At 71.3% G+C, this 112,352-nt stretch carries 102 protein-coding genes and 13 pseudogenes (2 of these 115 cut by a window edge); 54 read left to right on the plus strand and 61 right to left on the minus strand.

The genetic code is table 11. From position 1 onward, the window contains the following. Positions 1–40: pseudogene (locus FU792_RS14530) on the plus strand (transposase) (its annotated part extends 322 nt beyond the left edge of the window); the annotation flags it as partial. A 6-nt stretch (positions 41–46) separates the two neighbouring features. Here the strand turns inward: FU792_RS14530 and FU792_RS14535 are convergent. From FU792_RS14535 to FU792_RS14550, 4 genes and pseudogenes are all read right to left on the minus strand, one after another. Next, positions 47–631, minus strand: a pseudogene (locus FU792_RS14535) (helix-turn-helix domain-containing protein); the annotation flags it as partial. A 193-nt stretch (positions 632–824) separates the two neighbouring features. Continuing rightward, positions 825–3,341 carry a PKD domain-containing protein gene (locus FU792_RS14540; RefSeq protein WP_149814861.1) on the minus strand — a complete coding sequence of 839 codons (2,517 nt, stop codon included), beginning with the start codon at positions 3,339–3,341 and terminating at the stop codon, positions 825–827. Between the two features lie 26 nt (positions 3,342–3,367). Further along, positions 3,368–4,795 carry a hypothetical protein gene (locus FU792_RS14545; protein ID WP_149814862.1) on the minus strand — a complete coding sequence of 476 codons (1,428 nt, stop codon included), beginning with the start codon at positions 4,793–4,795 and terminating at the stop codon, positions 3,368–3,370. Between the two features lie 189 nt (positions 4,796–4,984). Further along, entirely contained in the window at positions 4,985–5,371 is a 387-nt protein-coding gene (locus tag FU792_RS14550) for a hypothetical protein (RefSeq protein ID WP_149814863.1), read from the minus strand. A gap of 1,023 nt (positions 5,372–6,394) precedes the next feature. Here FU792_RS14550 and FU792_RS19505 point away from each other — a divergent pair. The 7 genes and pseudogenes from FU792_RS19505 to FU792_RS14575 form a co-directional block, all read left to right on the plus strand. Next, positions 6,395–6,541: pseudogene (locus tag FU792_RS19505) on the plus strand (transposase); the annotation flags it as partial. A 42-nt stretch (positions 6,542–6,583) separates the two neighbouring features. Next, a pseudogene (locus FU792_RS19510) lies at positions 6,584–6,758 on the plus strand (IS3 family transposase); the annotation flags it as partial. 132 nt (positions 6,759–6,890) lie between these two features. Further along, positions 6,891–7,055 (plus strand): annotated as a pseudogene (locus FU792_RS19395) (transposase); the annotation flags it as partial. Between the two features lie 178 nt (positions 7,056–7,233). Further along, positions 7,234–7,461 (plus strand): helix-turn-helix domain-containing protein, encoded by a 228-nt coding sequence (locus tag FU792_RS14560; protein WP_237740051.1) that lies wholly within the window; start codon positions 7,234–7,236, stop codon positions 7,459–7,461. 237 nt (positions 7,462–7,698) lie between these two features. Then, positions 7,699–8,520 (plus strand): integrase core domain-containing protein, encoded by an 822-nt coding sequence (locus FU792_RS17405; protein WP_237740052.1) that lies wholly within the window; start codon positions 7,699–7,701, stop codon positions 8,518–8,520. 51 nt (positions 8,521–8,571) lie between these two features. After that, entirely contained in the window at positions 8,572–8,760 is a 189-nt protein-coding gene (locus FU792_RS17410) for a hypothetical protein (protein ID WP_022925708.1), read from the plus strand. A gap of 254 nt (positions 8,761–9,014) precedes the next feature. Beyond that, positions 9,015–10,778, plus strand: a complete 1,764-nt coding sequence (locus FU792_RS14575) for a hypothetical protein (RefSeq protein ID WP_161600275.1) — start codon at positions 9,015–9,017, stop codon at positions 10,776–10,778. A 377-nt stretch (positions 10,779–11,155) separates the two neighbouring features. Here FU792_RS14575 and FU792_RS14580 read toward each other — a convergent pair whose 3' ends face one another. The 3 genes from FU792_RS14580 to FU792_RS14590 form a co-directional block, all read right to left on the minus strand. Beyond that, positions 11,156–12,562: an MATE family efflux transporter gene (locus FU792_RS14580; protein WP_161600276.1), complete on the minus strand. Its 1,407-nt coding sequence runs from the start codon at positions 12,560–12,562 to the stop codon at positions 11,156–11,158. 94 nt (positions 12,563–12,656) lie between these two features. Next, complete coding sequence (locus tag FU792_RS14585; protein ID WP_149814866.1) at positions 12,657–14,090, minus strand: hypothetical protein; 1,434 nt, start codon at positions 14,088–14,090, stop codon at positions 12,657–12,659. 287 nt (positions 14,091–14,377) lie between these two features. Continuing rightward, positions 14,378–15,640: an ATP-grasp domain-containing protein gene (locus FU792_RS14590; protein ID WP_022925712.1), complete on the minus strand. Its 1,263-nt coding sequence runs from the start codon at positions 15,638–15,640 to the stop codon at positions 14,378–14,380. Positions 15,641–15,725: 85 nt separating this feature from the next. Here FU792_RS14590 and FU792_RS14595 point away from each other — a divergent pair, with 85 nt between their 5' ends. Together FU792_RS14595 and FU792_RS14600 are read left to right on the plus strand one after the other, a co-directional pair. Continuing rightward, positions 15,726–16,181, plus strand: a complete 456-nt coding sequence (locus tag FU792_RS14595; RefSeq protein WP_022925713.1) for a DUF3817 domain-containing protein — start codon at positions 15,726–15,728, stop codon at positions 16,179–16,181. Positions 16,182–16,401: 220 nt separating this feature from the next. Next, positions 16,402–17,343 carry a hypothetical protein gene (locus tag FU792_RS14600; RefSeq protein WP_022925714.1) on the plus strand — a complete coding sequence of 314 codons (942 nt, stop codon included), beginning with the start codon at positions 16,402–16,404 and terminating at the stop codon, positions 17,341–17,343. A 183-nt stretch (positions 17,344–17,526) separates the two neighbouring features. On the opposite strand, the gene FU792_RS14605 is transcribed toward FU792_RS14600, so the two are convergent. Beyond that, positions 17,527–18,270 (minus strand): esterase family protein, encoded by a 744-nt coding sequence (locus tag FU792_RS14605; protein ID WP_022925715.1) that lies wholly within the window; start codon positions 18,268–18,270, stop codon positions 17,527–17,529. 153 nt (positions 18,271–18,423) lie between these two features. On the opposite strand from FU792_RS14605, the gene FU792_RS14610 reads away from it, so the two are divergent. The 11 genes from FU792_RS14610 to FU792_RS14655 all read left to right on the plus strand — a co-directional run bounded on the left by FU792_RS14610 (position 18,424) and on the right by FU792_RS14655 (position 28,951). Continuing rightward, positions 18,424–19,041 (plus strand): DUF4956 domain-containing protein, encoded by a 618-nt coding sequence (locus FU792_RS14610; RefSeq protein WP_022925716.1) that lies wholly within the window; start codon positions 18,424–18,426, stop codon positions 19,039–19,041. Beyond that, positions 19,038–19,796, plus strand: a complete 759-nt coding sequence (locus FU792_RS14615; RefSeq protein WP_022925717.1) for a polyphosphate polymerase domain-containing protein — start codon at positions 19,038–19,040, stop codon at positions 19,794–19,796. The genes FU792_RS14610 and FU792_RS14615 overlap by 4 nt, the downstream gene beginning before the upstream one ends. Positions 19,797–19,823: 27 nt before the next feature. Beyond that, on the plus strand, positions 19,824–21,407 hold the full coding sequence (locus tag FU792_RS14620; protein ID WP_022925718.1) for a carbohydrate-binding domain-containing protein: 1,584 nt from the start codon (positions 19,824–19,826) through the stop codon (positions 21,405–21,407). 230 nt (positions 21,408–21,637) lie between these two features. Further along, complete coding sequence (locus FU792_RS16890) at positions 21,638–21,799, plus strand: hypothetical protein (protein WP_161600277.1); 162 nt, start codon at positions 21,638–21,640, stop codon at positions 21,797–21,799. Between the two features lie 86 nt (positions 21,800–21,885). Then, entirely contained in the window at positions 21,886–23,193 is a 1,308-nt protein-coding gene (locus FU792_RS14625; RefSeq protein ID WP_149814867.1) for a sensor histidine kinase, read from the plus strand. Between the two features lie 11 nt (positions 23,194–23,204). Then, a complete protein-coding gene (locus tag FU792_RS14630) occupies positions 23,205–23,855 on the plus strand; it encodes a response regulator transcription factor (RefSeq protein WP_237141346.1) in 651 nt (216 codons plus the stop codon). A 177-nt stretch (positions 23,856–24,032) separates the two neighbouring features. After that, the gene (locus FU792_RS14635; RefSeq protein WP_022925722.1) at positions 24,033–24,734 is read left to right on the plus strand and encodes a 4-hydroxy-tetrahydrodipicolinate reductase; all 702 of its coding nucleotides are present in this window, start codon (positions 24,033–24,035) and stop codon (positions 24,732–24,734) included. Beyond that, a complete protein-coding gene (gene dapA / locus FU792_RS14640) occupies positions 24,731–25,753 on the plus strand; it encodes a 4-hydroxy-tetrahydrodipicolinate synthase (RefSeq protein ID WP_022925723.1) in 1,023 nt (340 codons plus the stop codon). The genes FU792_RS14635 and dapA overlap by 4 nt, the downstream gene beginning before the upstream one ends. Before the next feature lie 23 nt (positions 25,754–25,776). Beyond that, positions 25,777–26,595 carry a 2,3,4,5-tetrahydropyridine-2,6-dicarboxylate N-succinyltransferase gene (locus tag FU792_RS14645; RefSeq protein ID WP_084485232.1) on the plus strand — a complete coding sequence of 273 codons (819 nt, stop codon included), beginning with the start codon at positions 25,777–25,779 and terminating at the stop codon, positions 26,593–26,595. Positions 26,596–26,642: 47 nt separating this feature from the next. After that, the gene (locus FU792_RS14650; RefSeq protein WP_022925725.1) at positions 26,643–27,758 is read left to right on the plus strand and encodes a pyridoxal phosphate-dependent aminotransferase; all 1,116 of its coding nucleotides are present in this window, start codon (positions 26,643–26,645) and stop codon (positions 27,756–27,758) included. Next, positions 27,755–28,951: a type III PLP-dependent enzyme domain-containing protein gene (locus FU792_RS14655; RefSeq protein ID WP_022925726.1), complete on the plus strand. Its 1,197-nt coding sequence runs from the start codon at positions 27,755–27,757 to the stop codon at positions 28,949–28,951. Before FU792_RS14650 ends, FU792_RS14655 begins: the two co-directional genes overlap by 4 nt. A 23-nt stretch (positions 28,952–28,974) precedes the next feature. Here the strand turns inward: FU792_RS14655 and FU792_RS14660 are convergent, their stop codons facing one another. From FU792_RS14660 to FU792_RS19400, 3 genes and pseudogenes are all read right to left on the minus strand, one after another. Beyond that, positions 28,975–29,898, minus strand: coding sequence for an NADP-dependent oxidoreductase (locus FU792_RS14660; protein WP_022925727.1), 924 nt, complete (start codon positions 29,896–29,898; stop codon positions 28,975–28,977). Between the two features lie 70 nt (positions 29,899–29,968). Then, positions 29,969–30,898: an MFS transporter gene (locus tag FU792_RS14665; protein ID WP_149814868.1), complete on the minus strand. Its 930-nt coding sequence runs from the start codon at positions 30,896–30,898 to the stop codon at positions 29,969–29,971. Between the two features lie 46 nt (positions 30,899–30,944). Beyond that, a pseudogene (locus tag FU792_RS19400) lies at positions 30,945–31,241 on the minus strand (MFS transporter); the annotation flags it as partial. 69 nt (positions 31,242–31,310) lie between these two features. Here FU792_RS19400 and FU792_RS14675 point away from each other — a divergent pair. After that, positions 31,311–31,853 carry a CGNR zinc finger domain-containing protein gene (locus tag FU792_RS14675; protein WP_022925729.1) on the plus strand — a complete coding sequence of 181 codons (543 nt, stop codon included), beginning with the start codon at positions 31,311–31,313 and terminating at the stop codon, positions 31,851–31,853. Between the two features lie 15 nt (positions 31,854–31,868). Here the strand turns inward: FU792_RS14675 and FU792_RS14680 are convergent, their stop codons facing one another. From FU792_RS14680 to FU792_RS14690, 3 genes are read right to left on the minus strand one after another with little or no spacing between them, the layout of a single operon-like run. Next, positions 31,869–32,201, minus strand: coding sequence for a type II toxin-antitoxin system PemK/MazF family toxin (locus FU792_RS14680; RefSeq protein ID WP_022925730.1), 333 nt, complete (start codon positions 32,199–32,201; stop codon positions 31,869–31,871). Then, positions 32,185–32,415 carry a hypothetical protein gene (locus FU792_RS14685; RefSeq protein WP_022925731.1) on the minus strand — a complete coding sequence of 77 codons (231 nt, stop codon included), beginning with the start codon at positions 32,413–32,415 and terminating at the stop codon, positions 32,185–32,187. The genes FU792_RS14680 and FU792_RS14685 overlap by 17 nt, the downstream gene beginning before the upstream one ends. 33 nt (positions 32,416–32,448) lie before the next feature. Next, positions 32,449–33,018, minus strand: a complete 570-nt coding sequence (locus FU792_RS14690) for a GNAT family N-acetyltransferase (RefSeq protein WP_022925732.1) — start codon at positions 33,016–33,018, stop codon at positions 32,449–32,451. Between the two features lie 76 nt (positions 33,019–33,094). Between FU792_RS14690 and leuE the strand changes: the two genes are divergently transcribed. After that, complete coding sequence (leuE, locus tag FU792_RS14695) at positions 33,095–33,745, plus strand: leucine efflux protein LeuE (protein ID WP_022925733.1); 651 nt, start codon at positions 33,095–33,097, stop codon at positions 33,743–33,745. 21 nt (positions 33,746–33,766) lie between these two features. On the opposite strand, the gene FU792_RS14700 is transcribed toward leuE, so the two are convergent. Both FU792_RS14700 and FU792_RS14705 read right to left on the minus strand, forming a co-directional pair. After that, the gene (locus FU792_RS14700) at positions 33,767–35,053 is read right to left on the minus strand and encodes a cation:proton antiporter domain-containing protein (RefSeq protein ID WP_157609216.1); all 1,287 of its coding nucleotides are present in this window, start codon (positions 35,051–35,053) and stop codon (positions 33,767–33,769) included. 10 nt (positions 35,054–35,063) lie between these two features. After that, positions 35,064–35,558, minus strand: a complete 495-nt coding sequence (locus FU792_RS14705) for an Lrp/AsnC family transcriptional regulator (RefSeq protein ID WP_022925735.1) — start codon at positions 35,556–35,558, stop codon at positions 35,064–35,066. Between the two features lie 102 nt (positions 35,559–35,660). Between FU792_RS14705 and pdhA the strand changes: the two genes are divergently transcribed. Genes pdhA through FU792_RS14720 form a run of 3 tightly spaced genes read left to right on the plus strand, consistent with a single transcriptional unit; the run spans position 35,661 to position 39,267 of the window. Next, entirely contained in the window at positions 35,661–36,800 is a 1,140-nt protein-coding gene (gene pdhA, locus FU792_RS14710; RefSeq protein WP_022925736.1) for a pyruvate dehydrogenase (acetyl-transferring) E1 component subunit alpha, read from the plus strand. Beyond that, on the plus strand, positions 36,797–37,816 hold the full coding sequence (locus FU792_RS14715) for an alpha-ketoacid dehydrogenase subunit beta (protein WP_022925737.1): 1,020 nt from the start codon (positions 36,797–36,799) through the stop codon (positions 37,814–37,816). The genes pdhA and FU792_RS14715 overlap by 4 nt, the downstream gene beginning before the upstream one ends. Then, positions 37,813–39,267, plus strand: a complete 1,455-nt coding sequence (locus FU792_RS14720) for a dihydrolipoamide acetyltransferase family protein (protein WP_022925738.1) — start codon at positions 37,813–37,815, stop codon at positions 39,265–39,267. The genes FU792_RS14715 and FU792_RS14720 overlap by 4 nt, the downstream gene beginning before the upstream one ends. A gap of 12 nt (positions 39,268–39,279) precedes the next feature. Here the strand turns inward: FU792_RS14720 and FU792_RS14725 are convergent, their stop codons facing one another. Together FU792_RS14725 and FU792_RS19405 are read right to left on the minus strand one after the other, a co-directional pair. Next, positions 39,280–40,158: a cell wall-binding repeat-containing protein gene (locus FU792_RS14725; protein WP_161600278.1), complete on the minus strand. Its 879-nt coding sequence runs from the start codon at positions 40,156–40,158 to the stop codon at positions 39,280–39,282. A gap of 125 nt (positions 40,159–40,283) precedes the next feature. Next, positions 40,284–41,057 (minus strand): annotated as a pseudogene (locus tag FU792_RS19405) (SGNH hydrolase domain-containing protein); the annotation flags it as partial. Positions 41,058–41,182: 125 nt separating this feature from the next. On the opposite strand from FU792_RS19405, the gene FU792_RS14730 reads away from it, so the two are divergent. Further along, positions 41,183–42,118 carry an aminoglycoside phosphotransferase family protein gene (locus FU792_RS14730; RefSeq protein ID WP_022925740.1) on the plus strand — a complete coding sequence of 312 codons (936 nt, stop codon included), beginning with the start codon at positions 41,183–41,185 and terminating at the stop codon, positions 42,116–42,118. Between the two features lie 21 nt (positions 42,119–42,139). On the opposite strand, the gene FU792_RS14735 is transcribed toward FU792_RS14730, so the two are convergent. Genes FU792_RS14735 through FU792_RS14745 form a run of 3 tightly spaced genes read right to left on the minus strand, consistent with a single transcriptional unit; the run spans position 42,140 to position 46,490 of the window. Beyond that, entirely contained in the window at positions 42,140–43,120 is a 981-nt protein-coding gene (locus FU792_RS14735) for an electron transfer flavoprotein subunit alpha/FixB family protein (RefSeq protein WP_022925741.1), read from the minus strand. Next, entirely contained in the window at positions 43,117–43,887 is a 771-nt protein-coding gene (locus FU792_RS14740; RefSeq protein WP_022925742.1) for an electron transfer flavoprotein subunit beta/FixA family protein, read from the minus strand. Before FU792_RS14740 ends, FU792_RS14735 begins: the two co-directional genes overlap by 4 nt. Then, positions 43,887–46,490, minus strand: a complete 2,604-nt coding sequence (locus FU792_RS14745; RefSeq protein WP_022925743.1) for a GcvT family protein — start codon at positions 46,488–46,490, stop codon at positions 43,887–43,889. Before FU792_RS14745 ends, FU792_RS14740 begins: the two co-directional genes overlap by 1 nt. Positions 46,491–46,863: 373 nt before the next feature. On the opposite strand from FU792_RS14745, the gene FU792_RS14750 reads away from it, so the two are divergent. Continuing rightward, on the plus strand, positions 46,864–47,121 hold the full coding sequence (locus FU792_RS14750) for a FitA-like ribbon-helix-helix domain-containing protein (RefSeq protein ID WP_033419015.1): 258 nt from the start codon (positions 46,864–46,866) through the stop codon (positions 47,119–47,121). A 38-nt stretch (positions 47,122–47,159) separates the two neighbouring features. Here the strand turns inward: FU792_RS14750 and FU792_RS14755 are convergent, their stop codons facing one another. The 3 genes from FU792_RS14755 to FU792_RS14765 form a co-directional block, all read right to left on the minus strand. After that, entirely contained in the window at positions 47,160–47,531 is a 372-nt protein-coding gene (locus tag FU792_RS14755; RefSeq protein WP_022925745.1) for a nuclear transport factor 2 family protein, read from the minus strand. Between the two features lie 38 nt (positions 47,532–47,569). Then, positions 47,570–48,037 (minus strand): hypothetical protein, encoded by a 468-nt coding sequence (locus tag FU792_RS14760; RefSeq protein ID WP_022925746.1) that lies wholly within the window; start codon positions 48,035–48,037, stop codon positions 47,570–47,572. 75 nt (positions 48,038–48,112) lie between these two features. Next, complete coding sequence (locus FU792_RS14765; protein ID WP_022925747.1) at positions 48,113–48,967, minus strand: AraC family transcriptional regulator; 855 nt, start codon at positions 48,965–48,967, stop codon at positions 48,113–48,115. A 52-nt stretch (positions 48,968–49,019) separates the two neighbouring features. Between FU792_RS14765 and FU792_RS14770 the strand changes: the two genes are divergently transcribed. Together FU792_RS14770 and FU792_RS14775 are read left to right on the plus strand one after the other, a co-directional pair. After that, positions 49,020–49,586 (plus strand): TIGR03086 family metal-binding protein, encoded by a 567-nt coding sequence (locus tag FU792_RS14770; protein ID WP_022925748.1) that lies wholly within the window; start codon positions 49,020–49,022, stop codon positions 49,584–49,586. 160 nt (positions 49,587–49,746) lie between these two features. Continuing rightward, on the plus strand, positions 49,747–51,120 hold the full coding sequence (locus FU792_RS14775; RefSeq protein WP_022925749.1) for an aminomethyl transferase family protein: 1,374 nt from the start codon (positions 49,747–49,749) through the stop codon (positions 51,118–51,120). 129 nt (positions 51,121–51,249) lie between these two features. Here FU792_RS14775 and FU792_RS14780 read toward each other — a convergent pair whose 3' ends face one another. Then, on the minus strand, positions 51,250–52,044 hold the full coding sequence (locus FU792_RS14780; RefSeq protein ID WP_022925750.1) for an IclR family transcriptional regulator: 795 nt from the start codon (positions 52,042–52,044) through the stop codon (positions 51,250–51,252). Between the two features lie 137 nt (positions 52,045–52,181). Further along, complete coding sequence (locus FU792_RS14785; protein WP_022925751.1) at positions 52,182–53,048, minus strand: methylenetetrahydrofolate reductase; 867 nt, start codon at positions 53,046–53,048, stop codon at positions 52,182–52,184. A 123-nt stretch (positions 53,049–53,171) separates the two neighbouring features. On the opposite strand from FU792_RS14785, the gene recC reads away from it, so the two are divergent. The 5 genes from recC (at position 53,172) to FU792_RS17220 (ending at position 62,486) form a co-directional block, all read left to right on the plus strand. Next, positions 53,172–56,681, plus strand: coding sequence for an exodeoxyribonuclease V subunit gamma (recC, locus tag FU792_RS14790; RefSeq protein ID WP_149814870.1), 3,510 nt, complete (start codon positions 53,172–53,174; stop codon positions 56,679–56,681). Then, positions 56,678–58,288 carry a UvrD-helicase domain-containing protein gene (locus tag FU792_RS18975; protein ID WP_338101129.1) on the plus strand — a complete coding sequence of 537 codons (1,611 nt, stop codon included), beginning with the start codon at positions 56,678–56,680 and terminating at the stop codon, positions 58,286–58,288. The genes recC and FU792_RS18975 overlap by 4 nt, the downstream gene beginning before the upstream one ends. 149 nt (positions 58,289–58,437) lie before the next feature. Next, positions 58,438–60,096: a 3'-5' exonuclease gene (locus FU792_RS18980; RefSeq protein ID WP_238706098.1), complete on the plus strand. Its 1,659-nt coding sequence runs from the start codon at positions 58,438–58,440 to the stop codon at positions 60,094–60,096. After that, complete coding sequence (gene recD, locus FU792_RS14800; RefSeq protein WP_022925754.1) at positions 60,093–62,069, plus strand: exodeoxyribonuclease V subunit alpha; 1,977 nt, start codon at positions 60,093–60,095, stop codon at positions 62,067–62,069. The genes FU792_RS18980 and recD overlap by 4 nt, the downstream gene beginning before the upstream one ends. A 198-nt stretch (positions 62,070–62,267) precedes the next feature. Next, positions 62,268–62,486 (plus strand): hypothetical protein, encoded by a 219-nt coding sequence (locus FU792_RS17220; protein ID WP_022925755.1) that lies wholly within the window; start codon positions 62,268–62,270, stop codon positions 62,484–62,486. Between the two features lie 12 nt (positions 62,487–62,498). Here the strand turns inward: FU792_RS17220 and hutI are convergent, their stop codons facing one another. The 4 genes and pseudogenes from hutI to FU792_RS14820 form a co-directional block, all read right to left on the minus strand. Further along, positions 62,499–63,713: an imidazolonepropionase gene (gene hutI / locus FU792_RS14810; protein ID WP_022925756.1), complete on the minus strand. Its 1,215-nt coding sequence runs from the start codon at positions 63,711–63,713 to the stop codon at positions 62,499–62,501. Between the two features lie 23 nt (positions 63,714–63,736). Further along, positions 63,737–65,110, minus strand: a complete 1,374-nt coding sequence (locus FU792_RS14815) for a formimidoylglutamate deiminase (RefSeq protein WP_022925757.1) — start codon at positions 65,108–65,110, stop codon at positions 63,737–63,739. After that, the gene (locus FU792_RS19410) at positions 65,107–65,235 is read right to left on the minus strand and encodes a hypothetical protein (protein ID WP_420876836.1); all 129 of its coding nucleotides are present in this window, start codon (positions 65,233–65,235) and stop codon (positions 65,107–65,109) included. The genes FU792_RS14815 and FU792_RS19410 overlap by 4 nt, the downstream gene beginning before the upstream one ends. A 98-nt stretch (positions 65,236–65,333) precedes the next feature. Next, a pseudogene (locus FU792_RS14820) lies at positions 65,334–66,323 on the minus strand (M20/M25/M40 family metallo-hydrolase); the annotation flags it as partial. Between the two features lie 157 nt (positions 66,324–66,480). Here FU792_RS14820 and FU792_RS14825 point away from each other — a divergent pair. Further along, positions 66,481–66,952: pseudogene (locus FU792_RS14825) on the plus strand (aminoacyl-tRNA deacylase). Positions 66,953–66,978: 26 nt separating this feature from the next. Here the strand turns inward: FU792_RS14825 and FU792_RS14830 are convergent. The 6 genes from FU792_RS14830 to FU792_RS14855 all read right to left on the minus strand — a co-directional run bounded on the left by FU792_RS14830 (position 66,979) and on the right by FU792_RS14855 (position 73,855). Then, a complete protein-coding gene (locus tag FU792_RS14830; RefSeq protein ID WP_028131162.1) occupies positions 66,979–67,521 on the minus strand; it encodes a Uma2 family endonuclease in 543 nt (180 codons plus the stop codon). Between the two features lie 76 nt (positions 67,522–67,597). Beyond that, on the minus strand, positions 67,598–68,020 hold the full coding sequence (locus tag FU792_RS14835) for a PPOX class F420-dependent oxidoreductase (RefSeq protein WP_022925761.1): 423 nt from the start codon (positions 68,018–68,020) through the stop codon (positions 67,598–67,600). A 36-nt stretch (positions 68,021–68,056) separates the two neighbouring features. After that, positions 68,057–69,379 carry a YjiH family protein gene (locus FU792_RS14840; RefSeq protein WP_022925762.1) on the minus strand — a complete coding sequence of 441 codons (1,323 nt, stop codon included), beginning with the start codon at positions 69,377–69,379 and terminating at the stop codon, positions 68,057–68,059. A 1-nt stretch (position 69,380) separates the two neighbouring features. Beyond that, complete coding sequence (gene hutU / locus FU792_RS14845; protein ID WP_022925763.1) at positions 69,381–71,039, minus strand: urocanate hydratase; 1,659 nt, start codon at positions 71,037–71,039, stop codon at positions 69,381–69,383. A gap of 92 nt (positions 71,040–71,131) precedes the next feature. Beyond that, entirely contained in the window at positions 71,132–72,739 is a 1,608-nt protein-coding gene (gene hutH, locus FU792_RS14850; protein WP_022925764.1) for a histidine ammonia-lyase, read from the minus strand. Between the two features lie 378 nt (positions 72,740–73,117). Then, positions 73,118–73,855 carry a glutamine amidotransferase gene (locus FU792_RS14855; protein ID WP_022925765.1) on the minus strand — a complete coding sequence of 246 codons (738 nt, stop codon included), beginning with the start codon at positions 73,853–73,855 and terminating at the stop codon, positions 73,118–73,120. A gap of 25 nt (positions 73,856–73,880) precedes the next feature. On the opposite strand from FU792_RS14855, the gene FU792_RS14860 reads away from it, so the two are divergent. Further along, positions 73,881–74,516 carry an ASCH domain-containing protein gene (locus FU792_RS14860; RefSeq protein ID WP_022925766.1) on the plus strand — a complete coding sequence of 212 codons (636 nt, stop codon included), beginning with the start codon at positions 73,881–73,883 and terminating at the stop codon, positions 74,514–74,516. A gap of 99 nt (positions 74,517–74,615) precedes the next feature. Here the strand turns inward: FU792_RS14860 and FU792_RS14865 are convergent, their stop codons facing one another. Next, complete coding sequence (locus FU792_RS14865; RefSeq protein ID WP_022925767.1) at positions 74,616–75,635, minus strand: NADP-dependent oxidoreductase; 1,020 nt, start codon at positions 75,633–75,635, stop codon at positions 74,616–74,618. Positions 75,636–75,741: 106 nt separating this feature from the next. On the opposite strand from FU792_RS14865, the gene FU792_RS14870 reads away from it, so the two are divergent. Both FU792_RS14870 and FU792_RS14875 read left to right on the plus strand, forming a co-directional pair. Then, positions 75,742–78,291 carry a glycogen/starch/alpha-glucan phosphorylase gene (locus tag FU792_RS14870; protein WP_022925768.1) on the plus strand — a complete coding sequence of 850 codons (2,550 nt, stop codon included), beginning with the start codon at positions 75,742–75,744 and terminating at the stop codon, positions 78,289–78,291. 38 nt (positions 78,292–78,329) lie between these two features. Further along, positions 78,330–79,112 carry an IclR family transcriptional regulator gene (locus FU792_RS14875; RefSeq protein ID WP_022925769.1) on the plus strand — a complete coding sequence of 261 codons (783 nt, stop codon included), beginning with the start codon at positions 78,330–78,332 and terminating at the stop codon, positions 79,110–79,112. Between the two features lie 10 nt (positions 79,113–79,122). Here FU792_RS14875 and FU792_RS14880 read toward each other — a convergent pair whose 3' ends face one another. The 10 genes from FU792_RS14880 to FU792_RS14920 all read right to left on the minus strand — a co-directional run bounded on the left by FU792_RS14880 (position 79,123) and on the right by FU792_RS14920 (position 86,077). Beyond that, positions 79,123–80,088, minus strand: a complete 966-nt coding sequence (locus tag FU792_RS14880) for a hypothetical protein (RefSeq protein ID WP_143554059.1) — start codon at positions 80,086–80,088, stop codon at positions 79,123–79,125. Between the two features lie 270 nt (positions 80,089–80,358). Further along, positions 80,359–80,481, minus strand: coding sequence for a hypothetical protein (locus FU792_RS18625; RefSeq protein ID WP_269087392.1), 123 nt, complete (start codon positions 80,479–80,481; stop codon positions 80,359–80,361). A gap of 170 nt (positions 80,482–80,651) precedes the next feature. Beyond that, positions 80,652–81,170: a hypothetical protein gene (locus FU792_RS14885; protein WP_143554060.1), complete on the minus strand. Its 519-nt coding sequence runs from the start codon at positions 81,168–81,170 to the stop codon at positions 80,652–80,654. Then, entirely contained in the window at positions 81,170–81,664 is a 495-nt protein-coding gene (locus FU792_RS14890; protein WP_022925774.1) for a hypothetical protein, read from the minus strand. Before FU792_RS14890 ends, FU792_RS14885 begins: the two co-directional genes overlap by 1 nt. Continuing rightward, complete coding sequence (locus FU792_RS14895) at positions 81,657–82,202, minus strand: hypothetical protein (RefSeq protein WP_143456704.1); 546 nt, start codon at positions 82,200–82,202, stop codon at positions 81,657–81,659. Before FU792_RS14895 ends, FU792_RS14890 begins: the two co-directional genes overlap by 8 nt. 25 nt (positions 82,203–82,227) lie before the next feature. Further along, the gene (locus tag FU792_RS14900) at positions 82,228–82,557 is read right to left on the minus strand and encodes a hypothetical protein (protein WP_022925776.1); all 330 of its coding nucleotides are present in this window, start codon (positions 82,555–82,557) and stop codon (positions 82,228–82,230) included. 274 nt (positions 82,558–82,831) lie between these two features. Then, on the minus strand, positions 82,832–83,335 hold the full coding sequence (locus FU792_RS14905; RefSeq protein WP_022925777.1) for a hypothetical protein: 504 nt from the start codon (positions 83,333–83,335) through the stop codon (positions 82,832–82,834). 9 nt (positions 83,336–83,344) lie between these two features. Further along, positions 83,345–85,303 carry a DNA/RNA non-specific endonuclease gene (locus FU792_RS14910; protein WP_022925778.1) on the minus strand — a complete coding sequence of 653 codons (1,959 nt, stop codon included), beginning with the start codon at positions 85,301–85,303 and terminating at the stop codon, positions 83,345–83,347. Next, a complete protein-coding gene (locus FU792_RS14915) occupies positions 85,303–85,620 on the minus strand; it encodes a hypothetical protein (RefSeq protein ID WP_022925779.1) in 318 nt (105 codons plus the stop codon). Before FU792_RS14915 ends, FU792_RS14910 begins: the two co-directional genes overlap by 1 nt. 34 nt (positions 85,621–85,654) lie before the next feature. Further along, a complete protein-coding gene (locus FU792_RS14920; protein ID WP_022925780.1) occupies positions 85,655–86,077 on the minus strand; it encodes a hypothetical protein in 423 nt (140 codons plus the stop codon). Between the two features lie 116 nt (positions 86,078–86,193). Here FU792_RS14920 and FU792_RS14925 point away from each other — a divergent pair. The 4 genes and pseudogenes from FU792_RS14925 to FU792_RS14940 all read left to right on the plus strand — a co-directional run bounded on the left by FU792_RS14925 (position 86,194) and on the right by FU792_RS14940 (position 89,218). Beyond that, positions 86,194–87,482: pseudogene (locus FU792_RS14925) on the plus strand (NupC/NupG family nucleoside CNT transporter). Between the two features lie 72 nt (positions 87,483–87,554). After that, entirely contained in the window at positions 87,555–87,809 is a 255-nt protein-coding gene (locus tag FU792_RS14930; protein WP_022925782.1) for a type II toxin-antitoxin system VapB family antitoxin, read from the plus strand. Beyond that, positions 87,806–88,204, plus strand: a complete 399-nt coding sequence (locus tag FU792_RS14935) for a type II toxin-antitoxin system VapC family toxin (protein WP_022925783.1) — start codon at positions 87,806–87,808, stop codon at positions 88,202–88,204. The genes FU792_RS14930 and FU792_RS14935 overlap by 4 nt, the downstream gene beginning before the upstream one ends. Before the next feature lie 25 nt (positions 88,205–88,229). Continuing rightward, positions 88,230–89,218, plus strand: a pseudogene (locus tag FU792_RS14940) (NAD(P)H-quinone oxidoreductase). Positions 89,219–90,238: 1,020 nt separating this feature from the next. Here FU792_RS14940 and FU792_RS14945 read toward each other — a convergent pair. From FU792_RS14945 to FU792_RS14955, 3 genes are read right to left on the minus strand one after another with little or no spacing between them, the layout of a single operon-like run. Further along, positions 90,239–91,252, minus strand: coding sequence for a hypothetical protein (locus FU792_RS14945; RefSeq protein WP_022925786.1), 1,014 nt, complete (start codon positions 91,250–91,252; stop codon positions 90,239–90,241). Positions 91,253–91,275: 23 nt separating this feature from the next. Beyond that, positions 91,276–91,788, minus strand: coding sequence for an NUDIX hydrolase (locus FU792_RS14950; RefSeq protein WP_022925787.1), 513 nt, complete (start codon positions 91,786–91,788; stop codon positions 91,276–91,278). A gap of 4 nt (positions 91,789–91,792) precedes the next feature. After that, a complete protein-coding gene (locus FU792_RS14955) occupies positions 91,793–93,478 on the minus strand; it encodes an FAD-binding dehydrogenase (protein ID WP_149814872.1) in 1,686 nt (561 codons plus the stop codon). 57 nt (positions 93,479–93,535) lie between these two features. Here FU792_RS14955 and FU792_RS14960 point away from each other — a divergent pair, with 57 nt between their 5' ends. Continuing rightward, positions 93,536–95,257: a metallophosphoesterase family protein gene (locus FU792_RS14960; RefSeq protein WP_052327877.1), complete on the plus strand. Its 1,722-nt coding sequence runs from the start codon at positions 93,536–93,538 to the stop codon at positions 95,255–95,257. 222 nt (positions 95,258–95,479) lie between these two features. Here the strand turns inward: FU792_RS14960 and thpR are convergent, their stop codons facing one another. Further along, the gene (gene thpR, locus FU792_RS14965) at positions 95,480–96,052 is read right to left on the minus strand and encodes an RNA 2',3'-cyclic phosphodiesterase (RefSeq protein WP_022925790.1); all 573 of its coding nucleotides are present in this window, start codon (positions 96,050–96,052) and stop codon (positions 95,480–95,482) included. Positions 96,053–96,162: 110 nt separating this feature from the next. Between thpR and FU792_RS14970 the strand changes: the two genes are divergently transcribed. Continuing rightward, on the plus strand, positions 96,163–97,089 hold the full coding sequence (locus FU792_RS14970; RefSeq protein ID WP_022925791.1) for a DsbA family protein: 927 nt from the start codon (positions 96,163–96,165) through the stop codon (positions 97,087–97,089). Here the strand turns inward: FU792_RS14970 and FU792_RS14975 are convergent. Both FU792_RS14975 and FU792_RS14980 read right to left on the minus strand, forming a co-directional pair. After that, positions 97,052–97,597, minus strand: a complete 546-nt coding sequence (locus FU792_RS14975) for a DedA family protein (RefSeq protein ID WP_022925792.1) — start codon at positions 97,595–97,597, stop codon at positions 97,052–97,054. The genes FU792_RS14970 and FU792_RS14975 overlap by 38 nt on opposite strands. 2 nt (positions 97,598–97,599) lie before the next feature. Then, entirely contained in the window at positions 97,600–98,277 is a 678-nt protein-coding gene (locus FU792_RS14980; protein ID WP_022925793.1) for a biliverdin-producing heme oxygenase, read from the minus strand. A gap of 113 nt (positions 98,278–98,390) precedes the next feature. Between FU792_RS14980 and FU792_RS14985 the strand changes: the two genes are divergently transcribed. Next, on the plus strand, positions 98,391–99,308 hold the full coding sequence (locus tag FU792_RS14985; RefSeq protein ID WP_022925794.1) for a carbamate kinase: 918 nt from the start codon (positions 98,391–98,393) through the stop codon (positions 99,306–99,308). A 110-nt stretch (positions 99,309–99,418) separates the two neighbouring features. Here FU792_RS14985 and FU792_RS14990 read toward each other — a convergent pair whose 3' ends face one another. Together FU792_RS14990 and FU792_RS14995 are read right to left on the minus strand one after the other, a co-directional pair. Beyond that, positions 99,419–99,964, minus strand: a complete 546-nt coding sequence (locus tag FU792_RS14990) for a hypothetical protein (RefSeq protein ID WP_022925795.1) — start codon at positions 99,962–99,964, stop codon at positions 99,419–99,421. Between the two features lie 10 nt (positions 99,965–99,974). After that, the gene (locus FU792_RS14995; RefSeq protein ID WP_022925796.1) at positions 99,975–100,289 is read right to left on the minus strand and encodes a YciI family protein; all 315 of its coding nucleotides are present in this window, start codon (positions 100,287–100,289) and stop codon (positions 99,975–99,977) included. 86 nt (positions 100,290–100,375) lie between these two features. Between FU792_RS14995 and FU792_RS15000 the strand changes: the two genes are divergently transcribed. Both FU792_RS15000 and FU792_RS15005 read left to right on the plus strand, forming a co-directional pair. Further along, on the plus strand, positions 100,376–100,528 hold the full coding sequence (locus tag FU792_RS15000) for a CopG family transcriptional regulator (protein ID WP_028131167.1): 153 nt from the start codon (positions 100,376–100,378) through the stop codon (positions 100,526–100,528). Then, complete coding sequence (locus FU792_RS15005; RefSeq protein WP_028131168.1) at positions 100,525–101,250, plus strand: glyoxalase/bleomycin resistance/dioxygenase family protein; 726 nt, start codon at positions 100,525–100,527, stop codon at positions 101,248–101,250. The genes FU792_RS15000 and FU792_RS15005 overlap by 4 nt, the downstream gene beginning before the upstream one ends. 34 nt (positions 101,251–101,284) lie before the next feature. Here FU792_RS15005 and FU792_RS15010 read toward each other — a convergent pair whose 3' ends face one another. Together FU792_RS15010 and FU792_RS15015 are read right to left on the minus strand one after the other, a co-directional pair. Next, the gene (locus tag FU792_RS15010) at positions 101,285–102,382 is read right to left on the minus strand and encodes a trans-sulfuration enzyme family protein (RefSeq protein ID WP_022925798.1); all 1,098 of its coding nucleotides are present in this window, start codon (positions 102,380–102,382) and stop codon (positions 101,285–101,287) included. Between the two features lie 35 nt (positions 102,383–102,417). After that, entirely contained in the window at positions 102,418–102,993 is a 576-nt protein-coding gene (locus FU792_RS15015) for a CGNR zinc finger domain-containing protein (RefSeq protein WP_022925799.1), read from the minus strand. Between the two features lie 219 nt (positions 102,994–103,212). Between FU792_RS15015 and FU792_RS18180 the strand changes: the two are divergent. Then, positions 103,213–103,533 (plus strand): annotated as a pseudogene (locus tag FU792_RS18180) (EamA family transporter); the annotation flags it as partial. A 650-nt stretch (positions 103,534–104,183) separates the two neighbouring features. Here FU792_RS18180 and FU792_RS15025 read toward each other — a convergent pair. After that, positions 104,184–104,807 (minus strand): DUF4230 domain-containing protein, encoded by a 624-nt coding sequence (locus FU792_RS15025; protein WP_022925801.1) that lies wholly within the window; start codon positions 104,805–104,807, stop codon positions 104,184–104,186. A 9-nt stretch (positions 104,808–104,816) separates the two neighbouring features. Beyond that, positions 104,817–106,328 carry a S10 family peptidase gene (locus FU792_RS15030; protein WP_022925802.1) on the minus strand — a complete coding sequence of 504 codons (1,512 nt, stop codon included), beginning with the start codon at positions 106,326–106,328 and terminating at the stop codon, positions 104,817–104,819. A gap of 92 nt (positions 106,329–106,420) precedes the next feature. Here FU792_RS15030 and FU792_RS15035 point away from each other — a divergent pair, with 92 nt between their 5' ends. From FU792_RS15035 to FU792_RS15050, 4 genes are all read left to right on the plus strand, one after another. Next, positions 106,421–106,657 (plus strand): type II toxin-antitoxin system Phd/YefM family antitoxin, encoded by a 237-nt coding sequence (locus tag FU792_RS15035; protein ID WP_022925803.1) that lies wholly within the window; start codon positions 106,421–106,423, stop codon positions 106,655–106,657. Next, positions 106,654–107,076, plus strand: coding sequence for a type II toxin-antitoxin system VapC family toxin (locus tag FU792_RS15040; protein ID WP_022925804.1), 423 nt, complete (start codon positions 106,654–106,656; stop codon positions 107,074–107,076). Before FU792_RS15035 ends, FU792_RS15040 begins: the two co-directional genes overlap by 4 nt. Positions 107,077–107,206: 130 nt before the next feature. Then, complete coding sequence (locus FU792_RS15045; protein ID WP_022925805.1) at positions 107,207–109,276, plus strand: M3 family metallopeptidase; 2,070 nt, start codon at positions 107,207–107,209, stop codon at positions 109,274–109,276. An 84-nt stretch (positions 109,277–109,360) separates the two neighbouring features. Next, on the plus strand, positions 109,361–109,597 hold the full coding sequence (locus tag FU792_RS15050) for a hypothetical protein (RefSeq protein WP_149814873.1): 237 nt from the start codon (positions 109,361–109,363) through the stop codon (positions 109,595–109,597). Between the two features lie 68 nt (positions 109,598–109,665). Here FU792_RS15050 and FU792_RS15055 read toward each other — a convergent pair whose 3' ends face one another. Beyond that, positions 109,666–110,229: a methyltransferase domain-containing protein gene (locus tag FU792_RS15055; protein ID WP_084485228.1), complete on the minus strand. Its 564-nt coding sequence runs from the start codon at positions 110,227–110,229 to the stop codon at positions 109,666–109,668. Positions 110,230–110,329: 100 nt separating this feature from the next. Next, a complete protein-coding gene (locus tag FU792_RS15060) occupies positions 110,330–110,800 on the minus strand; it encodes a MarR family winged helix-turn-helix transcriptional regulator (RefSeq protein WP_022925808.1) in 471 nt (156 codons plus the stop codon). Between the two features lie 62 nt (positions 110,801–110,862). On the opposite strand from FU792_RS15060, the pseudogene FU792_RS15065 reads away from it, so the two are divergent. Then, positions 110,863–112,352: pseudogene (locus FU792_RS15065) on the plus strand (efflux RND transporter permease subunit); its annotated part runs 1,549 nt beyond the window's last position; the annotation flags it as partial.

Genomic DNA, 112,352 nt, shown 5'->3' on the forward strand with positions numbered 1-112,352 from the left:
GGCCGGTGGATTCAGGCCGCGACTACACCCCGGATTGTGAAGAGCCGGCATACCCGACGCGGGAGTAGTCGTCGATGACGGTGTGGACGAAGGCGTGGCCCATCTTGGGGCTGTGGTAGTCGTTCCTGGACTTGCGCGGGGTGCCAGCGCGGTCCTTGTCGCCCTGGGAACGCCCGAGGTAGCGCCCCACCACCGTCCGGGATATTGCCCAGCTTCTTGACGTCGACGTGGATCATCGACCCAGGGGGTGCTCGTAGCGGCGCACCACCTCCCCGGTGGCCCGGTCCACGTAGGTCAGCCTGTTCACCCGGCACCGGCGCAGGATCTGGTGGGCGGTCGAGGGCGCGACACCGCACCGTGCCGCCAGCTGGACCGGGCCCTCCCGCAGCCGCAGACTGATCAACCGCTTGGTCACCGGGGCCGATGTCCTGGTCGGCATCGTGGCCGGTCGTGAGGAGCGGTCCAGCATCTCCCGGTCGCCGGCGAGGCACCCGGCCACCCACCGCTCCACCGTGGGCCATGAGCACTGGAACCGGGCCGCGACATCAGGGATCGGGTACCCGTCCTCGACGACGAGTCGAGCGACCTTCAGGCGGTGCCGCGGAGTCAGGGCTGCGTTAGCGTGGGACATCGGGAGGACCTTCCTGTCGAGTGAACCTTCAGCAGTTCCACTCAACCTCGAGAGGGTCCTCCCGTCACGTCACCTCACACCGTGTCCTCACACCGACTCGACCAACCTGTCCGGTCAGTACAACTAGCCCCGGTGACGTCAGTCTCTGCATCTCAGCCGTTGGGCCTCGCGCCGGAACGGCACTGTGATGCCGTCACTCGGCTTGGGTGGTGACGAGGATCGAGAACAGCGCGGCTCGTGCGTTAGCATCGGCTTCCGCAACCACACCGCCAGTCGCGCCAACTGCAATCGCTCCACCGCTATCGGCAAGCGCAGCCGTCACGTGACCACCCCCGGTACCAACCGAGCCGGTACGCTCCACCTGGCCGGCCGGAAGGGCCCATTCCGTCAGCGATCCTGACTTGCCCCCCCAGTAACTCACCAACCACGAACCACCCTGGAGAGCATCCACATCTGGCGTGGCGTGCGAATTACTGACGTTAGAGATCTCACTCACCGTGCTGGTGACTTGGGCCTGCCCACCCTGTCCACGGTAGGCAACAATACTCAGGTCGGACTTGGCCCACCCGGACGTATTAACCACCACCGTCGAACCAGCATCACCGGCAGTCGCGGGACGCGACCACAGCTGAGCGGACATGTTCCCACTGGCACGAGACTCTTCCTCGGTCCAGCCCGACGGCCCAGCCACAGTCACAGAGTCGGTGTTCGCGGTAAAGAACAGCAACAGAAGATCACCGGCCTCCACCTCCCCGGGAACTTGCACAGTGTGCTGGACACGATTTCCATTAGTGCTACCCCCAGCGACGAAATCGACGCCCGAAGTCACGGCATACGCGGCCTGGGTCGCGCTACCGGTTTCTCCCTCGGCATCGGTCACCGTCAACTCAACGGTGAATTCGCCAGCCTCGGAGTAGGTATGCGTGACCGTCTCACCAGCATCAACACCACCATCACCAAAGTCCCACGCATAAGAAACAATCTCACCGTCGTCGGTAGACCCCGACGCATCGAACGAACACACCAACTCATCACAAACACTCGCGAACGCCGCCACCGGAACCTCGTTCTGCGGGGGAGCAGCGGCTTGGGTGGTGACGAGGATCGAGAACAGCGCGGCTCGTGCGTTAGCATCGGCTTCCGCAACCACACCGCCAGTCGCGCCAACTGCAATCGCTCCACCGCTATCGGCAAGCGCAGCCGTCACGTGACCACCCCCGGTACCAACCGAGCCGGTACGCTCCACCTGGCCGGCCGGAAGGGCCCATTCCGTCAGCGATCCTGACTTGCCCCCCCAGTAACTCACCAACCACGAACCACCCTGGAGAGCATCCACATCTGGCGTGGCGTGCGAATTACTGACGTTAGAGATCTCACTCACCGTGCTGGTGACTTGGGCCTGCCCACCCTGTCCACGGTAGGCAACAATACTCAGGTCGGACTTGGCCCACCCGGACGTATTAACCACCACCGTCGAACCAGCATCACCGGCAGTCGCGGGACGCGACCACAGCTGAGCGGACATGTTCCCACTGGCACGAGACTCTTCCTCGGTCCAGCCCGACGGCCCAGCCACAGTCACAGAGTCGGTGTTCGCGGTAAAGAACAGCAACAGAAGATCACCGGCCTCCACCTCCCCGGGAACTTGCACAGTGTGCTGGACACGATTTCCATTAGTGCTACCCCCAGCGACGAAATCGACGCCCGAAGTCACGGCATACGCGGCCTGGGTCGCGCTACCGGTTTCTCCCTCGGCATCGGTCACCGTCAACTCAACGGTGAATTCGCCAGCCTCGGAGTAGGTATGCGTGACCGTCTCACCAGCATCAACACCACCATCACCAAAGTCCCACGCATAAGAAACAATCTCACCGTCGTCGGTAGACCCCGACGCATCGAACGAACACACCAACTCATCACAAACACTCGCGAACGCCGCCACCGGAACCTCGTTTACACGCTCCACCTCGACCTGTCCAGTAGCGGTGTCCTGGTCTCCTGCATCTGTGGTGATCGTCAAGGTAACGCTATAAGTGTCGTCGGCAGCATATTCGTGAGTGGGCGCCTCGCCAGCGCCAGTGGCGCCGTCACCGAAGTCCCATTCGTACGCGGTGATGGTGGATCCCTCGGCCACGGAGGCAGACGCATCGAAGTTACACGTCAGACTCGCGCAGTCATTAGTAAAACTAGCGACCGGTGGCTGTGGTGCAGCATTTCCGTCGGCGTCTTGGAAGAGGAACATGTCGCGGCCAGCCCAGTTTTTGCCATCGAGGTTCGGCCCAGAGACCGTCTCGGCGGTACCGGGAACCGGGTTCGAGGCTTGAGCTCCGGTCGCCAAGTCGATCCGGTGCAGCGCGCCGTTCGAGGTCGCCCAGTACAGATCGTCACTCGTCGCAAACATGCCTCGCACATCGTCGAAGTTGATCCCGGCCACGCTATTGCTGGCCACAAAACGCTTGGCACCGACAATGCCGCTTTCAGTGGTCAGGTAGCGGTAGAACAGCTGATTGGAACCGCTTAGGGTGAAGTAGACGCGGCCATTGTCGAAGAACATTCCGGTGGCTCGCGAGATGTCGTTGCGCCAATCACGAAGGACGACGAGCTCGTCTGCCGTGTCCACTGGATCAGGTGTGCCGAATTGGCTACCGTCGAATGTCTGTCGGGTGAAGCTGCCGTCAGACCAAGCAGAGTAGACCTCCCCGTTGATCATGAACGTGCCGCGAGCCTTGTCCCAATCTAGGTCGCCGTTCGGGGCCCCTTCTGACTCGCCAATTTCTCCATGATTGTAGTGGCGCGTGGTAAGTGTCGCTTCCCTGCACCGCCAGCCAAGTAGACGTCGTTGGGGATCGCTGGCGCAGCGATTGGCGGCAACTGCGTTCCGCCCGTCGGCATCAGCGCGATCCGACCGTGGTACTCCCAGTCGCCGATCCGGTCCGTGTCCGAGGCCACCCACAAACCCTGCTCCGTAGCGAGGAAGTCAAAGACACCGACCCCACGGGTACGGGTCGGGTTCCAGGAGAACGGCAGGCCGTTAGCCGGATCCAGGGCAGCGATGCCCGGCCGTGAGACGGCGCCCTGACCCGCCCGGTCACCTGCGAACGGGTTGTTCTGCCAACGCTGGTGGCCCCCCACATACACGGCGGAATCGGTGATCTCAACCGCGTATGTGGTGTCTCCGCCGGTATAGTCGACCCAGGATGGAGCGACGCCCGTGCCTGTGGCTCCTGTGTCGAATCGAGCGGTCGTGTCGCAGGGGCCGTTGCTTCCGCCATAGGCACCGGTCGTGGATACCACAAAGAAGGATCCGTCAGGGGAGAAATCCAGATCGCGCATGTAAGAGTCGAACGAACGCGAGCAGGGGGCCTCGTAGAAAGCGGTCTGAAAATCCGCCTGCGCTGCGGAGGTTCCAGACGTGTCCAGCATGAACACCTGGTGGTTCTTCTGCCCGGCAAGCGTATCGAAGTTGCCAACGGCAACTAGCCGGGTCCCATCGGGATTAACGTCCATCTTGCTGACTCCGGTGAAACCGCCGTTATGCAGGCCATCGATCGGCAAACTCATGTACGGGTCGAATGCACCAGTCTGCTCGTCAACGGTAGCCAGAGCGGGCTGCGGGTTACCGCCAACATGGGTAAAACTGCCACCCAGCCACAGCCGACCATTCGCCAACCGCAGATCTCTGACCATGCCTGTAACCTCACCGGGGTCAAACCCAGCAACCAGCGAACCGTCGGACACCCGGATTCGTGCCAGGTTGCTTACCGGCTGTCCAGCAACTTGGCTAAAACTCCCCCCGATGTATACGGACTCGCCATCGCTGGCTGGGATAAGAGCTCGCACCGCACCGTTAGGATTCGGAATAAAGCTTGTACTGATTTGCCCCGTGGACGTGTTAAACGCCAGCAAATTTGCCCGAGCTACCGTCGCAGAATTGCCCTCGTTTCGAGCGCTGTTGAAGCTGCCCCCCAATACGACCGTGTCTCCTACCTCAGCCACCTGGTAGACGCGCCCATTCAGCACGTGCGGTGTCCAGCCCGCTGGATTGTCGCTGACCAGCTGTCCGGCTGGCTGAACACTGGCTTGGGCAGCCGTAGGAGCACCTGTCAGGAGCACCATGCAGCCCAATATGATCGACATCAGAAGAGATCCGTGGTTGCGGACCACACCTGCCCCCTTCAAGGAAACGTTCGGGCCCGGCCTCGCATCACGCAGGCGCGGTCGCTGGACTGGCTTTTGCAATTTTTTGCCGCCGGTGGAAATAAAACTGTATACCACTCGGATCAACCCGCAGCCAACTTGTCAGGCGTGATACCTAGTTCGTCCAGCCATTCGTTACCACTGGCGGCAGCCTGCCTACAACAACTCATTACCACTCATCGGTTCGCTGGCAGCATTATCCAACAGTTTGGCATGCGAGATGAATAATGACAGTCCATCTTCGGCAGGGCAACCCTCGCTCTCGTCCTTGAGCGAATCCAACCGACCGACGAACGCGCTTGTGAACTCTGAGTGGTCGCCACGGCCGATGGACCCTACGACTCGCTCCCAATCTCGCTGCACGTAGGCGATATCGTCCTCGCTCAAATTGCATTGCCGCATCGCGGCCTGATCAACTTCGTCAACCTCACCCGACACATCAGGTGTGGTGCTGACTTCGGTGGCCGAGGGGTCGTCCGAGACATCATCGTCGCCGGTGGGTGGCGCGCTAGTCTCAGCGGCGTCACCGCCCTCGACCTCCACACTGTCGTCTATAGGCGGACCACTTTCTGAGGATTCGCCTGGCGAATCGGCCGATGCAGACGGGCGCGCCGCATCTCTCGAATTGCTCACGTCAGCTGGGGCCGCAACGCACCCGGCCAGCATGAGTATGGCCGAGCCGGACACAAGAACTCGCTTCATGGTAAGTGATCTCCGAAGGTCAAGAGCGGAAGCTGTGAGAGGTTACAAGACGCCCAGGTGGAGTGTATGGCCTAGAACCCTCTTGTTCAACCCCCCAATGGTAAAATTTTCTCAGCACGCCGCCCGTAGTCTCTGACCTGACTTCGGCCACATCGTGAGGTTCGGGGGCTGAGCGGGTCGCTGGCCTACTGGTTCGGCCCCCGGTGGAGCGGAAGTTGTGTACTGATCGGGTCACTAGGGTGGCTGGGTGGCTTACGTCCGGACGGTGAAGAGGGCCTTGGGCAGGACGGCCGTGCAGATCGTGTGGTCGACGGGGGGCTCGAGGCGGATAGAGCAGCTGGGCTCGGCCGCCACGGACGTGGAGGTCGAGCCAAGGCCGCGAGCCGGCCGAAGTTGCTCGCGGGGCAGGGCGAGCTGGACCTGGGGATCCAACCGCCCCCGGCGGCCGGTGGGTCGCTGCACGTCACGTCCTCACGGATGGGCCACCTATGGGACTCACTGTCGACGGCGTACGACGCGCTCGGCTTCGACGCCGCCGTCGAGGATGAGGTATTCCGCCAGCTGGTGCTGGCGCGGATCATCGAGCCCACCTCCAAGGCGGACGCTCCTCGCGTGATCGCCCAAGCAGGCCTTCCCCCGGCCTCGCACCGCACGATCACCCGCCGGCTGCGGCTGTACTCGGCGATCGGGTTCCGGGAGCAGCTGGCCGCGGCATGCGCGGCCCAGGTCAACCTCGGCCCCGCCACGCTGGTGCTGTGTGAATCGCCCCGGGTCTGGTGGAGGCTCTCATTCCTGGGAAGGATGATGAACACCATGGCAGCACCGAGGAAGTACAGCGTCGAGTTGCAGCAGCGCGCGACGAGGATGGCGATAGAGGCCCGGAAGGACCCTGAGAGTGCCCGAGGAGCGATCAAACGGATCGCCGATCAACTGGGGGTGCACCCCGAGGCGTTGCGTAACTGGGTCAGGCAGGCCGAGATCGACGGCGGTGTCCGGGCCGGCACCACCACCGATGACGCGCAGCGGCTGGTCGAGCTCGAGCGTGAGGTGCGCGAGCTGCGCCGGGCGAACGAGATCCTGAAGACGTCCGCGGCTTTTTCGCGGCTGCGGAGCTCGACCGCAAGATCAGGTAGAGGTGCCCACCGCGGTGCGGGTCGACTACATCGACCAGCACCGCGACGGGTTCGGGGTCGAGCCGATCTGCACCGTGCTGAAGGACGCCGGCATGACAATGACAAGTCCATTTGGCCCCACTGTGCTGTTCCCCACCCTCGGGGGTGCGGAGGGCGTGGGGACTGCTGCACGGATAGGTGACATCTGATCTGTGGTGCCGGGAGGTGCTGCTGGAAGGATGTGGACTGTGCCTAAGCCTTACCCCCGAGAGTTCCGCGATGACGTCGAGGACGGTGTGAAGCCGGGTCCGAGCGCCGCGGAGAACGCCTAGAACCGGGAGCTGAAGAGGAGAGTGCGGCTGCTGGAGCAGGAGAACGAGGTCCTGCGCCGGGCCGCGGCCTACCTGTCCCAAGCCAAGTTGCCGGGAAAATGACGCTTCTATGCCTGGTGTCAAGCGATGCAGGTCTGGAGTTCACGAAAGACCGCTCGGCAGACGTAGCGTTTGAGGCAGCGTCGGATTGTCGCGTCTCAAACTTCTTGGCAGACCGGTTATGAGGGCATGATCGGCGTGACCAGGGAGGAGATGGACCATGGGTAGAGCACCTGTGATCCCGGCAGAGCGCAAGACCAGGATCGTGCTCAGCGTGTTGGCGGGCGAGGTCTCTATCGCGGAGGCGGCGCGCAAGGAGAAGGTGTCCGAGCAGTCGATCGGCCGGTGGAAGGCCGAGTTCCTCGAAGCGGGAAGGACCGCGCTGGCCTCGGCCGGACCGGGCCCACGACCCGGGAGCAGCAACTGTAGGCCGAGGTCACCGAGCTGACCACTGCCCTGGGGGAGGCCCATCATGAGGCCCGGGTCTGGAAGAAGAGCGCTGAGGGCCGGCTGGGCCCTTCGAGGACCTCGAGGTAATCCGCACCGACGCGGGGATGCCGCCACGAGGTTCTGCCAGCTGATCGGCATCCCCGAACGGACTTACCGCCGTTGGCAGGCCCACGCCCGCGCCGGGCGCCTGGCCAAGGGCCCGTGGCCGCAGCCGGCACGGCAGGCATCGCGGGAGGTGATCACCGCCCTGGCGGGCAGGCACGCCGCGTGGGGCCACCGGAAGGTCTGGGCGATGGCCCGGCACTCGGGACACCGGGTGTCGATGTCGACCACCGCGCGGATCCTCGACGACGCCGGGCTGCTGCTCAAGGCCGACTACCAGCGGGAACGACGCCAGCTGGCCCAGGCCCGCAGGGCCGCGTTCGCGCAGGTGCCGACCGGGCCGAACATGGTCTGGCAGTTCGACTTCTCCGAGTACGAGACCACCTCCGGCGGGACCTGGCGGGTCGCGGGGATCGCGGACTACTGGTCGAAGTACGAGTTCGGGTGGCACTGGTCACCGACCGCGAACCAGCACGACGCGATCGCCGCGGTCCAGCTCGCCCTGACCGAGACTGCGAGCCTTCTGCCCGACGGTGTGGACCTGCTGGAACACCTCGCCGACCCGGTAACCGGGGAAGTCGTGCCCATCACTTTGGTGACCGACAACGGCGGCCCGTTCCGGTCGGCCAGGTTCGCCGCGTTCATCTCGGCCAGGTTCGCCGCGTTCATCGAGGCCACCCCGGAGTTGGACCACGTCCGCACCCGAGTCAGGACCCCAGGGCAGAACGGCGTCCGGGAGCGGGCCTTCCAGTCCTTGAAGTACGAACGGCTCTACCGCGAGCAGATCGACAACATCCACGACCTCGTCGCTCACAGCGAGACCTTCCGGTCCGAGTTCAACACGATCCGACCCCACGAAGCGCCCTCATGGAACCGGCCCCGCGAGGTGCACCTGGGCCTGGCCGACCCCGGCACACCCAACTTTCCCGAGGCCGAAAACCTGCCAGAACCTTGACACGGGACAGATTCACCGACGATCCTGTCCCCGGCTGAGGGGAACGCGCTGATGGGCGCGCTGCGCACGCGCCGGGACCGGGCGATAGTGACCGCGATGCTGCTGGGCGGGCTGCGCCGGTGCGAGGTCCTTGGCCTGCTCAGTGATGCGAACGGGTTCCCGCTGATGGTGCACGCCTTCGAGGGCAACAAGGCCGCGACGAAGACGACGCTGCCCACGCTCCGGGCGTTCCTGGACTAGAACCCGTTGTTCAACCCCCACATGGTAATAGTCTCTCGGCACGGCTCCTGTAGCCTCTGAGGCTGAGAGCAGCACCCGGTGTTCGACATCTCCGCCGCTATCCCGACGCCGATCGGGGGGCCGCCTGTGGAGGGCTGACGACGGAATGGGGCCACCAACGAGTGCAGAGGGGATGTGGGACCGTGCCGTCGGTTGCGATCCTCCCTGACGTCGTCCAGCACCAGGAGCCGAACCCGCGTCTGAATCACTGGCCCTTGAGCGTTGTGTTGCTCGGTTACCCGATATGGTGGGTTCTCGGGCTCGCGTACTTCGTGCCACTGATGGTCGCGGTGCCGATGGCGTGGCAACTCTTCCAGAGCCAGCGGATCGAGATGCCCCGCGGTTTTGGCTGGTGGATGCTGTTCTTGGTCTGGATGGCTGGCGGAGTCTTCCTGCTTTCAGCGGATGCCCCGGGAGCTGTTCCCGGTGGTGCCGATACGGGTCGTCTCCTCGTTTTCGGGCTCCGAGCCAGCATGTACGTCTCATCTTCCATCGTTCTGCTATGGGTGGTCAACATTGACCGACGCTCCCTCAGCGTCCGGCGGTACAGCCATCTCTTCGGCTTCCTGTTCATCTTCACGACCGTCGGTGGGCTGATCGGTATGACCTGGCCGGAAATTAGCCTGGCCTCCCCTCTAGAGATGATGCTCCCAGGATCCCTGGCGAACAACTCTTACGTGTCCTCGCTCGTGCATCTCGACGTGGCAGACGTGCAGAGCGTGCTGGGTGATCCGGAACCGCGACCTACGATGCCCTTTGCGTATGCCAACACCTGGGGCAGCGTCATGTCACTGACTCTTCCATTCTTCCTCGTGTCATGGTTCAAATTTGGGCGCACCTGGCAGCGGGTGCTGGCACCCGTGGTGCTTGCTGCGGCAGCGGTGCCCATCGTCTATTCGTTGAACCGTGGCCTGTGGTTCTCGCTGGCTATCGGGGCAGTCATACTCATCGCCCTCCAATTGCGGACCGGTCGGCCAACCGTCATCGCAGCCACGGTCGTGGTCGGCGCCGCCGTCATGGTTGCGCTTCTGTTGAGCCCCCTCAGTTCTTTAGTGCAGGAACGCTTCGAGTACCAGCACAGCAACGAGAGACGCTCGCAACTCCTGGTCGCCACGATAGAGAGTACGGCACTGGGCTCACCACTTGCGGGCTTCGGAAGCACCCGCGACGTGCAGGGTAGCTTCGCATCAATCGCTGGAGGCTCCACTCCGGACTGCCCTGCCTGCGGGGTGCCTCCGCTGGGGACGCAAGGTCAACTGTGGACGGTGATCCTCTCGCAGGGCTTTGTGGGCCTTGCGTTGTTCTCGGCCTTCTTTCTCACGGTGCTCTCTTGGGTCTGGCGATGTAGGTCGCTCGCCGACGCATTGTGCTTGTTTCTACTGACGTTTTTCGGGTTGCAGCTCTTCGTCTATGACACAATCGGCGTGCCTCTTTACACCGTGATGGCGACGATCGGCTTGGCGTGGCGCGAGCGCCGACACAACCTCAGCGTCAGCTCATCCTCCCTCAGCAGTCACACGCTGGAACGTGTGCTGCACCGGGTGCATCGCTGCCTTCCGGCAATCCTGGTCGCCACCATCGTTGGGGGCACGGCGGGGCTCGCAACGGCGGCTAGTCAACCGACCCGCTTCAGCGCAAGCGCCGACATTCTACTGGCCCCGACGCCCCGGTACCTGGCCACACCGAGGGTGACGATCAGAGGATCGCCGACCCGATCACCATCGACACTGAGGCCGCGCTGGTGTTCTCGCAACAAGCATTGGAACGGCTTCCCGATACCGATACCCCGGCAGATCTACACGATCTGCGTGATCGCATCCAAGTCACGGCGCCACCGAATACTTCTGTTCTCACCATTCAGGTGCGCGAGGACACGGCTGGGCAGGCTCAGGAAATGTTGGAGTTGCTGTCCGCCGCCTATCTGGACTCGCGAAGCGACTATTTGCAACAGCGACGTCAACAGGTCCTCGCCGGCCTAGAGAGCGATCTCGACGAAATCGATGCCGAAGCCGCCTCACGCCCCACTGGCTCTGCCCCAACACCCAGGACAGGTTCTCTCCTGGAACGGCAGCGGGGACTGCAGGAGGCCATTCGTCGGGTTTCACTGGCGAGCATCGAAGCGGGCGAGTTAGTCCGGGTGCATCCCACACAACAGGTGAGCGCGCAAGCAAACGTGTTCATCGTCTCCGGGGCCATGGTGGGCTTTGTGATATTCGCGATCCTGAGTGTACTGACCCCACGTGGCGAGGTGGCCAGGCGTCTCGCGCCGACGACATCGCTGATTCGTTCTCCTGTCGACACCTGTCGGCCTAGTGGCTGTCCTTCCTGCGGGCCGCCTGGAGGACGATGTTCAATTTCAGAGGCGTCGGAGGGTCCAGAGCAGCGCTGTATAGACGACACCTCCCATAGCGGATGCCATCAGGAAGTTGACCGGTTCCATGACGTTGAAGACTGTAAGCAGCAGAAGCGGAACCCCGAATGCCATGAGACTGGCACCAGCGGCCAACCCAACCTGCGGACCGACTGGGGTAATCGCCAACTGCCGACGCACTTGGAAGTAGGCCAGCATGCACCTGATGCTGACCGCTAGCCCCCACGCCAAAGACGCCCCGGGTAGGCCCCACAAGGGCACCAAGAAGAAGCACAGGGCGATATTGACCCCCAGTGCAATCAGGGCGTTGATCAGGCTGGTGGAGCTGCGCCCCGACATCAACAGCAGTGTATCGACTGGGCCGGAGAAAACCGCCACCATCATCGCAACGGCCATGAGCACGACCACGAGGTTCACGTTTGATCCGCCGTAGTCTTCCCCGAACAGCGCCAAGTAGATCATCGGAGCACAACCCACGATGATGTAGATCGGCCAAGATAGTGCGATGCTCCACGCCGTCGACGTCTTGTAGACGTCGCGGAGGGCGATTCGCTCCCCTTGCGTGAGCAGGACCGTGAACCTCGGCTGTAGTACTTGGCCGATCGCCTGCGTACCGAACTGGCCAAGGGCCACGAACCGGGTGGCCGCCGTGTATATGGCCGCATCCCCCGGCGACATCAGAGCCGCAATGATGATGATGTCGGCACGTTGGATACCGATCTGCGCCAGGCGTGCAATGCCTCGCGGCCAGGTGAATACCCAAAACTCTCTGCGCACCAAACGGTAGTTCTGGGAGGGCGATCCCTCTGGGAGGATACAGCGCTCGCGGGTGAATTTCCGGAACAAGAGGTACGACCAAACGCCGGCCAAGACGTAGGGAATCGCCCAGCTCACCACGAGAGCCAGCAGCGTTCCGGACACCAGATAGGCGACTGCAGCGAGGACTGGCTGCGCTCCGGTCCGGAACATCTTGTCCACGATCGCCGTCGTACGCATCCGGCCGAACGCCCGCGTCCCGGAAAGGTAGAAGTCGTTCAGCGCCGCAACAGGCAGCACGAGCGCTAGCGCACGCAGCACAGCGCCACCACTGTCATCGAGCCCCAGTACCTGCGCGAGCGAATCGGCCGAAGCCAAGAGCACTACTGCAGCGAGCACGCTGGCAGCGAGCACTGGTCGTAGCGCCGCACGGATGACCAGCGGCACCTCTGCTCCGTTGCCTTGCTTCTCATAGCGAAGGAGAAACCGACCCAGGCCAGCGTCGGTTCCCAAGGTGGTGGCGGCCAGCAGGATCAGGAACATCGACGTGGCCGAGAAGAAGACACCCGCGACTTCGGTCTCATACAGCCGAGTGACCACCAAGACCAACAAGAATCCTGCGGCGGCAGAGACCATCGCTCCCACCAACCCGATCGCCCCTCCTCGGGCGACTCGCGTCAAGTGCTTGTCGGTGCTAGCTGCTGCCGCTTCCTCGTCTTCACTGGCGTCGTCAGGACCGGGCATAGGGCACCGACCGGGCCAGCAGTCGGCGCGGTCCGTCCACATAGATGACGCCGCCGAGCTCCGCAGGCTCCACAGCCTGCGTGGACATGTTGGCCAGTTCCTGCATGCCTGTCACACCACCAGCAGCCTCGACGATCACCACGTCAACCATCGTGGTGATGACCCGAGCCCGTGAACCCCGAATTGGGCCTGCGACGATGAGGACCACATCGGCAAGACGCTTCACTTCATCGATCAGTTTCGAAGTTGAGGGCGAAAAGAGCAGATCCTCGATGTCCTCTTTGGCCATGCCAGCCGGAAGTACCCGCAAGTGGTCCCCTGCCCTCACCAGGGCTTCGCTCAGTTCGATCTGACCCCGAAGCACCTCCGTCAACCCAGGGTGGCTGTCTGTCCCACCCTGCGGGAGGCCACCGGATGCGTCCACCAGAATCGTGTCCAGCGTGCCACTCGCCGTGGCCTCAGCCATTCCCCAACTGCTGAGCGGGCATTGCGACTCCGGGATGTCGCTGGCGCTCGCGAGCAAGATAGTCAGCGGACGCTTCCGAAACTGGGTCAATAGTGACACCCGCAGCTGCCGCCAACTGCTGCCGAACGTCGAGGCTGAGGACTCACCCCGGGTAGGCCCGACGCCTAGGTCACTGAAGCGGACCTGCCCGAGCAAAGGAAGGCTGGCCGCTTCGATGTCATCGACACCCTGAATACTGGCGTTGCGCTCAGAGCGGAGCACCGCTAAAACAAGCCCTGCGATGAGCCCAAGAATCAAACCTCCAAGGCTGTAAAGCGCGCGACTGTTGAGGAACCCCGAGGAGGAGATAGCAGCCGGGGTAATGACTTGGCCAGGATCAGAGGATCCCATACCCATCTCGCTCAAAGTCGTGCGAAGTTGGCCAATCTGGGTAGACACCGAGTCAATTTGCCCTTGTAACAAAGTGCGCTCCTGCGAGGGTATGGGTGCTTCATCTAGGTCGCGAAACAGCCGGTCAACCTCCTGAACGCGCTGTTCGATCTGCGCCTCGATCCGTTCAGTCAGCTCATTGCTTCGTCCCTCCGACCGTGCTCGGCGGTAGTCGAGATACGCCTCGGAGAAGGCGTCCGCCCGCCGAACCGCCATATCCCCGTCAGTCGCGGTGTACTCGAACTCCAGGATTTGCGTGTTAGGCGGCACCGTCACCGAAAGGCCCGCCAGCAACTCCTCGGACGCAATCGCCACGCCCAACTTCTCGGCACTTAATCGCGCCACAGCATCAGAGGAGACCAACTCTGCCTCGGTGAGCAGGTTCATCAAGTCCTCACCCGAGCCATCAGGAGAGAACGGGTTACCCTCGAGGGGAGCAATGAGTACCGCAGTCCTTGCCGTCACGCTGTCGGCACGAAGGGTTCCTCCCACAAAGCCGAGCGCTGCGCCCACGACGGCCAGCACGATCGTGAGAATAAGGCCGCGCCGCAGCGCGGCGCCTAGGAGCATGCCGCGCGAAGACGGACCCAGTTCTTGTGCCACAGATAATCTCCCCTGTTGGTTCGGGCCGCCGTAGTGTCCACCGGGATGGACGACATGCAGTTTGACGATTTATGATAAGCGAGGCACTTTACGCCCGATCATTGACTACTGCCCAACTGACCGGAAGGGCCAGTCGACATCAGTTCGGACGCCGCACAGGGTGCCGTCGTAGATCTGGCCATGCGGTGCCACGCGTCGAGACACAATTGCTAGCTCAGGCCGGGAGCCTTTCCTGCCTGTTGGTCTGTGGCCCACATTCCGGTCAGCCCCCGGAAGTGCGCGATGAACTTCTCGTGCTCGTGCTCGGGGTAGTGCCCGCGCACGGTGTCGACGAGCAGCCGGTCGAAGTCGTCTGACTCGACCCAGTCGAGCACCCGCTCGGCCAGGTGCGGCAGGTGCTGCTCGCACCACTCCCAGTAGCGGTCCGTCTCGAACTCGGCGTCCGCCAGCTCGCGATAGCCCTGCATCTTCTCCTGATAGGTGCGGTCCGGGTCGTCACCGATGGCGAAGTAGTCGCGCGGGTTGCGCACGCCGATGGCCGACTTGCGGCCGGTGACGAGGCAGTACGTCGACCACCGGACCAGGGCCGTGATGGCCCAGGGGAAGTAGTAGTGCAGCGAGGTGATCGCGACGTCCGGGCAGGCGTTGGCGTAGTCGATCGGGTAGACCTCGTCCCCGGCCACCAGCATCTCGGCGGAGTTGAACTCCCAGCCGAAGAAGGCGTTGACCACCTTGCTCACGGTCTCGGCCTCCCACCCGGCCTGCGGGGAGAGGAAGTCGTGGGTGACGGCATACCGGTTGTGCATCGGCTCGTCCGGGCGGAAGTCCATCACCATCGTCTCAGGACCGATCGTCAGCGCCCGCGCGAAGCTGTCGTAGTCGACCGTCGCCTGCAGGTGCATGAGCATGCTGCCGGACTCGTCGTAGGCCTGGTGCAGCCCCTCGACGTCCTTGACCTTGGAGACCCCGCGCCAGCCGCCGCCATCGAACGGCTTCATGAAGAGTGGGTAGCCGACGTCCGCGGCGATGGTCTCGAGGTCGAAGGGGTCGTTGTACTTGCTCGAGGTGTAGGCCCAGCGCACGTTGTCCACCGGGTTCTTGTAGGGCACCAGCACCGTCTTGGGGATCTTCATGCCGAGGCGCAGCATCGCGACGTAGGCGCTGTGCTTCTCCATCGACTGGAACGTGAACGGGCTGTTGAGCAGGTAGGTGTCGTTCATCAGCGACGCCTTCTTGAGCCACTCGCGCGGGTGGTAGTACCAGTACGCCAGCCGGTCGATGACGAGCCCGTGCCGCACCGGATCAGTGAGGTCGAAGGGGTGGATGCGCACCCGCTCGCTGGTGATGGAGTGCGTCTCGCCGTCCGCCTCCACCGGCCCCACGAGCGACAGGATCGACTCGAAGGCGCGCGGCCAGTCCTCCTCCGCACCGAGCAGCAGACCGATCAGATGCGTGCGCACGTCGTTGGTCATGGGCGGAAGGTTAGCGCCTCGGTGTCCGTCGCGTCAGGGGGAGGCCGGGTATGCCCGTGCCCGGGCCGTCGCGGACAATCGAGGAGTGCTCTCCCCCGGTCCCGGTCGCCTCCTCCGCCTGCTCGCCGACGCCGAGGCGGTGACCTGGGCGCTGCTGCTGGTGGGCATGGCGTTGAAGTACCTCACCGGCACCACCGACCTGGGCGTGAGCATCGCCGGTCCCGTCCACGGCTTCGTCTTCCTCGCCTACTGCGTCGTCGTGGTCATCGTCGGCCTCGACCAGCGCTGGGGCGCCCGGCGCATCCTGCTGGGCCTGGCGAGCGCCGTGCCGCCCTTCGTGACGATCCCCTTCGAGCGCTCGGTGCGCCGCCGCGGCCTGGCCGGCGAGCGCTGGCGGCTGCGCGAGGGCACCGGGCACACCGCGGTCGAGCGGGCACTCGCAGCGGTGCTGCGCCGGCCGCTGCCCTCCGCGCTGGTGGCGCTGCTGTTCGTGGCAGGCGTCTTCAGCGCGCTGCTCGCGGTCGGACCTCCCGTCGGCTGACCGGCTGGCGCGGCCAACGCTCCACCGCGACCATCGGCCACCCAGCCACCCAGCCACCCAGCCATCCCGCACCCGGCAACCGCGGTGGGTATGAGTAGCCATCGCGACACCGAGCCACCGCGGTGGGTGTTCGTTGCCATAGCGACACAGAGCCACCGCGGTGGTTGGGCCTGTGGATGAGATCGGCGCGGGCACGGGCCGAGCGGTCACGCTGAGACTCATGAAGACGGTGATCTCGCGCCGCCAGGCGCTCGCGCAGGGCATGACGACCGGGCAGATCCGGCACAAGCTCGATCGTGGTGACTGGCAGCAGCCATTCAGGGCGACCTACGTCCAGCACACGGGGCAGGTCACGTGGCTCGAACGCGTCGAGGCGGCGGTATCGGCTCGGGGTCCCGGTGCCGTGGTCAGTCTCCGTTGCGCTCTGCACCTGTGGGGCCTCACCCGGGAGCAGCCGGCGATCATCACGTTGGCCGAGCATTTCGACACCCACCGCAGCGGCGCGCTCGAGGGCGTCAGGGTCCGACGACGTCGTCGGCTCGCCACCGCTCGGCGCTACGGGCTGCCGGTCAACACGCTGCCACAGACCATCATCGACGTCATCGCCCTTCGTCCCAGGGACAGCGACGACATGATGGCGCTCATCACCCGAGGAGTGTCCTCACGCAAGGTCACGGTGCCCGAGCTGCGCGACGAGCTCACGCACCATCCGCGACACCCGGCGCGCGAGGTCCTCACGGAGACCCTGACCGCCGCCGAGGAAGGCCTGGGCAGCGCCGCCGAGGCACGGTATGCCCGCGATGTCGAGGCGGCGCACGCCCTCCCCCGGATGCAACGCCAGGATCCGATCAGCCGTGCCGACGGCGGCACCCTGGCCCGCACGATGGACTTCCGCGACCGCGCGCGCGGGCTGGGCGTCGAGATCGACGGCAACCTCTGGCACCGGGAGAAGCAGCTCGCCGACCGGCGACGCGACCGTGAAGCAGCAGGAGCCGGTGGTGTGGTGCTCCGCGCCGGATGGGTGGAGGTGGTGGTCGACCCGTGTCGGCTGGCCGCCGATGTCGGGGCTGCCCAGCAGGCACGCGGCTGGACGGGTATGCCCCGACCCTGCGGGCACACCTGCGCCATCGCGACCGACCCCCGCTGGGCAAGCGCCGGCTGAGACCGAGCGAACTGGTCGACGACCGCGGTGGGTTGGTGTAGCCGGGGCAACGAGAAGCCACCGCGGTCCAGGAGCGGCGGTGCTCACCGCGGTCGGAAAGTGTCGCCCGGGCAACACAGGCCGCGCGCGGTCGGACCTCCCGTCGGCTGCCGCGCGCGGTCGGCCCCGGGGGCGCGGGCCGCCTCAGCAGAAGCGCGGCAGGTGGTGCTCCAGCTGCTTGCGCCACCACGGCCAGTCGTGGGCGCTGTCGTGGCCCCACAGGTCGAACTCGTGCGGGATGCCCTTGTCGGCCAGGATCCCCGCCATCCGGTGCGCCCCCGGCAGCGACTGGGTCGGGTGCACCTCGAAGGCGCCCTGACCGGCGACCAGCAGGATGTTGGCGTGCTCGCGCACCCACTGCAGGTGGTCGCCCTCCATGCCCGCGACATACGCCGTGGGGTTGACGAAGTAGGTCGCCTCGCCCAGCTCGCCCCACCCGTGCCACGAGCTGGGGTCGAAGTTGCCGGACAGGCTGATGCCGACGCCGAAGACGTCGGGCCGCTTCAGCGCGAAGTTGACCGCGTGGAAGCCGCCCATGCTGGCCCCGACGGTCACGATGCGGTCGTGCCCCGGTGAGTCCTCGTCGACGAGCGGCACCACCGTGTCCAGGATCCAGCGCTCGTATGCCCCGTGCCGGCGCGCCCGCTCCTCGGTCGGCAGGCTGTTGTCGCTCCAGGTCAGGTGGTCGAAGGAGTCGACCGCGTAGAGCTTGATCCGGCCGTCGGCCAGCAGCGGGGCGACGGCGTCGAGCATCCCGTTGTTCTCGAAGTCCCACGCCCGGCCGGCCTCGGAGGGGAAGACCAGCACCGGCCGGCCCCAGTGGCCGTAGCGGATGACCGCGCCCCGTCCGACGCCCTCGGTGTCGAGATCGATCTGCTCGCGCTCCATGGCTCTCCTCACCCGGCTCGACCGCCGGCCGACCCGACGTGGGGGCAAGCCTGCCACACCTCATACATCGCGCACCGGCGGTTCACAGCAGGCACATAGCCCCGGGCGGCGGAATGGACTCACACCACCGGACACCACCCCCGAGGAGCACCCATGAACGCCTTGATCCTGCCCGCCGTCGACCTGCTCGCGATCGTCCTGCTGACCTTCGCGATCTACCTCCCCCGGCACCGGCGCACCGAGCTGGTCCCGGCCTTTCTCGGGGTCAACGTGGGGGTGCTGGCCGTCAGCATGGCCCTCACCTCCTCGGCCGCGGCGGTCGGTCTGGGCCTCGGGCTCTTCGGCGTCCTGTCGATCATCCGGCTGCGCTCCAGCGAGCTCAGCCAGCGCGAGATCGCCTACTACTTCGCCGCGCTCACCCTGGGTCTGCTCGGTGGCATCGGGGTGACCAGCCTCACTGTCGGCACCGGCCTCATGGCGCTCGTCGTGCTCGCCCTCGCGATCGGCGACCACCCGCGGGTCGCCGGGCCGCAGGAGGAGCTGCAGCAGCAGCTGGTCGTGCTCGACCGGGCCGTCACCGACCCCGACGAGCTGCACGACCGGCTGCGGGCGCTGCTCGGCGGCGAGGTCGTCACCGCCCGCACGGTGCGCCTGGACCTGGTCAACGACAGCACGCAGGTCGAGGTCGGCTGGCGGGCGTCCGGCAGGACCTCGCCGACGGTGCAGGCCCCGGCCGGCGCCTCCGTGACCCGCGAGGCGGTCACCCGATGAGCCCGCTCGCCAGCCTCTCCCCCATCTCGCTGACGGACCTGGTCGCCGAGTCGGCCCTGCTCACCCGGGTGGACCGCAAGTACCTCCTCACCACCGCCCAGGTCGACGCCGCCCTCACGGACCTGCCCGCCGGGACGCGCGTCCTGGAGATCGAGGGCCTGCGCCGGTTCGACTACGCCTCGACCTACTTCGACACCGAGGACCGACAGAGCTACCGCCTCGCCGCCACCGCGCGACGCCGTCGCTGGAAGGTCCGCACCCGCTCCTACCTCGACACCGGGACCTGCTGGCTCGAGGTCAAGACCCGCGGTCCGCGCGGCACCACGGTCAAGGCGCGCCAGCCCCACCCCGTCGGTATGCCGTCCGCCCTCACCGCGGACGCGGCCGGCTTCGTGGAGCGCACACTGCGCGACCAGGGGGTGCCGCTGCCCCGGGACGGGTGGGACGCGGCACCCGCGCTCGACACGGCATACCGCAGGACGACGCTTGCCCTCGCCGACGGCGCCCGAGCCACGATCGACACGGCGCTGCGCTGGACCTCGCCGGACGGCACCGAGCTGGCGCCCGACGGAGTCGCCATCGTCGAGACCAAGGGCGGGTCCACCCCGACCTCGCTGGACCGCGCGCTCTGGGCCGCCGGTCACCGGCCGGTGCGGATCAGCAAGTTCGCCACCGGCCTGGCCCTGCTCGACCCGACCCTGCCCGCGCACCGCTGGCACCGCCTGCTCACGACCACCGGCCCGTTGGCCGCCTGACCCACCACCCACCGAAGGAGAACCACCATGAGCACCACCCGCACCCGCCTGCGCACCACCGCCGCCAGCCTCGCCGTCGCCGCCCTGATCGCCGGCTGCGGCGTCCAGGGGAGCACCGGCAGCACCGCCGCCGGCAGCACCGTCAGCACGAGCACCTCTGACAGCGAGGACTCGACCGAGGAGACGAGTGCCACGGCCGAGGAGAGCGCCGCGGCGTCCGAGGACGGCGAGGCCGCCGACGACGACACCGAGGAGGCGATCGGCAGCGTCGGCCTCACCACCCACGCCGACGGCGACGAGGCCGACTACGACGCGGCGAGCGCGGTGTCGGTCGAGCTGGCCGACGACGGCGGCAGCAGCGCCGGGAGCGGTGTCGAGGTCAGCAGCACCGAGGAGGGGACCGACCTGGTGACGATCACCGAGGCCGGCACCTACGTCCTCTCCGGGACCCTGACCGACGGCCAGGTCGTCGTCGACGTGCCCGAGGAGGACGACGTCACCGTCGTGCTCGACGGGGTCGAGATCACCAGCTCGCTCGGGTCGGCGCTGCAGATCAGCTCCGCCGAGGACGCGACCGTCGTGCTCGCGGACGGCTCGGACAACGCCCTGACCGACCCCGAGACGTATGCCCAGACCGAGGCAAGCGTCGACGAGGAGACCGGCGAGGAGGTGGACGCGCCCAACGCGGCGCTCTACTCCACCGCCGACCTCACCATCGCGGGCACCGGGGTGCTGACCGTCGAGAGCTACGGCAGCGACGGCATCACGAGCAAGGACGGCCTGGTGATCCTCTCGGGTGAGATCACCGTCAACGCCGTCGACGACGGGATCCGCGGCAAGGACTTCCTGTCGATCCAGGGCGGCACCCTCACGGTCACCGCCAACGGCGACGCGCTGAAGTCGGACAACACCGAGGACGGCACCGGCATCATCGCCGTCTCGGGTGACTCGACCGAGATCACCGTCGCGGCCGGCGACGACGCCGTGAAGGCCGAGAACGTCATCGACCTCGTCGACGGCACCCTGACCGTCACCCAGTCGCTCGAAGGACTCGAGTCGGCCCGGATCGTCGTCGAGGGCGGCACCACCGAGGTCACCGCGAGCGACGACGCGCTCAACGCCGCCTCCGACACGGTCACGCCGAGCGTGGAGATCAGTGGCGGCGAGCTCACCCTCACCTCGGACGGCGACGGTCTCGACTCCAACGGCACGGTCACGATGACCGGCGGCACGGTCGTGGTCAACGGACCCACGATGGACGGCAACGGCGCCGTGGACGTCGACGGTGACTTCCTCCTCTCCGGCGGCACCCTCACCGCGGTGGGCAGCGCCGGGATGATGATGGCACCGTCCACCGACAGCGAGCAGGCCTCGATCGCCACCGCTCTGTCCGGCTCGGTCGCGGCCGGCGAGACGCTCACCGTGACGGACGCCGACGGCGCCGTCGTCGCCGAGGTCGAGGTGACCAAGGACACCGCCTCGCTCGTCCTGTCCACCGCCGACCTGGTGGCCGGAGAGACGTATACCGTCACCGCCGGCGGCACGGAGATCGCCACGGCGACGGCCGGGGAGTATGCCCAGGGCGGCATGGGTGGTGGGCCGCGCCCCTGACCCGCACTCGTTGATTTTCCTCGCGGAAATCCGTCTGCAGGATGACGCCCCGGTCTGGTGACCTCACCAGACTGGGGCGAGTGCAGTCACAGGATCGCGTGCGTGTCGTCGAGGGAGATGCAGAGGGACACTCTGGCCGGACCCTAGGTCAGGCCGAGCTGGTCACCTCGGACCACGCCGTGATGCGGGTGGGCTACAGGGAGCCCACCCCGTCGCTTCCGCTGCACGTCGTGCTCGTCCCTGTCGCGGCAGGGGGCGACAGGGACGAGCACACCAAGATCGACGTGGTGGAGGTGCTCACCGCCGAGAACGGCGAGAGTATGGTGGCGCTCCGCCTCGCGCGGGCGTCCCCGGGTGGACGCAGCCTCGGGTGGTCGGTCTCGCCTCGCTGACCTCCAAGCCCTGGTGGTGCAAGCTCTTCCCCTCGATGTGCTAGACCCGTCATCTGCGTTAATGACGAACCACGGAAGGAGTGGTCGTGACCGGCACTGCTCCTGAGGTACGACGGACCCTGGCGCAGCAGCACTGGCGACGAGCAGGTCAGGCGGCGAACGTCCTGGCCGTGCTGACGGCCGGGCTGCTCGACCTCGTGACCGCCGGAGTGCTGTCCGGTCCGCTGCGCACCTTCGGCGGCATGGAGATCTCGGGTCTGGCCATGGCGCCTCCCGTGCTCGTCATGGTCGCTCTCCTCTTCGTCAGGAGGCGCTATCCGCTGCCGGTCCTGCTGGCGACCACCGGCATCTCGATCGCCGCCATGCTGGTCTTCACCACGGCGCAACCGCTCTTCTGCGTCCTGGTCGCCCTGCACGCAGCGTCGCGACGGGGCAGCCTGCGCCGTTCACTGCTCGCCCTCGGGATCGCCCTGACCACGGTTCCCATGGTGGTGCTCGCGGTGCACAGGTCCTACGACGACCCCGCGCCGCTCGACTGGATCTTCCCCGGCGTGTTCTTCACCGTCGTCGTGATGACCGCTTGGGGGGTCGCGACCCGCGACCGACTCTCGCACGAGCGCAACCGGGACCTGCACGGCGCGATCGACGTCCGCGCCGAGGAAGCTGCGCACGCCGAGCGGCAACGCATCGCCCGCGAGCTGCACGACATCGTCGCCCACTCGGTCAGCGCCATGATGATGCAGGCCGCCGGCGCCCGCGCCATGAGCCAGTCCGTCGCGAAGGACGCACCGGACGACGCACGGTTCGACACGGTCCAGCGCGCCCTCGGCACGATCGAGTCGACCGGGGCGCAGAGCATGCGCGAGCTGCACCGGCTCCTCGGCGCGCTGCGCGAGGACCAGATCCACGGCCACCTGCCCAGCAGCCTCGACCTCGACCACGCCCCCAGCGCCCAGCCCGGGCTGGACGACATCGACGCCCTGGTGGAGGTGCCGCGCAGCAGCGGCCTCATCGTCGAGGTCCACCGCTCGGGGCACGCGCGGACGGTCGACCCGTCGGTGGGCGCGGCGGCATACCGGGTGGTGCAGGAGTCGCTCACCAACGCGCTCAAGCACGCCGGGCGCGGTGCGCTCGTGGACGTCTACCTCGCGTGGCAGGACACCGAGCTGCAGGTGCAGGTCCGCTCCCGCGCCAGCCACGGGATGCGTCCGGGGACTCCCAACGGCGGCACCGGGCTCCGCGGGCTGCGCGAGCGGGTGGGGCTCGTCGGCGGGAGTTTTGAGGCCGGGTGGTCCGGTGAGGAGTTCATCAACACCGCCGTCCTGCCGGTGCGGCCGCCCACGAGCGGAGGCCCGGCCGAGCGGCCGGCACCCGGCACGGCGGGGTGGGAGTGAGCATCACGGTCGTGATCGCCGACGACCAGCAGGAGGTCCGCGAGGGCCTGGAGATGCTGCTGGGCGTGCACGGCGACATCGAGGTGGTCGGCCTCGCCGCGGACGGCGACGAGGCGGTCGCGCTGACCGAGCAGACCTCGCCCGACGTCGTCGTCATGGACATCCGGATGCCGGGGACGGACGGCATCGAGGCCACCCGCCGGATCGTGCAGGAGTGTCCGGAGCAGGGGGCCGTCACGACTGTCCTCATGCTCACGACCTTCGACCACGACGACGCGCTCTACGGCGCGCTGCGGGCCGGGGCGTCGGGCTACATGCTCAAGGACGCCGCCCCCAGCCGGCTGCCCGACGCGATCCGGCAGGTTGCCGCGGGCGAGTCCTGGATCGACCCGAGCGTGGCGGGCAAGGTCATCGAGACCCTGCGCGACACGGCGCCGCGGGACGCCCAGGGGCTGCCGGACCTCGACCTGCTCTCCCCGCGCGAGCTCGAGGTGCTGAAGCTCATGGGCGACGCGCCCTCCAACACCGACCTCGCCCGGCAGCTCTACGTCTCCGAGGCGACGATCAAGACCCACATCTCCCGTTTGCTCATGAAGACCGGCAGCTCCGAGCGCGCCCAGCTCGTCGCCCTGGCCTACAAGACCGGTCTCGTCCAGCCCTGACCCTTCTCTGAGGGCCGCGCGGCGTACCAAGTTCGTCGCCTCGCGCGGGAGGACGGGGAGCCGTGACCGCCGGCCCGCAGGAGATCCTCCGGCCTGCGCGCTGATCCGCAGGAAATGCGCCCTGACCTGCGAAAACGCCGTTTGCGAGGCCTCCGTGAGCGCCGACATACTCGTCCGGTGCCCACCCGCATCGGACTCTTCGGCACCGGACGCCTCGGCTCGGCGATCCGGCGGCTCGCCGACTCCCGGGACGACGTCGACGTCGTCTGGGCAGTCGGCAGCGGCGAGCCCGAGCCCCGGGAGGCGGTGGACGTCGCGATCGACGTCAGCACCGGCACGGCCGTCGCCGCGCACCTCGCGTGGGCGCAGCTCAGCGGCACCGATCTCGTGGTCGGCGCGACCGGCTTCGACCCCGCGCTGCTCGACACCGAGCTGGGCGTGCGGGTGCTCGTCGCACCGAACTTCTCCCTCGGTGTCGCCCTCGCCCGCCGCGTGAGCAGACTGCTCGGCGGGTATGCCGCCGCGCACCGCGCTGCGGGCATACCGGTCGACCTCGCGGTCACCGAGACCCACCACCGCCACAAGGTCGACGCACCCAGCGGCACCGCGCTCTCCCTGCGCGACGCGCTGGCCGACGCTGCCGGTGCCGGCGCAGCGGACGTCCAGACCACCAGCCTGCGACTCGGGGAGGTCGTGGGCGAGCACGAGGTCACCCTCGCCTCCCCCACCGAGACGATCACCCTCCGGCACACCGCACACGGCCGCGACCTCTTCGCCACCGGGGCCCTGACGGCCGCACTCTGGCTCACCGACCGGCCCGGACCGGGCCTGTTCACCCTCGACGACCTCGCCGAGGACCACCTGAAGGAGACAGCATGAGCAGCAGCCTCACCGCAGCACCGTTCACCGGTCTCGGCGTCGCCCTGGCGACGCCGTTCACGACCGGGACCGACGCCGTGGGCGGCTCGCGAAAGCCCGCTGTCGACCACGACGCCTTCGGCCGCCTCGTCGAGCACGTGATCGCCGACGGGCGGGGGATCGACTGGCTCGTCGTCCTCGGCTCCACCGGCGAGGCCGCCACGGTCACCGACGTCGAGCGGCACGCGCTGGTGCACCAGGCCGTCGAGCTGGCCCGCCGCGACGACCGCCGCATCCCGGTCGTCGTGGGGGTCGGGCACAACGACACCGAGCGCACCTGCGAGCTCGCCGCGCAGGCCGCGGCCGCCGGGGCCGACGCCCTGCTCGTCGTCACGCCGTTCTACAACAAGCCCCAGGTCAGCGGGCTGGTAGCGCACTACCGCGCCGTCGCCGACGCGGCGCCGGGGCTGCCGATCATCGCCTACAACGTGCCCGGCCGCACCGGCTGCAACATCACTCCCGAGGCGCTGCGGGCAATCTGGGAGATCGACCAGGTCGTCGCGATCAAGGAGAGTTCGGGCGACCTGCGCCAGGTCGCCCGGATGTGCCAGGAGGCGCCGCAGGGCCGTGCGGTGCTCGCCGGGGACGACGACCTCGCGCTGGCCGGCATCGCCGTCGGCGCGCAGGGGCTGGTCTCGGTGTGCGCCAACGTGGTACCGACCGAGACCCGGCGCCTCGTGCACGCCGCCATGGCTGGCGACCTGTGCCTCGCCCGCGAGACCGTCACGCTGCTGGCGCCGACGATGGCAGCGATGTTCGTCGAGACCAACCCGGTGCCGGTCAAGGCGGCGCTGGCGTGCCTCGGGCTGGCCACCGCACAGGTACGGCTGCCGCTCTCCCCAGCCGAGCCGGACACCTTGTCGCAGGTCCAGACCGCGCTGGCCGACCTGCAGGCCGCCCGCCGCGATGGCTCGGCGTCGATCGGCCGGCTGCCGGAGCGAGTCGCCGTCCCGCACGACACCTCGGCGCTGGCGTCGTGAGCACCGTCGGCACCATGGAGTCCATGACTCCGCAGGACACGACCGACGACACCTCGCTGCGCCAGGTCTTCGCCGAGGGCAGCGGCATCGACCCGACGGTGCAGCACGTGGAGGAGCTGCTCGCCGGGCTGGAGGACGGCTCGATCCGGGCCGCCCGTCGCGCCGAGGACGGCACCTGGGCCGCGCACGGCTGGGTCAAGCGCGGCATCCTCGCCGCCTTCCGGCTCAGCGAGACCGTCGAGCTCGACTGGCCGGGCGGCAGCGTCGACAAGTCGCTCGTGCCGGCGCGCCGGATCACGGCGGGCGACGGCATACGCCTCGTGCCGGGCGGCACCTCCGTCCGCCGCGGCGCGCACCTCGCGCCTGGGGTCGTCGTCATGCCGCCGAGCTATGTCAACGTCGGCGGGTATGTCGGCGCCGGCTCGATGGTCGACAGCCACGTGCTCGTCGGGTCGTGCGCGCAGGTCGGCGAGCGGGTGCACCTGTCGACGGCCGTGCAGCTGGGTGGCGTGCTGGAGCCGGTCGGTGCCCGCCCGGTCGTCGTCGAGGACGACGTCTTCGTCGGGGCGCAGTGCGGGCTCTACGAGGGCGTGGTCGTGCGTCGCGGTGCCGTGCTGGCACCGGGCGTCACGCTGACCTCGGGGACGACGATCTACGACCTGGTCGACCAGCGGGAGCTGCGCGGCGAGGTGCCCGAGCGCGCCGTCGTCGTGCCCGGCTCCCGCCCGGCGCGCGGTGACTACGCCGACGTCCTCGGGCTCTCGCTCTACGCCCCGGTGATCGTGAAGTACCGCGACACCGCGACCGACGCCGCCACGGCGCTCGAGGAGTCGCTGCGGTGAGGACGGCCTCGCGGGTGGCAGGCCAGGGCCTGTCACCCATCCGACGCATGACGCTCGGAGCCCCGCCGGACGCGATCAACCTCGGGCTCGGCGAGCCCGGGTGGCCGCTGCCGACCGGACAGGCCGCGCGTCCCGACGAGGGCTCGGCCGACCTGTCCTACGGGCCCAACACCTCCGACCCGGCTCTGGTGGAGGCGATCGCCGGCTACGCCCAGGCCCGCGGTTCGGCCACGGTCGGTCCGGACGGGGTCATGGTCACCGCCGGCAGCCAGGCGGCGCTCTTCGCGCTCTTCCAGGCGTATGCCGAGCCCGGATCGGCCGTGCTCGCGCCCGACCCCGGCTTCGTCGCCTACCCCACCCTCGCCCGGCTGTGCGGCGCGACGCCGGTCGGCTACCCGCTCGGCCCGGACGGTGACCTCGACGCTGACGCGCTGCTCGCGGTGCTGGGCGAGCACGGGCATACCTCCCTGGTCGTGCTCAACCACCCCGCCAACCCGACCGGTGGGTTGGCCTCTGCCGACGCGCTCGATCGGGTCGCCGAGGCGTGCGCGGAGCGCGACGTGCTGCTCGTCAGCGACGAGGTGTATGCCGAGCTGTGGGTCGACGGGCCGCCCGCCTCGCTGCGTGATGTCACGCACACGGGCGTGGTGCTGGGGTCGATGAGCAAGGCCTTCGGCGCGCCCGGGCTGCGGATCGGCTGGGTGACCGGTGACCCCGAGGTGCTCGCACCTGCTCGACTGGTGCACAACGCGATGACGACGGCCCCGTCGCGGCTATCGCAGCGCGCCGCGCTCGCGCTGCTCGGGGCCGCCGGCGAGGTGCTCCCCGCGGCGCGCGAGCAGCTCCGCCTGCGCTGGGACGCGGTCGAGCGACTGGCCGCCAGCGGAAAGGGACATCGGTCTCTGGGCGACGGGCCCCCGAAAGCTCGGTCCAGAGATGCGGCGCGCGCGGGGTTCTACCTCTGGCTCCCGCTCCCGGGCGACGTGGACCCCAACGACACCGAGGCCTTCGCGCTGCGACTACGCGACGAGGGCGGCGTGACCACGATCCCCGGCACCGCCTTCGGAGTGCGCGGCTCGGGCTTCCTGCGGGTGAGCCTCGGCGGGCCGGTGGAGGATCTCGAGGAAGGACTGCGGCGCCTGGCGCCCTGGTGGAAGGCATGATCTTGACCGCTGCGACGACCGACCTGTTCGCCTTCGACGAGGCGAGACTGGCCGAGCTCACGACCCGGCACGGCACGCCGTTCTTCGCCTACGACCTGGCCGCGGCGCGGGAGCGCTTCACCGGGCTGCGGGCCGCGCTCCCGGCCCGGGTCCGGCTCGCGTATGCCGTGAAGTCCAACCCGGGGCTGCCCCTGCTGGAGACCTTCGCCGAGCAGGGTGCATGGTTTGACTGCGCCAGCGCGGGCGAGGTCTCGACCGCGCTGGCGGCCGGCGCGACGGGACAGGGCATGGTCTTCGCCGGACCGGCCAAGACCGAGCGCGACCTGCAAGCGGCGCTGTTTGCCGGTGCCCGGATCCAGGTCGACGGGATCGAGGACGTGGCGCGGCTGCACGACCTGCACACCGGGGACCACCCGCTGCCCGTCAACGTCCGCGTCAACCCTGCCGCGGGTGTGTCGGAGGTCGCGACCATCATCGGCGGTGGAGGCCCGAGCGCCTTCGGCGTCGACGAGGAGGTGATGGAGGACTTCGTGACGGAGGCGGCCCGCTACGACCGGGTCGAGATCAGGGGGCTGCAGGTCTTCGCCGCGAGCAACGAGCTGGACGCGGGCAGGTTGCTGGCCAACCACCGCACCGCGCTGCGGATCGGGCAGCGGCTGCAACAGCTGGTGGGTCGCGAGCTGGACCTGATCGACATCGGCGGCGGGCTCGGCATCCGGTATGCCCTCACCGAGCCGACGCTCGACGTCCGCGCCCTGGGCGCCGGGCTGGGTCGGATCCTGGCCGAGCACGACTGGTTCACCGGTGAGCTGCTGCTGGAGCCGGGTCGCTGGCTGTCCGGCCCGACGGGGGTCTACGCCGCGCGCGTGGTGCGGACGAAGGTCTCCCGCGGCGAGCGCTTCGTCATGCTCGAGGGCGGGATCAACCACCTGCTCCGGCCGCTGCTGACCGGGCAGTCGTTTCCGACGCTGGCCGTCCGCAACGGCGAGGGGGTGCTGGCGGGCGAGTCCTCGGCCGCCACGCTGGCCGGGCCGCTGTGCACGTCCTTGGACCGCGTGGGGACCGGCGACCTCCCCACCGACCTCCGCCCTGGTGACGTCGTGGTCTTCGGGCAGACCGGTGCCTACGCCTACACCCAGGCGATGAGCCATTTCCTCTCGCACGCGCTTCCGGAGCAGCACTGGGTAGGCTGAGCCGGCCGTCGCTCCCGTTCACCTCAGATCGTCACGACGATCTTGCCGCCGGGACTGCCCTGCTCGGAGAGACGGTGCGCCTCGGCGATGTCAGCCAGCTCGAAGGTGCGCGCCACGTTGACCCGCAGCGAGCCCGCGTCGACCAGGGCGGCGAGCGCGTCGAGGTGGTCACGGTCCGGCCGCACGAAGACGTACTTCCCGCCGAGCTCGCTCACAGCGGCGGCGTCTATCACCGACGCCACCCGCGCTGGGTCCTTGACCTGCGCCGCCGCGTCCGCGAGCGCGTCCCCGCCGACGAGGTCGAGGACGGCGTCGACGGGCTCGGCGAGCTGCTCGCTGACCGGCCCGGCGTGGTGGTCGAGGACCTTGGAGGCGCCGAGACCGCGGACCAGGTCGTGGTGCGCGGGCGAGGCGGTGCCGATCACCTCGGCGCCGAGCGCGGCCGCGATCTGGACCGCGAGATGGCCGACGCCACCGGAGGCCGCGTGCACGAGCACCCGGTCGCCGGCCTGGACCTGCAGCGCCTCGGTCAGCACCTGGTATGCCGTGAGTCCGGCCAGCGGCATCGCGGCGGCCTCCTCGAAGGACAGGTCCTCCGGCATACGCGACACCGTGCGCTCCGGGGCGGGGACGAGCTCGGCGGCCGTACCGTGGGAGACGTCGTCACGGCGGACGTAGCCCCAGACCCGGTCGCCGACCTGCAGCCCGGTGCGGACGGCGGGGCCAACCGCCTCGACCACCCCGGCGACGTCCCAGCCGGGGACGATCGGCAGGTGGTGCGGGTAGGCGCCCTGCAGGTAGCCCTCCCGGATCTTCCAGTCGACCGGGTTGACGCTGGTGGCGTGGGCGCGGACCAGCACGGTGTCCGGCCCGACCGGCGGGTCGGGCCGCTCGCCCACGGTCAGGACGTCGGCTCCGCCGAAGGTCTCGTAGCTCGCTGCACGCATGGGGTCGTCCTCCTCGGGTCGGGACCGTGCGTGGGTGACGCACGGCAGGGAGAACGCCCACGCGCGGACACTATTCCTGGGGCGTCGCGGCGGGCGTGGGCTCCGGCTCGTCGTCCAGGTCACGCATACCCCGCACCGGGGAGAGCGCCACCGGGAGCGTCGCCACCGCCATGAGCACCGTGCCGGCCAGCGCCGTCGGCCAGGCGCCCCACACCGTCACGAGCACGCCGGCGACCAGCGCCCCGACCGACAGCGCACCCCAGGAGAGCAACCGGTAGGCCGAGTTGACCCGCCCCCGCAGCCGAGCGGGCACCGCGAGCTGACGCACCGTCACCGCCTGCGAGTTCGCCACCCCGATGCCGAGCCCGGAGACCAGGAAGGCCACCGCCAGCACGACCAGGGACCGCAGGCTCGTGCTCCCGCTGAGCAGCACCCCGACCAGCGGGGCGGTGTTGCCCAGCAGCATGGACACCACGAGCGAGCGTCCGTAGCCCGCCCAGCCGGTCAGCCGGGCACTCAGTCCGGCCCCGAGGAAGGCCCCGACCCCTCCCGCCATGAGGACCAGCCCGAGCGCGAGCGGGCCGTCGCTGCGCCCGCCCACCACCGCGACGGTCAGCGCCAGCATGAAGACCTCGTTGCCGAGGTTCCACACCGTCGCCTCCGCGGCCAGCGCCCGCACGACGCGGTGGCGCAACATCGTGACCAGACCCTCCTTCGCCTGCGCCAGCGTGCCTCCCTCCGAGGGCTCCACCTCCGGCTCCGCCAGCCGGACGCGGCGCAACAGCAGCGCCGAGACGAGATGGGTCGCGGCGTTGACCAGCACGGCGACCGGCGCCGTCACCGCCTGCACGAGCGCACCACCCAGGCCGGACCCGCCGATGCCGACGGCCGACTGCGTCGCGGTGATCCGCGCGTTGGCGTCCGGCAGCTGCTCCGGTGTGACGACGTGGGGCAGGAAGGAAGAAGTCCGCGAGCATGTGGAGCACCGCCAGCGCCCCAACCGCGAAGGTCGCGGCCACCAGGAGCGGCACGGTGAGCTGCCCGGTCAGCGCCAGGACCCCCACCGTCAGCAGCAGGCCGGCCCGCCCGAGCTCGGCCCCGATCATCAGCGGGCGACGCCGCCGGTTGTCCACGAGCACCCCGAGCCACAGCGTGAGCAGCAGGTAGGGCAGGAAGGTCGCGGTGCGCACCCACGACAGCTCTTGCGCGCTGGCCCCGAGCGTGACGAGCGCCAGCACCGGCAGCGCCAGCTCCCCGATCTCGCCACCGACGGCACCCGCCGTGCTCGCGCCCCACACCCGACGGTAGTCACGGTTCACCCACGCGCTCGTAACCTTTGTCATGCGAATGAAAGTTCTCAAGCATCCCCGTCGCCGCAACCGGTGTCGGTCGGTCACCGGTTAGGATGAGGTATGCCGACACGACCTGCCCCGAGCGCCCCGGGCCAGCTCGAGCTGGTGCGCAGCTTCGTCAACACGCTCGACGTCGAGGCCGACGTCGACCAGCTGGCCGACGCGGAGTCATGGGCCACCTGGGCGGTGAGTCACGGCATACCCGAGCCGGCGTCGCGGTCCGAGCTGGCGCGGCTGCGGGACCTGCGCGAGGCGATGCGGACCGGCCTGCTGGCCAACCACGACCGCGCGCCATTGCCGCCCTGCGTCCGGCAGAGCCTTGACGACGCCCTCCTCTGGTCGCGGGCCCGTCCGATTCTGGGCACGGTCGGCATCACGCTGGAGGTGGGCGCCACCGGAGCGCGCGGCCTCGCCGGGCGGCTCCTGGCGATCGTTGGCGACGCCCTGGCCGACGGGACGTGGTCACGCCTCAAGGCCTGCCGTGACGACAGCTGCCGGTGGGCGTTCTACGACCGGTCCCGCTCCCGCACCGGCCAGTGGTGCTCGATGGACGTCTGCGGCAACCGCAACAAGCAGGCCCGCTGGCGGGACCGTCAGGGCTGACAGGGTCGCGACATCTCAGTGCCGGCGCAGGTCGAGCGCCAGGACCATGTCGAGCGCGTCCTCCACCGTCGCCATCTCAGCAGCAGTGAGGTGCCCGACCCGGGCGCCCAGCCGACCGGTGTCGACGGCCCGCAGCTGCTCGACGAGCACGCGCGTCGGTCGGTCGCCGATCGAGATCGAGGGTCGGAAGGTGCGCTCGGGCGCCGACACCGACGTCGGCGCGAGGATCACCGTGGAGAGCGGAAGGTCCTCGGACTGCACGACGACTCCGAGCCTGCGCCCCCGCTGCTCATGTCCTCGCGCTCGACGATCGTGCGGCACCTCGTAGACGTCACCGCGCGCCAGCATCGTCCCAGTCCTCCATCACGCGGCGCACCGCTGCCCGGTCGTCGGGGTCCGCCATCGCGCGTAGCGCCTCGACGCGCATCCGCTCGCGCCGCCGCAGCCGCGCGGCCATCACCAAGGCGTCGCGGACAGCCTCCGACACGCTCAGTCCGTTCGCCGTCAGCTCCTGCAACGCTGTTTCCGCCGCCCCACTGATCCGTACGTTCACGAGACTCATGGTGGCAGGCTACCGGGATGTAAGACATGTGTGTTACAGCAGGCTGTGGATACCCGCGACGTCGGGCTGCACCTGTACCTCGAGAGGTGCGTGCCTGGATGCCGGGTCACTCCTGAGCCGGCCGTAGGTCAGGACGTCCACCCGCTCGCCGTCGATGAGGAATTTCCCCCGCTCGCGCCCCTCCGGCAGGAAGCCAGCCGCCCGGGCCACCCCGCCGGAGGCCGGGTTGTCGACGCGGTGCCCGAGCTCGAACCGCTCCAGGCCGTCGGCCAGGAGGCGGTCGCACACCGTGGCGACGGCCCGCCCCATGACGCGCCGGCCGCGGTGCTCGGCGTGCATCCAGTAGAAGACCCACCCAATGCGGTTGGCCTCGTCCACGGTGACGCCGACCACGCCCACGAGCCGGTCGGCGCAGGTCACGGCATACCCTCGCCTCCCCTCCGCCTGCAGCCAGGTGACGTAACCCCGCGCCGACCCGAGATCGCTGACCTCGCCCTGGCGCGCCATGTCCGGGGCGCTGCGGAAGGCCTCGAGCACGGCCGCGGCGTCGCCGTCGCGCACGGCGCGCAGCCGGTATGCCTCTGCTCCAGGATCGTCGGTCACGTCGCCACGGTAGGGCCCGCGAGGCAGCGGCGCACGGGTTTTTACCCGACGTGCTCGGTGGCCCTACGCTGGTGCGGTGCTCCTGGGGATCCCTGACTACGGGACGTTCTTCGTCGCCGCGCTGCTCATCATCTTGCTGCCCGGGCCGAACTCGATGTTCGTGCTGTCCGAGGCGGCTCGTCGCGGCATCGGTCGAGGCTGGTCGGCCGCGGCCGGTGTCTTCGTGGGCGACTCGGTGCTCATGGGGCTCACCTTCCTCGGCGCCGCCTCGCTGCTGCAGGGCAACCCCGTGGTCTTCAGCGTCGTGAAGTACCTCGGCGCGGCCTACCTCGCCTGGATCGGCTTCCGCCTGGTGCGGGCCGGCATCGCCGCCTTCGGCCAGCAGCAGCCCGCGACGGCGGAGGAGACGGTGGCCCCGCCCCGGCGCGGCGGCTCCTTCCTCACGGCGCTGGTGCTGAGCCTGCTCAACCCCAAGGCCATCCTGTTCTTCGTCGCCTTCTTCGTGCAGTTCCTCCGCCCGGACTCGGCACGGCCACTGCTCGACTTCCTCGTGCTCGCGACGACGATGCAGGTGCTGAGCATGATCTACCTCGGTCTGCTCATCGTGGGCGGCACCGCGCTCGCCCGCGGTTTCAGCCGGCACCGCCGCACCTCGGGCGGCCTGACCGGGCTCGTCGGCGCGGTCTTCGTCGGCTTCGGCGTCAAGCTCGCCGCCGCCTCGCTCTGAGCGCCACGCTGAGAGCACGTCTCAGCGGGAGCGGTGCTCCGCCCGCTGCAGACGCAGCGGCAGCAGGCTGATGTGCCGGTGCTCCGGCCGGTCCTCGGGCGCCTGGCTCACCCGGTCCCCGTAGCGCCGGCTGACCCAGGCCGCGCTGAGCCCGTGGAGGTAGACGCTGAGCAGGATGGTCCACCCGGCGACGACGAAGATCTCCTCCGACATGGGCAGGCCCGCCGTCGTCACCACGAGGACGGCGTAGACGATCGACGCCAGCCCCCGCGGCCCGGCCCAACCGACGTAGAGCACGGTCGGCGCGCTCACCCCGCTGCCCAGCAGCGCCACCGTCGTCGCCAGCATCCGCACGACCAGCAGGCTGGCCAGCGCGTAGATCAGGTGGCCCGGGTCGAGGTCGGCGACGAGGTCACTGGCGATCGCGCCACCGAAGAGCAGGAAGGTGAGCAACGTCAACAGCTGGCCCTCGGACTGCGCGAACGTGGTGGTGTGCTCCAGCACGGGGCGGGACGTCGCTCCGAGGACCGCGCCGGCCACGAAGGCGGAGACGAAGCCGTTGCCGCCCATCAGCTCGGCCGCTGCGTAGGAGCAGCCGGCCACCGCCACTACCCCGAGCCGCAGTGACGGTGCGGTCGTCCACGACCGCTCGTGCGCCCAGCCCAGGAGCCGCCCGCCCAGCCAGCCGGTCAGTCCGCCGACGAGCACACCCAGGCCGACGATCTGCGCGAGCAGGACGACATACCCCGCCGCGGTGTCGGTCTGCGCCAGGGCGACGTCGATGAGGATCACGACGAAGGGGACCACCAAACCGTCGTTGAGCCCGCTCTCGACGTTGAGCGTCTGGCGGATGCGCTGGGGCACCGAGGGGCTCTCCACGAAGGACTGGCCGAGCGCGGCGTCGGTGGGTGCCAGCGTGGCGGCGAGGAGGGCCAGCGCGATGAGGGGCATCGAGGGCAGCAGCAGCCACCCCACCCCGGTGCCGATGAGCACCGCCGCCGGCAGCCCGATCAGCAGCAGCCGCAGCGCCAGACTGTGCTCGCGGACCACGGTCCGCAGATCGAGCCGGGAGGCGTCGGTGAAGAGCACCAGGACCAGCGTCGCCTCCGCCAGGACGCTCACCACCTCGTCCTCCACGTCGAGCCGCACGACATCCAGCACAGCCGGGCCGAGCAGGAGTCCGGCGGTGGTGAAGAGCATCGGCATCGTGACCGGGGTGCCCGTGAGCCGCCCGGCCAGCACGCTGAAGGCGAGGACCGCGAGGGCCACCACCAGGACGATCGACACCATGCCGCTCAGCGCTCCCACTCCATGCCGCTCAGCGCTCCCACTCCTCGAAGATCAGCCAGGTCCGGGTGGCGCGGACCCCGGACACCCCCTGGATCCGGCCGAGGACGACGTCGCGCAGCTCGTGGTTGTCGCGTGCCCGCACCTCGACGAGCATGTCGAACTCCGCCCCCACCAGCGCCACCCGCTCCACCCCCGGCAGCACCTCGAGGGCGTCGAGCACCTCCCGCCAGCTCCCCTGCTCGATCGAGACCGACACGTAGGCCGCGGTCGCCAGGCCGAGCTTGTCGGGGTCGACCTGCGCGGCATAACCGGTGATCACCTTGTCCCGGTGCAACCGCTCCAGCCGGGTGTATGCCGTCGCCCGGCTGATGTGGACCCGCTCGGCGAGCGCGCGCACCGACAGCCGTCCGTCCCGGCGCAGCTCGGCGACGATCGCACGGTCCGTGTCGTCGAGCGCCGGCGCCACCTGTCCGGCAGGCGACGCCACGGCCGGTGACTGATCGGACGATCGGTCCTCAGGCATACCTCGATCCTGCCAGATGTCCACAATCTGCGGCAGGAGTGGTCCGCCTGTGCGAGCGCGCGGGACGATATCGGTCAGACGTCTAGCCGTGAGGACTCGATGATGAGCGACATCACCCACCTGCTGCCCTGCCCCGAGCCGGTGCAGCTGATCGCCGCCGACGGCACCGCCGTGGAGACGAGCGAGCAGGCGCGCGAGCGCGGCTACGCGATGCCGGAGGCCGAGGACCTGCTCGCCGTCTGGCGCGCGATGGTCATCGGCCGCCGCTTCGACGCCCAGGCGACCGCGCTGACCAAGCAGGGCCGGCTCGCGGTCTACCCCAGCTCCCGCGGCCAGGACGCCTGCCAGGTCGCCCCGGTCCTGGCGCTCGGCGAGCAGGACTGGCTCTTCCCCACCTACCGCGACTCGATGGCGCTGGTCACCCACGGCATCGACCCGGTCGAGGTGCTGACGCTGCTGCGCGGTGACTGGCACTGCGGCTACGACCCGCAGGCCACCCGCACCGCCCCGCAGTGCACCCCGCTCGCCACCCAGGCGGTCCACGCCGCCGGGGCCGCCCACGGCCTGGCCCGCCGCGGCACCGACGCGCTCGCGCTGTGCCTCATCGGGGACGGCGCGACCAGCGAGGGCGACTTCCACGAGGGCCTCAACTTCGCCGCCGTCTTCGAGGCGCCGACGGTCTTCCTCGTGCAGAACAACAAGTACGCCATCTCCGTCCCGCTCGCCAAGCAGACCAAGGCCCCGGCGCTCGCCTACAAGGGCGTCGGCTACGGCGTGCGCAGCGAGCAGGTCGACGGCAACGACCCGGCCGCGGTGCTCGCGGTCATGCGGGCGGCGTATGCCCACGCCCGCGCCGGCCACGGCCCGGTCCTCGTCGAGGCGCACACCTACCGCATGGAGGCGCACACCAACGCCGACGACGCGACCCGCTACCGCACCAAGGACGAGGTCGACGGGTGGACCGGGCAGGACCCGATCGTCCGGCTCCAGGCATACCTCGTCGAGCAGGGGCACCTCGACGACGCCCGGATCGAGGAGGTGCGCGCGGAGGCCGAGGAGCTCGCGGCCGACCTGCGGACCCGCATGAACGCCGAGCCGACCGTGGAGCCGCTCGAGCTCTTCGACCACGTGTATGCCGAGCCCACGCCGCAGCTGCGCGAGCAGCGCGAGATGGTCCGCACCGAGCTCGCGGGCACCGCCACGGCGGCGCACGGGAGCACCCAGACGGAGGACGCGAGATGAGCCCGACCACCTACGCCAAGGCGCTCAACGCCGCGCTGCGCGACGCGCTGACCGAGGACCCGGACGTGCTCGTCATGGGCGAGGACGTCGGCGCGCTCGGCGGCGTCTTCCGCATCACCGACGGCCTCACCCGGGACTTCGGCGAGGACCGCTGCGTCGACACCCCGCTGGCCGAGGCCGGGATCGCCGGCTTCGCCGTCGGGCTCGCGATGCAGGGCTTCCGGCCCGTGGTCGAGATGCAGTTCGACGCCTTCGGCTACCCCGCCTTCGAGCAGGTCACCTCGCACATCGCCAAGATGCGCAACCGGACCCGCGGCGCACTGCCGATGCCGCTGGTCATCCGGATCCCGTATGCCGGGGGCATCGGCGGCGTCGAGCACCACTGCGACTCCTCCGAGGGCTACTACGTCCACACGCCGGGGCTGCACGTCGTCACCCCCGCGACGCCGGCCGACGCCTACTCGCTGCTGCGCGAGTCCATCGCCTCCGACGACCCGGTCGTCTTCATGGAGCCGAAGAGCCAGTACTACACCAAGGCCGACCTCGAGCTGCCCACGAGCACCGAGCCGATCGGGCAGGCCGCGGTGCGCCGTGAGGGGTCCGACGTCACGCTCGTGACCTACGGCCCGCAGCTCGCGACCGCGCTCAAGGCGGCCGAGGTCGCCGCCGCCGAGGAGGACTGGGACGTCGAGGTCATCGACCTGCGCACACTCGTGCCCTTCGACGACGCGACCGTGGAGGCCTCGGTGCGCCGGACCGGGCGGGCCGTCGTGCTCGCCGAGGCGCAGGGCTTCGCCGGGATGGGCGCCGAGATCGCCGCCCGGGTGCAGGAGCGCTGCTTCCACAGCCTCGCCGCGCCGGTGCTGCGGGTCAGCGGGCTGGACATCCCCTACCCGCCGCCCAAGCTGGAGCACACCCACCTGCCCGGGGTCGACCGCATCCTCGACACCATCGCCCGGCTGCAGTGGGACGACGAGCCCGACCACACGCATACCCCGGCGGAGGTGTCGGCATGACGCAGGTCTTCCGGCTGCCCGACCTGGGCGAGGGGCTCACCGAGGCCGAGATCGTCGAGTGGCACGTCAGCGCTGGTGACGAGGTCGTCGTCGACCAGGAGGTCGTCACCGTCGAGACGGCCAAGGCCGCGGTCTCGGTCCCCTGCCCGTATGCCGGCACCGTCGCCCAGGTGCACGCCGAGGCTGGGCAGGTGCTGCCCGTCGGCGAGCCGCTCATCACGATCGGCGCCGAGGTGGCCGCCGGTGACGGCGCTGGTGCCGACATCAACACTGCTGCGAGCGCCCGCTCGCGGGCCGACGGTGAGGTCGGCCCGCAGGGTGCCGGCGGTGAGCAGTACCGCGAGGAGGAGCGCGCCGGGGCCGAGCTGCCCGAGGACGAGCCCGAGCGGCCGCTCATCGGCTACGGCGCGGGCGAGGGCCCGGCCCGCCGCGCCCGGCCCGGCGGCCGACGCCGAGGCGCCGCGGCGACCCGACCGGACACCCCGTCCGTCCGCGACACCACCTCCCGACCGGACACTCCTGCTGCCCGCCCGGACCACCCGGCCGCCGTCCGCGTCATCTCCCCGCTGGTGCGCAGGCTGGCCGCGGATCGGGGCGTCGACATCGCCGAGGTGCCGCCCGGCCCGACCGGCGTGATCCGCAAGGCCGACCTCACGGCATACCTCGAGCGGACCGACGGGGTGTCCGGTCGCCAGGACGACCTGACCGACGGGGTGTCGGGTCGCGGTGGACAGCAGGCAGCAGGGGTGCCCGGTCGCGAGGAGCGGCGCATCCCGATCCAGGGGGTGCAGCGCCTCATGGTCGAGCGGCTCTCGACCTCGCGCCACGAGATCCCGGATGCCACGACCTGGGTGGACGTCGACGCCACCCGGCTCATGAAGGCCAAGGACGCGCTGAAGGCGGCCCGCCCCGACGCGGACATCGGCGTGCTCCCCCTGCTCGCCCGGATCACCGTGGCCGGGCTGCGGGCCTACCCCGCCCTCAACTCCTCGGTCGACACCGAGGCCGGCGAGATCGTCCACCACGGCGCGGTCAACCTGGGCTTCGCGGCGCAGAGCCCACGCGGCCTGGTGGTGCCCGTCGTCCACGGCGCCGACGCCCTGACGACGGCCGAGCTGGCCGCCGCGCTGCGTGAGCTGACGGTCCGCGCCCGGGACGGCAAGCTGTCCCCCGCGCAGCTGACGGGAGGCACGTTCACGCTCAACAACTACGGCGTCTTCGGGGTGGACGGCTCGACGCCGATCATCAACCACCCCGAGGCCGCGATGCTCGGCGTGGGCCGGATCGTGGACAAGCCGTGGGCGCACCGGGGCAAGGTCAAGGTCCGCAAGGTGACCCAGCTGTCCTTCACCTTCGACCACCGGGTGTGCGACGGCGGCACGGCGGGCGGGTTCCTGCGGTTCGTGGCTGACTGCGTGGAGCAGCCGGCGGCCCTCCTCGCCGACCTCTGAGGCACCTGACCCTCAGGAGGTCAGCCGCAGGAGGGTCCGCCGGACGTCCTCGCCGACCGCGCCGGCCCCGCCGGTGAGCACGAGCCGCTCGGGCGCGATCCGCTCCAGCGCCTCCCGGGTCGCGGTCGGCACCCTGCCCGGGGCCGTCAGCAGGACGGCGCCGCCCTGGGCGGCAGCGACCGGCCCGGCCGCCAGCGCGTCGGCGAAGGTCAGACCGGACCCGACGTGCAGCACCTCGGCACCCCGGCCCGCGAGCAGGGCTGCGGTGGCGTACCGGTCATCCCCACCGATCCGCTGCACGCTGCTGCCGAGCTCCTCCAGGTCCTCCTCGACCGTGCCGGCCACCGCGCCCTCCCCGCCGACGACGACGATGCGCGCGGGGTCGAGGTCACGCAGCGCGGCCGCGGTCGCCTCGGGGATCTCGTCGTGACGCACGAGCAGCACGGGCGCCTCCTGCTGGCCGGCCCGTGCGGCTGCGGCGAGCGCGTCCGGGAAGTCCTCCCCCGTGGCGATGAAGACGCTGCCCCGCCGCTGCACGGGCTCCACCTGGGCCACGGCGGCGGCGGTCTCGTAGCGGCCGGGCCCGGACACCCGCTCCGTCGGGGCCAGCTCGGCGGCCTCATCCAGGACGGTCCGGGGCACGGCGCCCTCGCCGCCGACCACGAGGATCTCGCTCGGCTCGAGCCGCAGCAGCGCCGCGCGGGTGGCCGCCGGCAGCCGGGCACCACCGGTGAGGAGCACGGCCTCACCCCGGGCGCCCGCCTTGGCCGCGGCGGCCAGGGCGTCCGGGAAGTCACGACCGCTCGTGAGGAAGACCCGACCACCCGGGTCGGCGTCCCGCGCGAGCAGGGCCGCGGTCGCATACCGGTCCGCGCCGCCGACGCGGTCCACCGCGGGACGGTATGCCGCGACCCCGGCCTCGTCGCAGCCGCTGGTGGCGGGTCGGTCAGGGTGGCGGTGTAGGACGGGGCCAGGTGCGAGCCGCTGCCGTAGAGCTGGGCGCGCCCGACGACGGCGGGGCACCGGGGATCGAGGTAGGTGCTGGGGCATACCCAGTCGCGGAGGTCGACGAAGGACGCCCCGTGCACCCGGGCCGCGGCCTCGCGCATCGAGGGGTTGCCGCTGTACTGGTCCGGCAGCCAGACCGCGCACGAGCTCAGGCTCTCGCCCCCCTCGATCGCCTGCGCGACGCAGGCGGCGGGGTTGCCGCCGGTGGGACCGGGCGAGTCCCAGAGCGCCACGACCTCCTCGACCCCCAGCCCGCGCAGCCAGGTCCAGGTGCGCACGTAGCCGTCGGCGACGTCCTGGCGCATCCCCCCGGTGATGACGAGATCGGGCGGGTCGTCCTCCAGGTGCTCCCGCAGCTCGGCCTTGTAGGCGTCGCACTCGGGGTAGGAGGGCTCCGGCTCGTCGGTGAAGGAGCAGGCGAGCTTGGTATACATCCGCAGTCGCCAGCCCTCGCGCAGCGCGATCTCCTCCAGCGCCGGGAAAAACTGCCCGACCTTGGAGGATCCGAGGACAGCCACCTCGACGTCGCCGTCGGGGTCGCCGTAGACGCACCCGGGCCGGACCGTCGTGCCGCTGCGCCCGACGTGGCAGCCGTCGGCGTAGTAGGCGGGGTACATCCGCGTGACGGCGCTGACGGGCGGGGTCGTCGGGAAGACCGGCGCGTCGCGCGTGAGGTCGTCGAACTCCGCCCGCGGCTCGCTCCACCCGTCCCCCCGCAGCGCGCGGGCACCGAGATCGTCCTCGTCGCCGGTCAGCGCGAGCGAGGGCGCTCCGGCGAGCATCAGCGCGCTCGTCAGGAGCAGCGCGAGCACCGCGCGCAGCCGTGCGCGCGGGCTCGGTCGAGCGGGAGGAGCGGGGATGGGCACACGCGGGAGTCTAGGGTCCGGCGTCTGGCACGATCGACCTCGTGGATCAGGCGGAGGTGGTGGCGCTCGCCCGCGCCCGGCCCTGGGCGGACCAGGACTGGGCGGCACCGATCCTCGACTCCTTCCCCGACGTCCTGGCCCGCACGGTGGACCGGTGGGACCTGGCGATCGAGCGCGCGCACCTGGACGGCGTCGGCCTTCCCGTGCTGGAGGTGCGTCGCGGCGGGGCGCCCGCCGCGGTCAAGTTCGACGACGCGGGCACCGACCTGACACAGCAGGTGCGGGTGATGACCGCCGCGAACGGGCGCGGCTACTGCCGGGTGCTGGACCGCGCCGAGGACATCGGGTCGGCGCTCCTGGAGCGGCTCGGTCCCTCGCTGGCGAGGACCGTCCCGGACGGCGTCGCGCAGGTGGAGGTCCTCGTCGACCTGCTGGAGCCCGCGTGGGAGCTGCCGCTCGCGGTCGCCCAGGACGAGCAGCTCGGCGAGAAGGCCAGCCAGCTGCTCGCGATCGTCGAGACCGAGGTCGCCGACGCCGGGTGGGTGCGGGCGCATACCCGCGCCTTCGCCCACGCGGCCGCCCTGGCCCGCGAGCTGGTCGCCGCCCCGCTGACGGACCGGGTGGTGGTCCACGGCGACGCGCACAGCCTCAACGTGCTGCAGCGGCCGTTGTCGGGGTATGCCTTCATCGACCCGGACGGCTTCCTGTGCGAGCCAGAGTACGACGCCGGCGTGGCGCTGCGCGACCTCATGGCCGAGCTGGAGTCCCTGGCGCGCACCGAGCCCCCGAGCGCCGTGCGCTCCTGGCACCGGGCGCAGGTCGCCCGCGTCGCCGCGCGGCTCGGGCTCGACGCGGACCGGGTCGAGGCGTGGGCCTTCGTCGAGCGCGTCTGCACCGGTGTCTGGCTGCACCGGCTCGGCTTCCTCGAGGAGGGCGAGCGCTGGTTGCGCTCGGCCGGCCTGCTCACACCGGGCTGAGGCCCGGCGTGACGGGCCCCCTCAGCCCAGCTCCTCCAGCACCGCGGGCAGCACCTCGTGCATGTCCCCGACGACGGCATACCGGGCCTTGGTGACCATGGGCGCCTCGGCGTCGGTGTTGACCGCGATGATGGTCTTGGACGAGCTGCAGCCGGCCCAGTGCTGGATGGCGCCGCTGATGCCGCAGGCGAGATAGAGGTCGGGCGAGATCCGGCTGCCCGTCTGCCCGACCTGCTCGTGGTGCGGCCGCCAGCCGAGGCTGGTGACGACCCGCGAGACCCCGACCGCGCCACCGAGCCGGGTCGCGAGCGCCTCGACGTCGGAGAACTGGTCGGCCCCGCCCACGCCGCGCCCGGCCCCGACGACGACGTCGGCGCCGGTCAGCGCGGAGGTGTCGCCACCCTCACGCTCCTCGACGCGCACCACCTGGGCCGCCAGGTCGGCCTCGGTGAGCTCGGCCGCGACGCGCTCCACGCGCGCCGCGCCCGGCGTCGCCGCGGGCTCCGGGGCGACCGCGTGCCCGGCGACCGAGGCCACCGCGAGTCCGCCGTCGGCGCCCAGGGCGACGCGCTCCAGCACCGCACCACCGACGACCTGGCGCTCCACCTCCAGCGGCTCGGCCTGCACGACCGCGACGAGGTTGCACGGCATCGGCACGCCGCGGGCGGCGGCGACGTGGGCCAGCACCTCGTTGCCGCGCGGGGTCCCGCCGGCGAGCAGGTAGGCCGCGCCGGACGCCCCGGCCGCGGCGTCGACGACGCGGGACCAGGCGCGGGCGGCATACCGCTCCAGCCGGTCGTCGTCGCTGACGTGGACGGTGCCGACACCGTGCTCGCGGCAGTGGGCGAGCGCAGCATCGTCGGGATCCCCGACCGCCCCCACCAGGACCGCGTCGAGACGATCTCCGCCGGGCAGCTGCCGGGCGAAGGTCAACGTCTCCCGGGACACGACCGACAGGCCCTCGCCCGCCTCGTCCGGCTCCACGACCACCAGCACGCTCATCGCACGACCCCGATCTCCCGCAGCACGGCGACCAGGCGCGGCGCGGCGGCCGCCCCCTCGCCGAGCACCTCGACATTGCTCTCCGGTGGTGGCAGCACCCGCAGGCCCAGCCGGCCCGACCCCTGCGGCGCCGCTCCCGGCGGGACCACCTCGACCTGCGCCTTCTTGGCCTTCATCCGCCCGCTGATGTTGGGGTAGCGCGGCTCGACGCCGCCCTCCCAGACGGTGAGCACAGCCGGCAGCGGCACGTCGTAGACCTCGGTCGGGCCGGACACGCTGGAGCGCACCTCGAGCCGCTCACCGGCGAGCGTCACCTCCTGCGCCCCGGCCACCACAGGCCGGTCGAGCAGGTGCGCCAGCCGGATCCCTACCTGGTGGTCGCCGGTGTCGGCGGCGTCGTTGCCGACGAGGACGAGGCCGAAGCCGGACCCGTCGGCCTCCCGGGCGCGGACCACGTCGGCGATGGCGCTGGCGACGTCGGCCGGGCCGTAGTCGTCGGCGACAGCGTCGATGCGCACCGCCTCGTGCGCCCCGACGGCCAGCGCGGCGCGCAGCTGCTCGACGCTGTCCTCGTCACCGAGCGTCAGCACCGTGACCGAGCCGCCGGTCTCCCCGGCGACCTGCACGCCGAGCTCGACCGCGCACTCCTCGTGCGCGCTCATCGTCCACCCGGCATACCGGCCGTCGACACCGCCGCCGTCCGCGGTGAGCACCACCTCGCCGGAGGTGTCCGGCACCCGCTTGACGCAGACCAGGACGTCGGTCATCACGCCACCCCCGCCGGCTCGGCCGCCGCGTGGGCGCGGTCGGCGCCGGCAGGGTCGGCGGGAGAGTCCTCCTGCCCGAGCTCGGCATACCGGCCCTTGACCCGCAGGTTGTCGGGGTCCAGCAACGGTGTCGCGTCGACGCTCGCCACGGTGACCGGGTAGAGCTCCTCCATGTAGGAGACCGCCAGCTCGGTCCCGACGCTCGCCTGCGCCGGCGGCAGGAAGGCCATGAGCACGTGCTTGCCGAGGCTCGGCGCGGAGGCCGCGGAGGTGACGTAGGGGTGGTGCCCGTGGCCGTCGGTGAGCGGCTCGCCCTCGCGGGTGAGGATCGGCTCGCCGCCGAGCATGTAGCGCTTCACCCCGCTCGCGGAGGTGTGGTCGTCGACGGTCAGCGCGCAGAGCACGGCTCGCGGCTGCTCGTCGGCCTGCGCGAGGACCGCCTGCTTGCCGATGAAGTCGGCGTCCTTGATCTTCGGCCGCTGCATGCCGGTCTCGGCGAGGGTCCGCTCCGAGTCGAGCTCGGCGCCGTAGGCGCGGTAGCCCTTCTCGATGCGCCCGGTCGCGGTGTAGACCCCGATGCCGACCGGCACGACGCCGTGCTCGCGGCCGGCCTCGATCAACCGGTCCCACAGGGCCGCACCGGTCTCGATCGGGGCATACAGCTCCCAGCCGAACTCGCCGACGTAGGAGATCCGCGAGGCGAGGACCGACAGCTCGCCGACCTCGATGAGCCGGCAGGTCCCGAACCTGAACGTCTCGGGCGAGAGGTCGTCGTCGGTGAGCGCCCCGAGGACGTCGCCGGCGCGTGGGCCCCAGACCCCGATCGTCGTGTATGCCGAGGTCAGGTCGACCAGCGAAGCACCCTCGGGGAGGTGGTCGGCGAACCACTTGGCGTCGACCATGCCGTGCGCGCCGCCGGTGACGACGCGGAAGCGGTCGTGCGCGAGACGCATGACGGTGAGGTCGGAGCGGAAGCCGCCCTGCTCGTCGAGGACGGGGGTGTAGATCACCCGCCCGATCGCGACGTCGGCCTGCGCGACGATGATCCGCTGCACCGCGTCCAGCGCGGCCGGCCCGACGATGTCGAACATCGCGAAGGCGCTGAGGTCCACGATCCCGCCGCGGGTGCGCAGGGCCAGGTGCTCGGCGTTGATGATCGGGGACCACCAGCGGGCGTCCCACTCGTGCTCGCGCGGCATGACGGCGTCGCCGAACTCCTCCAGCAGCGGCTCGTTCGAGGCATACCACTGCGGACGCTCCCAGCCGACGGCCTCGAAGAACTCGGCACCGAGCGCCTTCTGGCTCTCGTGCATCGGCGACTTCCGGACCGGGCGCGAGCTGGCCCACTGCTCGCCGGGGTGGACGATGCCGTAGGTCTTGTTGAAGGCCTCGGAGGTCCGCGCGCGGATGTGCGCACGGGTGCGCTGGTGGGGGTAGAAGCGCGCGATGTCGCTGTGCCCCAGGTCGATCTCGGGTATGCCGTGGGTCATCCACTCGGCGACCGCGCGGCCCACGCCCGGACCCTCCTTGATCCAGACCGCGGCGCAGCTCCACAGACCCTTGACCTCGGGCGTCTCACCGAGGACGGGGGCGCCGTCGGGGGTGAGCGAGAGGAGACCGTTGATGGCATACCGGATCTCGGCGCGCTCGTCGCCGAGGAGCTCGGGCATGAGCTCCAGCGCCTGCTCGAGCTGGGGGTCGAAGTCGTCCTCGGTGAAGGGCATCTCGGTCGGGGACAGCTTGGCCTGGGCGATCGAGGGGATCTCGTCCGGCTCGTGCAGGATCGCGCGGTGGGCGTAGGACCCGACCTCCATGTCCGAGCCGTGCTGGCGCTCGTAGCAGAAGGTGTCCATGTCGCGGATGATCGGGAAGCTGATCTCGCCGGGCTTGTCGGCGAGCTGCTCGCAGGGGCCGACGGAGATCATCTGGTGCACCGCTGGGGTGAGCGGGATGTGCGCACCCGCCATCCGTGCCAGCCGGGGGCTCCAGACCCCGCAGGCGATGACGACCACGGGCGCCTCGATGTCACCCTTGTCGGTCTGGACGGCGCTGATCCGGCCCTCGGTGACGGTCATCCCCGTGACCTCGACGTTGGGGACGGTGGTGAGCACGCCCTTGTCATGCGCCTTCTCCCGCATGATCGTGCCGGCGCGCAGCGAGTCGACGACCCCGACGGAGGGCGTCCAGAAGCCGCCCACGATGACGCTGGGGTCGAGGAAGGGCACCTTCTCGACGACCTCCTCGGGCGTCACGAGGCTGGCCTCGATCCCCCACGCCCGGGCCGAGCTCATCCGCCGCCGCAGCTCCTCCATCCGCTCCTCGGTGCGGGCGACCTCGAAGCCCCCGGAGGTGGTGAGCACCCCCATCTCCTCGTACTGCCGCATCGAGTCGAGGGTCAGGTCGGTGATCTCCCGGCTGTGGTCCACCGGGAAGATGAAGTTGGACGCGTGGCCGGTCGAGCCGCCCGGGTTGGGCAGCGGTCCCTTGTCGATCTGGACGATGTCGGTCCAGCCCAGCTCGGCGAGGTGGTGGACCAGGGAGTTGCCGACGATGCCGGCACCGATGACCAGCACGTCGCAGCGGTCGGGGAGAGAGGAGGTCATGGTCGCCCTTCGTTGGTGCGTAATATGCAACGCTGCGCGTATCGTGCAATCAGTCTCATCGGTCGCGGGAGGAGTGTCAAGGCTCCGCGCGGACCGACGTGCACGAGGCTGAACCGCGTGCAGGTATGCCGAGGCGCAGGCCACCGGCGCACGTCGCCCGGCACCGGGCACCCCCACCCCGACCGATGACCCGACCCGCCTTTCAACGGGCCGGAGGCATACCTCGTCCTGAGGCGAGCGCCCGGACGAGGGGCGCAGGATCGGTCCATGACCGTCACCCAGATGCCGGACGGGCCCGCCCCGTCGCCGCGCTCGCCCGCCGGGGAGAGCGCGACCACGCAACACCTGACATCATCGCTCTCAGGAGGTGACCGTGGCTGAGCTCATCGTGCGCAACATCGAGGATGAGGTCGTGGCAGCGCTGCAGAAGCGCGCCGCTGCCCGAGGACGCTCGGCCGAGGCCGAGCACCGCGTGATCCTGCGTGAGGCGGTCCTGGGTGGGGCCGGCTTCAGGGCGACGCTCGCCTCGATACCGGACGTCGGCCAGGACGAGGACTTCCAGAGGGTCGCCGACTCAGGACGGGACGTCGACCTGACTGGCGCGCGACTGGTCGACCCGTTTGGCGCCTGACCGCGCGCCTGCCCGTGCACCGTCGCCGCGGCCCGACCTCAGAGGGCTGGCCGGGTCCCCGCTGGCGGGTCGGCGTCGCAGTCCGCCCACACCTCGACCATCTCGGTGACGAGTCCGTCGCGGGTGGTGGCGAACATCGCGACCTCGAAGTGCGCCTCGACGCCGTCGACCATCCCCGTCACGTGGGCACGCGCCGCAGCCCGGTCACCGTCACCGACGATCTGGGCGAGCGTCATCCGACCGAACCCCGGGTAGTCGGCGTTGAGGCGCACCCAACCGACCCGGTCGAAGCGCTCGCGGGTGTGCACGAGCGTGCTGGTGAAGTCGGGCGCGAGCAGGTCGGGCAGGTCACCCCACGCCCGGTCGTCGATCGTCTTTACCAGCCGACGCAGCACCGCGGAGGCATCCATGGGTCGAGGGTAGGCGCGGCCACGGACACGCCCGCTCGTCACCGGGCGTCAGGGCAGGCGGGACAGCAGGGAGAGCACGGCGCCGCCCACCGTGTCCGTCTCCCGGCCGGCTTGGTCCCGGCATACACCCGCTCGCCCGCGAGACCGAGCGACCAGACCTGGCTGAACTCGTCGCCGAAGGGCGCCTCGACGGACTCCCAGCCGATGCTCTCGGCGAAGCCCGGGTCCTCGGCCGCCCACGCGTCCAGCTCGCCCGTCGTGAGCTTGGCCAGGGTCCAGGTGTCACCGCCGTCGGTTGACCGCCAGATGCCTGCACCGCTCCAGGCGCCACCACCCCCGGCCCAGATGGTCCCGGTGGCCGGATCGCCGACCACGTGATTGATCGGCCAGCCGTCGCAGAACGGTCCCCGCACGGACCACGACCCCTCCGCGTCGCTCCTGGGCTCGAGGACGAAGGCTCCCTTGGTCGTGCCCACCAGCAGCTGCCGGCCGTGTCCCGTGCTCATGTCTGATCGTCTCCCCCTCGGTGCCTGCGCGTCCAGGTCATCGACAGACTGGCACGGGCGACCGACAGTCCCCGCTCAGCGCACCGGCTGGTCCCGCCCGAACTCGCCGGGAGTGAGGCCCGTCACCGCCCGGAAGTCATGCGTGAAGTGGGCCTGGTCGGCATACCCGAGCCGGGCCGCCAGGTCCGCGAGCGACCCTGACCCCGACCGTGGCCCGGTCCCGTCCTTGAGCGCGGCGACCGCGTCGTGGAGCCGCCGCCGCTGGATCAGCCACTTGGGGCTGAGGCCGACGCGTTGCTCGACGAGCCGCTGCAGCGCCCGCTCCCCCAGCCCCGCGCGCCGTGCGAGCTCGTCGACCCGGGTCACCTCGGGGTGGTCCCGCACCCAGGCCACGAGGTCGTTGACGAGGAGACCCGCGTCGTCGACGGGCAGGTATGCCGTCAGCCACCGCTCGGTCGCCGCGACCGCCTCGGCGTGCGCTCGCGGCGAAGCGGGGTCGTCCGCCATCGCGCCGCGGATCTGCGTCACGAGCGCGTGCGCGTCAGGGCTCGGCAGCTGCCCCAGGTCGAGGTACGCGTCGGTGACCGTCGCGACCGAGCGACCCAGGATCAACCGCCCGGCCGCCGGGGTCAGCATCGTCCCGACCGCCCACCCCTCCCCCTCGAGCGTCACCGAGGACCGGCCGCGGACGACGCCGTAGAACCGGGCATACGTGTTGCTCACGACGACGAGGCAGACCGGGTGCTGCAGCGTGCTCTGCGTCGAGGGCTCGGCCAGCGACCACACCGGGATCCAGTAGCGCTCCACGAGGTCGCGCAGGTGGGGCGAGGGCGGGTAGCGGTGGATCGGTGGCGAGGGTCGGCTGACCCCCGTCAGGTGCGCCCGGTCCACCGGGTCGGTCAGACGCGCGCGACCCTGGTCGGCTGGCATGTGTCGGATTATGACAAGAGAGGGCGCCGGCGGTCCCGCCATCGTGGTGGGCATGGAGCAGACAGCACAGAGATTCATCGAGCGCACCGGGCAGTTCACGCAGATCGTGAGCGGCGCACAGGGCCGCTGGGACGCCCCGTCGCCCTGCGAGGGGTGGACCGCGCGGGACGTCGTCGCCCACGTCGTGCAGACGCAGCGCGACTTCCTCGGGCAGCAGGGCTTCGACCTCGGGGCCGCCCCCGACCTCGGGGACCCCGCGCAGGCCTGGGCGCAGCACGCGGAGCAGGCCGGAGGCATCGTGAGGCAGGACGGGGTCGCGGAGCGGGAGTACGCGGGCTACTTCGGCCCGACCACCCTGGGCGCCACGATGGCGGACTTCTACGGCTGGGACCTCGTCATCCACGGGTCGGATGTGGCCCGCGCCACCGGCCAGCCGTGGTCGGTCGACGAGGAGGAGGCATCCGCGCTCATCGCTGCCGCCGACGGCTGGGGCGAGGCGCTCTACAGCGAGGGCATCTGCGCCCCCGCGGTCTCGGTCCCGGACGACGCCCCGCCGACGGACCGCCTCCTGGCTCGGCTCGGCCGCGACCCGGGGTGGCCGACCGGCGGACAGCCCTGAGCGGCGTCGGGATCCGCGCCGGGGCGACACGCCGAGTTGCGTATCGCGCATACCATTGCATAGGACGAAACTTCAGGTGTAGCGTCGCGAGCACGCTGGAAAACAGCCCACCGACCGGTCGACCCTGCGAAGTCGACCCCGCATGACAGGAGGGCGGCCCATGGCGGCAACCCCGAGCATCGCAACCACCCAGAGCGACACACCCGCACCCGAGCAGCCGGACGGTCCGGACGCTCTCAACCACAACTACCCGACGGTCGACCAGGGGCGCACCGTCCCGGTGAACCTGCGCCAGTCCGGACCCACGCCGGTGGAGATGCTCATCTCCACCCGCATCCGCAAGTCGCCCTACTGGCACCTGTCGGTCGAGTCCGGCGCCTGGCGCGCCGAGGTCTACAACCGCACCTACCACCCGCGGGGCTACGTGAGCAGGGACGACGGCGCCGCGCTGACCGAGCACCAGTCGGTCGTCAACGACGTGACGCTGTGGAACGTCGCCGTCGAGCGGCAGATCCAGGTCAAGGGCCCGGACGCCGAGGCCTTCGTCAACTACGTCATCACCCGGCAGGCCAAGAAGATCAGCCCGATGCACGCCCGCTACGTCATCCTGTGCAACGAGGCCGGCGGCGTGCTCAACGACCCGGTGCTGCTGCGGATCAGCGAGGACGAGTTCTGGTTCAGCCTGTCCGACTCCGACCTCATGCTCTGGCTGCAGGGGGTCAACGTCGGCAAGGGGTATGACGTGGCGATCCAGGAGATCGACGTGTGCCCGGTGCAGATCCAGGGACCGAAGTCCGAGGCGCTCATGCGCGACCTCATCGGTCCGATGGTCTCCGACATCCCCAACTACGGGCTGGCCGCGGCCGAGGTGGCGGGACTGCCGGTCATCGTGTCCCAGACCGGGTTCACCGGGGAGAAGGGCTACGAGATCTACCTCTACGACGCCACGCTGCACGCCGAGCAGATGTGGTACGCCATCCTCGCGGCGGGTGAGGCGCACAACCTGCGGGTCATCGCGCCGGCCCACCCCCGGCGGGTCCAGGCCGGCATCCTGTCCTGGGGTCAGGACCTGGACGCCGAGACCTCACCGCTGCAGACCAACCTGGCCTACCAGGTGCCGCGGATGAAGGAGGAGGACTACATCGGCAAGGCGGCGCTGGAGGCGCAGCGCGAGCAGCTGGAGGCGGGCAACCCGCCGTTCAGCCAGATGCTCGTGGGCCTGCGGCTGGGTGGCAAGCCCATCACCGACTACGCCCCGGACTTCTGGCTGGTGAGCACGGTCGAGTCCGACGACCCGGTCGGCTACCTCACCTCGCCGTGGTTCTCCCCCGAGCTCGACACCAACATCGCGCTCGGCTACGTGCCGTTCGGCCTGAGCGGGGTCGGCACCGAGCTGCGGGTGTGGCTGCCGAATGAGTATGCCGAGACCCCCGGCCAGCCGGTCGGTGCCACGGTCGTCGAGGTGCCCTTCCGCCCCTCGGTGAACCCCAACACGCGCGAGGTGCTCAAGGAGGAGGGTCAGGCCTTCCTCTGACCTGAGTGATCGGGCTGACCGGGCCCCGACCGCCGCTGCGGTCGGGGCCCGGGTCGCGCGCTGGCAGGCGGCGATCGTGACGAAGCGACGGCCGCGACCCAGCGCGGCCGTGACGAAAGGCGGTCGAGCTCAGGAGCCGGCGGTGGGCGCGACCTGGTGCCAGCCGAGCCGGACCGACACCTGCGCCGCGGCCCGCAGCAGCGCGGGGAGCAGCTGCTCCACCTGTGCCTCGTCCATCCGGAAGGTCGGCCCGGACAGGCTCATCGAGGCGCAGATCTCCCCGTGCGCGTCCCGGACCGGGGCCGCCATGGCGGTCAGCCCCACGTCGAGCTCGTCCCGGACGACGGCATACCCCTGCTTCCGCGCCCGGTCGGCCAGCTCGTCCAGCTGCGCCTGGTCGGTGACCGTGCGCTCGGTGTAGCTGGCGAGGTCACCCCACGCGGCGCGGCGCTCCGCGCGCGACAGCTCGCTGAGCAGCACCCTGCCGTTGCTGGTCGCGTGCAGCGGGATGCGCTGCCCCACCCAGTTGTAGGAGGTGATCGTCGAGGGCCCGATGACCTGGTCGATGTAGAGCGCCGAGTGCCCGCCGAGCACCGCGATGTTGACCGTCTCGTTGGTCTCCGCGGCCAGCTCCTGACAGATCGGCCGGGCCTCCTGCACGAGATCCAGCCGCGCCGTCGTGGCACCCGCCAGACGCAGGACCCCGACTCCCAGGGTCGCCCGGCCCCGCTCGCCGCCGAGCTCGACCAGGCCGTGCGCGGCCAGGGTCGCCACCAGTCTGCTGGCGGTGGACTTGTGCACCCCGAGCTCGGTCGCCACCTCGCCCACACCGGCCTCACCGGTCCGCGCCAGGATCTCCAGGATGGTCAGCGCCCGGTCCACGGACTGGACCATGGCACCGGTGGTCTCGTCATCGTTGCGCATGTCGCAACCCTAAGCGCCATACGCGACGCAGCGCCGTGACAGGGTCCCCCCGGCGCGTCGCACCGTCCGCGCCCCACCCTCTCACGACCGTTCCCGCGCAGAGCGTCGGTGCAGCCGGACCGCTCCTCGCCACCGGGTCACGGCCCCGAGGCGGGGTCACGCAGCTCGGCCACCTTCGACAGCTGGGTCCGGCGCCACGCCTCGGTCTGCGCGACCTGGTTGAAGGTGTAGAGGTGCAGCCCGGCGATGCCGAGCCGGTCCGCCGTCCCCAGCACCGCCATCCGGTGGGCGAACCGGGTGGTGGAGAAGCCGGGCATCACCATGCGGGTGAAGACGTTGCGCTGCTTGCGCAGGAAGCGCATCGAGTCGCCGACCCCGATGGTGCTGGCCATGCGCAGCAACCTCGCGGGGTCGACCGGCCCGGGGACCCCGACCCACACCGGCAGCTCGACCCCCCGCCGGCGCACCCGCTCCAGCCACTGACCCACCCTGTCGTCGTCGAAGGTCATGTTGGAGACCACCGCGGTGGCATACCGACGCTTGTCCCACATCGACTGCACGATGACGTCGTCGTCGATCCCGGGGTGGGACTCGGGGTAGCCGGTGATCCCGACCCCGGTGAACGGCGACCCCAGGGAGTCAAGCTCGATGAGCAGGTCGAGCGCGCTGGTGAAGGTCTGGTCGGTCGGCTCCGCATCCCCACCCGGCACGAAGATCTCGGTGATACCGGCCTCGGTCAGCCGGGCGACGAGGTCGGGCAGCGCGGCCCGCTCGACCATGCGCGCGGCGAGGTGCGGGACCACGTGGTAGGCGCCGGCCAGCTGCTCGGCGAGCTGCAGCGTGGCCTCCAGCCCCTTGGCCGGGGAGGCCGTGACGCTTAGGGTGCGGCCGGGCTCCACGTGCCCGTGCACCTGGTCCGCCACCGCCGCCGTGGGGAGGATCTCCAGCCGCGCCCCCCGCAGCAGCCGCTCGAGCACCACTGAGGGGTAGGTGTTGCCCATCATGCAACGCGCCTCGCCATACGCACAGCCTAGGAGTCGGTCGACCCGCTGGCAAGAGTCTGCCCGGCGGGTCACTGGGCCGATCGACGCCCAGGCCCGTCGGTGGGCGCGGATAGGGTCGGCGACGTGACGTTGGTCGTGCATCGGGACGTGAGCACCGCGGCCCTGGCCGAGGGGCTGGCCGCGCTGCTGGCCGAGCCGCTGCCCGACCCGTTCGCCGAGGAGGTCGTCGCCGTCCCCGCTAAGGGGGTCGAGCGGTGGTTGGCGCAGCGGCTGTCGCACACCCTCGGCGCCGGCACGGCGGGACACGACGGGGTGTGCGCGGGCATCCGCTTCCTCAACCCGCACTCGCTGGTGTCGATGGTGCTCGGGATCGAGCGGGACGACCCCTGGCACCCGGACCGGCTGGTGTGGCCGGTGCTGGAGGCGATCGACACGAGCCTGGGCGAGCCGTGGGCCGACACCCTCGCCCGTCACCTCGGGCGGGGCGAGGGCGTGGACGCCGAGCGGGCAGCCCTGCGGCGCGGTCGGAGGTATGCCGTCGCCCGGCGGCTGGCCGGTCTCCTCGCGGGGTATGCCGCCTCCCGCCCCGCGATGATCACCGACTGGCGCGCGGGCGGCTCCGGCGACGGCCTCGGCGGCCAGGTCGAGGATGACCTCGGCTGGCAGCCGCCGCTGTGGCGCCGCGTGCTGGAGCTGGTGGACGCCGAGCCGCCGGACGTGCGGCAGCAGCGGGTGGTCGCCGCGCTGCGCTCGGGCGAGCACGCACCGAGCCTCCCGGGGTTGGAGCTGCCGGGCCGACTCTCGTTGTTCGGGCATACCCGGATCGCGCGCAGCGAGGTCGAGGTGCTCGCCGCGCTCGCCGAGCACCGCGACGTCCACCTCTGGCTGCCGCAGGCCTCCCCCGCCGCCTGGCAGGCCCTGGCACCGCAGGTGTCGGCAGGGCCGGTGCCGCGCGACGAGGACGAGACGGCGCTGCTCGTCGACCACCCGCTGCTGGCGAGCCTGGGCCGCGACGCGCGGGAGCTGCAGCGCACGCTGTCGCTGGTGCCGCACACCGCTCCCGAGGTGCCCGCACCCTCCCCGCCACCCCCGTCGGGCTCACTGCTGCACCTGCTGCAGACCGACCTCGCCCGTGACCACGTGCCCTCACCCCAGGCGGTCGCGGGCCGGCACATCGGCGCGGACGACCGCAGCCTCCAGGTCCACGCCTGCCACGGCCAGGCGCGGCAGGTCGACGTGCTCCGCGACGTGCTCGCCGACCTGCTCGAGCACGACCCCACCCTCGAGCCGCGCGACATCCTCGTCATGTGCCCCGACATCGACACCTACGCCCCCCTGGTGCACGCCGGCTTCGGGCTCGGCGAGGTGGTCCGCGAGGGGCCCGGCGACGGATCGCCCGCGACCCACCCCGCGCACTCGCTGCGGGTGCGCCTCGCCGACCGCGCCCCCACGCAGGCCAACCCCTTGCTCGCCCTGGCGGCGCGTCTGGTGGGGCTGGCCGGTGGGCGGCTGACCGCGGGCGAGGTGCTCGACCTCGCCCGCAGCGCGCCGGTGCGCCGACGCTTCGGGCTGGACGACGACGACCTCGAGCGGCTCGGCGACTGGGTGGGCTCGGTCGGGGTCCGCTGGGGGCTGGACGAGGAGCATCGCGCCGACTACGCCCTCCCCGGGCTGACGCAGAACACCTGGCAGGCCGGGCTGGCGCGGCTGCTGGTCGGGGCCGCGGTCGACGGGGAGGAGGTCGACCACCTCGGCACCACCCTCGGTCTCGACGACCTGGACAGCGGGGACCTCGACCTCGCGGGGCGGATGGCCGAGCTCGTCGCGCGGCTCGGGCGGACGCTGCGGGCGATGCGTGTCGCGTCCGAGGCGGTCGGGTGGGCGGATGTCCTCGAGGAGGGGGTGCTCGGGCTGGCCGACACCGCCCCCACCGAGGCGTGGCAGGTGACGCAGCTGCGGCGCGAGCTGGACCTCCTGCGCAGGTATGCCGGTGCCGGGTCGGACCCGGGCCCAGGGGGCACGGCGTCGGGCACGACCCTGGCGCTCTCCGACGTGCATGCCCTGCTGGACGAGCAGGCCGCCGGCCGGGCGACCCGGTCCAACTTCCGGACCGGCACGCTCACCGTCTGCACCATGGTGCCGATGCGCTCGGTGCCGCACCGCGTGGTCGCGCTGGTCGGTCTCGACGACGGGGTCTTCCCCCGCACGACTGCGGCCGACGGCGACGACGCCACGGCCCGGCGTCCGGTGACCGGTGAGCGGGACCCGCGCAGCGAGGACCGCCAGCTGCTGCTCGATGCGCTCATGGCGGCCCGCGACGCCCTGGTCGTCACCTACACCGGCTTCGACGAGCACACCGGCGCCCCCCGCCCCCCGGCCGTGCCGCTCGGGGAGCTGCTCGACGCGGTGCGCCGCACCGCCGACCCCCTGTCGGCAGGGGTCGCCCGGGTGCTCACCCGTCACCCGCTGCAGCCCTTCGACCCGCGCAACCTGGGCGCGGCGGGCGCGGACACGGCCCCGCTCCTCCCGCAGGACCGGCCGTTCAGCCACGACCCGGCGGCGCTGCGTGGCGGCCGGGCCGCCGTGGGAGAGCGGGCGCCGCGGCCCAGACCGGTGGACGCACCGCTGGGTCGTCACCACGGTGCCGACGACGCCGTCGAGCTCGACGCCCTGCTCCGCTTCTTCGACAACCCCGCCCGGGCCTACCTGCGCGACCGGCTCGGCCTGCTGCTGCCGCAGGTGCCCGAGGAGGCGAGCGAGGGCATACCCATCGAGCTGGACGGGCTCGACAAGTGGGGGGTCGGCGAGCGCGTGCTGCAGGCGGTCCTGGCCGGCCGCGAGCCCGGAGCCACCGTCGACGCCGAGCTGTGGCGCGGCGAGCTGCCGCCGGGAGCGCTCGGCACGGGGGTGATGAAGGAGGTCACCCGGCAGGCCCAGCTCGTGGCCGAGGCGACGTGGCGCGCGACGGGGCAGGGTGGCTGGGGGGTGCCGCTCGAGCGGGACACCCTGGACGTCGACCTGACGCTGCCCGGCGGCGCCCGGCTCACCGGCACCGTCACCGGCATGGTCGGGCGACGCGCGGTGAGGGCGACCTACTCGACGGTCAAGGCCAAGCAGCGGCTGCGCTCCTGGATCACCTCGCTCGTGCTGGCCGCCGCCCTCGGACCGGACGCGACCAGCCACCTGCTCGGACGGCACCGGTGGGGCCGCCACCCGGGAGGCGTGCACTACACCCACGGGCCGCACGAGCCTGACCGTGCCCTCGAGCTGCTCGACCAGCTCGTCGACCTGCGGGTACGGGGCCTGGTGGAGCCGCTGCCGCTGCCGGTCCAGACCTCGCTGCGGTGGGCGGAGTCCTACCTCGGCGGGCCGGGCGACGAGCGCGCCGCGACGCTCGACGCCGTCCGTGAGTGGCGCACCGACGACACCTTCGAGCAGGCCTTCCCCAAAGAGCAGGACGACCCGAGCCAGTCCTACGTCCACGGCGGCGCGGTGCCGCTGCAGGAGATCCTCGGGGTCCCCCGCGAGGACGAGCGGTGGGCGACCGGCGTGGAGCACCGGCTCGGTCAGCTCGCGCTGCGGGTCTGGGGCCCGGTGCTGACCGGGGGCGCCGAGCGGAGGGAGCGGGTATGAGCGCGCTGCCCCACTTCTCCATCACCGACCCGCTGCCCACCGGCACCGTCCTGCTCGAGGCGAGCGCCGGCACCGGCAAGACGTGGACGATCGCGGCGCTGGTGACCCGCTACGTCGCCGAGGGGGTGGTGCTGCTGCCGGAGATGCTGGTCGTGACCTTCGGGCGGGCCGCCAGCCAGGAGCTGCGCGCCCGGGTGCGCGAGCAGCTCGTGGCGGCCGAGCGGGCCCTCGCCGATCCCCCGCCCGCCGGCGACCGCGACGACCTGCTGACGCTGCTGCTCGACGTGGACGAGGAGGAGCGGGCGCTGCGTCGCCGGCGCCTGCGGACCGCCCTGTCCGATATCGACGCCGCCACCATCGCCACCACGCACCAGTTCTGTCAGCAGGTCCTGCGCAGCCTCGGGGTCGCGGGCACCGCGGACGCCGACGCCGAGCTGGTGGACGACCTCGACCGGCTCCTCGTCGAGGTCGTCGACGACCTCTACCTGCGGGCCTTCGCCCAGCGCGAGGACGAGCCCTTCTTCTCCCGGCGCGAGGCGCTGCAGATCGCCCGCACCGTCGTCGACGACGTCCACGCCGAGCTGCGGCCGACCGGCGCGGAGCCGCGCTCGGTCCCGGACCGGCGGGTGCGCTTCGCGCGAGCCGTCCGGCACGAGCTCGGCCTGCGCAAGGAGCGGTTGCAGGTCATGCACTACAACGACCTGCTCACCCAGCTCGCCGACGCGCTGGCCGGCGAGGACTCCCCCGCCCGGGTCCGGATGCGGCGGCGCTGGAAGGTCGTGCTGGTCGACGAGTTCCAGGACACCGACCCGATCCAGTGGTCCGTGCTGGACCGCGCCTTCTCCGGCCACGCGCACGCGATGGTGCTCATCGGCGACCCCAAGCAGGCGATCTACGCCTTCCGCGGCGGTGACGTCCCGACCTACCTCATGGCCGCCGACACCGCCGGCGACCGGCGCACCCTGCCCCGCAACTTCCGCTCCGACCCCGGGGTGACGCAGGCGCTCGGGTCGATGCTGACCGGCGCCCAGCTCGGCGACCAGCAGATCCTCGTGCACCCGGTCACCGCGCACCGGGAGGGCTCGCGCCTGGCCGGGCCCCGAGCACCGCTCCGGTGCGGCTGCGCCAGGTGCTGCTGCGCGACCACCTGGGCGGTGACACCCGGATGCCGACGGTGCGGCCGTGGATCGCCCGCGACCTGGCGCACGACGTCGCCTCCCTGCTCGCCTCCGGGGCCACCTTCGAGGGACGCCCGGTCCAGGCCCGGGACGTGGCGGTCCTCGCCCACCGCGGCAAGGACCTCGTCGCGGCGCGCGACGCCCTGGCCGAGCTGGGCATACCCGCCGTCACCACGGGGGGCTCGACCGTGCTGCACAGCCGGGCGGCGCACGACTGGCTGGCGCTGCTCGAGGCGATGGTCGCGCCGCACCGACCGGTGCTCACCCGGGCGGCAGCCCTCACCGACCTGCTGGGGTATGCCGTCGCCCGCGTCGGCGAGCGCGGCGAGCAGCCGGACGCCGACCTCGAGGACGAGCTGGCGCAGACCTGCCGCGAGCTGGCCGGGGTCTACGCCCGGCAGGGGGTCGCCGCGGTGCTCGAGCTGCTGACCGTCCGCGGTCTCCCGGACCGGGTGCTCGGCCAGGTCGGGGGCGAGCGCTCGCTCACCGACCTGCGGCACGTCGCCCAGCTGCTGCACGAGACCGCCCGGCGCGACCAGCTCGGGCTGGTCGCGCTGCTGGAGTGGCTCCGGGCCGGGATGGCGCAGGACGCCCCGCAGAGCGCCGGGGCCCGCACGCGCCGGCTGGACAGCGACGCCGCGGCGGTCCAGCTGGCCACCATCCACGGCAGCAAGGGCCTGCAGTACCCCGTCGTCTACCTGCCCTCGCTGGCCGACCGGTGGGTCAGCGACTCCCCCACGATCCCGCTCTTCCACGACGAGCCCCCCGAGCGCACCCGGTGCCTCGACGTGGGCGGCGAGCACGCTGCCAACCCCGGGTGGGAGGAGTCGGTGCGCCGCCACAAGGACGAGGACGCCGGGGAGTCGCTCCGGCTGCTCTACGTCGCCCTCACCCGGGCCCAGAGCCAGGTCGTCACCTGGTGGGCGCCGGTCAACAACGCCAGCGGCTCGGCCCTGCACCGCGTGCTCTTCGGCCGCGAACCTGGCCAGGGGGAGGTGCCGCACCGCGTGCGGGTCCCGCGCCAGGACGACGCGGCCACCGAGCTGCTGCACCGCTGGGCCGACACCGGCGCCTTCGCGCTGGAGCGGGCCGACCACGCGACCGAGCTGCCCCCCGCCCCGGTGCCGGCCGCGCCGGAGCTGCGGCTGGCCGGCTGGACCCGCCGTGTCGACCACGACTGGCGGCGCACGTCCTACACCGCGCTGTCCACGCCCGCCGAGAGCGGACCGGCCGTCGCCGGCGTCGGCAGCGAGCCGGAGGTGGGGCTGACCGGGCGGGAGGACGAGCCGACCGGGCCGGACCCGGTGGCCGAGAGCACCCCTGCCCTGCCCGGCCTAGGCGCCGCCGCGCCCGTCGTCGGCTCGGAGGTGCCCTCGCCGATGGCCGAGCTCCCCGTGGGTGCGACCTTCGGCTCGCTGGTCCACGCCGTGCTCGAGCACGCCGACCCCCAGGCGGCGGACCTGGGCGCCGAGCTGCGCCGCCACCTGCACGAGCAGCGGGTGCTGTGGCCGGTGGAGCTCGGCGAGGGCGGCGAGGACCTCCTCGTCGAGGCCCTGGTCGCCGTCTGCGACACGCCGCTCGGGCCGCTCGCGGGTGGCACGACGCTCCGGCAGATCGGGGCCGGCGACCGGCTCTGCGAGCTGGACTTCGAGCTGCCGCTCGGTGGTGGCGACCTGCGGCGTGAGACGACGGGGCGATCAGCGGTGCTGGGTGACCTGGCACCCCTGCTCCGCGAGCACCTGCCGGCGGGCGACCCGGTCCGCGCCTGGGCGGAGGTGCTGGACGCCGCTCCCGACCTGGCCGGTCAGCAGCTGCGCGGCTACCTCACCGGCTCGGTCGACGTGGTGCTGCGCGTCGAGGTCGGCGGGCGGCAGACCTTCCTCGTGGCGGACTACAAGACCAACTGGCTCGGCACCCCCGAGGAGGCCCTCACCGCCGCCGACTACCGCCCCAAGCGGCTCGCCGAGGCGATGGGCCACTCCTCCTACCCGCTGCAGGCGCTGCTCTACGCCGTCGTGGCGCATCGCTTCCTGCGGTGGCGGCTGCCCGGTTACGACCCGGACCAGCACCTGGGCGGCGTGCTCTACCTTTACCTGCGCGGCATGTGCGGGCCCGACACCCCGGTCGCGGACGGTATGCCCTGCGGCGTCTTCTCCTGGCGCCCGCCGGTCGTCCTGGTCCTCGCCCTGTCCGACCTGCTCGACGGCGCCGCCCGTGCAGGAGGCGAGACCCGATGACCGGCGACCCGACCACCGGACCGGCCGGGGACGCCCCGGAGCGGGCAGCGCCGATGGTGGAGCTCTTCGAGCCGGTCGACGACCACGACCGCCGCCTGGCGCTCACCGCCACCGGGCCGTTGCGCGAGTTCAACGCCGCCGGCCTGCTCACCGCGGCCGACGTGCACGTCGCGACCGGGCTGGCCCGCGCCGCCGGGGAGAAGGACGCGGAGGTGGTGCTCGCCGCGGCGGTGGCGACCCGGGCGGTGCGCTCGGGCTCGGTGGCCGTCGACCTCGCGGCCCTCGCGACCGAGGGCGTACTCGCGCTGCCCGACCTGCCCTGGCCCGACCCGGATCGCTGGACCGCCGACGTGGCCGGCAGCCGGCTGGCCGCCGAGGGCGGGCTGGTCGTCGACGAGCCGACCGGTCTGGTCTACCTCCAGCGCTACCACCACCAGGAGGTCCAGGTGGTGGCCGACCTGCGGGCCCGGGCCGAGCTCGGTGCGCCACCGGTGGACGAGCAGGTGCTGGCGGCCGGGCTGACCAGGATCTTCCCCGGCGTCGGGTATGCCGAGCAGCGCACCGCCGCGGAGGTCGTCGTCCGCTCCCGCACCGGAGTCATCACCGGCGGCCCGGGCACGGGCAAGACGACCACCGTGGCCGGTGTGCTGACCCTGCTGGCCGAGCAGGCGGCGCTCGCCGGGCAGCGCCCGCTGCGCGTCGGGCTGGCCGCGCCCACCGGCAAGGCCGCGGCACGGGTGAAGGCCGCGGTGGACCGCGCCCTCGACGAGATCGAGGCGCGCACCCTGGAGCCGGAGGGCCGCGAGGTCGTGGAGCGGCTGCGCGGCGTCGAGCCGCGCACGCTGCACCGCCTGCTGGGCTGGCGACCGGGGTCGCGCAGCCGCTTCCGCCACCACCGGGGCAACCGCCTGCCGCACGACGTCGTCCTCGTCGACGAGGCCTCGATGGTGTCGCTCACGCACATGGCCCGGCTGCTCGAGGCGCTGCGGCCCTCGGCCCGACTCATCCTCGTCGGCGACGCCGACCAGCTCGTGTCGGTGGAGGCCGGCGCGGTCCTCGCCGACCTCGTCGCCGCCGTGCCCGAGCGGTCGGTCGGGCTGGCCCAGCCGGGCGCGCCGGAGCCGTGCGACGAGGCCACCGGCCCGGACGATGAGACCGGCGACGCGACCGGGCGGGGAGAGAGCACGCACCGTGCCGCCCCGCTGGCCCTGGCGCGGCTGCGCACGGTGCACCGCTTCGGCGAGACGATCGGCGCGCTGGCGCAGGCGCTGCGCCTCGGCGACGCCGACGCGGTGGTGCGCGCCCTCGCGACGGGCGGGGACGAGGTGGTGTGGGTCCAGGAGGACGACGCGAGTGCATACCTGCGGGAGGACCTGACCCGGCAGGCGCTGCAGGTCCTCCGGGCCGCCCGGCGGGGCGACGACGACGCCGCGCTGGCGGCGCTGCACCGCCACCGGCTGCTCTGCGCCCACCGCGAGGGGGAGCGCGGGGTGCGCCGGTGGAACCACCTCGTCGAGACCTGGCTCGCGGAGGAGACCGGTCTCACCCTCTACGACCCGATGTATGTCGGCCGCCCGCTGCTCATCACCGCCAACGACTACGCGACGGGGGTGCTCAACGGCGACACCGGCGTCGTCGTCGCCTCCCAGACGTCCGCCGGTGTCCCGGTGCGGATGGCGGCCGTCGACGGCACCGGTGGGCGAAGCAGGTATGCCCCCTCCCGCCTCGGCGACGTCGAGACGATGCACGCGATGACGATCCACAAGGCGCAGGGCAGCCAGGCGGAGGAGATCACGGTGCTGCTGCCCGAGCTCGACAGCCCGCTGCTGACGCGCGAGCTGTTCTACACCGCGGTGACCCGCGCCGAGAAGCGGATCCGCGTGGTCGGCTCGGAGGAGGAGGTCCGGACGGCGGTGGCGCGTCGCGTCGTCCGGGCGAGCGGTCTGCGGCAGCGACTGGCGGGCCCCTCGTGAGCACGGTCGCCGCGGGGATGGACCGCCTCACGCGTCGGTTCTGGCGGGTCACGGGCCGCCCGGTGGACCTGGAGGGGCCGGAGGCGTGGCTGGCCGCGCCGGTCAGCGCGGGCGCCACCGTCGGCGACGCGTGGGTGCGCGCCGCAGCCGCTGCGCCCGGAGATCCGCGACTTCTACGAGCACACGTCCGCGTGGCGCATGGAGGTCTGGACCCAGTGCAACCCGCTCTTCCTGCCCGGTGGCGAGCTCGTGCCCCGCCTCTTCCGGCGCAGGGTGCAGCAGCTCGCCCTGCCGACCCGTCCGCTCGACGTGGCCCGGGGCATGGACAGCCGCATCACCGCACGCTCCGACACTAGGCGCTGCGGCAGCCGGCCCGCGTCATACCGCGGTCGCCCTTCACATCCCCCCGTGGTCTGACGTCGGGACTACTCAGACCTCCAGGGCACGCACGATCGGCACCCCGACGCGGTAGGGGATGTGCAGCACGCTGGGCGCGTCGACCACGGCGAGATCGGCGCGTCGGCCCACGCGGATGCGGCCGACGTCGTCCCGGCGCAACGCGCGCGCCCCGCCGACGGTGGCGGCCCGCACCCCCTCGGCGGGCGTCATCCCCATCTCCCGGACCGCGAGCGCGATCATCAGCGGCATCGAGGAGGAGTAGCAGGTGCCGGGGTTGCAGTCGGTCGCCAGGGCGACGTCGACGCCCGCGTCGAGGAGCCGGCGGGCGTCCGGGTAGGGCTGCCGGGTGGAGAACTCCACCCCGGGCAGCAGGGTCGCCACGGTGTCGCTCCCGACCAGCGCGTCGACGTCCTCGTCGGCGAGGAAGGTGCAGTGGTCGACGCTGGCGGCGCCGAGCTCGACCGCGAGCCGCACGCCCGGGCCGTGCGACAGCTGGTTGCCGTGGACCCGCAGCTCCAGGCCGGCGTCCCGACCCGCCTCGAGCACGCGCCGGCTCTCCTCGCCGTCGAAGGCGTGCGCGCTCGCCGGCTCGCAGAAGACGTCGATCCAGCGGGCATACGGCGCGCAGGCGGTGAGCATCTCGCCGCAGACGAGGTCGAGGTATGCCTCCCGCCCGCCGTCCCCCCTCCGGTCCGGGGGCACGACGTGGGCGCCGAGGAAGGTCGTCTCCGGGGTGACCTCGCGCGCCAGTCGCAGCGCCCGCACCTCGTGCTCGACGTCGAGCCCGTAGCCGCTCTTGATCTCCACCGTCGTGGTGCCCTGGGAGCGCATCTCGGCGACGCGCCGGGCGAGCAGGTCGCGCAGCTCGCCGTCCCCGGCCTCGCGGGTCGCCGCCATCGTCACCGCGATGCCGCCGCCGTCGTAAGGCTGCCCGGTCATCCTGGCGGCGAACTCGGCCGAGCGGTCGCCGGCGAAGACGAGGTGGGCGTGGCTGTCGACGAAGCCGGGCAGGACCGCCTTGCCGCCGAGGTCGATCGCCCAGTCCGCGGCCGGTGCCTGCTCGGCCGGGCCGATCCACTCCACGACGGGCGCCGAGTCCTCGCCCCCGCCACCGAGGACGACGGCGGCGTCGCGGACGACACCGAGGCCGCGGGTGAGCGCCGCCTCCTCCGAGGTGGCTGGTCGCTCCTCCTGACCGTCGTCGCAGGTGGACAGCTCGCTGATGCCGGTGATGAGCATGCTCATGGGTCGATCCTCTCGTGCCGCGATCAGTCGGTCGGTGCGACCAGCCGGTGGATGGCCTCGGACAGCAGGCGCCCGACGTCGCCCAGCCGGTGGCGCCCGTCCTGCACGACCACCCGCCCGTCGACGACGACCGTGTCGACATCGGCCGCCGTCGCCGCGAGGACCACCTGACCGGGGTCGGTGCCGGCGGTGCGGACGGTGTCGTCGCGCACGGCGACGAGGTCGGCCCGCGCGCCGACCTCGATGCGCCCGGCGTCCGGCCAGCCGATGCTGTCGTGCGCGGTGGCCGCCGCCAGCAGGTCGACGGGCGTGAACCGGCCCCGCTCGAGGCTGTCGAGCCGCTCGTGCATCTCCAGGGCCCGGGCCTCCTCCAGCAGGTCGATGACCGCGTGCTGGTCCGAGCCGAGGGACAGTCGCGCCCCGGCGTCGCGCAGGGCGCGGGCGGGACCGATCCCGTCGGCGAGGTCGCGCTCGGTGGTGGGGCAGAAGCAGGCATACGACCGGTGCCGGCCGAGCAGCGCGACGTCCTCGTCGGTGAGGTGGGTGGCGTGCACCGCGCTGAGGTCCGGCCCGAGCACGCCCTCGGCCTCGAGCAGACCGGTGGGGGTGAGCCCGTGCGCGGCGAGGCACGCGTCGTTCTCCGCGGGCTGCTCCGACAGGTGCACGTGCACCGGCCGCCCGCCCTCCCCGCGACCGGAGGTGCGGGGCGCGGTGCGCGCCCACGAAGCCACGGTCGCGAGCTGGTCGCGGGGCACGGCGCGCACCGAGTGGATCGCGGCACCGACCCGCAGGTGCGCGGGCCCGCCGTCGGTGTGGTCGCGCAGGTCGTCCACGCGCAGCGCCCAGGTCCGTGCGTCGCCGTCGCCGAAGCGCAGCTGCGGGCCCTCCAGCTCCCGGTGACCGGCGCCGTCGAGCCCGCCGACGAGGTAGCAGGTGTCCAGCAGCGTCAGCCGGATCCCGGCGTCGGCGGCGGCCTGCACCAGAGCCTTCCCCATGACGTTGGGGTCCATGTAGCGCTTCCCGCCGGGCCCGTGGTGGAGGTAGTGGAACTCCCCCACCGCCGTGATCCCGGCGAGCGCCATCTCGGCGTAGGTCGCGCGCGCCAGGGCGAGGTAGCGGTCCGGGTCGAGCCGGGCTGCGACGGCATACATCGTCTCGCGCCAGGACCAGAACGTGCCGCCCCCGTGGTGCGTCCGACCCCGGAGCGCGCGGTGGAAGGCGTGGCTGTGGGCGTTGGCCAGGCCGGGCAGGACGACGCCGGGCAGCCGGTGGTCCCCGTCCTGCGGCGGTATGCCCGCCTCCACCCCGGTGATCCGGCCGTCCTCGACCGTGATGCGGACGTCGGCGGCGACGCCGGTCGGCAGGTGCGCGTGCCGCGCGTGGAAGGCGGTGCTCACGGCTGCTCGCTCACGAGGTGGGTCACGCACGCCGCGAGCGCCTCGACGCCGGCGTGGCAGTCGGCGGCCTCGGCGTGCTCGGCGGGGCTGTGCGAGACGCCGGTCGGGTTGCGCACGAAGAGCATCGCGGTGGGTATGCCCGCTCCCGCGAGGATGCCCGCGTCGTGCCCCGCCCCGGTGCCGAGCACGGGCACGCTGAGCTCGTCCGCGCTGCCGAGGACTCGGCGCAGCCGGTCGGCCAGCGCCCCGTCGAAGCGGGTGGTCGGCGTCCAGGACTCGCGGGTGAGGCTGGCCCCGTGCCGCCCCGCCCGCTCCTCGAGCTCGGCGACGAGCGCCTCCACCTGGTCCTCCTCCGGTCCTCGCGCGTCCAGCCACCCCGTGACGTGGGAGGGGATGGCGTTGACGCCGCCCGGGGTGACCGCCACCTTGCCGACGGTGGCGACGCAGCCCCGCTCGGCGGCGCCCGCGCGGGCCGCCAGCACGAGGTCGGCATAGCCGAGCATCGCGTCCCGACGGTCCTCCAGCCGGGTGGTCCCGGCGTGGTTGGCCTCGCCGGGACGTCGAAGCGCCAGCGGCCGTGCGGCCAGATGTCGCTCGCCACCGCGACCGGTGCGTCGAGGTCGACCAGCGCCCGGCCCTGCTCGACGTGCAGCTCGACGAAGGCGCCGACGCGCGCCAGCGTCTCCTCGTCCCGCCCCAGGTCGGCCGGGTCGCGGCCCACCGCGGCGAGCGCGTCGGCATACCTCACGCCGTCGGAGTCGGTCAGCGCCCGTGCCCGGTCGGCGTCGAGGGCGCCGGTGAGCACCCGCGACCCGGCGCAGGCGATCCCGAAGCGCGCGCCCTCCTCGTCCACGAAGTTCGCCACCGCGACCGGCCGGGTGGGCGCGACCCCCTCGCTGCGCAGCAGGTCGAGCGCCGCGAACGAGCTGACCACCCCCAGCGGCCCGTCGAAGGCGCCGCCGTCGGGCACGGAGTCCAGGTGCGAGCCGACGACGAGACCGGTATGCCCGGCCCGCACCGCGTCATCGACGGTGCCGGGGCCGTCCCACCACCAGGCCCACTGGTTGCCGACCCGGTCCTCGACCAGATCGAGCCCGCGTGCCGCCGCCTCCTGGGCGAACCACTCCCGCAGCATCGCGTCCTCGCGGGTCCAGGCGAACCGGCGGTAGCCGCCGCTGCCGACCCGGCCCACCGGGTCGAGGTCGGCCCACATGCGGTCGAAGGCGGCGAGGGCGGCTGCGGTGCTCACGGTCCCGACCCTAGGTGTCCGGCGGCGGGCGCTGACAGTGCCGAGCTGCCATCGTCGTCTCGGATCTCAGACACGACAGGACCCAGATGCCATGGCCCGCGCGGGGCATACCCTCGGTCCCATGAGTGAGCAACGCGCCCTGGCCGCGCTGGAGGCGGCTCGGCTCGAGTATGCCGTCACCCGCCACGGCCGGGTGGGGAGCCTGGAGGAGGCGGCCCAGGCGCGTGGCGTCGAGCCGCGCGACATCGTCAAGACCCTGGTGGTGCGGCGCAGCGAGAAGGACTACCTCTTCGTGCTCGTGCCGGGCGACCGGGAGATCGCCTGGCCCAAGCTCCGGTCGCTGCTCGGCGTCAACAGACTCTCAATGCCGGACGCTGCCACGGCCAAGGAGGCGACCGGCTACGAGCGCGGCACGATCACGCCCTTCGGCTCGACCACCGCCTGGCCCGTCGTCGCCGACGCCAGCCTCGCCGGTGAGCAGGGACGCCAGATCTCGCTCGGGGCGGGCGCGCACGGGGTCGCGGTGACCCTCGAGGAGAGCCGAGGCCGCGCTGACGGCTCTCGGCGCGCAGGTGGCGGACGTCACCGACTGACCGGCCGGCGGCACACCCGCTGCGGATCAGCGGGTGAGGTCGGAGAGCCGGAAGGACACCTCGAAGGGGTCGGTCACGCGGAACGCCGCGTCGCCCATGACGACCTCGCCGGACTCGTAGGCGTCGCCCACCAGCCGGTAGACCCGGATGCCCGGCGCCTCCGGGTCCACCACCCAGTAGTGCGGGCAGCCGAAGCGGGCGAGCACGTGCGGCTTCGCGACGAGGTCGGTCCGGCGGCTCGACGGCGACAGGATCTCGACAGCGAGGACCGGTGGGACCTCGACCTGTCCGCCCTCGCGGATCTCCCGGGGGATCACCATGAGGTCGGGCTGGATCATGCTGCGCTCCCCGGCCCGCAGGTCCAGCGGTGCGGTCAGCACGCGCAGGTGCGGCGGACAGGAGGCACGCAGGAGGGCGAAGAGCTCCCCGCTGACCGCCTGGTGGACGATGCTCGGACCGGGAGACACGACCAGCTCACCCTCGATGAGCTGGATCGTCATGTCGTCCCGCTGCTCGCGGTAGGCATACAGGTCCTCGACCGTGTAGATGCCGACCTCGGTCATGCTCATGCTCTCCATCGTGCCCCTCCCCCGTCATGACGTCCAGCATGCTCGCCCGGGACGGTGCGCGACGGCCGTCCACAGGTCAGCCGGGCACGACCCCCGGGGTGACGAGCACGACGGTGTCGCCGTAGCGCAGGTCCTTGCCCCGCTGCGAGAGCTTGCCGACCAGCCGGAAGACCCGTGTCTGCCAGCCGTACTTCGCCCGGACCGCGGCCTGGACCTCGTCGAAGTCCTGGCCGCCCTGCACCATCTCGGCGGTCGCCTCGACCGGCTCGGTGCCCGGCTTCGGCGTCCCGGTCCGCCCGCACGGCTGCACCGTGACCCGCGAGGTATGCCGGAGCCGCTTCGTCTTGCCGGTGCCCATCGTCGTGTAGAACCCGACCCGCTCGCCGTCGCGCAGCGGCACCACCCACACCGGTGTCGGCACCGGCTCGCCGTTGCGGCGGAAGGTCGTGAACGAGATGAACTCCTCGGCACCGAGGTGCTGCACTGCGACGTTGCCCATGCGCCGAACGTACCGGCGGGTAGCCCCGCCCGCGTCTCAGAACAGCAGCAGCCCGACCGGGATCGCGAGGACCAGGCTCAGGCATACCCGCTCGAACCAGACGACGAGCAGCCGCGGGATGGACACCGGGATCTGGGTGCCGACGAGGGAGGGCACCATCGCGGAGAAGAAGATGATCTGGCTGACGCTCACCACGGCGACGACGTACTTCACCGACATGGCGGACTCCGCGACGAGCGCGGCCGGGAGGAACATCTCCGAGACGCCCAGCGCGGCGGCCTTGGCGACGAGCAGCGGCTCGGGGATCTGCAGCGCCCAGGTGATGGGGTAGAAGACGTAGCCGAGCCAGTCGAAGACCGGCGTGAACTCGGCGAGCACCAGGCCCAGCAGCCCGATCGACAGGATGCTCGGCAGGATCGCCATGGCCATCCGGAGCCCGTCGAGGAAGGTGGACCGGACCGTCCGCAGCAGGCCCGGGTCCGCCGCGACGGTATGCCTGGCCTCCCGCCACGCGGTCGCGAACCGGCCGCCCTCGGTCGGCTGCTCCGGCTGGTGCTCCACGCCGGGCGCCGTCTCGTCCGGGATGCGCGACAGCGGCGGGATCCACACCGTGATCGCGGTGACGACGAAGGTGATGAGCAGGGTGGACCAGAAGTAGACCGTCCAGTGGTCCATGAGGTCCAGCGCGCTCGCGACGACGATCATGAAGGTCGCCGAGACGGTGGAGAAGCCGGTGGCGATGACCATGGCCTCGCGCCGGGTGTACTTCCCGTCGAGGTAGACCCGGTTGGTGATGAGCAGGGCGAGCGAGTAGGACCCGACGAAGCTGGCGACGGCGTCGATCGCCGAGCGGCCGGGGGTGCGGAAGACGGGCCGCATGAGCGGCCGGGCGAGCACCCCGATGAACTCCATCAGCCCGTAGCCCACGAGCAGCGCCAGGAAGACCGCCCCGATCGGCACGAGCAGCCCGACCGGGATGACCAGGGCGTTCAGCAGGAACGGCCCCATGCCCTCGGCGAAGAGCCACGCCGGCCCGACCTCGAGGACGAGCATCACCCCGACGATCAGACCGATGACGCGAGCGACGGCGAAGACGGCGTCGGTCGTGCTCCGCCGCCAGGACCCGGTGACCCAGGGGTAGACGGCACCCGCCGCGATGAGGGCGAGGGCATACCAGGGCAGGATGCCGGGGATCGCCTCGCGCAGCCAGGACACGATGTGGTCCAGCGGGATCGTGCTGCGCCCGCCGATCGTGACCGGCACGAAGAACATCACGACGCCGATGGCGGACAGGACGAAGAACTTCCACATGGGGACTGCGGTGTCCGGCACGTCGTCGGGCCGGGTGGTGGTGCTCATGTCAGTCGCCCTCCCGCATGGGGACGCGCACGCCGCGCTCGGCGGCCACCTCGTCGGCACGGTCGTAGCCGGCGTCGACGTGCCGGATGACGCCCATGCCGGGGTCGTTGGTCAGGACCCGCTCCAGCTTCTGCCGGGCCAGGTCGGTGCCGTCGGCCACGCTGACCTGCCCGGCGTGCAGCGAGCGGCCGATGCCGACGCCGCCGCCGTGGTGCAGCGACACCCAGGACGCGCCGGAGGCGGTGTTGACCATGGCGTTGAGCAGCGGCCAGTCGGCGATGGCGTCCGAGCCGTCGGCCATCGCCTCGGTCTCGCGGTAGGGGCTCGCCACCGAGCCGCAGTCGAGGTGGTCGCGGCCGATGGCGATCGGCGCGCTGACCTCGCCGGAGGCGACCATGTCGTTGAAGCGCACGCCCGCCTTGTCCCGCTCGCCGTAGCCGAGCCAGCAGATCCGCGCGGGCAGCCCCTCGAAGGCGACCTTGTCCTGGGCGCCCCGGATCCACTTCTGCAGGTGGTCGTTGTCCGGGAAGAGGTCGAGCACGGCCTGGTCGGTGGCGGCGATGTCCTTCTCGTCGCCGGACAGCGCGGCCCAGCGGAACGGGCCCTTGCCCTCGCAGAACAGCGGCCGGATGTATGCCGGGACGAAGCCGGGGAACTCGAAGGCCCGGTCGTAGCCGCCCTGGCGGGCCTCGTCGCGGATGCTGTTGCCGTAGTCGAAGACCTCGGCGCCGGCGTCCATGAAGCCGACCATCGCCTCGACGTGCCGCGCCATCGACTCCTGTGCCCGGTCGGTGAACTCCTCCGGCTTCTTCTCGGCGTAGTCGTGCCAGTCGGCGAGGTCGATGCCGGTCGGCAGGTAGGACAGGGGGTCGTGCGCGGACGTCTGGTCGGTCACGATGTCGATCGCGACACCACGGCGCAGCAGCTCGGGGAAGACCTCGGCGGCGTTGCCGACGACGCCGATCGAGACGGCCTCGCGCGCCTGCTTGGCGGTCAGCGCCCGCTCCACACCCGCGTCGAGGGAGTCGGCGACCTCGTCCAGGTAGCGGCTCTTCACCCGACGGCGCAGCCGGGCCTCGTCGACGTCGACCACGAGGCATACCCCGCCGTTGAGCGTGACCGCCAGCGGCTGCGCCCCACCCATGCCGCCGCACCCGCCGGTGAGGGTGAGCGTCCCGGCGAGGGACCCGCCGAACTTCTTGGCGGCGACCGCGGCGAACGTCTCGTAGGTGCCCTGCAGGATGCCCTGGGTGCCGATGTAGATCCAGGAGCCGGCGGTCATCTGGCCGTACATCGTCAGCCCGAGCTGCTCGAGCCGGCGGAACTCGGGCCAGGTCGCCCAGTCGCCGACGAGGTTGGAGTTGGCGATGAGCACGCGCGGCGCCCACTCGTGGGTCTGCATGACCCCGACCGGACGGCCGGACTGGACCAGCATGGTCTCGTCCTCGCGCAGGTCGGTGAGGGTGCGGACCATGGCGTCGAAGCTGCGCCAGTCGCGCGCCGCGCGGCCGGTGCCGCCGTAGACGACGAGGTCGTCGGGGCGCTCGGCCACCTCGGGGTCGAGGTTGTTCATGAGCATCCGCAACGGGGCCTCGGTGGCCCAGGAGCGGGCGGTGAGCTGGGTGCCGCGCGGTGCGCGGACGGGACGGGCGCCTTCCATGGTGGTCTCCTTCGACTCGTTTCTCTGGCGTGGCTCTGGCACGTCTTCCGACCGACCGCACGGTTCTGTGCGGACCGGCCGCCCGGTCTGCGTCAGTGCAGCAGTCCGGTGACGCGTTCGGCGGCGTCGCGGACGCGGCCGTCCGCGACGAGATCGACGACGGTCTCGATCTCGGGGCTGAGGTGGCGGTCCGGGCCGGGGCCCTCGACGCCGGACCCGCGCAGCAGCGCCACGACGGCCGCCGTCGCGGGGGCGGGGGTGAGCGGCGCGCGCAGGTCGAGCGCGCGGGCGGCGGTGAGGACCTCGACCGCGACGACGCGGGTCAGCCCGTCGACGGCGCGGCGGAGCTTGCGGGCCGCACCCCAGCCCATGCTCACGTGGTCCTCCTGCATCGCGGAGGAGGGTATGGAGTCCACGCTCGCCGGGGCGGCCAGCCGCTTGAGCTCGCTGACCAGCGCGGCCTGGGTGTATTGCGCGATCATGTGCCCGCTGTCGGTCCCGGGGTCGTCCGCGAGGAAGGGCGGCAGCCCGTGGCTGCGGGCGACGTCGAGGAAGCGGTCGGTGCGCCGCTCGCTGATGCTCGCCACGTCCGCGGCGACGATCGCGAGGAAGTCGAGCACGTGGGCGACCGGCGCGCCGTGGAAGTTGCCGTTGCTCTCGACCCGTCCGTCGAGCGTGACGACCGGGTTGTCGACGGCGGCGGCGAGCTCGCGGTCGGCGACGGTGCGGGCATACCCGCAGGTGTCGCGGGCGGATCCGTGCACCTGGGGCGAGCAGCGCAGCGAGTAGGCGTCCTGCACGCGGGTGCACGCCTCGGTGCGGTGCGACTCACGGATCGCGCTCTCGGACATGAGGTCTCGCAAGTTCTCGGCCGACCGGGCCTGGCCGGGGTGCGGCCGCAGGTCGTGCAGGTCGGCGGCGAAGACGTCGTCGGTGCCGAGCAGGCCCTCGACGCTCATCGCGGCGGCGACGTCGGCGGTGGTGAGCAGGGTGTCGAGGTCGTGCAGGGCGAGCACGAGCATGCCGAGCATGCCGTCGGTGCCGTTGATGAGGGCCAGGCCCTCCTTCTCGGCCAGCTCGACCGGGGCGATGCCGGCGCGGGCCAGCGCCTCACCGGCGGGGATGAGCTCCTGCGGGGAGGCCTGCCAGGCCTCCTGGTCCGCGCCCGCCTCCGGACCGACCCGGACCATGCCCTCGCCCATGACGGCCAGGGCGCAGTGGGCCAGCGGCGCGAGGTCGCCGGAGCAGCCGAGGCTGCCGTGCTCGCGCACGACGGGGGTGATGCCGGCGTTGAGGAGCGAGGCATACGCCTGCGCCGTCTCGACCCGCACCCCCGTGCGGCCGGTCGCGAGGGTCGACAGGCGCAGGAGCATGAGCGCCCGCACGACCTCTCGCTCGACCTCCGGGCCGGACCCCGCGGCGTGGCTGCGGACCAGGCTGCGCTGCAGCTGTGCCCGCTTCTCCGGCGGGATGCTGGTGTTGGCCAGCGCGCCGAAGCCGGTCGAGATGCCGTAGTGCGGCTGGGTGTCCCCGGCCAGGTCCTCAATGATGCGGCGGGTCGCGGCGATGCCCTCGACGGCGTCGCCCGCGATGCTCACGCGGGCACCATGCCGGGCGACGGCCACGACCTCGGCGTGCGACATCGGGCCGGCGGTGACGACGACCTCGCGCGGCAGGTCAGGCTCGGGGAGACGGCTCATGGAGACCATTGGAGCGGTCTGCCGCGACGGCGTCACCCCCTGCGACGGCCTCGCCGTCTCGGATCTCAGACGCGCGCGGCCGTGCCCACCCCGCCGGGAACCTGAGCAACGAAGAGTGCCCTACGCAGGTGCTGCAGCCCCTGCATCGAGGACTTTTCTCTGCTCAGGCGGGGGCGGGCCGGCGGCAGCCCCTGCGTCGAGGACCTTTCTCTGCTCAGGCGGGCCACGAGGTCGGACAGGCGGCGCCAGCGCACCCGCCGGGAACCTGAGCAACGAACAGTGCCCTACGCAGGTGCTGCAGCCCCTGCCTCGAGGACTTTTCTCTGCTCAGGTCGAGGCGGGCCGGCGGCAGCCCCTGCGTCGAGAACCTTTCTCTGCTCAGGCCGGGGCGGGGTGGCCGAAGCGCTCGACGAAGGCCGGAAGCAGGCTGCGCACGTGGGTGAGGTCGACCGACTCGGCCTGGGCCACGATGGGCGCGACCTCCTCGGGCTCGCAGTAGCCGTGACCGGCGTAGATGTGCAGCCGCCGCTCGAGCGACTCCGCGTCCAGCTCGGGGTGGAACTGCGTGGCGTAGACGTGGCGCCCCATCCGGAACATCTGCGTCGGGCAGCCCGCCGACGACGCGAGCAGCACCGCACCCGGCGGCAGCACGGCGCATGCCTCCTTGTGCCCAACGATCGCGTGGAACGGGTCCGGCATACCGGCGAGCAGCGGGTCGGCCAGGCCCCGCTCCGTCAGCGAGATCTCCACCGCGGCGGGCGCCTCGCCGAACCGGCGGTCGACCGTCCCGCCCATGGCCAGGCCGAGCAGCCCGATCCCGTAGCAGGCGCCGAGGAACGGCACATCGGCCTCGACGACGCGGCGGGCCAGCGCGGCCAGGTCACGCTCGACCCGCTGCTGCACCTCGCCCTTCCGCTCGTCCGAGGCGTTGAACGGGCTGCCGCCCAGGATGATCCCGCTGTAGGCCGTGAGGTCGACCGTCGGCAGCGGCGCCGCCTCGACGCGCACCCGGTGCAGCTCGCTCTCCCGCAACCCGGCGTAGCGCAGGAAGCCCGCGTACTCGTCGTCGGCGGCGTCGTCCTCGGCGCGCGTGCCGAGCAGCAGGAAGGGCCTCACACCGGCAGAGCCTAGGGTGGGCGGTGTGGACGAGCCGACGCCGACCGGGCAGGACCAGGACCGACGCGACCGCGCGATCGCGGCCTTCTGGGCCGACGCGCGCATCCGCGGCAAGCTCAACCGCATCGAGGTGTATGCCGGTGCTCAGGTGAGCGACACCCTCCCGCCGCCCGCGTGGAGCTTCGGCGGTGAGGACGACCCGCAGACCGCGGACCGGTTGCTCGGGCTGGTCCTCGCCGGGCGGAAGACCGCGACGGCCAGCGCCTACCGGGACTACGAGGCCGACGCGCGGACCCGGCAGGCCCTGGACGAGGGGCCCGCCGAGGGCGACACCCTCACCCGCACCGGCGTCGACCTCGACCTGGCGCTGCCCGAGCCCGGGCTGCTGTCCATCCTGCTCGACGGCTCCGGTCGACCCCGGGCCCTGGTCCGCATCACGGACGTGGACGTGTGCCGCTTCGCCGACGTCCCCGCCGAGCACGCCCGGCTGGAGGGGGAGGGCAACGGCACCCTCGCGGACTGGCGCGCCATCCACCGCGAGGCGTTCGCGGCCACCGCGCCGCACGGCGAGCCGGTCGACGACGACACCCTCGTGGTCCTCGAGCGTTTCGAGGTGCTGGTGCCCGCGGCGGCCGGACGGGCCGCGCGCCGACACCCCTGAGGCCCCTCGCGACGGCCCACCCATGGCGCCGGCGGCCGACACCGCTGGGGCAGACCCGGCTGCACCGGCCGCGACGGCCGCCGCACGGCAGCCCCGGGCTCAGACCCGGACGAGCATCTTGCCGGTGTTATCGCCGCGCAGGAGCCCGAGGAAGGCGTCGACCGCGTGCTCGATGCCGTCGACGACGGTCTCGCGGGAGCTCAGCTGCCCGGAAGACAGCCAGCCGGCTGCCTGCCCGGCGAACTCGCCCGCCAGGTCCTGGTGGTCGGAGACGAGGAAGCCGGTCATCGTGCCGCGCACCTGGATGAGCCGGGCCAGATTGCGGGGCCCGGGCGCGGGCTCGGTGTCGTTGTAGCTCGAGATCGCGCCGCAGATCGCGATCCGGCCACCCTGCCGCAGGGCCCCGATCGCGGCCTCCAGGTGCTCGCCGCCGACGTTGTCGAAGTAGACGTCGATCCCGTCGGGCGCGTGCTCGGCGAGCTGGGCGGCGACGTCGCCGTCCTTGTAGTTGAAGGCGGCGTCGAAGCCGAGCTCGTCCACGAGGTGGTCCACCTTCTCCTGGGAGCCGGCGCTGCCGATCACGCGGGACGCGCCGAGCGCCTTGGCCACCTGGCCGGCCACGCTGCCGACCGCTCCGGCGGCCCCGGAGACGAAGACGACGTCGCCCTCGCGCAGCTGCGCGACGCGGACCAGCCCGGCGTAGGCGGTGAGCCCGGTCATGCCGAGCACCCCGAGGTAGGCGGGGGCGGGCGCCGCGTCGGTGTCGACGACGCGCGCGGACTCGGCGTCCACGACGGCCTCCTCGCGCCAGCCGAGTTGGTGCAGGACGTGGTCACCCACGGCATACCCCTCGGCGCGGGACTCCTCGACGACCCCGACGGCGCCGCCCTCCATCGCCCGGCCCAGCTCGAAGGGCGCGACGTAGGACCGGGTGTCGTTCATCCGACCGCGCATGTAGGGATCGACGGAGATCAGCTCGTTGCGCACCCGCACCTGCCCGTCGGCGAGCTCGGGCAGCTCGCTCGTCGCGAGCTCGAAGTCGGACGGCTTGGGCCACCCGTGCGGGCGGGCGACGAGGCGGACCTCACGGGCGGGGGCGGACTGGTCGGCTGGGGTCACTCTCGGTCTCCTCCGGTCTCGGGTGCTCTCAGGGCAGGCCCGGTTGCCAACACACGCCCCGCGCGAGGTATGCCCGGGAACCAGCGAGGCCCTAGGGTTACGACTCGTGACCTCCACGCACCCGCACCCCGTCATCACCGACGAGAGCCCGTCCGCCGACGCCAACCGGCGCGGCCCCAGCTTCGAGGCGTCGCACGAGCTGGCGACCGGCCCGGTGACCTCGCCGCCGCGCACCGTCGAAGGCTTCGTCCGTGAGTTCCTGGACCAGCTCAACTTCGGGCAGGGCGTCAAGCTGTCGCAGTCGACGATCAACGACCAGTACCTCGCGCTCGCCCGGACCGTGCGCTCCTACCTCATGGCGTCCTGGCTGGAGACCGGGCACCGGCGCCGCAAGAACCCCACGCGCATGGTCGGTTACCTCTCGGCGGAGTACCTCCTGGGCCGCCAGCTCGGCAACAACCTGCTCGCCTCGGACCTGCAGGGCATCGCCGAGCAGGCGATGGAGCAGTGCGGCATCGACATGGCGGCGCTGCGCGGCCAGGAGGTCGAGCCCGGCCTGGGCAACGGCGGCCTCGGGCGGCTCGCCGCCTGCTTCGTCGACTCACTCGCGACGATGGACCAGCCCTGCATCGGCTACGGCATCCGCTACGAGTACGGCATCTTTCGGCAGACCTTCGTCGCGGGCCGCCAGGTCGAGGAGCCGGACAGCTGGCTGCGCCTGGGCAGCCCGTGGGAGTTCCCGCACCCCGAGCGCGCCGTCCAGGTCGGCTTCGGCGGGCATACCGAGACCTCGGTCGACGAGGACGGCACCGAGCACACCCGCTGGGTCCCCGCCTGGCAGGTCCGCGGCGTCCCCTACCACTACATGGTCCCCGGCTTCCGCAACGGCGTCGTCAACACCCTGCGGCTGTGGAGCGCCGAGGCCAACCAGGCCTTCGACCTGCAGACCTTCAACGCCGGCGACTACGCACAGGCCTCCCGCGCGGAGATCTTCGCGGAGAACATCTCCAAGGTGCTCTACCCCGACGACTCGACGCCGCAGGGCAAAGAGCTGCGGCTGCAGCAGCAGTACTTCTTCGTCGCCTGCAGCCTGCGCGACTTCATCGAGAACACGCTGCCGCGCGACGTGGACCTGCGCGAGCTGCCGCAGCGGATCATCTTCCAGCTCAACGACACCCACCCGGTCATCGCGGTGCCCGAGCTCATGCGCATCCTCGTCGACGAGAAGGGCTTCGACTGGGACGAGGCGTGGGACATCACCCAGCAGTGCTTCGCCTACACCTGCCACACGCTGCTCCCCGAAGCGCTCGAGGTGTGGCCCGTCGACCTGCTGGGGCGGCTGCTGCCGCGCCACCTGGAGATCATTTACCGCATCAACGAAGAGTTCCTGCTCGAGGTGCGCGACGCCTTCCCCGGCGACGAGGGCCGGGTGCGGCGGATGTCGATCATCGCCGAGCAGCCGCAGCGCGCGGTGCGGATGGCCTACCTCGCCACCGTCGCGGGCGCCAAGGTCAACGGGGTCGCCGAGCTGCACAGCCAGCTGCTGCGCGACGACGTGCTGCCCGACTTCCACGCGCTGTGGCCGGAGAAGTTCACCAACGTCACCAACGGCATCACCCCGCGCCGCTTCCTCTACCTGGCCAACCGGCGGTTGTCGGACCTCATCAACGAGACCATCGGGACCGGTTGGGTCACCGACCTGGAGCAGCTGCGCCAGCTCGAGCCGTATGCCGACGACGCAGACTTCCGGCAGCGGTTCCGGGACGTCAAGGACGCCAACAAGGAGCGGCTCGGCAAGCTGCTGCGCGTCCGTGACGGCATCGAGCTCTCGCAGGACCACCTGCTCGACGTCATGGTCAAGCGGCTGCACGAGTACAAGCGGCAGACCCTCAAGCTGCTGCACGTCGTCTCGGTCTACGAGGGAGTCCTCTCGGGCCGCACTCCGATCGACCAGGTGACCCCGCGCACGGTGCTCTTCGGCGCCAAGGCGGCGCCGGGCTACCACATGGCCAAGGAGATCATCTTCCTCATCAACTCGGTCGCGGAGACGGTGAACACCGACCCGGTGATGGACGGCCGGCTGCAGGTGCTCTTCCCGGCCAACTACAACGTCACCCTCGCGGAGAAGGTCATCCCGGCCGCCGATCTGTCCGAGCAGATCTCGCTGGCCGGCAAGGAGGCCTCGGGCACCGGCAACATGAAGTTCGCGCTCAACGGCGCCCTGACGATCGGCACCCTCGACGGCGCCAACGTCGAGATCCTCGACCTCGTCGGGGAGGACAACTTCTTCCTCTTCGGCATGACCGAGCCGGAGGTCGAGGAACTGCGCCAGCGGGGTTACGTCCCCAGCTCGTTCTACGAGGCGGACCCGGTGCTGAAGGCCACGATCGACCTCATCGGCAGCGGCCACTTCACCGGCGGCGACCGGGGCGCCGTCTCGGCGGTGCTGGACAACCTGCTCAACCACGACCCGTTCATGGCGCTGGCAGGATTCGGGTCCTACCTCGAAGCCCAGGACCGCGTGGAGCGGGCCTACGCCGACCCCGAGGCGTGGAGCCGCTCGACGATCCTCAACGTCGCCCGCTGCGGGTTCTTCTCCTCCGACCGCTCGATGCGCGACTACCTCGACCGGATCTGGCTGCCCGGGGACGCGTGAGCGCCCGCGGGCGCGGGTGAGCGCCTACCCTCGGGAGGATGGGGACCAGCAATGCACCCGCCGCGGGTCACGCGCTGGCCATCCTCACGCTGCTCGCTCGGCACGCGACACCGGTCGCGGCGGCGACGATCGCCCGCGAGCTGGGGCTGCCGCGGTCCACGACCTACCACCTGCTCACGGTCCTCGTCGAGCAGCAGTATGCCGTGCACCTGCCCGAGGAGCGGCGCTACGGCCTGGGTGTCGCCGCCTACGAGCTGGGCTCGGCCTACACCCGGCAGGCGCCGCTGCAACGGCTGGCCCGCCCGCGGCTGACCCGGCTCGCCGACGCGTGCGGGCACAACGCGCACCTGGCGGTGCTGCACGGGCCGGACGTGCTCTACGTCATCGAGGAGCGGGTCGCCGGGCGACCCTCGCTGGTCACCGACGCCGGGGTGCGCCTGCCCGCGACCCTCACCGCGAGCGGGCTGGCGATCCTGGCGGCGCTCCCGGCGGCGCAGGTGCGCGCGCTCTTCCCCTCGCGCGAGGCCTTCGTGCAGCGGCACGAGGAGGGCCCGCGCTCGCTAATGGAGCTGCGGCGGGTCCTCACCGAGACCCGCGCACGGGGGTATGCCGTCGAGGACGGCCTCGTGACCCCCGGGCTCGCGTCGGTCGCCTCGGCCGTGCTGGACCACTCCGGCCATCCGGTGGCCGGCGTCGCCGTGACCTACCCCGCGGATCGTGACCTGCGCATCGAGGCGGTCGTCCGGCTGGTCCGGCAGACGGCGGCCGAGCTGTCGGCGCGGCTCGGTCACCGCGACCAGGGACGCTCCCCGGTGGGCTGACCGACAGGTATCAACCCCGGCGCCGCAGCCAGCCGAGCACACCGGCACGCTTCTGCCCGCTTCGGTCACCAGGCAGGTTGCCGTGGTCCTGAAGCCGCTCGACCAGCGCCTCCACCTCGTCCTGGTTGAGCTCGAGGTAGTCGTGGACCTGCCGCCAGTAGGGATCGGTCGCCGCCCCTTCCTCCGGTCGTCGCGGCTCGTCCATCACGGCGACGATCGAGCAGGGACCGTCCCGGTCGGCGATCAGTCTCAGCTGGGTCCAGTCCACGCCACCGGCGGCCTCGTACAGCGCCTCGATAGCGTCATGAGCCGTCGAGGTGCGGCCGTACTCTGCCGCGAGCTGCGCTCCGTCCCAGGTGATCACCCGGTTGAGCCGCAGGTTGTTCGGTGCCGTCGACCCGTCCTCCTGCTGGAGTCGCCCGATCCACATCACGACGCGGATCCACGACGAGTGGTCACCGGTCAGGCCGTCCACGATCCGGTCCGCGATCTCGTGCACGCCGGGAACGTCGACCAGGGCGGGCCTGGCCTCCTCCGTCGTCGGCTCCGCCGGCAGCCCCCGGAGCTCCTCACGGTGTCGCTCCAGGTAGTGATGTACCTCGTCCGCCCACGGGTCCTGGAGCGACGTCTGGGCCCTCACCAGGGTGTCGTGGTCGAACTCCGCGCGTGGTTCGGGATCGTCCGCGTCGATCTCGACCCGCATGACGAGCCAACCGGTGTCGTCCTGATCCAGAGCCTCGAGCTGGAGCAGGTCCTGCAGCGGCTCGCTCGCCGGCTCGATGGGCTCCTGCACCAAGACACCGCTGCGATCCCGGAAGATCACGACAGCAGGCGTCATGGTCGCGTCAAGAGATGCCTCGTCGGGCGAGTCGCCCATCTTGGCCCACCATGTGACGATTCTTACCCAGCCGTCGGGGGCTGCATCGCGGTAGGCGTCGGCGAAGCGCTGAAGGTGTAGCCGCGCTTGCTCATCCATCGCAAGAGTCCTCTCGGTTTGAAGCTGACGGCTGGCCGCGACGGTGTCGGAAGAGGCTGAGCACCCCTCGGCCCGACTTCTTCTTCTCACCCGGTAGATCCCCGCTTGCCCGCAGCCGATCCACGAGTGCATCGACCTGGTCACGATTCAGGTCCAGGTAGTCGTGAACCTGTCGGCAGTACGGGCCGCTCGCCGAGTCGTCGAACTGTCGGCGAGGTTCATCATCGACCAGCCGCAGCTCGCGCTGGCCATCACGATCTGCCACCAGTCTCAACTGCGTCCACGGACAGTGACTGTCTTGTCGTCCACGGCCCGCAGCTCGTCCGAGAGCCCGAACGCCTTGCCATAGGCCGCGCCGACCGCGCCGACCGCGCCGTCCACCCAGGACACCACCCGGTTGAGCCTGAGCCTGAGATGAGCAGGTGCCGGGGACCCGTCCGGCTCGGCCAGACGTGCTATCCAGAAGATCACCCTGATTCACGCCGGTTGGCCCCCGACCAGCGTCGCGACGATCTCGTCGAGGTGCGGGGCAAGAGTCCCCTGGAGATCGCCAGTGTCGGCACTCATGCTCCACCTGAAAGCAGCCCGAGAATTCCCCGTCGCGACTTCTTCTCCCCGGGCAGGTCCCCGCTCGCTCGGAGGCGTTCCACGAGCGCGTCGACCTCCTTCCGGTTCAGTTCGAGGTAGTCGTCGACCTGGTGCCAGTACGGGTCGGTTGCCGAGCCTTCGACCTGACGCCGAGGCTCGTCCTTCACCAACTGCACCTGGCGTGCGCCATTGCGGTCGGCCACAATCCCGCACTGCGTCCAGTCCACGTCCTGTGTCAGCTCGTCGATGCGTCGGTACATCGGTGCCGTCCCCAGGCCGGTGTAGTAGTCGGCCACCACCCCGCCGCCTCGGTAGGAGAGCACACGGTTGAGGCGGATGGTGGTGTCCGTGGGCTCGCTGCCGTCCATGAGCCTGCCCACCCAGATGACCACCCGGATCCAGTCGGGGAAGTCCTGGGTGCAGGCGGTGACCATCTGGCCGACCTGCGCATCGAGCTCGCCTGACAGCACTGCAACTCCCTCCACCTTGTTCATCACGACCTGCACCAATTCCACCGACGGCGCGGCTGGTCCTCCGGTGTGCTTGTCGTGGCCGGTCCGCTCATCCGCTCCAGCTCCTCACGGTGCCGCTCCAGGTAGTGATGTACCTCGTCCGCCCACGGGTCCTGGAGCGATGTTTCCGCCCGGACCAGCGTGTCGTGGTCGAACCCCACGCGCGGCTCGTGGCCGTCGGCGTCGATCTCGACCCGCATGACCAGCCATCCTTCTTCCGGCTCCCCCTTGAGCGCCTCGTCCATCGCCTTGACGTGCATCCAGGGAAAATCTGGGGCCAGCGACTCCTGCCGTAGCACACCATCGGCTCCCCTGACGACTACCTCCGCGGGCGACTGGACCGCGCTCATAGACGCCTCATCAGCACTGTCGCCCAACTTGGCCCACCAAGTGACGATGCGCACCCAGCCCACGGGCGCGGACTCGCGGTAGGCCTCGGCGAAGCGCTGAAGGTGTAGCCGCGCTTGCTCATCCATCGCGAGAGTCCTCTCGGGTCGAAGCTGACGGCTGGCCGCGACGGTGTCGGAAGAGGCTGAGCAGACCGCGTCCGCCACGCGTCTCCTTACCGGGAAGATCCCCGCTTGCCCGCAGCCGCTCCACGAGCGCATCGACTTCGTCACGGTTCAGTTCCAGATAGTCATGCACCTGACGCCAGTACGGGTCGGTTGCCGAGCCCTCGACCTGACGCCGCGGCTCGTCCGTCACGAACTCGACCTGTCGGCCGCCATCTCGGTCTGCGACCAGCCTGAACTGGGTCCAATCGACGTCAGACGTCATCTGCGAAATCGCGCGGTAGGCGTCGTAGTCGTCAAACCCGGTGTAGTACTCAGCGACGACATCACCGTCTTTCCAGCACAGGACCCGGTTGAGGTAGATGTCGCTCTCGGCAGGTGAGCCGTCATCATTCTGAAGTCGGCCGACCCACACCACCGCGCGGATCCACAGCGGGTGCTCGGAGGTGACGAGGGAGACGATCACCTCCACCTGCCGGTCCACCGATGCTGGGTCGCTCATGTGAACATGCTCTCGTGGTCTCTGATCATGTACCCGGGCGGAAGTAGCTGAGCACCCCTCGGCCCCGCTTCTTCTCCCCACCGGGCAGGTCGCCGCTGCTTCGCAGCCGCTCCACAAGAGCATCGACCTGCTCACGGTTCAGTTCCAGATAGTCGTGGACCTGGCGCCAGTAGGGGTCAGTCCCTGCGCCCTCAAGGTTTCGCGGCGGCTCGTCGGTCACAAGGTCGATCTGGTGCTTGCCGTCGCGGTCAGCCACAATCCGGCACTGGGCCCAGTCCACGTCATGCGTCAGCGCATCGATACGCCGATAGATCGGAGACATCGTGCGCATCACGGTGTAGTAGTCGGCGACCACCTCGCCACCTGTGTACGACAAGACTCGATTGAGCCGGATGTTGGTGTCGGTGGGGCGCGCCCTCGTAGTCCAGACGGCCGATCCAGAGCACGACTCTGATCCAGTTCGGAAACGACTCAGCGAAGGCATCGACGATGTCGCCAACGGCCGTCTCGAGCTCGCTTGAAGACATCGTCTCTCCTCTTTGCTGATGGACCGACATACTCTGCACGCATGAGGGCGTCCAACTAGCGTTTTGCGCTGTGTCGCTGTCAGACCCCCCCGGCGCTCGCCGTCAGGTGCCTGGTCGAAAATAGCTGAGCACCCCTCGGCCCGACTTCTTCTTCTCTCCTGGTAGGTCGCCACTGTCCCGCAGCCGATCCACAAGCGCATCGACCTCCTCCCGGTTCAGTTCGAGGTAGTCGTCGACCTGGTGCCAGTACGGGTCGGTTGCTGAGCCTTCGACCTGACGCCGCGGCTCGTTCGTCACGAACTCGACCTGTCGGCCGCCATCTCGATCTGCGACCAGCCTGAACTGGGTCCAATCGACGTCAGAAGTCATCTGCGAAATAGCGAGATAGGCGTCGTAGTCGTCGACGCCGGCGTAGTACTTCGGAACGACCTCCCCGTCCTCCCAGCACAAAACGCGATTGAGGTAAATGTCACCTTCAGCTGGCGTCCCAGCGCTGTCCTGCAGCCGCCCCACCCACGCCACCGCTCGAATCCACTGCGAGTGTTCGGCAGTTAGGACTGCAACAATGTGCTCAACGTGTTCATCAATCAGCATGTCCTGGCTCATAGTGCTTCCTTACTTGTTGACGAACGGCCCGAAGCGCCGGAGCCGGCCATCGACAAACGCAGTGACTCGAAACTCGGACGGTCTCCAATCGCTGGCGTCGGGGTAGATCGGTCGGATGTCGATGTTGACACTCTTGCCGTGCTTCAGGGCGTCCCGCAATTCTCGCTCCATCTTCGCGTAGGCGCCCTGGTTGAGGTTCGCCAGCCCGTCGTCGATCGGCTTGCCGTTGCCGGGCAGGACGTTGAGCCGGTTGGTCGGGCCACCGAGGGAGTCGGCGATGAGGTGGAAGCCCACATCGGAGTCGCGTGATCCCGGGCCCTTCCCGATGTCGGTCTGCAGCTTGGGGTCGTTACGGCCGACAGGGTTGAGCTTGAGCTCCCCACCGACCTCGATCGGCCTGCCCTCGACATCGGTGCGCCAGGACATCCCGTCGTACTCGTAGCGCACGTTGGGGTGGGCGTTGTTGGCCGCCCGGTTGAAGTCGTCCATCGAGTCGAACCGGAAGACGCCGGGCTCGACGTTGTCGGCCTTGGCGAGCAGCTGCACCGACTCATCCATCTGGTTCAGCGGCACGTTGTCGAGGTTCTTGAGGACGGCCTCTGCCGCCTCGCCCGTCAGGACCTTCCGCCCCCACTTGGCACCGGTGGCTGCCTGCCCACCGAGCGGGACCAGTGCCACCATCGACAGCGATCCGTCGACGACATTGCCCTCGGCGTAGTACCAGGCGCCATTCGCGAGGTCGGCGAGTTCGCCGATCCCGGGGATCAGGCCAAGGGCGTCCAGGACAATGTGCCCGGCCGAGGACCACCACGGGTCGTCCTCGCCGCGCGACTCCACCTCCTGCTTGAAGGCCTCGCTCGCCCAGTAGGCGTCGTCGGCGACCTCGGCCGAGTAGACCGATCCCCCCTCGTAGGGGGTGGCGGCGGCCAGGATCATCTGGCCTGCGGCCTCACCGTCGTCGACGGGCCACCTCCGCTGCGAGATGAGGTAGTCCATGAAGACACTCACCTCGTGGTCCTCGCCGTCGACCTCCACCGTCGTCGTGCCCGACTCCTCGAAGATCCGCATCCCCGCCTCGGGATCCTTCGCGACAGCCTCTAGCACCAGTGCCATCGGGTCGTAGGCCTGCGTGCCGTCCGGGAGCGTGGCTCCGGCATACATGCCCCCGGGCCCGGGGTGGGAGCTCAGGTTCCACATCCCCTTATAGCCCTCGTCCCCGGTCTCGTAGTCGTAGAGCGCCTGGGTGAGGTCGACGGTGAAGTCGGTCGACCACCGGCCACGCGAGACCACGGCCGCCAGCCGCGAGGCCTGGCCGGGCGGCTCGGTCGTCGTGATGCCGTCGATCCACTGCTGGCTCCACCCCTCCGGCGGGGCCACGTCGCCGGTGCCGCGCGAGGCCAGACCCATGGTCTGCCCGAGCCCGTCGAGCAAGGCGTCGTAGTCCTGCCGCCAGGCCTCCAGCTTCTCCTGGTAGTCCGGGTCGTAGCCGCCGGGCTGCGGCGGCATCCCCGCGCCGGCGATGGTGTTGGACAGGTCCTCCAGGTCGACCCGCTCGGCCAGGGCCTGCGCGAAGTAGGGGTCGTTCTGGCCCTCCGCGAGCAGGTCGAGGATCTCCTGCGGGATGTCCCCGCCCTCCTCGAGGTAGTCGGCGACCTTCTTCGCGTCGGCCTCCACCTGGGCCTGGCTCTTGGTGGAGACGTCGTCCTCGTCGAACTGGGCATACATCTGCACGCCCGGGGTCGAGGCCTCGATCTGCTGCGCCATCGCCAGTCGCCGGTGTAGGCCGCGCACCTCATCGTCGGCCCAGCTGAGCACGTCGTCGACCCGGGAGAGCGAGCCGGTCCCGAGCATGACCCCGCTGAGGTTGCCGGACACCGTGCTCCGGTCGAGCGGCAGGTCGGAGCGCACCTTCTCCACGCCCGCGACGAGGTCGGTGAAGCCCGGGATGTGGATCGAGCAGGTCGCCATCAGCGCAACCCCGCCATCTTCTGCCACCGGGTCTGCCAGGCGGTCGACTCCACCCGCTCGGGCTGGCCCGCGATCGCGTCGTCGAAGTCCTGGATGGCGTCGTCACGCACCCGCCCCAGGGTCCGCTTGTGCTCCGCCAGCGCCGCGCCGAAGTCGTCGGCCGTCGTGCTCACCCAGCACCCCGACGACATGGCCCGGTCGGCCTTGTCGAGGGCCTCCTTGATGTCACCCGCCGGGTCGACCGACCGGTTCCGCGCCTGCTCCAGCGCCGTCCGGTACGGGTTGGGCACCATCGTGACCTCGTCGTCGCCCGCCATCGCGCTCCCCCCTCGTCCTGGTATGCCCGCCCGCTCAGTGCTGCGGGCGCTCGCCGTGCTCGGCGACCCACGTCGCCAGGTAGTTCTGGAACCGCCCCATCGACTCCTCGTCCTCGATGCCGAGGCTGCGCTTGGGCTGGCCGTAGCCGAAGGTGGTGCGGAACGCCCCGTCGGCGTCCACCTCGAGGTCGAGCACGCTCCACCGATCCCCGGAGGAGCCCATGCCCTCGTGCAGCTCGACGACCAGGTCGTAGAGCGGCTCGTCGAAGTCGAGCTGCCCGATCCCCCAGCGGTCCTGCAGGTCGACCACCGCCAGGGTCAGGTAGTTGAGGTTGACCTGGCCGTCGACCCGGGTCGCCTCCCAGTTGCCCACGAGCCGGGCCCACCCGGCCGGCGCGATCTCGACGAAGCGCTGCGCGACCGCGCGCACCGCCTCCTGCTGCTCACTCGGCTCCACGACCGCTCCTCTCGCTGTCGACTGGTCGTGGCCACAGACTAACCACCTCTGACCCCGACCCCGCACCACGCGGTACGGTCGGCGCTACCCACGACGAGGCATACCAGGAGGTCACGATGGACGTGCTCTGGGGAATCGGCGGCATGGCGGCGCTCATCGCGCTCGCGCTGCTGCTCTCGACCAACCGCCGGGCCGTGCGCTGGCGCACCGTGCTCGCGGCCCTGGGCATCCAGGTGCTCTTCGGGATCCTCGTCCTCTACTGGTCCTGGGGGCAGCGGGCGCTGGAGCAGGTCTCGCAGGGCGTGCAGGCGGTCATCAACTCCTCCAACGCCGGCATCCAGTTCGTCTTCGGGCCGGTGCTGCCGCAGGGGGAGGACGCCGGGGTCGTCTTCGCCTTCCAGGTGCTGCCGGTCATCATCTTCTTCGCCTCACTGACGGCGGTGCTCTACCACTTCAAGATCCTGCAGTTCGTCGTGGAGAAGCTCGGCGCAGCCCTGGGCGCGGCGCTCGGGACACGCAAGGCCGAGTCGGTCAACGCCGCCGCCAACATCTTCGTCGGCCAGACCGAGGCACCGCTGGTCATCCGCCCCTACCTCAAGGGGCTCACCCGATCGGGCCTGTTCGCCGTCATGGTCGGCGGGTTGTCCACGGTCGCGGGCTCGGTCCTCGTGGGCTACTCGCTGCTCGGCGCGCCGCTGGAATACCTCATCGCAGCGTCCTTCATGGCGGCCCCGGGGGCGCTGATGATGGCGAAGCTCGTCCTGCCGGAGGAGATCCCGGAGGCGGCTGAGCGGCAGGACCGGCTGGTGAGCGACGAGCCGGCGGACCCCGAGGGCGACAAGGACGGCGACGGCATACCGAACGACGAGGACGACCTGGAGGGGATGGAGTACCGCAACGTCATCGACGCCGCCGCCTCGGGCGCCGCAGACGGGCTCAAGCTCGCGCTCAACATCGGCGCGATGCTGCTCGCCTTCATCTCGCTCATCGCGCTGGTCAACCTGCTCATCGGCACGGTCGGCGGCTGGTTCGGCCAGCCGGACCTCACCTTCGAGCAGATACTCGGGTATGCCTTCGCCCCCTCATGACGGTCATCGGCGTGCCGTGGGGCGAGGCGACCACCGCCGGTAGCTTCGTCGGGCAGAAGGTCATCGTCAACGAGTTCGTCGCGTTCTCCAACTTCGCGCCGATCATCGACCAGCTCAGCCCCAAGACCGCGGCCATCGTGACCTTCGCGCTGACCGGCTTCGCCAACCTGGGATCACTCGGCATCCTGCTCGGCGGCCTCGGCTCGCTGGTCAAGGACCGGCGCCGCGAGATCGCCGAGCTCGGGATCCGCGCCATCCTCGCCGCGACGCTGGCCAACCTCATGAGCGCCGCGATCGCGGGCATCGTCATCGGGTAGCGCCCTCCGGTTGGCCCAGGCTCCCACCTGATCTGCCTCGCTGTCCTCCTTTCTTCCTCGTATGGTTGACCCATGGCGCTGAACATCAAGGATGCCGAGACGGACCGATTGGCTCGAGAGCTCGCCGACGCCACGGGCGAGTCCATCACCGTGGCCGCGAGGCGCGCGATCGAGGAGCGCCTGGCCCGGGTCACCGCTCTTGCCCGGGCCGAGAAGGGCACGGACGAGCTCGAGGGGATCATCGACAGAGGACGTCGGCGCCCCGTGATCGACGCGCGGACGCCGGAGGACATCGTCGGTTACGACGAGGCGGGGCTGCCCGGGTGACGATCGTTCTGGACACGTCGGCGGTCGCCGCCGTCATCTTCGGCGAGCCCGACGCCGAAACCCTCCTCCGAGTCATGCAGCGGGCCGCCGGGGACCTCCTGATGAGTGCCGCGACATCCGTCGAGGTCGGCATCGTCGTGGAGACCCGGCAAGGCCGGGAGGCGACCCAGGATCTAAGACTGCTGCTGGACCGGCTCGGGGTCGACATCGCACCGCTCGACGCTGCACAGGCGTCGATCGCCGTCGACGCCTGGCGCCGCTTCGGCAAGGGGCGCCACCCAGCATCCCTCAACCTGGGTGACTGCTTCGCCTACGCCGCCGCACAGCGCCGAGATGCCCCGCTGCTGTTCAAGGGGGGTGACTTCGCTCAGACGGACGTCAGGTCAGCGCTGTGAGCTGAAGCCTCCTAGGGTGAGCAGCATGCGAGCCATCACGATCCCCGAGCCCGGTGAGGCCGACGCCCTCGTCCCCGCCGACGTGCCCGCCCCTACCGCGAGCGCCGGCGAGGTCCTCGTCGACGTCGTCGCCGCGGGGGTGAACCGCGCCGACGTGCAGCAGCGCAAGGGGGCCTATCTCCCGCCGCCCGGTGCCTCCGAGCTCCCGGGCTCGAGGTCAGCGGCCGGATCAGAGCGCTCGGCGAGGGGACCGAGGACTCGGGGTGGTCGATCGGTGAGGAGGTGTGCGCGCTCCTCGCCGGCGGAGGGTATGCCGAGACCGTCGCCGTCCCGGTCGGCCAGCTGCTGCCCGTGCCCGACGGCATACCCGTGGCGGACGCCGCGGCGCTGCCCGAGGTGGCGTGCACCGTCTGGAGCAACCTGGTCATGGAGGCCGGGCTGGGCGAGGGCGAGACCGTGCTGCTCCACGGCGGCTCCAGCGGCATCGGCACCATGGCGATCCAGGTCGCCCGGGCGCTCGGTGCCCGGGTGGCGGTCACCGCCGGCTCGGCGGACAAGCTGGCCGCCTGTCGCGAGCTCGGGGCGGAGGTGCTCATCAACTACCGCGAGCAGGACTTCGTGGAGGAGCTGCGGGACGCGACCCGGGGCGGCGGCGCCGACGTCATCCTCGACGTGGTGGGCGCGAAGTACCTCACCGACAACGTCCGCGCGCTCGCGCACGACGGCAGACTGGTCGTCATCGGGCTCCTCGGCGGCCGCACCGGCGAGCTCGACCTCGGGTCCCTGCTGGTGAAGCGGGCGAAGGTCATGGCCACCTCGCTGCGGTCCCGGTCGCTCGACGACAAGGCCGAGATCGTGCGGCAGATCCGCCAGCACGTCTGGCCCTGGATCGAGGCCGGGCGGGTGCGGCCCCTGATCCAGTCCCGCCACCCGCTGGAGGACGCCGCCGCCGCGCACCGCGAGATGGAGGCCAGCGAGCACATCGGCAAGATCCTGCTCACCGTCGCGCCGTGAGCGTGGCATCGAGCACACCCAGGGCCTATGGTGCTCGGGCGGCGGAGTACGCCGCCTTCGTCGACGGTCTCGACCTCAGTGCGGATCTCCTTCGAGGTGGGTGGCACCGACGACCTCGCCCCCGATGCCCGGTACGACGGCATCCTGGCGTGGTACTCCCTCATCCACCTCACCCCGGGCGCCGTCGGACCTGCCCTGGCTCAGGTGCGGAGGGCGCTCCGCCCCGGCGGCAGCCTCCTGCGTCATGAGATGAGCGGGCCCAAACTCCACGTCCTCCTCGAGCACGCCACCCGCCTTCTCAAGAAGGCAGAAATGATCGAACTGACCCGAGCATGGGCTCGGCGTCACCTGCCGCCCCCTCGTACAGGGAGGTAGAGAGTTCATTCGAGACCTTGAAAAAGGACTGGGAATCGGCCAACCCAACGAAGAACTTTGCCGACATCTCGCGTGCAGATCTCGGTATCACCCAGTCAGAATCGGGATCTCCCACGTTTGGCCCTGTTGGTCCATCTGTACTGCGTCAACTTGAGCCCCAACTCGCAGCGCCGACAGAGAACTTGGTCAGCGAAGGGCCTGGCCAAGGCGGCTCCGAACTCGGCCCTAGCGTATCGGCTGGATGGAATTACCTTGGATTCTACGTGCAGTTCAACCGATGTGAGCAAGGTGGCCGCTACCATTGCTGCTTCAGTTTGGCTGAGTGACAATGCTCGATGCCCTACCAATAGGCCGTATCTGCGACTGTACCCGAATTAAACTTGGTACAGTCATTGCAGGGAATAAGAGTGACAACTGTCGACGGAGGAACTGGAGATGTCCAACTGGACCGTTGGAGTGCTGGCGGCAGTAGCGTTCACTGCTGGTGCTGCTGGGTACTACTGGACAGACCACCTGGCGCCAGGACCCATAAGGATCGTGCTGCGGACTCTTTTCGTGACGTTGCTCGCGACTCCCGGCATCATCCTGAGCGTCGCCATGCTGAGACGACGTTCTCGCTGACGTGCTTGTCCCAGGACAGGCGACTCACTCGACCATGAGGTACTCCACCTCGGGGTCGAGCTCGGCCACCTCCTCGGGCGTCATGAGCGGGCCGAACTCGACGTCCTCCTCGAGGAAGAGCTTGAAGCCGCCGTGCACGTGCCCCGGGGTGGACTCGTTGACCAGGTCGTAGGTGGAGACCTTGTCCTGCGGGTGCCCGATGCCGTCCACCGACTTGATCGCCGCGACACCGTCGTGCTCGGTCAGCGCCGCCTCGTCCTGCACGACGCTCGCGTGGACCTGGTGGTAGACCATCGCCTTCTCCGGCAGGTCGTGCTCCTCCACCAGCCCGGCGAGGTATGCCGCGACCTCGTCCAGCTCTGCCCCGGTCGTGCTGCCGTAGACCTCGCCGGGGACCTGCCCGGGCGACACCGCCCACTCCGGGTCGAGGGCCACCCCCACGTCCGGCTCGACCAGCCACTCCTCGAAGTCGCGCACCTCGTCCGGGAAGGGGACCGCGCCGGTCTGGATGTTGAGCAGCAGCATCGCGTCGTGCCTGCGGGCGAGGTCGAGGTGGTCCTCGATCATCTGGTCGGTGACCTGGGTGCGGAAGCTGCCGTCCTCACCCGGCACCGGGTGCGCGATCGAGACGACGAGCTCCAGCACCGGGAGCATCTCACGGTCGCCGGCGAAACCGGCGAGCTCGGTCTCGATCTCCGCGGCCCGCTCGTCGGGGTCCCCGATGCCGAGCCGGCCCATCGCCGGGGAGTCCGGATGACCGACATACCCCACGAGGCGGAAGTCGGGGAAGATCTCCCGGCCACCGCGCGGGAGCTCAGCAGGCTCCTCGGTCGTCGGCGCAGCCTCCTGCTGTCCCTCCTCGCCGTCGCCGCCCTCTCCCCCGTCGGGCGCCTCCCCGTCGTCGGGCTCGGGCGCCGCCGAGGTGGCACCTGCCTGCGTGCCAGCCGCGTCCTCCGGGGCGCCTCCGCCGTCTCCGCCGGCGCAGCCCCCCAGCGTCAACACGCCGGCCAGCGCGAGGATTGTCCGAGGTCGCCGCATACCCCCACTGTGACAGCCGTGCCCTAGCGCGGCAGGTCGAGCAGCCGCCCCGGGCGTGGCGCGTCCGCGGCCCGGGCCAGCACGTCCAGGATGCCTCGGGTGTCCCGGTCGGCCGGACCGAGCTCGGCCCGGCTGGTCCACCGGGCCTTGCGCGCCTCGGTCGCGAGCGCCAGGTCCGGCCGCTGGTCCAGACGCACCCGGAAGACGACGTCCACCCCCTGCTCCACCGGGTCGACCCGCACCGTGACCGGGTCACCGGGGTCGACGTCGAGCCCGACCTCCTCGGCGACCTCCCGTCGCACCGCGTCCGCCGGATCCTCGGCGCGGCCGAGCAGCCCGCCCGGCAGGCTCCAGCCGCGCCGGTGCGGCTGCCACAGCACGAGGAACTCGCCATCGTGCTCGAGGACGCACACAGCGCCGACCGTGTAGCTCGGGGCGACGGTGCGGACCACGGCCCGCTTCACCGGCCCCGGCGTCACCCGGAAGCCGAGTAGCGCTGCGGTGCTCGCCTTGCGGCGCAGCGTGATCAGGTCCATGCGGTCAGCCAACCACAGCCGCCGCGGCCGCTCGACCGGCCGCGCGCCCGGTGAAGAGGCACCCGCCCAGGAAGGTGCCCTCCAGCGACCGGTAGCCGTGCACCCCGCCGCCGCCGAAGCCGGCGACCTCGCCGGCGGCATACAGGCCGGGGACCGGGTCGCCGCGGTCGTCGAGCGCGCGGGAGTCGAGGTCGGTCTGCACCCCGCCGAGGGTCTTGCGGGTCAGGACGCGCAGCCGCACGGCGACCAGCGGCCCGTGCCTCGGGTCCAGCAAGCGGTGCGGTGCGGCGGTACGGATGAGCTTGTCGCCCAGCGAGGCCCGTGCCGCACGCACCAGCGCCACCTGCACGTCCTTGCCGTAGCCGTTGGCGAGCTCGCGGTCGCGCGCCTCGACCAGCGCCCGGACGTCCGCCGGGTCGAGCAGGTCCTCACCGGTCAGCGCGTTCATGCGCGCGACGAGCTCCTCCACGGTGCTCGCCTCGACGACGTCGGCGCCGTGGTCGACGAAGGCCTGCACCGGCGCCGGCACGTCGGTCGTCACCCTCCCCAGCACCTGCCGTACCGAGCGCCCGGTGAGGTCGGGGTTCTGCTCCGACCCGGAGAGCGCATACTCCTTGCCGAGCACGGTCCGGCTCGCCACGAACCAGCTGTGGTCGTGGTCCGGTGCCGTCCTGCGCAGGTGCGCGAGGGTGCCGAGGGTGTCGAAACCGGGCAGGTAGGGCGCCGGGAGCCGCCGGCCGGTCGCGTCCAGCCACAGGCTGCTCGGGCCCGGCAGGATCCGGATGCCGTGCCCGGGCCACACCGGCGAGTGGTTGGGTATGCCCTCGACGTAGTGCCACATCCGGTCCCGGTTGACCAGCCGCGCACTAGCCCCCTCGAGCGGGTCGAGCATCGAGCCGTCGACGTAGGCCGGGACACCGGTCACCACCTCCCGCGGCGCCGGCCCGAGCCGCTCCGGCCAGAACCGCCTGACCAGGTCGTGGTTCGCCCCGATCCCGCCGGAGGTGACCACGACCGCGCCCGCCACGAGCTCCGCCTCGCCGACGACCTCGCGGGAGGAGGGCCTACCCCGCTCCACCGGGTCCTCCGCGAGCACGTCGCAGCGCACCCCGGTCACCGCCCCGTCGGTGGTGACCAGCCCGGTCACCCGGTGACGTCCGCGCAGCCGGACCAGCCCGGCCGCGACCCCGTCCCGCACGACCCGCTCGAACGGCTCGACCAGCCCCGGCCCGGTGCCCCACGTCAGGTGGAAGCGCGGCACGGAGTTGCCGTGACCGGTGGCGGTGCCGTCGCCCCGCTCGGCCCAGCCGACGACCGGGAAGAGGCGCACGCCCCGCTCCCGCAGCCAGGCGCGTTTCTCCCCCGCCGCCCACTCGACGTAGGCCCGGGCCCAGCGCCGCCCCCAGTCGTCCTCGCCGGGGTCGTCGACGTCACCGAGCCGGTCCCACCCCGCGCTGCCGCACCAGTCCTGCCAGGCGAGCTCGACCGAGTCGTGGATGCGCATCCGCCGCTGCTCCGGGCTGTCCACGAGGAAGAGCCCGCCGAAGCTCCACCACGCCTGCCCGCCGAGGTGCGCGGTGGACTCCTGGTCGACCAGGACCACCCGGCGCCCGCGGGCGACCAGCTCGGCGGTGGCGACCAGCCCTGCCAGCCCCGCCCCGACCACGACCACGTCCGCGTGCTCTGCCATGCCCGCCGACGTTACCCCGCACGGCTGCGCGTGGGGTGCTCGTTAGGCTCGACGCCGATGGGCAACCGTGAGCGCATCGCGACAGTCACCACGGGGCTGCGACGCACCGGCGTCGTGGTCCTGCTGCTCGTGCTCGCCTTCACCGGTGGCATCGTGGCGACGCAGCTGTGGCCGGTGCACACGCAGACGCGCTACTTCGCCGCGGACATCTCGGTGGAGCCGCGGCTGGACTCGACGGTGCGACTGCCGACGGTGGTGGGCGACATGGAGGTGTCCTTCGCCCGCGCCGTGCTGCCGGCGCCCGGGCTGGAGGGTCAGGTCCAGGTCCGCGACGAGGTCACCGACCTGCTCCGGCAGGGCCAGCTGCGCACCTCCGACCTCGAGCCCAGCCCGGAGGAGCTGCGGGAGGCGATCGACGCCGGTGTCGCCCAGCTCGCCTGGAAGTTCGCGGCCGGGGCGCTCGCGACCACGGTCCTGGTCATGCTCGCATATGCCTCGGCCCACCCGACCCGCGACCGCTACCTGCACGCGGTGGTCGCCTCAGGCGTCGCGACGGTGCTGGCGATGCTCGTGCCGGGAGGCGCGGCGTACCTGACCTATCGGACCGACCGGGTGACCGAGTTCCGCACCACCAGCCTGCTCTCGCTCGTCGAGCAGAACACTGACATCCTCGCCGGGCTCGACCGCAAGGCCGACCAGGGCGCGGTCTACGTCACCAACCTGCTCGCGCTCTCCTCCGCGATGCGGGAGGAGTTCAGCCCGGACGCGGTCGAGGCGCCCGCTGCGGCGCGCTTCCTGCTCGTGAGCGACATCCACGGGATGAACCAATACCCCCTCATGCGCGAGATCGTGCAGACCCAGGACATCGACGCCGTCATCGACGCCGGGGACCTGCTCAACTTCGGGCGGGCCGACGAGGGCGACCTCACCGGGATCTACGAGGGCATCGAGAGCCTCGGCGTGCCCTACCTCTACGTCCGCGGCAATCATGACGGCGCCTTCGCCCGCGACGAGGGCGTGCTCGAACGGATGGCGCAGGTCCCCAACGTCGTGCTCCTCGAGCCAAGCGAGGGCGACCTGCAGCAGGCCACGGTGCACGGCGTGACGATCACCGGCTTCAACGACAGCCGCTACTTCAACCAGCGCAGCGACGACTACGGGGCCGACCAGAGCGCCCTCGCCGAGCGCTTCCGGGAGGCGACCGACGGGCTGGCGCCGAGCGACGTCGTGCTGACCCACCAGCCGTATGCCGCCGACCGGGTCGGGGCCGGCGCCGTGGTGATCAACGGGCACATGCACCGGCGCGACCTCACCGGGCAGCACCTGGAGGTGGGGTCGTTCACCGGTGGCGGGCTGGTCAACCAGTTCCGGCTGCCGCCGCTGACCGAGGAGGCGCAGGAAGCGGCCGAGGAGGACCCGGAAACCGCCGGCGAGCTCCTGGGCAACCCCTACAGCTTCGACATCCTCACCTTCGGCGAGGACTGCGCGATCAGCAGCCTGACCCGCTACAGCTACCGCAACCTGGTGTCCGGGCGCCCGCAGTTCGACGACGTCAGCCTCATCAACGGGCGGACGATCCAGCCGCAGCCGCCCGAGGGCCGCACCTGCTCGCCCGACCTGGGCGTCGAGGTGCAGCCGGTGGAGCAGATCATCGGCGAGTCCGAGGCCGACCCGACCACCGTCGAGGTCACCCCGCCGGACGACGCCGTCGTCACCACCCTTCCGCCCGCGGACCTGCCGGAGATCGAGGACGGCGCCGGCGTCACCCAGTCCCCCTGACCTCCGTTCGCCGCAGGGGCGCCGTCCGGACGGAGGGCCCGGAACTGACGCACCACAGGACCTCTGAGCACGCTTGTGCGTCTCCTCGTGCAGGACCTTGCGTCACGCGCGTCGCTCGAGCGACGTTGGTGTCACCAGCTTGTGCTCCAGGGTGGTTTCCAGAGGGGGTCGTGAGGCGGGCGGAGTCCTGCGTGGACGGGTCGCGGCCCGGCACGTGGACGGTCAGCGGAGGGACCAGGTGTGGCGGACGGCATACCGCGGGGTGCCGCCCGGGCCCTGGCCCAGCTCGGAGCGGACCAGGCATACCTCGTCCGCGACCCACGACGAGGTATGCAGCGTGTCCAGCGCCTGCACGAGGTGGCCGGCGGCGCGGGGTCGCCCGACCGACCGAGCGAGGGTGACGTGCGGGGCGAACCGCGTGCCCTCGACCGTGGCACCCGCCCGGCTGGCGAGCGCGCGCAGGCTCTGCGCCCAGCTCTGCAGCGAGCCCGGGTCGGCCTGCTCCACCGCCGCCCAGAGGACCCGCGCCTGCGCCGGGTCGGGGAAGGCACCGGCGCCGCGCAGGGTCAGCCGCACCGGCAAGGCGCGGGCCGCCCACTCCTCACCGGCCTCGACGAGGGCCTCCTCACGCCACTCCTCCAGCTCGGGGAGGAAGGCGAGCGTGAGGTGCCGGTGCTCCGGCCGGGTCCAGCGCCAGTGGCCGCGAGGCGCCAGGGCGTCCTGGCGCGGCTCGAGCAGGGCGTCGAGCTCGCGGGCGACGGGGGCGGGAGGCAGCAGGGCGATGAAGGCACGCACCCGTCCATGGTGTCAGCCCGGCGCGGACGCCGGGTCTGTCCGGTCGGGTCGCGGCGCGGACGCGCGGGGTGTCCGGCCAAGCCGACCCGCGCGTGTGACACGCTGGCGGGGTGAGCGAGCCAGCAGCGCGCAGCAGTGACCGCACCGTCGTCGCGATCGCCTGGGCCGTGGCCGCCGTGGTCATCGCGCTGGTCGTCGCCTTCATCGCCTGGCTGGCGCTCGGTGACCGCGAGGACGCGTCCGGTCCGGCCGGAGCGACCGCCACGCAGAGCGCGGTCCCCGAGGGCGGAGCGGACGGCGAGAGCGCAGCCGGGGACGAGGACGGCACCGCAGGGGAGGGCACCGAGAGCGGCGGGGCCACCGGCGAGGCCGACCGCAACGCCACCCAGGACGGCGACGCGAGCTCGGAAGGGGGGGCAGGCGCTGGGGCGGCCGACCCCGGCGCCACCCAGCAGAGCCCCTCGCCGGAGGTCGAGCAGCTGCTGCTGGACCTGCAGCGCCGCGATCCGGACGACCCGATGGCGGTCGGTGACGTCGATGCCCCCGTCGTGATGATCGAGTACGCCGACTACCGCTGCCCCTACTGCGCCCGCTTCCACCTCGAGATCCGGCCCGAGCTGCTGCCGCTGGTCGAGGACGGCACGCTGCGCATCGAGTTCCGTGACTTCGTCATCTTCGAGGAGACCTCGCGGCTCGCCGCGGTCGCCGCCCGGGCCGCCGCGGAGCAGGATCGGCGCGAGGAGTTCCAGGAGGCGGTCTTCGCGTTGTCGACCGAGGGCCACGGCGAGTACGGCCGCGAGGAGCTCGTCGCGATCGCCGAGGAGGTGGGCGTCGCCGACCTGGAGCAGTTCGAGGCCGACCTGGACGACGAGGAGCTGCTGGCCGCTGTCGAGGCGGACTCGGCGGAGGCCCGCTCCGTGGGCGTGTCCTCGACCCCGACCTTCCTCATCAACACTCAGGTCCTGCAGGGCGCCTACCCGGCCGAGCGGATGCTCGAGATCATCGAGCAGGAGCAGCAGGCCGCTCTGCAGCGCTGAGGGTCTCTCCCGCCGCTCGTCGGCGGCGGCGCACCAGCCGGTGCCCGGTGACCACACCTGCGAGGGCCACCAGGGCCACGAGCCCGGCGAGCAGCGGGTGACCGCTGACCGCCGCCCCGATCACGGCGGCCCACACCGCGAAGCCGATCGTCGCGTAGATCGCCGCCCAGGCCAGGGCGCCCGGCAGCTGCGCCAGGGTGAACCGTGCCCAGGGCATACGGATCGTGCCCGCACCTGCGAGCACCAGTGTCTGCAGCCCGACGGTGAGGTAGCACAGGGAGACCGCCACCAGGCCCCAGCGCTGCACCACCGCCCGCCCGCGACCCACGGCCTCGCCGTCCAGCCACCGGTGCACCGACGCCGCCGTGCCACCGCGCGGACGGGTGTGCCGCAGCGCCTGCTCGGTCACGAGCCGCGCGAGCGCATACGTCACCTGACCACGCAGCAGGGCCACGAGGAAGAGAAAGGCCAGGGCACCGACGAAGGGGTAGGACTCGAGGTCGGGCATGCTCAGCCGCCGACCCCCGCCGCCGAGTGCAACGGGGTCCGCGCCGCGGCCAGGTCGGCGAAGACCGCCTCGTTCGCCGCGAAGCTCTGCACCGCAGCCTCGAGGACCGCCTCCCGCTGCACCGCGGTCAGAGGGATCTGGTCCAGCCGGGCGCGGTAGCCGTCCTTGTAGACCTTGGGCTTGTCGATCCCGGCGAAGGAGTAGAACGTCAGCCCGTCGGTCGGCACCCCGTAGTGGCGGTGCACCAGCCGTGCCACGATCTGCCCGCCCGAGAGGTCACCGAGGTAACGCACGTAGTGGTTGGCCAGGACCATCTCCGGGGTATGCCGGTCCCGCAGGGTGGTCGCGTAGGCGGAGGTCGCGACGCAGATCGGCAGTCGCCCGTCGGCCAGGCGCACCTCGTGGTCCGGGCCGACCAGGACCTCCAGGTCGTGGCGCAGGGCGGGCACGCGGTCGAGACGACGGTCGGCCACGGGCGCCAGCAGCGGGTGGCCGGCGTAGTGGGTGTGCAGCACGTCCTCCAGCGCCCGGTAGATCAGCAGGTGCTGGGTCGCGAGCGCGGTGAAGGCCGCCGCGCAGGCGCGGCCCTCGACCAGGTCCGTGACGAAGGCCGAGCGCTCGGCAGCGGAGTGCGCCGTCGCGGTGGCGTCGCGCAGGGCTTCGGACAAGGGTGCGGTCACGGCAGCTCACCTCGTGGTCGGCATGGCTTAGGTCACCCTTACCTTAACCGCCCGAGCGGCCTGGCGGAAGACGCCTCCCGGCCCCGAGCAGCGGGAGGGCATACCGTCTGGGCATGAGGATCGTCGTCGCCCTCGGCGGGAACGCGCTGCTCGAGCGCGGGCAGGTGCCCGACGCCGCGGCGCAGGTCGCCAACATCCGGCGGGCGATGGCGGCGCTGGCGCCGCTCACCGACGACCACCAGGTCGTCATCACGCACGGCAACGGCCCGCAGGTCGGCATCCTGGCGATGGAGAGCGCGGACGACGCGCGGTTGAGCCAGCCCTACCCGTTCGACGCGCTCGGGGCGATGACGCAGGGGCTCATCGGCTACTGGATCCTGCAGGCGATCGGCAACGAGCGGCCCTACCGGCAGTTCGCCGCCGTCCTCAACCAGACCCTCGTCGACGCCGACGACCCGGCCTTCTCCGACCCGACGAAGTTCGTCGGGGAGGTCTACGACGAGGCGACGGCGCATGAGCTGGCCGGGAAGCACGGATGGCAGGTGAAGGCTGACGGCGAGCACTGGCGCCGCGTCGTCCCCTCGCCCCGGCCGCGCGAGATCATCGAGACCAGGCTCATCGACCACCTGCTCGACGAGTCGGTCATCGTCGTCTGCGCCGGCGGTGGCGGCGTGCCCGTCGTGCGGACGGGCACCGGCGACCTGCGCGGGGTCGAGGCGGTCATCGACAAGGACCTGTCCGCCGCGCTGCTGGCGCACCGGCTCGGCGCGGACCGGCTGCTCGTGCTCACCGACGTACCGGCCGTGATGCAGGGCTTCGGCACGGACGACGCGCGGGAGATCCGACGCACCACCCCCGAGCAGCTGCGGGCGCTCGACCTCCCGGCCGGGTCGATGGGTCCCAAGGTCGAGGCGGTATGCCGCTTCGTCGAGGTCGGCGGCGCCGGCGCGGCAGCCTCGATCGGCAGCCTGGAGGAGGTCGCCGCGCTCGTCGAGGGCTCCGCCGGGACCTACGTCAGCGCGCAGGAGTGAGGCGGGGCGATCCGACCTGAGGACACGCCCGTCGTCACCGGCTCAGGTACGCACGTGCATGGCTGAGCCGTCTCCGGCCGGCGCGTCGGCCGGATGACCGGGGGTCGGGTTCAGCGCCTGGTCGCAGCGGCGCCGATGAGCGCGACCATGAGCAGGCCGGCCAGGACGGCCGCCGCAGGAGCGGCCACGGGCGCCCATACCAGGCCGAGCGCGAGCCCGAGCCCGCCCACGACCGACACGGCCCCACCGAGGCCGGTGAAGAAGGGCACGCCGAAGGCACGGGCGAACGGGATGAAGTGCAGGCCGACACCGAGGGCGATGAGCGCCGGGCCGAGCTCGGGGACGTCTGCGGCGCGCAGCACGGCGCTGCCGGCGACGAAGAACGCGAGCATCCCCAGCACGGAGAGGCCGTAGACCAGGCCGGCGCGACGGTGCGGAGCGGAGGTCTGACGGGCGCCGCCGCGGCGCACGAAGACGGCCCACGCAGCCCCGAGGAGCAGCACCACCCAGGCGACCAGCGCCGCGGTCGACCAGGCCTGCAGCAGCTCCCCGCGGTTGACGAGCACGAAGACCGTGCCACCGACCAGGCCGATCACCGACCCGATCATCGACCCCGGCGCCCGCACCGCCTCCGTGGACTCCCCCTGCTCGACCATGCCGCCGAAGCTACACCTCGCCCGCGAGCGCCCCGTCGAACCACGCCCCCAGCACCGGCGTCCACTCCCGGATCGCCACCTGCTCGACCAGCCCCAGCTGCTGGAACGGGTCCTCCCGCAGCAGCTCGGCCAGGTCGGCCGCGCTCTCGGCCCGCAGGATGAGCAGCGCGGCGTCGGGCGCCTCCTCGATCGTCGCGTAGGGACCGCTGAGCAGGGCGGTGCCCTCGGCCGCCAGCCCGCCCAGGAACTCACGGTGCGCCGGCCGGTGCTGGTCGCGCGCCGCGGTGTCGTCGGAGTAGGTGTAGTGCACGACGAAGAGGCTCATGCCGCTCATCCTAGGGACAGCCGACCTGGACCTCTGCTCAGAAGCAGCTCTCGCCATCTCCGGGCTAGTTTGCTAGCATCCTAGAAATGACCGACAAGGCGCAGTTCAACGTCTACCTCCCCCGGGACCTCATCACCGAGATCAAGCACCGCGGCATCGACGAGGCGATCAGCCTGTCCGCGCTCGTCGAGAAGGCGCTCCGGGCCTACCTCGTCTCGAGCGAAGGAGAGCAGAAGTGATCACCGACCTCACCGCCCAGCCCATCCGCTTCACCTCGGACCTCCCCGCCTGGCAGCGACTCCTGGAGACCCTCGGCGGGCACCTCGTCTATGAGCGCCCCGGCTGGCTGGTGTATGCCGTCGGCTCGGGCCGCGTCGCGCTCCACGCCGCGAGCGAGCAACAGCCGGCCGGGGTGTGCGCCCTCGCCCTCTCGACGACGACGCCCCTCCCCGAGGCGGTGGCCGCGGCCGCAGCGGCCGGCGTGCCGATCACGCTCGGCCACCCGGACCACGGCGAGGCGGGCATGGTCGAGGCGCCCGACGGGACCAGCTTCACCCTCGACTCGCCCACCCCGGTGGAACGCGAGGGCGGTGTGAGCGACCGGAGGCTGGCGGCCCTGCCGATCTGGTACGGCCCGGACACGGCGATGATCACCGGGGTGCTCGAGGGCATCGGTGCGCGCCCGCGCACGGTCGCGGACGACGGCATCTGGACCGACCTGCGCTGCGAGGGCGGCGGCCTTGTCGCCGCGCACCGGGACGAGTCACCGGCGGTCGAGCTGGCCTTCGAGTGGGACGGTGACGTCGAGGAGGCGCTGGCACTGCTCACCGAGGCGGGGATCGAGGCCGTGCTCATCGACGAGACCTACAGCCGCACGGTCCAGATCGCCGACCCCGACGGCCGCAAGGAGATCTGGGTCAACGAGCGCATGACGGACCTCTACGGCTACACCCGCACCTGAGCGACGCCCGACCGGCCCCCCGGCCGGTGAGCGGTCAGCGCGGAGCCGCGTCGAGCGCGCGGGCGAGGTCGGCCCAGAGGTCCTCGACGTCCTCGACGCCGACCGAGAGGCGGAGCAGCGTCTCGGGGACCGTCTCGACCTCCAGCGCGTGGCGGCGGCGACGCTCGATCTGGCTCTCCACCCCGCCGAGGCTGGTCGAGTGCACCCACAGCCGGGTCGCGGCACAGATCGCCTCGGCCCGCTCGACGCCCCCGGCGACCTCGACCGACACCATGCCGCCGAAGCCGGGGTAGCGCACCCGCTGCACGACCGGGTGCTCCTCCAGCCGTGCGACGAGCTCGCGCGCGTTGGCCTCGGCGCGCTCCAGCCGCAGGTGCAGCGTCCGCACCCCGCGCAGCACGAGGAAGGTCTCCATCGGGCCCGGGATCGCGCCGTAGAGCGTGCGGTGCGTATGCAGCCGCTGCAGCAGGTCGGGCCGCTCCCCCGAGACGACCAGGGCGCCGAAGAGCGCGTCCGAGTGCCCGGCGAGATACTTCGTCGCCGAGTGCACCACCACGTCGGCACCCCAGGTCAGCGGCTGCTGCGCCAGCGGCGTCGCGAAGGTGTTGTCGCACACCACGACGGGCCGGTCCTCGCCGTACCGCTCGACCAGCCCGCGCACGACCGCCGCCACATCGGTGACCTCCATCATCGGGTTGGACGGCGACTCCAGGTGCAGCACGTCCGCCCCCTCGCAGGCGTCGACGATCGCCGCGACGTCCTCGGGGTCGACCCGCCGCTGGGTGAGCGCGCCGACGGCCTCGCGGTCGGCCAGCTGGCCGGTGGTGCCGTTGTAGACGTGCGTCGGCGCGACGACCACGCCACCGACCGGGACCAGCGACATGGTCGCCGCGATCGCACCCATCCCGGAGGCGAAGACCAACGCGTCGCCCCCCTCCAGCGACCCGAGCACCTCCTCCAGGGCGTCCCATGTCGGGTTGCCGTCACGGGCGTAGTCGACCGCGCCGTCCGCGGCATACGTCGAGGTGAAGGTCACCGGCACGTTGACCGGGGCGCCGGGCTCTCGGGCCGGCCGCCCGAGGGACACGGCGCGGGTGCCGGGGGCGAGCGCCTCGCCGTCGTGGGGGGTCATGGTCGTCCTCCGGTATGCCGTCTGCGCGGTCGGCGTCAGTCCTCGCCGCTTCGCCGCTCACGATAGGCCGCGGCGGCGACCCGGTTGCCGCAGGTGGTGCTGCAGAAGCGCTTGGACCGGTTGCGGGAGAGGTCGACCAGGACCCCGTCGCAGTCGTCGGCGCCGCACCGGCGCAGCCGCTGCAGCTCGTCGGCGCGCACGACGTCGATCATCGCCATCGCCGCCTCGACCGCCATGCGGGTGGCGAAAGGGGCGTCGTCGGGGACGCCGTGCAGGTGCCAGCCCCACCCGTCGTGGTCGACCAGCTGCGGGACCGCCCGCTCCTGGGCGAGCAGCGTGTTGACGAGGTCGACCACCCCCGGCTCGTCGAGGTCCCAGAGCTGGGCCAGCCGCGGACGCAGGGCGCGGACCCGCTCGACCCCGGCCCGGTCCGTGGGCGGCCGCCCCGACCAGCCCCACGTCGAGGCGAAGTCCTGCAGCTCGGCGGCGCTGGTGAGGGTGTCGAGCCCCTCCGCCCGGGCGCGCACGGCCTGCTCGGAGGGCAGGTGGTCGCTGCCGCTGCCGGCCCCGCTGCGGGTGTTGACCAGCCCGGCCGCGCCCTGCAGCGCCACCTCTGTGTCATGAGTGAAAAGCACCTTGACTCCTGATGGTGGGCATCGGTATCGTCATGAGTGTCACCCATCGACACCCATGACGCCAACCGCAGAAGGGGGGCCAGCCCCATGACCACCACCCGCACCCACGACGTGACCACCGCCCGACCGACGAGCGGTCGCAGCGGCCTGCGCACCGTGCTGCTCGGGCTGGCCGTCGCCCTGGTCTCGGCCGCGATGTTCGGCACCTCCGGCACCGTCGGCAAGAGCCTGCTGCTCACCGGCTGGTCCTCGGGCGCCGCCGTCGCCGTCCGCGTCGGGCTCGGCGCGCTCATCCTCGCCGGCCCTGCCGCGATCGCGATGCGCGGCAGGTGGCACCTGCTGCGACGCCCGGTCACCTGGATCCACACCGGGCTCTTCGGCCTGCTGGCCGTCGCCACCGCCCAGCTGTTCTACTTCCTCGCCGTCGAGCGGCTCTCCGTCGGCGTCGCCCTCATGCTGGAGTACCTCGGCCCGATCCTCGTCGTCGGCTGGCTCTGGGCCCGCCACGGCCAGCGGCCCCGCGCGCTGACCATCGGGGGCGTCAGCCTCGCGGTCATCGGCCTGCTGCTCGTGCTCGACGTCCTCGGCGACGTGCAGCTGAGCACCGTCGGGGTCGTGTGGGGCCTGGTCGCCGCTGTCGGCCTCGCCGGCTTCTTCATCGTCGGCTCCGACGACTCCAGCGGCCTGCCGCCGACCGCCTTCGCCGCGCTCGGCATGGCGATCGGCGCGGCCGTCCTCGGGCTGGCCGGCCTCGTCGGCGTCCTGCCCATGAGCGTCAGCACGCAGAGCGTGACCCTCGCCGGCGCCACCGCGCCGTGGTGGGTGCCGGTGGCCTGGCTCGGCCTGGTCGCCGCGGCCGGGGCATACCTCACCGGGATCATCGCCGCCCGCATGCTCGGCGCCAAGGTCGCCTCCTTCGTGGGGCTGGCCGAGGTGATGTTCGCCGTGCTCTTCGCCTGGTTGCTGCTCGGGAGATGCCGGCGCCCGTGCAGCTGCTCGGCGGCGCCCTCATCGTCGCCGGCGTGGCCGCGGTCAAGGCCGACGAGCGCGACGACGAGCTCCCGGCCGCGACCTACGAGGTCGAGCCGCTGCCCGAGGCCTGACGCCTCGATCACGGTCCCGTGGGAGTCGGCACCCTTCCCGACTCCCACGGGACCATCTGCTTCTCAGCCGGCGAAGGTGACGCTCACGTCCTCGTGCCCCAGGGCCTCCAGCAGCCCCTCGAGCATGGCGATCGTGTTGCTCTCGGCGAGCTCGACCAGCGGCCCCGTCCCCTCGGCGGCCTCGCTCATCTGCGCCACCGCGACCCGCTGCGCCTCCTGCTCCAGGTCCGAGCCACGGAAGCGGTTGGTGATCCCCCGGTCGACGCTGACGACGTAGCTCTCCTCGAGGTCCAACACGGGGTCGCCGACGCTCGGCTCCGGGAGCCGCACCCGGACCGCGCCGCTCTCCTCGTCGACCTGCACCCGGCGCTCGTCGAGCGCGCTGAAGTCGACCACCGCGTCGACCGTGCCCTTGCCGACGTAGAGCACCCGCTCTCCGCTGATCCAGCCGGGCACGAAGCGGGTGTCCCGCTCCAGGTCGACGACGGTCTCGTAGTAGGCGCTGGCCGCGTGGAAGTCGCTGATCTCGGTGAGCGACTGCAGCACCGAGGGCCCGGTCCGGTCGATCTCCTCCTCGACGAAGGGGTTGAGCGAGGGGCGCCAGTCGGTGAGCAGGGTGACGCCGCCGACCAGGGCCAGCAGCACCACGGGGATCATCGCCACGACACCGAGCACACGACCCTTCATGGCCCCAACCTAGCTGCCGGCGGTCGCCGCGCGCCGGACGAAGTCGGTGATGCCCTCGGCCTCCTCGACCCGCGAGGTCTCGCCGACGTAGGGCATGTGACCGGTCTCGAACCACGCGTGCTCGATCCGGTCCAGCGCCGCGTCCGGCAGGCGCAGGTGCGCGACCGTGTCCTCGGCGGCGGCATACGGCGTCGCGAGGTCGTAGTAGCCGTACTCGAAGCGGACCCGCAGGTGCGGGTTGGCGCGCATGACCCGCTCCAGCTTGTCGACGACGTTGATCGGCCTGCCCTCGAACTCCTTGTAGGACCAGTGCTCGATCGCGTCCGAGAAGACGGCGTAGGGCAGGTCCAGCTCGGAGCGCAGCTCGGCCCGCAGGTAGTGGTGGATCGCGGCGGCGTACGGGCCCATGATCGCGTCGATGCTCGGGTCGGCGTCCATGCCCTCGGCGATCCCGGAGTGCAGGACACCCCGGATCCGGCCGTCGATCCGGCCGACCGTCTCGCCCCGGTCGCGCAGCAGCTCGGTGCAGAAGCGCCAGTGCTCGGGGCGCAGGTCGCAGCGCTCGACGTAGTCCTGCGACAGCCCGGTCAGGCGCGCCACCTGCGCGGCGACCTCGGCACGCTCGTCGTCGGTGAGCCGGTTGCCCCGCGCCAGCGCCCAGCGGTATGCCCCCGCCGCCAGCTCCTCGGCCTCACCGAGCACCTCGGCGAGCTCCCTGCCCTCGTGCTTGCCGTGGTAGTGCGCGATCGCGGCATACGTCGGGAGGTAGGACAGGCACGCCTCGTCGAACCGCAGGAAGCGGAAGTCCTGGGTGCCGAAGTCGAGCACGCTGGAGATGAGGACCAACCCGTTGAGCTGCATACCGAAGTTCGTGAAGAGGTGCTCGGCCACCGACACCGCCCGGGTGGTGCCGTAGGACTCGCCGGCCAGGAACTTCGGGCTCATCCACCGGTCCTCGCGGGTGCACCACAGCCGGATCAGCTCGGCGACCTGCTCGACGTCCTTCTTCCAGCCGTGGAAGTCCTTGGCCTTGCCGCCCTCGACCGCGCGCGACCACCCGGTCGACATGGGGTCGATGAAGACCAGGTCGGAGGCGCGCAGCAGCGTCTCGGGGTTGTCCGCGAGGGCGTAGGGCGGCGGGGTCGGCTCGTTCGGCTCGCCCGCGACCGCGATGCGCGGACCGAGCACGCCCAGGTGCAGCCACACCGAGCTCGACCCGGGGCCGCCGTTGAAGACGAAGGTGATCGGGCGGGCGACGTCGGGCTTCCCGTCCTCGTCGGTGACGGTGTAGGCCGTGACCGCCAGCTCGCCGCGCGGCGTCCAGCCCTGGAAGACGTCGTCCTTGACCTCCTCCTCGCGGATGACGATGCGTCCGGTGCGGGCGGTATACGTCAGGTCGCCGTCGGCGGTGCCGATCGTGTGCCGCGTCTCGACCAGGACGTCGCGCGGCTCGGGCCGGTCCGTCGTCCCCGTGCCGGTTGAACCGTTATGTGTGGCGTCCTTGGTGGTCTCGTCGCTCATGGCCGCCAGCGTAGGCGGGCGGGTCGAGCGGGCGCCTCCCCCTGTCCGGGATCCCTTGTGGTGTCGACTGGTCGGAGACTAGTCTGATCTGCATGAGCAGCACCGTGGGCGCCTACGACGCCAAGACCCACCTGCCTCGACTCCTCGACGAGGTGGAGCAGGGTGCCACCGTCACCATCACCCGGCACGGGCGTCCGGTCGCCCGGCTCGTCGGGGTGCGCGGCGCCGCCCCCGCCTCGGCCGACCTGGAGTCCGCCTTCGCCGCAGCCCGCGCCGGGCACACCCTCGGGCTGCCCGCTGCCGAGGCCGTGGCCGAGGGTCGACGTTGAGCGGCGTCGTCCTCGACGCGTCGGCAGCGCTGTCCTGGTGCTTCGAGGACGAGTGGACGCCGCAGAGCGACTCCCTGCTGGCGACCGTTCGCGCCGACGGTGCAGTCGTCCCGCCGCTGTGGGACCTGGAGATCGCCAACGCCCTCGCGGGGGCGGAGCGGCGCGGGCGCATCACAGCGGCGCACGCCACCCACCTGGTCGCCCTGCTCGCCCAGCTGCCGATCGAGGTGAGCGAGCACGACCCAGGCATGCCCGAGCTGCTCGCCCAGGCCCGCACGTCCGGCCTCACGGCCCATGACGCCTGCTCTCTGCTCACGGCGATGGCGACCGGGCTCCCCCTCGCCTCGCTGGACGGTCGGCTGCGGGAGGCCGCGGTGGCGCAGGGGGTCACGGTGCTGCCGGGGCTCGCGCCAGCCTGAGACCGCGACTCCTCCGCAGCAGTGCTGCCGATGTCGTGATGCATCACCGCAGAAGCACACCTTCTACGTGAGAGTGGGGCCTACGGCCCGGCGACGACCGGCATACCGGCGCTGTGCTGTGATGAGCGCCATGACCAACCCGCTCCTCGCCCCGTCCACGCTGCCCTTCTCCCTCCCCGACTACGCGACGATGACCGACGCGCACGTGCGCGAGGCGATCGAGGTGGGGATGGCCGAGCAGCTGGACGCGCTGCGCCTGCTCGCCGCCGACCCCGAGCCCGCCACGGTGGCCAACGTCCTGCACGCCTGGGAGACCAGCGGCGCCACCTTGGACCGCACGATGTCCGCCTTCTGGGTCGCCCGGTCCGCCGACACCAACCCCGAGCGCGACGCGATCATGGCCGACTTCGCGCCGCGGCTGGCGGCTCACTCGGACACGATCATGCTCGACCCCGACCTGTATGCCCGGCTCCGGGCGCTGCGCGAGCGCGCCGACGCGGGGGAGGTCGAGCTCGACGAGCAGGACGAGTTCGTGCTCGACGAGCGGCTGCGGGGCTACGAGCGTGGCGGCATCACCCTCGACGAGCCCGGCCAGGCGCGGCTGCGCGAGCTCAACGCCGAGCTGGCGACGCTGTCCACCGAGTTCGACCGGCTGCTGGTCACCGGCCGCGCGGCCGCCGCCGTGCACGTGACCGACGAGGCCCAGCTCGCCGGGCTCGGCGCTGACGACACGGCCGGGCTGCGCGAGGCGGCCCAGGCCGCGGGGCTCGACGGCTGGCTCATCACGCTCACCAACACGACCGGGCAGCCCGTCCTGGACTCGCTGGAGGACCGCAGCCTGCGCGAGCGGGTCTTCCGCGCCTCCGTCGAGCGGGGCCTGAGTGAGGGCGAGCACGACACCCGCGACATCCTGGTGCGCATCGCGCGGCTGCGGGCCGAGCGCGCCACCCTGCTCGGCTACGAGCACCACGCGTCCTACGTCCACCAGGTCGGCTGCGCCCGCACCACGGCGGCCGTCAACGACCTGCTGGCACGGCTCGCGCCGGGGGTCGTGGAGCTCGCGCAGCGCGAGGCCGACGCGCTCGCCGAGCAGCTGCGCACCCTCGACCCGGACGCGACGCTGGAGGCCTGGGACTGGCAGTTCCTCGCCGCGCGCGACTCCGGCGACGCCTTCGACACGGCCCGGCTCACGCCCTACCTCGAGTTCGAGCAGGTACTCACCGAGGGGGTCTTCGCCGCCGCCACCGCGCTCTACGGCATCACCTTCCACGAGCGCGAGGACCTGGTCGGCTACACCGGGGACGCTCGGGTATTCGAGGTGCGGGAGGAGGACGGCACGACGCTCGGGCTGGTCGTCCTCGACCCCTACACCCGGCCGACCAAGAAGGGCGGGGCGTGGATGACGAGCATCGTCGACCAGTCCCACCTGCTCGGCGACCTGCCGGTCGTCACCAACACCTGCAACCTGCCGCCGCCCGCGTCGGGCTCCCCGAGCCTCATGACGTGGACCAACGTCATCACGCTCTTCCACGAGTTCGGGCACGACCTGCACGGGCTGCTCTCCGACGTGCGCTACCCCTCCCGCTCGGGCACCTCGGTCCCGCGCGACTTCGTCGAGTTCCCGAGCCAGGTCAACGAGATCTGGGCCTGGGAGCCGGCGCTCCTGCAGCGGTATGCCCGGCACCACGAGACCGGGGAGCCCGTCCCCGCCGCGTGGGTCGAGCAGCTCGCCGCGAGCCGCACCGAGACCGGCTACCACACGCTGGAGCTGCTCAAGGCGATGATCCTGGACCAGGCCTGGCACCAGACGCCGCTCACCGAGCTGCCCGAGGACGGCTCCGGCGTCGAGGCCTTCGAGGCGGCCGCCCTGGAGCGGTCGGGGGTCGCCTTCCCGCTCGTCCCGCCGCGCTACCGCAGCTCCTACTTCCACCACATCTTCGGCGGGGGTTACTCCGCCGGTTACTACTCCTACCTCTGGTCGGAGGTCATGGACGCCGACACGGTCGCGTGGTTCCGCGAGCAGGGCGACGATGACCACCCCGGGGGGATGACCCGGGCCGCCGGCGAGGTCTTCCGACGGGAGCTGCTGGGGCCCGGCGGGTCCCGCGAGGCCCTCACGACCTACCGGGAGTTCCGCGGCGCCGACCCTGACGTGAGCCATCTGCTGGCCCGGCTCGGGCTCGGTGAGGGCACCCGCTGACGGCGCCGGTGTCGGGCGCCACGCTGCGCCTCGGCGCCATCCCCGGTAGGGTGATGCACCCATCGAGGAAGGTGGTTGATGACGATGAAGTCCTTCCCCCTGATCCCGTATGCCGTGGTCGGCGTGGTGCTCGTGCTGTGGTGGACCTTAACCCAGTCTCTGGTCGCCGCCGGTCTGATTGCCGCGCTGCTCGTCGTGGCCGCGGTCCACATCATCAAGATCACCAGCGGTCCGGGCTCGCTCGGCAGCGCTCAGGACGAGGCCGAGGGCCACGTCCGCGCCAGCTTCCCCGTGCCGCCGGAGCGTCACCGCGGCATCTGAGACAGCCGCTCGAAGCGATCGGGCGGCGGCGACCGGACGACCACAGCGACCAGGAGACCGCACGCTCCTCAGGCCGGTCGGGTCGCCCGCGCCACGGCTGCCGCCGCGAGGTCGTGCACCTGGTGGGTGCGCTCGATCTGGACGTCGTGGAAGCCGACGTCGCGCAGGGTGCGCCGGTAGTCGCTCTCGAGCAGCGCGCCCGCGATGCAGCCGGTCCAGCTCTCCACGTCCGCACGCAGCTCGTCGGTCCACGGGCCCAGTGCGACGACGTCGCTGATCGCCAGCCGACCGCCGGGTCGGAGCACGCGGAAGGCCTCGGCGAGCACGACCCGCCTGTCGGCCGCGAGGTTGATCACGCAGTTGGAGATGACGAGGTCGACGCTGGCGTCCGGGAGCGGCACGTCCTCTAGGTAGGCCTCCAGGAACTCGACGTTGGTCACCCCCGCGTCAGCCGCGTTGCGCTCCGGGGACCTGCCGGCGAAGAGCAGCACGTCCTCGTCGAAGTCGCCGTAGAAGAACTCGAGGTCCTGCTCGACCTCCTGCGCCGGGCCAGCCGTCGCCATCAGCGGGGTGCCGCCCAGCAGCATCACGGTCGCGACGGCGCGGACCGTCACTCGTGTCGTCGACCACATCGTCCTGCTCCTCGTCACGGGGGTGCCGCCGAGGCCGGGTGCCCCGCTCGCGCACGGCGCCAGGGTGGCCCGGTGGCGCAAGAGGAGCGCAAGAAACGTCTCAGCGGCGCTCGGCCTCGATCGCGACAGCGACGTCCCGCATCCGCTGCACGAGCCGGGCCAGGTCCGCCAGCTCGGCGTCGGTGAGCCGGTCCAGCACCAGCTGCCTGCCCAGCCGGGTCGGCACCTCGAGACCGGCCAGCAGCTCCTCCCCCTCGGCGGTGAGCCGCAGCAGCACCCGGCGCCGGTCGGCGGGGTCGTGCTCGCGCTCCACCCAGGCCTTGCCGACGACCCGGTCGACCAGGCCGCTCGTGGTCGCGGTGGAGACACCGAGGTGGCCGGCCAGGTCCTGCCCGGTGATGCCCGGGGTATGCCGGACCAGTGTGAGCACCTGCAGCTGGCGCAGCGTGAGGTCGGCCGGCAGCGGCAGCGGCTCGAGCCAGCGGATCGCGAGCGCGTGCAACTCGGTCTCCGCCTCCGTGAGGCGGCCCAGCAGCGCCGTGCGCTCTCCCGGGTCGGGCGTGGACGTCATACCGAGCGATGCTCCCTGTCGATTCGGCCAAGGGTAATGGTTCGCCTTAGGCTAGACATCCTATGTCGCGCCTCACCCTGTTCAGCGTCCGCAACCGGGCGCTGGTGGCCCTGGCCACCGTCTTCAGCATCCTGGCCGGGCTGTGGTCCGCGGGCAGCCTGCCCCGCGAGCTCTTCCCCTCGCTGCAGTTCCCCGTCCTCGTCGTGGCCACCTCCACACCGGGCTCGAGCACGTCGGTGATCGAGGAGCAGGTGACCGAACCGGTGGAGACCGCCGCCCAAGGGCTCAACGACGTCGTCGAGGTCACCTCCACCAGCACCGACGGCTTCTCAACCGTGATCGTCGAGCTGGACTACGGCACCGAGATCGGCGCGGCGCAGACGGACCTGCAGCGGGCCGTGCTCAGCCTGCCCGACCTGCCGGACTCGGCCACGCCGCAGATCTTCGCGGGCAACATCGACGACTTCCCGATCATCCAGCTCGCCGCCAGCGGCGGCGACGACGCCCGCGACCTCGTCGACCGGCTGGAGCGGGTCGTCATCCCCGACATCGAGGACATCGACGGCGTGCGCTCGGTGACCCTCTCCGGTGTCGCCGACCGGGTGGTCTCGGTCGACCTCGACGAGGAGGCGGCGCAGGAGCAGGGCGTGACCCTCTCGACCGTCACCCAGGTGCTGCAGGCCAACGGGGTGGTCCTGCCCGGCGGGTCGGTGCTCGACGGCGAGACCGAGCTGCCGGTCCAGGTCGGCTCCCGGCTGACCTCGGCCGAGCAGATCGGGCTGCTGCCGATGCTCGGCCAGGAGGCGGCCGCGGCCCAGCAGGCCGCCGCGCAGACGCAGCAGCAGGCGGACGAGGCGCAGCAGGCCGCGGACGACGCTGCTGAGGCGGCGGCCGCCTCACCGCAGGACCCTGAGCTCGCGGCCCAGGCGGCCGCGTCGGCCGCAGCGGCCGAGCAGGCGGCAGCCGCCGCCGAGCAGGCCGGCGAGGTCGAGATCCCCCGGCTGCGCGACGTGGCCACCGTGACGCTGGAGGAGCGGGAGGCGACGGCATACACCCGGACCAACGGCGAGCCGAGCGTCGGCCTCGCGATCACGAAGACGCCCGACGGCAACGCCGTCGAGATCAGCCACGAGCTCGAGGCGTTGCAGGACGAGATCAGCACCGCGCTCGGTGGGGGCGAGCTGGTGACGATCTACGACGGCGCGCCCTTCATCGAGGACTCCATCGAGGACCTCGCGACCGAGGGGCTGCTGGGCCTCGGCTTCGCGATCCTCGTCGTGCTCGTCTTCCTGCTCTCGGTACGGCTCACGCTCGTCACCGCGGTGTCGATCCCGCTGTCCCTGCTCATCGCCCTGGTCGGGCTGCAGGCCGCGGGCTACACCCTCAACATCCTCACCCTCGGCGCGCTGACCATCTCGGTCGGACGCGTCGTGGACGACTCCATCGTCGTCATCGAGAACATCAAGCGGCACATCGGCCGTGGCGACGACCGGCGCACGGCCGTGGTCGAGGCCACGCGCGAGGTCGCCGGCGCGATCACCTCGGCGACGGT

Origin of the sequence: Serinicoccus marinus DSM 15273 (assembly GCF_008386315.1) — a bacterium.
Lineage (GTDB): Bacteria > Actinomycetota > Actinomycetes > Actinomycetales > Dermatophilaceae > Ornithinicoccus > Ornithinicoccus marinus.

Bases quoted from the DNA above. Each gene is read 5' to 3' on its own strand.
- FU792_RS14765 (WP_022925747.1), bottom strand. From the start codon at position 48,967: ATGCCAGCCGACCAGGGTCGCGCGCGTCTGACCGACCCGGTGGACCGG.
- FU792_RS19410 (WP_420876836.1), bottom strand. From the start codon at position 65,235: ATGCTCTTCGTGCGCAACCCGACCGGCGTCTCGCACAGCCCCGCCGAG.
- hutI (WP_022925756.1), bottom strand. From the start codon at position 63,713: ATGAGCATGCTCATCACCGGCATCAGCGAGCTGTCCACCTGCGACGAC.
- FU792_RS14660 (WP_022925727.1), bottom strand. From the start codon at position 29,898: ATGCGTGCAGCGAGCTACGAGACCTTCGGCGGAGCCGACGTCCTGACC.
- FU792_RS14885 (WP_143554060.1), bottom strand. From the start codon at position 81,170: ATGAACAAGGTGGAGGGAGTTGCAGTGCTGTCAGGCGAGCTCGATGCG.
- FU792_RS14975 (WP_022925792.1), bottom strand. From the start codon at position 97,597: ATGCCCGACCTCGAGTCCTACCCCTTCGTCGGTGCCCTGGCCTTTCTC.
- FU792_RS14880 (WP_143554059.1), bottom strand. From the start codon at position 80,088: ATGGATGAGCAAGCGCGGCTACACCTTCAGCGCTTCGCCGACGCCTAC.
- FU792_RS15000 (WP_028131167.1), top strand. From the start codon at position 100,376: ATGACCGACAAGGCGCAGTTCAACGTCTACCTCCCCCGGGACCTCATC.
- FU792_RS14955 (WP_149814872.1), bottom strand. From the start codon at position 93,478: ATGGCAGAGCACGCGGACGTGGTCGTGGTCGGGGCGGGGCTGGCAGGG.
- FU792_RS14600 (WP_022925714.1), top strand. From the start codon at position 16,402: ATGAAGACGGTGATCTCGCGCCGCCAGGCGCTCGCGCAGGGCATGACG.
- FU792_RS14705 (WP_022925735.1), bottom strand. From the start codon at position 35,558: ATGCCTGAGGACCGATCGTCCGATCAGTCACCGGCCGTGGCGTCGCCT.
- FU792_RS14895 (WP_143456704.1), bottom strand. From the start codon at position 82,202: ATGAGCGACCCAGCATCGGTGGACCGGCAGGTGGAGGTGATCGTCTCC.
- FU792_RS14735 (WP_022925741.1), bottom strand. From the start codon at position 43,120: ATGAGCGTGCTGGTGGTCGTGGAGCCGGACGAGGCGGGCGAGGGCCTG.
- FU792_RS14780 (WP_022925750.1), bottom strand. From the start codon at position 52,044: ATGCGCAACGATGACGAGACCACCGGTGCCATGGTCCAGTCCGTGGAC.
- pdhA (WP_022925736.1), top strand. From the start codon at position 35,661: ATGAGCGACATCACCCACCTGCTGCCCTGCCCCGAGCCGGTGCAGCTG.
- FU792_RS14915 (WP_022925779.1), bottom strand. From the start codon at position 85,620: ATGGCGGGCGACGACGAGGTCACGATGGTGCCCAACCCGTACCGGACG.
- FU792_RS17220 (WP_022925755.1), top strand. From the start codon at position 62,268: ATGGAGGTCTGGACCCAGTGCAACCCGCTCTTCCTGCCCGGTGGCGAG.
- FU792_RS18975 (WP_338101129.1), top strand. From the start codon at position 56,678: ATGAGCGCGCTGCCCCACTTCTCCATCACCGACCCGCTGCCCACCGGC.
- FU792_RS14590 (WP_022925712.1), bottom strand. From the start codon at position 15,640: ATGACCAACGACGTGCGCACGCATCTGATCGGTCTGCTGCTCGGTGCG.
- FU792_RS14685 (WP_022925731.1), bottom strand. From the start codon at position 32,415: ATGAGTCTCGTGAACGTACGGATCAGTGGGGCGGCGGAAACAGCGTTG.
- FU792_RS14890 (WP_022925774.1), bottom strand. From the start codon at position 81,664: ATGGATGAGCAAGCGCGGCTACACCTTCAGCGCTTCGCCGAGGCCTAC.
- FU792_RS14580 (WP_161600276.1), bottom strand. From the start codon at position 12,562: ATGGTCTCTGCCGCCGCAGGATTCTTGTTGGTCTTGGTGGTCACTCGG.
- FU792_RS14610 (WP_022925716.1), top strand. From the start codon at position 18,424: ATGAACGCCTTGATCCTGCCCGCCGTCGACCTGCTCGCGATCGTCCTG.
- FU792_RS14785 (WP_022925751.1), bottom strand. From the start codon at position 53,048: ATGATGGGCAACACCTACCCCTCAGTGGTGCTCGAGCGGCTGCTGCGG.
- dapA (WP_022925723.1), top strand. From the start codon at position 24,731: ATGAGCAGCAGCCTCACCGCAGCACCGTTCACCGGTCTCGGCGTCGCC.
- FU792_RS15060 (WP_022925808.1), bottom strand. From the start codon at position 110,800: ATGACGTCCACGCCCGACCCGGGAGAGCGCACGGCGCTGCTGGGCCGC.
- FU792_RS14755 (WP_022925745.1), bottom strand. From the start codon at position 47,531: ATGGATGCCTCCGCGGTGCTGCGTCGGCTGGTAAAGACGATCGACGAC.
- FU792_RS14950 (WP_022925787.1), bottom strand. From the start codon at position 91,788: ATGGACCTGATCACGCTGCGCCGCAAGGCGAGCACCGCAGCGCTACTC.
- FU792_RS14770 (WP_022925748.1), top strand. From the start codon at position 49,020: ATGGAGCAGACAGCACAGAGATTCATCGAGCGCACCGGGCAGTTCACG.
- FU792_RS14680 (WP_022925730.1), bottom strand. From the start codon at position 32,201: ATGCTGGCGCGCGGTGACGTCTACGAGGTGCCGCACGATCGTCGAGCG.
- FU792_RS14990 (WP_022925795.1), bottom strand. From the start codon at position 99,964: ATGGTCGAGCAGGGGGAGTCCACGGAGGCGGTGCGGGCGCCGGGGTCG.
- FU792_RS14720 (WP_022925738.1), top strand. From the start codon at position 37,813: ATGACGCAGGTCTTCCGGCTGCCCGACCTGGGCGAGGGGCTCACCGAG.
- FU792_RS14835 (WP_022925761.1), bottom strand. From the start codon at position 68,020: ATGGGCAACGTCGCAGTGCAGCACCTCGGTGCCGAGGAGTTCATCTCG.
- FU792_RS18980 (WP_238706098.1), top strand. From the start codon at position 58,438: ATGGCGCAGGACGCCCCGCAGAGCGCCGGGGCCCGCACGCGCCGGCTG.
- FU792_RS14540 (WP_149814861.1), bottom strand. From the start codon at position 3,341: ATGATCAACGGGGAGGTCTACTCTGCTTGGTCTGACGGCAGCTTCACC.
- FU792_RS15035 (WP_022925803.1), top strand. From the start codon at position 106,421: ATGAGCAGCACCGTGGGCGCCTACGACGCCAAGACCCACCTGCCTCGA.
- FU792_RS15025 (WP_022925801.1), bottom strand. From the start codon at position 104,807: ATGAAGGGTCGTGTGCTCGGTGTCGTGGCGATGATCCCCGTGGTGCTG.
- FU792_RS15050 (WP_149814873.1), top strand. From the start codon at position 109,361: ATGAAGTCCTTCCCCCTGATCCCGTATGCCGTGGTCGGCGTGGTGCTC.
- FU792_RS14830 (WP_028131162.1), bottom strand. From the start codon at position 67,521: ATGAGCATGACCGAGGTCGGCATCTACACGGTCGAGGACCTGTATGCC.
- FU792_RS15010 (WP_022925798.1), bottom strand. From the start codon at position 102,382: ATGACCCCCCACGACGGCGAGGCGCTCGCCCCCGGCACCCGCGCCGTG.
- FU792_RS14775 (WP_022925749.1), top strand. From the start codon at position 49,747: ATGGCGGCAACCCCGAGCATCGCAACCACCCAGAGCGACACACCCGCA.
- FU792_RS15030 (WP_022925802.1), bottom strand. From the start codon at position 106,328: ATGAGCGACGAGACCACCAAGGACGCCACACATAACGGTTCAACCGGC.
- FU792_RS14995 (WP_022925796.1), bottom strand. From the start codon at position 100,289: ATGAGCCTCTTCGTCGTGCACTACACCTACTCCGACGACACCGCGGCG.
- FU792_RS14605 (WP_022925715.1), bottom strand. From the start codon at position 18,270: ATGGAGCGCGAGCAGATCGATCTCGACACCGAGGGCGTCGGACGGGGC.
- FU792_RS14615 (WP_022925717.1), top strand. From the start codon at position 19,038: ATGAGCCCGCTCGCCAGCCTCTCCCCCATCTCGCTGACGGACCTGGTC.
- FU792_RS14985 (WP_022925794.1), top strand. From the start codon at position 98,391: ATGAGGATCGTCGTCGCCCTCGGCGGGAACGCGCTGCTCGAGCGCGGG.
- FU792_RS14740 (WP_022925742.1), bottom strand. From the start codon at position 43,887: ATGACCGACGTCCTGGTCTGCGTCAAGCGGGTGCCGGACACCTCCGGC.
- FU792_RS14645 (WP_084485232.1), top strand. From the start codon at position 25,777: ATGACTCCGCAGGACACGACCGACGACACCTCGCTGCGCCAGGTCTTC.
- FU792_RS14650 (WP_022925725.1), top strand. From the start codon at position 26,643: ATGACGCTCGGAGCCCCGCCGGACGCGATCAACCTCGGGCTCGGCGAG.
- FU792_RS15055 (WP_084485228.1), bottom strand. From the start codon at position 110,229: ATGTGGTCGACGACACGAGTGACGGTCCGCGCCGTCGCGACCGTGATG.
- FU792_RS14905 (WP_022925777.1), bottom strand. From the start codon at position 83,335: ATGAGCCAGGACATGCTGATTGATGAACACGTTGAGCACATTGTTGCA.
- hutH (WP_022925764.1), bottom strand. From the start codon at position 72,739: ATGAGCCGTCTCCCCGAGCCTGACCTGCCGCGCGAGGTCGTCGTCACC.
- FU792_RS17410 (WP_022925708.1), top strand. From the start codon at position 8,572: ATGGGCGCGCTGCGCACGCGCCGGGACCGGGCGATAGTGACCGCGATG.
- FU792_RS14655 (WP_022925726.1), top strand. From the start codon at position 27,755: ATGATCTTGACCGCTGCGACGACCGACCTGTTCGCCTTCGACGAGGCG.
- FU792_RS14745 (WP_022925743.1), bottom strand. From the start codon at position 46,490: ATGACCTCCTCTCTCCCCGACCGCTGCGACGTGCTGGTCATCGGTGCC.
- FU792_RS14930 (WP_022925782.1), top strand. From the start codon at position 87,555: ATGGCGCTGAACATCAAGGATGCCGAGACGGACCGATTGGCTCGAGAG.
- FU792_RS15045 (WP_022925805.1), top strand. From the start codon at position 107,207: ATGACCAACCCGCTCCTCGCCCCGTCCACGCTGCCCTTCTCCCTCCCC.
- FU792_RS14910 (WP_022925778.1), bottom strand. From the start codon at position 85,303: ATGGCGACCTGCTCGATCCACATCCCGGGCTTCACCGACCTCGTCGCG.
- FU792_RS14960 (WP_052327877.1), top strand. From the start codon at position 93,536: ATGGGCAACCGTGAGCGCATCGCGACAGTCACCACGGGGCTGCGACGC.
- recD (WP_022925754.1), top strand. From the start codon at position 60,093: ATGACCGGCGACCCGACCACCGGACCGGCCGGGGACGCCCCGGAGCGG.
- FU792_RS14675 (WP_022925729.1), top strand. From the start codon at position 31,311: ATGCCGACACGACCTGCCCCGAGCGCCCCGGGCCAGCTCGAGCTGGTG.
- FU792_RS14715 (WP_022925737.1), top strand. From the start codon at position 36,797: ATGAGCCCGACCACCTACGCCAAGGCGCTCAACGCCGCGCTGCGCGAC.
- FU792_RS14875 (WP_022925769.1), top strand. From the start codon at position 78,330: ATGGGGACCAGCAATGCACCCGCCGCGGGTCACGCGCTGGCCATCCTC.
- hutU (WP_022925763.1), bottom strand. From the start codon at position 71,039: ATGGAAGGCGCCCGTCCCGTCCGCGCACCGCGCGGCACCCAGCTCACC.
- FU792_RS14945 (WP_022925786.1), bottom strand. From the start codon at position 91,252: ATGCGGCGACCTCGGACAATCCTCGCGCTGGCCGGCGTGTTGACGCTG.
- FU792_RS14840 (WP_022925762.1), bottom strand. From the start codon at position 69,379: ATGAGCACCACCACCCGGCCCGACGACGTGCCGGACACCGCAGTCCCC.
- FU792_RS14620 (WP_022925718.1), top strand. From the start codon at position 19,824: ATGAGCACCACCCGCACCCGCCTGCGCACCACCGCCGCCAGCCTCGCC.
- FU792_RS14760 (WP_022925746.1), bottom strand. From the start codon at position 48,037: ATGAGCACGGGACACGGCCGGCAGCTGCTGGTGGGCACGACCAAGGGA.
- FU792_RS14560 (WP_237740051.1), top strand. From the start codon at position 7,234: ATGGGTAGAGCACCTGTGATCCCGGCAGAGCGCAAGACCAGGATCGTG.